This is a genomic window from Mesorhizobium subarcticum (genome assembly GCF_055456085.1).
This window is the reverse complement of record NZ_CM144237.1, coordinates 3732576-3846235: the sequence shown is the minus strand read 5'-3', so window position 1 is coordinate 3846235 and position 113660 is coordinate 3732576. Positions and strand designations below refer to the sequence as shown.

General features: G+C 63.0%; 103 protein-coding genes (2 of these 103 cut by a window edge). 46 read left to right on the top strand and 57 right to left on the bottom strand.

Going from position 1 to position 113660, the window contains the following annotated elements; all coding sequences use genetic code 11:
• The 3 genes in view from ACZYHG_RS18825 to ACZYHG_RS18815 are tightly spaced (at most 32 nt apart) and all read left to right on the top strand, a layout consistent with a single transcriptional unit that may run on beyond the window.
• On the top strand, window positions 1-2267 hold the 3' portion of the coding sequence (locus tag ACZYHG_RS18825) for a hydantoinase B/oxoprolinase family protein (protein WP_464609844.1). It extends 1384 nt beyond the left edge of the window; only the last 2267 of its 3651 coding nucleotides appear in the window; its start codon lies off the left edge, out of view; it ends in the stop codon at window positions 2265-2267.
• Window positions 2268-2299: 32 nt separating this feature from the next.
• Window positions 2300-3598, top strand: a complete 1299-nt coding sequence (locus ACZYHG_RS18820; RefSeq protein ID WP_464609843.1) for a BtaA family protein — start codon at window positions 2300-2302, stop codon at window positions 3596-3598.
• Complete coding sequence (locus tag ACZYHG_RS18815; RefSeq protein WP_464609842.1) at window positions 3595-4269, top strand: SAM-dependent methyltransferase; 675 nt, start codon at window positions 3595-3597, stop codon at window positions 4267-4269. The genes ACZYHG_RS18820 and ACZYHG_RS18815 overlap by 4 nt, the downstream gene beginning before the upstream one ends.
• On the opposite strand, the gene ACZYHG_RS18810 is transcribed toward ACZYHG_RS18815, so the two are convergent.
• Window positions 4256-4576, bottom strand: a complete 321-nt coding sequence (locus ACZYHG_RS18810; protein WP_464609841.1) for a hypothetical protein — start codon at window positions 4574-4576, stop codon at window positions 4256-4258. The two genes, ACZYHG_RS18815 and ACZYHG_RS18810, sit on opposite strands and share 14 nt — an antisense overlap.
• Before the next feature lie 21 nt (window positions 4577-4597).
• Window positions 4598-5977 (bottom strand): serine hydrolase domain-containing protein, encoded by a 1380-nt coding sequence (locus ACZYHG_RS18805; protein ID WP_464609840.1) that lies wholly within the window; start codon window positions 5975-5977, stop codon window positions 4598-4600.
• Between the two features lie 243 nt (window positions 5978-6220).
• Between ACZYHG_RS18805 and ACZYHG_RS18800 the strand changes: the two genes are divergently transcribed.
• Together ACZYHG_RS18800 and ACZYHG_RS18795 are read left to right on the top strand one after the other, a co-directional pair.
• Complete coding sequence (locus tag ACZYHG_RS18800) at window positions 6221-7018, top strand: glycoside hydrolase family 25 protein (protein WP_464609839.1); 798 nt, start codon at window positions 6221-6223, stop codon at window positions 7016-7018.
• 126 nt (window positions 7019-7144) lie between these two features.
• Complete coding sequence (locus ACZYHG_RS18795) at window positions 7145-8323, top strand: lytic murein transglycosylase (protein WP_464609838.1); 1179 nt, start codon at window positions 7145-7147, stop codon at window positions 8321-8323.
• Window positions 8324-8454: 131 nt separating this feature from the next.
• Here the strand turns inward: ACZYHG_RS18795 and ACZYHG_RS18790 are convergent, their stop codons facing one another.
• Window positions 8455-9675: an alanine racemase gene (locus ACZYHG_RS18790; protein ID WP_027029738.1), complete on the bottom strand. Its 1221-nt coding sequence runs from the start codon at window positions 9673-9675 to the stop codon at window positions 8455-8457.
• 211 nt (window positions 9676-9886) lie between these two features.
• On the opposite strand from ACZYHG_RS18790, the gene ACZYHG_RS18785 reads away from it, so the two are divergent.
• Window positions 9887-10804, top strand: a complete 918-nt coding sequence (locus ACZYHG_RS18785) for a DMT family transporter (protein WP_464609837.1) — start codon at window positions 9887-9889, stop codon at window positions 10802-10804.
• A gap of 439 nt (window positions 10805-11243) precedes the next feature.
• Here ACZYHG_RS18785 and metF read toward each other — a convergent pair whose 3' ends face one another.
• Both metF and ACZYHG_RS18775 read right to left on the bottom strand, forming a co-directional pair.
• Window positions 11244-12161, bottom strand: coding sequence for a methylenetetrahydrofolate reductase [NAD(P)H] (metF, locus tag ACZYHG_RS18780; RefSeq protein ID WP_464609836.1), 918 nt, complete (start codon window positions 12159-12161; stop codon window positions 11244-11246).
• The gene (locus ACZYHG_RS18775) at window positions 12161-13177 is read right to left on the bottom strand and encodes an ArsR/SmtB family transcription factor (RefSeq protein ID WP_464609835.1); all 1017 of its coding nucleotides are present in this window, start codon (window positions 13175-13177) and stop codon (window positions 12161-12163) included. The genes metF and ACZYHG_RS18775 overlap by 1 nt, the downstream gene beginning before the upstream one ends.
• Window positions 13178-13389: 212 nt before the next feature.
• On the opposite strand from ACZYHG_RS18775, the gene tsaA reads away from it, so the two are divergent.
• Both tsaA and ACZYHG_RS18765 read left to right on the top strand, forming a co-directional pair.
• Complete coding sequence (tsaA, locus tag ACZYHG_RS18770) at window positions 13390-13911, top strand: tRNA (N6-threonylcarbamoyladenosine(37)-N6)-methyltransferase TrmO (RefSeq protein ID WP_464614732.1); 522 nt, start codon at window positions 13390-13392, stop codon at window positions 13909-13911.
• Window positions 13908-14222 (top strand): DUF2293 domain-containing protein, encoded by a 315-nt coding sequence (locus tag ACZYHG_RS18765; RefSeq protein ID WP_464609834.1) that lies wholly within the window; start codon window positions 13908-13910, stop codon window positions 14220-14222. Before tsaA ends, ACZYHG_RS18765 begins: the two co-directional genes overlap by 4 nt.
• 5 nt (window positions 14223-14227) lie before the next feature.
• Here ACZYHG_RS18765 and ACZYHG_RS18760 read toward each other — a convergent pair whose 3' ends face one another.
• A complete protein-coding gene (locus ACZYHG_RS18760) occupies window positions 14228-14737 on the bottom strand; it encodes a hypothetical protein (RefSeq protein ID WP_464609833.1) in 510 nt (169 codons plus the stop codon).
• Window positions 14738-14887: 150 nt separating this feature from the next.
• On the opposite strand from ACZYHG_RS18760, the gene ACZYHG_RS18755 reads away from it, so the two are divergent.
• The gene (locus ACZYHG_RS18755; RefSeq protein WP_464609832.1) at window positions 14888-15850 is read left to right on the top strand and encodes a D-amino acid aminotransferase; all 963 of its coding nucleotides are present in this window, start codon (window positions 14888-14890) and stop codon (window positions 15848-15850) included.
• Window positions 15851-15983: 133 nt separating this feature from the next.
• Entirely contained in the window at window positions 15984-16823 is an 840-nt protein-coding gene (locus tag ACZYHG_RS18750; protein ID WP_464609831.1) for an SDR family oxidoreductase, read from the top strand.
• Window positions 16824-16864: 41 nt separating this feature from the next.
• On the opposite strand, the gene ACZYHG_RS18745 is transcribed toward ACZYHG_RS18750, so the two are convergent.
• Window positions 16865-17488: an MOSC domain-containing protein gene (locus ACZYHG_RS18745; protein WP_464609830.1), complete on the bottom strand. Its 624-nt coding sequence runs from the start codon at window positions 17486-17488 to the stop codon at window positions 16865-16867.
• Between the two features lie 13 nt (window positions 17489-17501).
• Complete coding sequence (locus ACZYHG_RS18740) at window positions 17502-18062, bottom strand: TetR/AcrR family transcriptional regulator (RefSeq protein ID WP_464609829.1); 561 nt, start codon at window positions 18060-18062, stop codon at window positions 17502-17504.
• A 197-nt stretch (window positions 18063-18259) separates the two neighbouring features.
• Between ACZYHG_RS18740 and ACZYHG_RS18735 the strand changes: the two genes are divergently transcribed.
• From ACZYHG_RS18735 to ACZYHG_RS18725, 3 genes are all read left to right on the top strand, one after another.
• Entirely contained in the window at window positions 18260-18682 is a 423-nt protein-coding gene (locus tag ACZYHG_RS18735; RefSeq protein WP_464609828.1) for a hypothetical protein, read from the top strand.
• Between the two features lie 19 nt (window positions 18683-18701).
• Window positions 18702-19100, top strand: a complete 399-nt coding sequence (locus ACZYHG_RS18730) for a VOC family protein (RefSeq protein ID WP_464609827.1) — start codon at window positions 18702-18704, stop codon at window positions 19098-19100.
• A 106-nt stretch (window positions 19101-19206) separates the two neighbouring features.
• Window positions 19207-19773 (top strand): methyltransferase family protein, encoded by a 567-nt coding sequence (locus ACZYHG_RS18725; RefSeq protein ID WP_464609826.1) that lies wholly within the window; start codon window positions 19207-19209, stop codon window positions 19771-19773.
• Between the two features lie 25 nt (window positions 19774-19798).
• On the opposite strand, the gene ACZYHG_RS18720 is transcribed toward ACZYHG_RS18725, so the two are convergent.
• The 5 genes from ACZYHG_RS18720 to ettA form a co-directional block, all read right to left on the bottom strand.
• Window positions 19799-20215 carry a GFA family protein gene (locus ACZYHG_RS18720; RefSeq protein ID WP_464614731.1) on the bottom strand — a complete coding sequence of 139 codons (417 nt, stop codon included), beginning with the start codon at window positions 20213-20215 and terminating at the stop codon, window positions 19799-19801.
• A 184-nt stretch (window positions 20216-20399) separates the two neighbouring features.
• The gene (locus ACZYHG_RS18715) at window positions 20400-21521 is read right to left on the bottom strand and encodes a beta-ketoacyl-ACP synthase III (RefSeq protein ID WP_464609825.1); all 1122 of its coding nucleotides are present in this window, start codon (window positions 21519-21521) and stop codon (window positions 20400-20402) included.
• Window positions 21522-21626: 105 nt separating this feature from the next.
• Window positions 21627-21962: a hypothetical protein gene (locus tag ACZYHG_RS18710; protein ID WP_027029754.1), complete on the bottom strand. Its 336-nt coding sequence runs from the start codon at window positions 21960-21962 to the stop codon at window positions 21627-21629.
• A gap of 112 nt (window positions 21963-22074) precedes the next feature.
• Window positions 22075-22845, bottom strand: coding sequence for a trans-aconitate 2-methyltransferase (gene tam, locus ACZYHG_RS18705; protein WP_464609824.1), 771 nt, complete (start codon window positions 22843-22845; stop codon window positions 22075-22077).
• Between the two features lie 47 nt (window positions 22846-22892).
• A complete protein-coding gene (ettA, locus tag ACZYHG_RS18700) occupies window positions 22893-24542 on the bottom strand; it encodes an energy-dependent translational throttle protein EttA (protein WP_464609823.1) in 1650 nt (549 codons plus the stop codon).
• Between the two features lie 257 nt (window positions 24543-24799).
• Between ettA and ACZYHG_RS18695 the strand changes: the two genes are divergently transcribed.
• Complete coding sequence (locus tag ACZYHG_RS18695) at window positions 24800-26086, top strand: GGDEF domain-containing protein (RefSeq protein ID WP_464614730.1); 1287 nt, start codon at window positions 24800-24802, stop codon at window positions 26084-26086.
• A gap of 113 nt (window positions 26087-26199) precedes the next feature.
• On the opposite strand, the gene ACZYHG_RS18690 is transcribed toward ACZYHG_RS18695, so the two are convergent.
• Window positions 26200-26811 (bottom strand): hypothetical protein, encoded by a 612-nt coding sequence (locus ACZYHG_RS18690; protein WP_464609822.1) that lies wholly within the window; start codon window positions 26809-26811, stop codon window positions 26200-26202.
• An 83-nt stretch (window positions 26812-26894) separates the two neighbouring features.
• Window positions 26895-27902, bottom strand: a complete 1008-nt coding sequence (locus ACZYHG_RS18685; RefSeq protein WP_464609821.1) for a ribonuclease T2 family protein — start codon at window positions 27900-27902, stop codon at window positions 26895-26897.
• Between the two features lie 178 nt (window positions 27903-28080).
• Here ACZYHG_RS18685 and ACZYHG_RS18680 point away from each other — a divergent pair, with 178 nt between their 5' ends.
• From ACZYHG_RS18680 to ACZYHG_RS18670, 3 genes are all read left to right on the top strand, one after another.
• Window positions 28081-29010 (top strand): alpha/beta fold hydrolase, encoded by a 930-nt coding sequence (locus tag ACZYHG_RS18680; RefSeq protein WP_464609820.1) that lies wholly within the window; start codon window positions 28081-28083, stop codon window positions 29008-29010.
• Between the two features lie 104 nt (window positions 29011-29114).
• The gene (locus tag ACZYHG_RS18675; RefSeq protein ID WP_464609819.1) at window positions 29115-30287 is read left to right on the top strand and encodes a CaiB/BaiF CoA transferase family protein; all 1173 of its coding nucleotides are present in this window, start codon (window positions 29115-29117) and stop codon (window positions 30285-30287) included.
• Window positions 30284-31933, top strand: a complete 1650-nt coding sequence (locus ACZYHG_RS18670; protein WP_464609818.1) for a thiamine pyrophosphate-binding protein — start codon at window positions 30284-30286, stop codon at window positions 31931-31933. Before ACZYHG_RS18675 ends, ACZYHG_RS18670 begins: the two co-directional genes overlap by 4 nt.
• 48 nt (window positions 31934-31981) lie before the next feature.
• Here the strand turns inward: ACZYHG_RS18670 and ACZYHG_RS18665 are convergent, their stop codons facing one another.
• Both ACZYHG_RS18665 and ACZYHG_RS18660 read right to left on the bottom strand, forming a co-directional pair.
• Entirely contained in the window at window positions 31982-32425 is a 444-nt protein-coding gene (locus ACZYHG_RS18665; protein WP_464609817.1) for a CHRD domain-containing protein, read from the bottom strand.
• Between the two features lie 156 nt (window positions 32426-32581).
• The gene (locus ACZYHG_RS18660) at window positions 32582-33865 is read right to left on the bottom strand and encodes a cystathionine gamma-synthase family protein (protein ID WP_464609816.1); all 1284 of its coding nucleotides are present in this window, start codon (window positions 33863-33865) and stop codon (window positions 32582-32584) included.
• Window positions 33866-33986: 121 nt separating this feature from the next.
• On the opposite strand from ACZYHG_RS18660, the gene ACZYHG_RS18655 reads away from it, so the two are divergent.
• Window positions 33987-34445: an Lrp/AsnC family transcriptional regulator gene (locus tag ACZYHG_RS18655; RefSeq protein ID WP_027029765.1), complete on the top strand. Its 459-nt coding sequence runs from the start codon at window positions 33987-33989 to the stop codon at window positions 34443-34445.
• A 46-nt stretch (window positions 34446-34491) separates the two neighbouring features.
• On the opposite strand, the gene ACZYHG_RS18650 is transcribed toward ACZYHG_RS18655, so the two are convergent.
• The 4 genes from ACZYHG_RS18650 to ACZYHG_RS18635 form a co-directional block, all read right to left on the bottom strand.
• Window positions 34492-35463 (bottom strand): ABC transporter substrate-binding protein, encoded by a 972-nt coding sequence (locus ACZYHG_RS18650; protein ID WP_464609815.1) that lies wholly within the window; start codon window positions 35461-35463, stop codon window positions 34492-34494.
• Window positions 35464-35504: 41 nt separating this feature from the next.
• On the bottom strand, window positions 35505-36659 hold the full coding sequence (locus ACZYHG_RS18645) for an ABC transporter permease (protein WP_464609814.1): 1155 nt from the start codon (window positions 36657-36659) through the stop codon (window positions 35505-35507).
• Window positions 36656-37534: an ABC transporter permease gene (locus tag ACZYHG_RS18640; protein ID WP_464609813.1), complete on the bottom strand. Its 879-nt coding sequence runs from the start codon at window positions 37532-37534 to the stop codon at window positions 36656-36658. The genes ACZYHG_RS18645 and ACZYHG_RS18640 overlap by 4 nt, the downstream gene beginning before the upstream one ends.
• A gap of 358 nt (window positions 37535-37892) precedes the next feature.
• Window positions 37893-38684 carry an ABC transporter ATP-binding protein gene (locus tag ACZYHG_RS18635; RefSeq protein ID WP_464609812.1) on the bottom strand — a complete coding sequence of 264 codons (792 nt, stop codon included), beginning with the start codon at window positions 38682-38684 and terminating at the stop codon, window positions 37893-37895.
• A gap of 128 nt (window positions 38685-38812) precedes the next feature.
• Between ACZYHG_RS18635 and ACZYHG_RS18630 the strand changes: the two genes are divergently transcribed.
• The gene (locus tag ACZYHG_RS18630; RefSeq protein WP_464609811.1) at window positions 38813-39217 is read left to right on the top strand and encodes a cupin domain-containing protein; all 405 of its coding nucleotides are present in this window, start codon (window positions 38813-38815) and stop codon (window positions 39215-39217) included.
• Window positions 39218-39234: 17 nt separating this feature from the next.
• Here ACZYHG_RS18630 and ACZYHG_RS18625 read toward each other — a convergent pair whose 3' ends face one another.
• The 6 genes from ACZYHG_RS18625 to aptA form a co-directional block, all read right to left on the bottom strand.
• Window positions 39235-39612, bottom strand: coding sequence for a hypothetical protein (locus ACZYHG_RS18625; RefSeq protein ID WP_464614729.1), 378 nt, complete (start codon window positions 39610-39612; stop codon window positions 39235-39237).
• Window positions 39613-39635: 23 nt separating this feature from the next.
• Complete coding sequence (locus ACZYHG_RS18620) at window positions 39636-40007, bottom strand: hypothetical protein (RefSeq protein ID WP_464609810.1); 372 nt, start codon at window positions 40005-40007, stop codon at window positions 39636-39638.
• A gap of 2 nt (window positions 40008-40009) precedes the next feature.
• Entirely contained in the window at window positions 40010-41461 is a 1452-nt protein-coding gene (gene hydA, locus ACZYHG_RS18615) for a dihydropyrimidinase (RefSeq protein ID WP_464609809.1), read from the bottom strand.
• A 92-nt stretch (window positions 41462-41553) separates the two neighbouring features.
• Window positions 41554-41910: a hypothetical protein gene (locus ACZYHG_RS18610; protein ID WP_464609808.1), complete on the bottom strand. Its 357-nt coding sequence runs from the start codon at window positions 41908-41910 to the stop codon at window positions 41554-41556.
• Window positions 41907-43157 carry a Zn-dependent hydrolase gene (locus ACZYHG_RS18605; RefSeq protein ID WP_464609807.1) on the bottom strand — a complete coding sequence of 417 codons (1251 nt, stop codon included), beginning with the start codon at window positions 43155-43157 and terminating at the stop codon, window positions 41907-41909. Before ACZYHG_RS18605 ends, ACZYHG_RS18610 begins: the two co-directional genes overlap by 4 nt.
• A 74-nt stretch (window positions 43158-43231) precedes the next feature.
• Window positions 43232-44560 carry an omega-aminotransferase AptA gene (gene aptA / locus ACZYHG_RS18600; RefSeq protein WP_464609806.1) on the bottom strand — a complete coding sequence of 443 codons (1329 nt, stop codon included), beginning with the start codon at window positions 44558-44560 and terminating at the stop codon, window positions 43232-43234.
• A gap of 209 nt (window positions 44561-44769) precedes the next feature.
• Between aptA and ACZYHG_RS18595 the strand changes: the two genes are divergently transcribed.
• Window positions 44770-45423 carry a TetR family transcriptional regulator C-terminal domain-containing protein gene (locus tag ACZYHG_RS18595; RefSeq protein ID WP_464609805.1) on the top strand — a complete coding sequence of 218 codons (654 nt, stop codon included), beginning with the start codon at window positions 44770-44772 and terminating at the stop codon, window positions 45421-45423.
• A gap of 16 nt (window positions 45424-45439) precedes the next feature.
• On the opposite strand, the gene ACZYHG_RS18590 is transcribed toward ACZYHG_RS18595, so the two are convergent.
• Window positions 45440-46312 (bottom strand): helix-turn-helix transcriptional regulator, encoded by an 873-nt coding sequence (locus tag ACZYHG_RS18590; protein WP_464609804.1) that lies wholly within the window; start codon window positions 46310-46312, stop codon window positions 45440-45442.
• 103 nt (window positions 46313-46415) lie between these two features.
• Between ACZYHG_RS18590 and ACZYHG_RS18585 the strand changes: the two genes are divergently transcribed.
• Together ACZYHG_RS18585 and ACZYHG_RS18580 are read left to right on the top strand one after the other, a co-directional pair.
• Window positions 46416-47255 (top strand): SDR family NAD(P)-dependent oxidoreductase, encoded by an 840-nt coding sequence (locus tag ACZYHG_RS18585; protein ID WP_464609803.1) that lies wholly within the window; start codon window positions 46416-46418, stop codon window positions 47253-47255.
• Window positions 47252-47974, top strand: coding sequence for an SDR family oxidoreductase (locus ACZYHG_RS18580; RefSeq protein WP_464609802.1), 723 nt, complete (start codon window positions 47252-47254; stop codon window positions 47972-47974). Before ACZYHG_RS18585 ends, ACZYHG_RS18580 begins: the two co-directional genes overlap by 4 nt.
• 8 nt (window positions 47975-47982) lie before the next feature.
• Here ACZYHG_RS18580 and ACZYHG_RS18575 read toward each other — a convergent pair whose 3' ends face one another.
• The 7 genes from ACZYHG_RS18575 to ACZYHG_RS18545 all read right to left on the bottom strand — a co-directional run bounded on the left by ACZYHG_RS18575 (window position 47983) and on the right by ACZYHG_RS18545 (window position 53921).
• Entirely contained in the window at window positions 47983-48360 is a 378-nt protein-coding gene (locus ACZYHG_RS18575) for a DoxX family protein (RefSeq protein WP_464609801.1), read from the bottom strand.
• A gap of 67 nt (window positions 48361-48427) precedes the next feature.
• Window positions 48428-48886 carry a carboxymuconolactone decarboxylase family protein gene (locus ACZYHG_RS18570; RefSeq protein ID WP_464614728.1) on the bottom strand — a complete coding sequence of 153 codons (459 nt, stop codon included), beginning with the start codon at window positions 48884-48886 and terminating at the stop codon, window positions 48428-48430.
• 11 nt (window positions 48887-48897) lie between these two features.
• Entirely contained in the window at window positions 48898-49428 is a 531-nt protein-coding gene (locus ACZYHG_RS18565) for an RrF2 family transcriptional regulator (RefSeq protein ID WP_464609800.1), read from the bottom strand.
• A gap of 110 nt (window positions 49429-49538) precedes the next feature.
• Window positions 49539-50852, bottom strand: coding sequence for an NAD-dependent dihydropyrimidine dehydrogenase subunit PreA (gene preA, locus ACZYHG_RS18560; protein ID WP_464609799.1), 1314 nt, complete (start codon window positions 50850-50852; stop codon window positions 49539-49541).
• A 12-nt stretch (window positions 50853-50864) separates the two neighbouring features.
• On the bottom strand, window positions 50865-51704 hold the full coding sequence (locus ACZYHG_RS18555; RefSeq protein ID WP_464609798.1) for a class I SAM-dependent methyltransferase: 840 nt from the start codon (window positions 51702-51704) through the stop codon (window positions 50865-50867).
• Window positions 51705-51709: 5 nt separating this feature from the next.
• The gene (locus ACZYHG_RS18550; RefSeq protein WP_464614727.1) at window positions 51710-53065 is read right to left on the bottom strand and encodes an NAD(P)-dependent oxidoreductase; all 1356 of its coding nucleotides are present in this window, start codon (window positions 53063-53065) and stop codon (window positions 51710-51712) included.
• A 121-nt stretch (window positions 53066-53186) separates the two neighbouring features.
• Window positions 53187-53921 (bottom strand): gamma-glutamylcyclotransferase, encoded by a 735-nt coding sequence (locus ACZYHG_RS18545; RefSeq protein WP_464609797.1) that lies wholly within the window; start codon window positions 53919-53921, stop codon window positions 53187-53189.
• A gap of 168 nt (window positions 53922-54089) precedes the next feature.
• Between ACZYHG_RS18545 and ACZYHG_RS18540 the strand changes: the two genes are divergently transcribed.
• On the top strand, window positions 54090-54866 hold the full coding sequence (locus ACZYHG_RS18540) for a VOC family protein (protein ID WP_464609796.1): 777 nt from the start codon (window positions 54090-54092) through the stop codon (window positions 54864-54866).
• Between the two features lie 42 nt (window positions 54867-54908).
• Here ACZYHG_RS18540 and ACZYHG_RS18535 read toward each other — a convergent pair whose 3' ends face one another.
• The gene (locus tag ACZYHG_RS18535) at window positions 54909-55397 is read right to left on the bottom strand and encodes a hypothetical protein (protein ID WP_464609795.1); all 489 of its coding nucleotides are present in this window, start codon (window positions 55395-55397) and stop codon (window positions 54909-54911) included.
• A 219-nt stretch (window positions 55398-55616) separates the two neighbouring features.
• Between ACZYHG_RS18535 and ACZYHG_RS18530 the strand changes: the two genes are divergently transcribed.
• Entirely contained in the window at window positions 55617-56009 is a 393-nt protein-coding gene (locus ACZYHG_RS18530; RefSeq protein ID WP_464609794.1) for a DoxX family protein, read from the top strand.
• Between the two features lie 22 nt (window positions 56010-56031).
• On the opposite strand, the gene ACZYHG_RS18525 is transcribed toward ACZYHG_RS18530, so the two are convergent.
• Together ACZYHG_RS18525 and ACZYHG_RS18520 are read right to left on the bottom strand one after the other, a co-directional pair.
• Window positions 56032-58458 carry a GcvT family protein gene (locus ACZYHG_RS18525; RefSeq protein ID WP_464609793.1) on the bottom strand — a complete coding sequence of 809 codons (2427 nt, stop codon included), beginning with the start codon at window positions 58456-58458 and terminating at the stop codon, window positions 56032-56034.
• Between the two features lie 57 nt (window positions 58459-58515).
• Window positions 58516-60054, bottom strand: coding sequence for a trimethylamine methyltransferase family protein (locus ACZYHG_RS18520; protein ID WP_464609792.1), 1539 nt, complete (start codon window positions 60052-60054; stop codon window positions 58516-58518).
• Window positions 60055-60271: 217 nt separating this feature from the next.
• Between ACZYHG_RS18520 and ACZYHG_RS18515 the strand changes: the two genes are divergently transcribed.
• Window positions 60272-60862: a transglycosylase SLT domain-containing protein gene (locus ACZYHG_RS18515; protein ID WP_464609791.1), complete on the top strand. Its 591-nt coding sequence runs from the start codon at window positions 60272-60274 to the stop codon at window positions 60860-60862.
• 103 nt (window positions 60863-60965) lie between these two features.
• On the opposite strand, the gene ACZYHG_RS18510 is transcribed toward ACZYHG_RS18515, so the two are convergent.
• The 6 genes from ACZYHG_RS18510 to ACZYHG_RS18485 form a co-directional block, all read right to left on the bottom strand.
• A complete protein-coding gene (locus ACZYHG_RS18510; protein ID WP_464609790.1) occupies window positions 60966-63287 on the bottom strand; it encodes a dipeptide ABC transporter ATP-binding protein in 2322 nt (773 codons plus the stop codon).
• 47 nt (window positions 63288-63334) lie between these two features.
• Window positions 63335-64492, bottom strand: coding sequence for an ABC transporter permease (locus ACZYHG_RS18505; RefSeq protein WP_464609789.1), 1158 nt, complete (start codon window positions 64490-64492; stop codon window positions 63335-63337).
• Window positions 64493-64504: 12 nt separating this feature from the next.
• Window positions 64505-65539, bottom strand: coding sequence for an ABC transporter permease (locus ACZYHG_RS18500; protein ID WP_464609788.1), 1035 nt, complete (start codon window positions 65537-65539; stop codon window positions 64505-64507).
• A gap of 148 nt (window positions 65540-65687) precedes the next feature.
• The gene (locus ACZYHG_RS18495; protein ID WP_464609787.1) at window positions 65688-67346 is read right to left on the bottom strand and encodes an ABC transporter substrate-binding protein; all 1659 of its coding nucleotides are present in this window, start codon (window positions 67344-67346) and stop codon (window positions 65688-65690) included.
• Between the two features lie 262 nt (window positions 67347-67608).
• A complete protein-coding gene (locus ACZYHG_RS18490; RefSeq protein ID WP_464609786.1) occupies window positions 67609-73662 on the bottom strand; it encodes a translocation/assembly module TamB domain-containing protein in 6054 nt (2017 codons plus the stop codon).
• A gap of 2 nt (window positions 73663-73664) precedes the next feature.
• The gene (locus ACZYHG_RS18485) at window positions 73665-75593 is read right to left on the bottom strand and encodes an autotransporter assembly complex protein TamA (RefSeq protein ID WP_464609785.1); all 1929 of its coding nucleotides are present in this window, start codon (window positions 75591-75593) and stop codon (window positions 73665-73667) included.
• Between the two features lie 280 nt (window positions 75594-75873).
• On the opposite strand from ACZYHG_RS18485, the gene ACZYHG_RS18480 reads away from it, so the two are divergent.
• The 7 genes from ACZYHG_RS18480 to ACZYHG_RS18450 all read left to right on the top strand — a co-directional run bounded on the left by ACZYHG_RS18480 (window position 75874) and on the right by ACZYHG_RS18450 (window position 88366).
• On the top strand, window positions 75874-81372 hold the full coding sequence (locus ACZYHG_RS18480) for an alpha-2-macroglobulin family protein (RefSeq protein ID WP_464609784.1): 5499 nt from the start codon (window positions 75874-75876) through the stop codon (window positions 81370-81372).
• A 108-nt stretch (window positions 81373-81480) separates the two neighbouring features.
• The gene (gene pbpC / locus ACZYHG_RS18475) at window positions 81481-83571 is read left to right on the top strand and encodes a penicillin-binding protein 1C (RefSeq protein ID WP_464609783.1); all 2091 of its coding nucleotides are present in this window, start codon (window positions 81481-81483) and stop codon (window positions 83569-83571) included.
• Window positions 83572-83589: 18 nt separating this feature from the next.
• Entirely contained in the window at window positions 83590-84312 is a 723-nt protein-coding gene (locus ACZYHG_RS18470; protein ID WP_464614726.1) for a M15 family metallopeptidase, read from the top strand.
• A 220-nt stretch (window positions 84313-84532) separates the two neighbouring features.
• Window positions 84533-85561: a sulfate ABC transporter substrate-binding protein gene (locus ACZYHG_RS18465; protein WP_464609782.1), complete on the top strand. Its 1029-nt coding sequence runs from the start codon at window positions 84533-84535 to the stop codon at window positions 85559-85561.
• A gap of 22 nt (window positions 85562-85583) precedes the next feature.
• On the top strand, window positions 85584-86435 hold the full coding sequence (gene cysT, locus ACZYHG_RS18460) for a sulfate ABC transporter permease subunit CysT (protein ID WP_464609781.1): 852 nt from the start codon (window positions 85584-85586) through the stop codon (window positions 86433-86435).
• Window positions 86428-87312: a sulfate ABC transporter permease subunit CysW gene (cysW, locus tag ACZYHG_RS18455; protein WP_033838357.1), complete on the top strand. Its 885-nt coding sequence runs from the start codon at window positions 86428-86430 to the stop codon at window positions 87310-87312. Before cysT ends, cysW begins: the two co-directional genes overlap by 8 nt.
• Window positions 87313-87325: 13 nt before the next feature.
• Window positions 87326-88366 (top strand): sulfate/molybdate ABC transporter ATP-binding protein, encoded by a 1041-nt coding sequence (locus ACZYHG_RS18450; RefSeq protein WP_027057850.1) that lies wholly within the window; start codon window positions 87326-87328, stop codon window positions 88364-88366.
• A gap of 14 nt (window positions 88367-88380) precedes the next feature.
• On the opposite strand, the gene ACZYHG_RS18445 is transcribed toward ACZYHG_RS18450, so the two are convergent.
• Window positions 88381-88779 carry a PIN domain-containing protein gene (locus ACZYHG_RS18445; RefSeq protein WP_464609780.1) on the bottom strand — a complete coding sequence of 133 codons (399 nt, stop codon included), beginning with the start codon at window positions 88777-88779 and terminating at the stop codon, window positions 88381-88383.
• A complete protein-coding gene (locus tag ACZYHG_RS18440) occupies window positions 88779-89051 on the bottom strand; it encodes an antitoxin (protein WP_464609779.1) in 273 nt (90 codons plus the stop codon). Before ACZYHG_RS18440 ends, ACZYHG_RS18445 begins: the two co-directional genes overlap by 1 nt.
• A 235-nt stretch (window positions 89052-89286) precedes the next feature.
• Between ACZYHG_RS18440 and ACZYHG_RS18435 the strand changes: the two genes are divergently transcribed.
• The 3 genes from ACZYHG_RS18435 (at window position 89287) to ACZYHG_RS18425 (ending at window position 92184) form a co-directional block, all read left to right on the top strand.
• Complete coding sequence (locus ACZYHG_RS18435) at window positions 89287-90273, top strand: sulfate ABC transporter substrate-binding protein (protein ID WP_464609778.1); 987 nt, start codon at window positions 89287-89289, stop codon at window positions 90271-90273.
• 246 nt (window positions 90274-90519) lie between these two features.
• Window positions 90520-90969 (top strand): RrF2 family transcriptional regulator, encoded by a 450-nt coding sequence (locus ACZYHG_RS18430; RefSeq protein ID WP_027029809.1) that lies wholly within the window; start codon window positions 90520-90522, stop codon window positions 90967-90969.
• Window positions 90970-91059: 90 nt separating this feature from the next.
• The gene (locus ACZYHG_RS18425; protein ID WP_464609777.1) at window positions 91060-92184 is read left to right on the top strand and encodes a hypothetical protein; all 1125 of its coding nucleotides are present in this window, start codon (window positions 91060-91062) and stop codon (window positions 92182-92184) included.
• 105 nt (window positions 92185-92289) lie between these two features.
• Here the strand turns inward: ACZYHG_RS18425 and ACZYHG_RS18420 are convergent, their stop codons facing one another.
• The 7 genes from ACZYHG_RS18420 to ACZYHG_RS18390 form a co-directional block, all read right to left on the bottom strand.
• Complete coding sequence (locus tag ACZYHG_RS18420) at window positions 92290-92853, bottom strand: gluconokinase (RefSeq protein WP_464609776.1); 564 nt, start codon at window positions 92851-92853, stop codon at window positions 92290-92292.
• A 114-nt stretch (window positions 92854-92967) separates the two neighbouring features.
• The gene (locus tag ACZYHG_RS18415) at window positions 92968-93954 is read right to left on the bottom strand and encodes an ABC transporter permease (protein WP_464614725.1); all 987 of its coding nucleotides are present in this window, start codon (window positions 93952-93954) and stop codon (window positions 92968-92970) included.
• A 14-nt stretch (window positions 93955-93968) separates the two neighbouring features.
• On the bottom strand, window positions 93969-94949 hold the full coding sequence (locus tag ACZYHG_RS18410) for an ABC transporter permease (protein WP_464609775.1): 981 nt from the start codon (window positions 94947-94949) through the stop codon (window positions 93969-93971).
• Window positions 94946-96493 (bottom strand): sugar ABC transporter ATP-binding protein, encoded by a 1548-nt coding sequence (locus ACZYHG_RS18405; protein ID WP_464609774.1) that lies wholly within the window; start codon window positions 96491-96493, stop codon window positions 94946-94948. The genes ACZYHG_RS18410 and ACZYHG_RS18405 overlap by 4 nt, the downstream gene beginning before the upstream one ends.
• 81 nt (window positions 96494-96574) lie before the next feature.
• A complete protein-coding gene (locus ACZYHG_RS18400; protein ID WP_464609773.1) occupies window positions 96575-97702 on the bottom strand; it encodes a sugar ABC transporter substrate-binding protein in 1128 nt (375 codons plus the stop codon).
• Window positions 97703-98009: 307 nt separating this feature from the next.
• Complete coding sequence (gntR, locus tag ACZYHG_RS18395) at window positions 98010-99038, bottom strand: HTH-type transcriptional regulator GntR (RefSeq protein ID WP_464614724.1); 1029 nt, start codon at window positions 99036-99038, stop codon at window positions 98010-98012.
• Between the two features lie 158 nt (window positions 99039-99196).
• On the bottom strand, window positions 99197-100426 hold the full coding sequence (locus ACZYHG_RS18390; protein WP_464609772.1) for an MFS transporter: 1230 nt from the start codon (window positions 100424-100426) through the stop codon (window positions 99197-99199).
• A 177-nt stretch (window positions 100427-100603) separates the two neighbouring features.
• Here ACZYHG_RS18390 and ACZYHG_RS18385 point away from each other — a divergent pair, with 177 nt between their 5' ends.
• The gene (locus ACZYHG_RS18385) at window positions 100604-100894 is read left to right on the top strand and encodes a DUF3175 domain-containing protein (RefSeq protein WP_464614723.1); all 291 of its coding nucleotides are present in this window, start codon (window positions 100604-100606) and stop codon (window positions 100892-100894) included.
• A gap of 7 nt (window positions 100895-100901) precedes the next feature.
• Here the strand turns inward: ACZYHG_RS18385 and ACZYHG_RS18380 are convergent, their stop codons facing one another.
• Together ACZYHG_RS18380 and ACZYHG_RS18375 are read right to left on the bottom strand one after the other, a co-directional pair.
• Entirely contained in the window at window positions 100902-101678 is a 777-nt protein-coding gene (locus ACZYHG_RS18380; protein ID WP_464609771.1) for a FadR/GntR family transcriptional regulator, read from the bottom strand.
• A gap of 106 nt (window positions 101679-101784) precedes the next feature.
• Window positions 101785-102675 (bottom strand): NAD-dependent epimerase/dehydratase family protein, encoded by an 891-nt coding sequence (locus ACZYHG_RS18375; RefSeq protein WP_464609770.1) that lies wholly within the window; start codon window positions 102673-102675, stop codon window positions 101785-101787.
• A gap of 68 nt (window positions 102676-102743) precedes the next feature.
• On the opposite strand from ACZYHG_RS18375, the gene ACZYHG_RS18370 reads away from it, so the two are divergent.
• A complete protein-coding gene (locus ACZYHG_RS18370) occupies window positions 102744-103733 on the top strand; it encodes an NAD(P)-dependent oxidoreductase (RefSeq protein WP_464609769.1) in 990 nt (329 codons plus the stop codon).
• 96 nt (window positions 103734-103829) lie between these two features.
• Here the strand turns inward: ACZYHG_RS18370 and ACZYHG_RS18365 are convergent, their stop codons facing one another.
• Both ACZYHG_RS18365 and ACZYHG_RS18360 read right to left on the bottom strand, forming a co-directional pair.
• On the bottom strand, window positions 103830-104612 hold the full coding sequence (locus tag ACZYHG_RS18365; protein WP_464609768.1) for a FadR/GntR family transcriptional regulator: 783 nt from the start codon (window positions 104610-104612) through the stop codon (window positions 103830-103832).
• A gap of 180 nt (window positions 104613-104792) precedes the next feature.
• Entirely contained in the window at window positions 104793-105782 is a 990-nt protein-coding gene (locus ACZYHG_RS18360; protein ID WP_027057834.1) for a sugar-binding protein, read from the bottom strand.
• Between the two features lie 490 nt (window positions 105783-106272).
• On the opposite strand from ACZYHG_RS18360, the gene ACZYHG_RS18355 reads away from it, so the two are divergent.
• The 9 genes from ACZYHG_RS18355 to ACZYHG_RS18315 all read left to right on the top strand — a co-directional run.
• The gene (locus ACZYHG_RS18355) at window positions 106273-107013 is read left to right on the top strand and encodes an ATP-binding cassette domain-containing protein (protein ID WP_464609767.1); all 741 of its coding nucleotides are present in this window, start codon (window positions 106273-106275) and stop codon (window positions 107011-107013) included.
• Window positions 107014-107049: 36 nt separating this feature from the next.
• Window positions 107050-108048, top strand: a complete 999-nt coding sequence (locus tag ACZYHG_RS18350; protein WP_027029824.1) for an ABC transporter permease — start codon at window positions 107050-107052, stop codon at window positions 108046-108048.
• Window positions 108049-108231: 183 nt separating this feature from the next.
• Window positions 108232-109059, top strand: coding sequence for a helix-turn-helix domain-containing protein (locus tag ACZYHG_RS18345; RefSeq protein ID WP_464609766.1), 828 nt, complete (start codon window positions 108232-108234; stop codon window positions 109057-109059).
• Between the two features lie 113 nt (window positions 109060-109172).
• On the top strand, window positions 109173-109616 hold the full coding sequence (locus tag ACZYHG_RS18340) for an SRPBCC family protein (RefSeq protein ID WP_464609765.1): 444 nt from the start codon (window positions 109173-109175) through the stop codon (window positions 109614-109616).
• A gap of 25 nt (window positions 109617-109641) precedes the next feature.
• Window positions 109642-110436, top strand: coding sequence for an FAD binding domain-containing protein (locus ACZYHG_RS18335; RefSeq protein ID WP_464609764.1), 795 nt, complete (start codon window positions 109642-109644; stop codon window positions 110434-110436).
• Between the two features lie 62 nt (window positions 110437-110498).
• Window positions 110499-110981 (top strand): (2Fe-2S)-binding protein, encoded by a 483-nt coding sequence (locus ACZYHG_RS18330; RefSeq protein ID WP_464609763.1) that lies wholly within the window; start codon window positions 110499-110501, stop codon window positions 110979-110981.
• A 125-nt stretch (window positions 110982-111106) separates the two neighbouring features.
• A complete protein-coding gene (locus tag ACZYHG_RS18325; protein WP_464609762.1) occupies window positions 111107-112474 on the top strand; it encodes a xanthine dehydrogenase family protein molybdopterin-binding subunit in 1368 nt (455 codons plus the stop codon).
• 1 nt (window position 112475) lies between these two features.
• Window positions 112476-113480, top strand: a complete 1005-nt coding sequence (locus ACZYHG_RS18320) for a xanthine dehydrogenase family protein molybdopterin-binding subunit (protein WP_464609761.1) — start codon at window positions 112476-112478, stop codon at window positions 113478-113480.
• 8 nt (window positions 113481-113488) lie between these two features.
• Window positions 113489-113660, top strand: partial view of an AAA family ATPase gene (locus tag ACZYHG_RS18315; RefSeq protein ID WP_464609760.1) — the 5' end (the start) only. Its footprint extends 710 nt past the window's final position; the window shows 172 of its 882 coding nt (coding positions 1-172); its start codon is at window positions 113489-113491; its stop codon lies beyond the right edge, outside the window.

Here is a 113660-nt window from a genome sequence, read left to right as displayed (position 1 = left end):
GCGCCGGCGGCCAGCACGCGTGCCTGGTCGCCGATGCGCTTGGCATGGAGGCGGTGCTGATCCACCCCTTCTCCGGACTGCTTTCCGCCTATGGCATCGGCCTGGCGTCGGTGTTCGCCTCGCGCCAGCAGGCGCTGCTCAAGCCGCTTGCCGAGGAATCCAGAACGGAGATCGGCAACCTCATCGCCACCTTGAAAAAAGCAGTCATCGCGGAGCTGGCGGCGCAAGGCATTGCCGAGGATAGGGTTGCCACCAAGCCGGTGCTGCACATCCGCTATGACGGCACCGACACGACACTGCCGGTGAATTTCGAAAGTGACTCGATTTTCCAGGCCAGGCGCGATTTCGAAATTGCCCACAAGGCGCAATTCGGCTTCGTCTATGACGCCAAGCCGATGATCGTCGAGACGGTCGGCGTCGAGGGCATCGAAATCGGCGAGAGCAGCGCCGAGGCCTATGCGCCCGCCGGACCTGCAAGGGTTGAAGCTGGCGCTTCTGGAACGCGGCGCATCTACACCGAAGGTGGGTGGCATGAAGCTGGCATCCATCGTCGCGAAAACCTGCGCCCGTCCAATCTGGTCGCAGGCCCTGCGCTGATCATCGAACCGAACCAGACCATCGTCGTAGAGCCGGGCTGGCAGGCCGAAATCACCAATCTCGATCACGTCGTGATCCGTCGCACGCAAAGGAAAGCGCGCGCTGCTGCCCTCGGCACATCAGCCGACCCGGTTATGCTGGAGGTCTTCAACAACCTCTTCATGTCGATCGCCGAGCAGATGGGCGTGACGCTGCAGAACACCGCCTACTCCGTCAACATCAAGGAAAGGCTGGATTTTTCCTGCGCCGTCTTCGACCACACTGGAGCGCTGGTCGCCAACGCGCCGCACATGCCGGTGCACCTCGGCTCGATGGACCGCTCGGTTGAAACCATCATCCGGCTGAACTCCGGCGACATCCATCCCGGCGACGTCTTTGCCCTCAACGCGCCCTATAATGGCGGCACGCATCTGCCTGATATCACCGTGGTCACGCCCGTCTTCGACGATGCCCAGGAAAACATCCTGTTCTGGGCGGCGTCGCGCGGCCATCACGCCGATATCGGCGGCACCGCCCCTGGCTCGATGACCCCGCTCGCCACCACGGTCGACGAGGAAGGTGTCCTGTTCGACAATTTCCGCATCGTCGATCGCGGAAAATTCCGCGAGACCGAGCTGCACACGCTGCTCACCGACCACCGCTACCCTGCCCGCAACCCGCACCAGAACATCGCCGACCTCAAGGCGCAGATTGCCGCCAACGAGAAAGGCGTCGCCGAGCTGCGCAAGATGGTCGCGCATTTCGGCCTCGATGTCGTCGAGGCCTATATGGGTCACGTCCAGGACAACGCCGCCGAAAGCGTGCGCCGCGTGCTGGAACGGCTGCCGGATAGCTCGCATTACGAATACCCGACCGATACCGGCCAGGTCATCAAGGTCAAGATCACGGTCGACCGGCAAAAGCGCGAGGCAACGGTCGACTTCACCGGCACCTCACCAGTGATGAAGAACAATTTCAACGCGCCGGAGCCAGTCGCTCGCGCCGCCGTGCTCTATGCCTTCCGCGTCATGGTCGAGGACATGATCCCGATGAATGCCGGATGCCTGCGGCCGATCAACATCATCATCCCCGACGGCTGCATGCTGAAGCCCGTCTACCCCGCCGCCGTCGTCGCCGGCAATGTCGAGACCTCGCAGCATGTCACCAATGCGCTGTTCGGCGCCATGGGCGCCATGGCCAATGCGCAGGGAACGATGAACAACCTGACCTTCGGCAACAAGCAGTACCAGTATTACGAGACGATCTGCTCGGGATCACCGGCCGGCCAGATGAATTCCGGCCGTGGCTTTGCCGGCACATCAGGCGTCCACACCCACATGACCAATTCGCGCCTCACCGATCCGGAGGTGCTGGAACTGCGCTTCCCCGTCGTGCTCGAGGATTTTCACATCCGCAAGGGCTCCGGCGGCAAGGGCAAATGGAGCGCCGGCGATGGCACCAAACGCACCATCCGCTTCCTCGAAAAGATGGAATGCGCCATCCTGTCCTCGCACCGCAACCGCCCGCCGCAGGGTCTGGACGGTGGCGGCGACGGCGAGGTCGGCTCGACCAAGGTCCGCCGCAAGGATGGCTCGATCGATGTGCTGAAGGCCTGCGACCAGACAGTGCTCGATGCAGGCGAGGCCGTCATCCTGACGACGCCGACGCCCGGAGGGTTTGGCAAGCTGTAAAGAACGCGTCAACAGGCTGTCACCGGCCTGTCATGACTTTGGGGTACCCGCTTGCGGCAAAGCAAATGGGGAATCACTTTGTCATGACAGACGTCTCCTCGGATCTGGTTTTTCGCCGCGGCAAGGAAGTTGGAAAAGCGGTCTACCAGAACCGCGCACTTTCGAAAGCAGGCATCTCCGAGCGGCTGTTCGCTCTCCTGTTTTCTGGGCTCGTCTACCCACAGATCTGGGAAGACCCGGATGTCGACATGGAGGCGATGCAGCTTGGCCAGGGTCACCGCGTCGTCACCATTGCTTCGGGCGGCTGCAACATCCTGGCTTACCTCACCCGTTCGCCGGCACAGATCGACGCGGTCGATCTCAACGCCGCGCACATCGCGCTGAACCGCATGAAGCTGGAGGCGGTGCGCCGTCTGCCCTCTCAGGGCGACCTGTTCCGCTTCTTCGGCGCCGCCGACACCAGTCACAATTCGGAAGCCTACGACCGTTTCATCGCGCCGCATCTCGATCCGGTCAGCCGCCACTATTGGGAGCACCGCAGCTGGCGTGGCCGCCGGCGCATCGGTGTCTTCGACCGCAATTTCTACCAGACCGGCCTGCTTGGCCTGTTCATCGCCATGGGCCACCGCACGGCGAAGTTCTTCGGCGTCAACCCGGCCCGCATGATGGAGGCCAGGAACATTGGCGAGCAGCGCCGCTTCTTCAACGAGGAGCTGGCGCCTGTTTTTGACAAACCGCTGCTGAAATGGGCAACTTCGCGCAAGGCTTCGCTGTTTGGCCTCGGCATTCCGCCGGCGCAGTATGATTCGCTGATCACATCAGGCGATGGCACCATGGCCAGCGTGCTCAAGGCCCGGCTGGAAAAGCTCGCCTGCGATTTTCCCCTAGAGAATAATTACTTCGCCTGGCAGGCGTTTGCCCGGCGCTACCCCGAGCCGGGTAAGGCCGCCTTGCCCGCTTATCTGGAAAAGCAGAACTACGACACCATCCGCGGCAATATCGACCGCGTCGCCATCCACCATGCCAATCTGATCGAATTCCTGGCCCGCAAGGATGCGGGCGCTGTCGATCGCATCATCCTGCTCGACGCGCAGGACTGGATGACCGATGAGCAGCTCAATGCGCTGTGGTCGGAAATCACCCGCACCGCCTCCGCGGGCGCCCGCGTGATCTTCCGCACCGCCGCGGAGCCCAGCCTGCTGCCCGGCCGTGTCTCCACCTCGCTGCTCGACCAGTGGGACTATCAGGACGAAGCGTCGCGCGAATTCTCGGCCCGCGACCGCTCGGCCATCTATGGCGGCTTCCACCTCTATGTGAAGCGCGCGGCATGAGCACGACGGAGCTGCCGGCCAGCCATGCCGAACTGATGGACGGCGTCTACCGCTGGCAGCGCCACATCTACGACCTGACCCGCAAATACTATCTTCTCGGCCGCGACCGGCTGATCGAGGGGCTCGACGCGCCGGCGGGCGGCACGGTGCTCGAACTCGGCTGCGGCACCGGCCGCAACATCATCCTTGCCGCCCGCCGCTATCCCGACGCCCGCTTCTTCGGCCTCGATATTTCGGCCGAAATGCTGGAGACGGCCGACAAGGCGATCGACCGCGAAGGCCTGTCCAGCTGCGTCACGCTGGCAAGGGGCGACGCCACCGATTTCGATGCCAAGGCTCTCTATGGCATCGAACGGTTCGACCGCGTCTTCGTGTCCTACTCGCTGTCGATGATCCCCGGCTGGGAGAAGACGGTGTCGGCGGCACTGGCCGCGCTGGCCTCTAGCGGCTCGCTGCATGTCGTCGATTTCGGCCAGCAGGAAGGCCTGCCGGGCTGGTTCCGCACCTTACTGCGCGGCTGGCTCAGAAAATTCCACGTCTCGCCGCGTGAATCGCTGCGCAAAGTTCTGGAATCGGAATCTGGGCGAACCGGCGCAACCTTCCGTTTCCGCACGCTTTATCGCGGCTATGCCTGGCTGGCGGTGATCGCGCGGCCCATCAATGCGTCTTGAGTTGTACCAACCGCGCATCAACGAGGCTTAGAAGCTCCTGCATCAACTCCTCGCAGTCTTTAAGCCCTTCGCGCTTACAGTGAACGTTTCGCGCATAGCTTGCTGCAGCCTGCCGAAATTCGCTTAACTCATCTCGGGTCAATACGGCCAAGTCAGCGTGATTGTATCCGTGGTCGAAGCTCTCCTTGAGTGCGGCCAAGTAAGGTTTTTCTCCGATCGAGCCGATCGCGTACTCAATGATCGAATAAATTATTCGTCTGCCGCCTCCCCATACCGGCAGATCATCGCCGACACTTATAACGCCCAACCGAGCCCTCCCTTCGCCAAGCTAATGTAGCGCCTTCACCAGCGCGCCTACCAGCGCCTGCGGACGGTAGCCGAGCTTGCCCGGCGTCAGCCCCAACCGTACGATCACCAATTGCTCCGACGGAATGATTGTGACCGTCTGTCCGTCATGCCCTTCCATCCAATAGGTATCCTTGGGCAGGCCGGCGGCGGCGCCTGCACCGGGGTTCTCTTCGTCGCCAGGCGCTTCGATCCACAACTGGCCTTTGCCGTAGACTTTCGAGGCCGGCGCCGGCTCCCGCATCCACTCGACGAAGCCGACGGGCAGCACCTGGTTGCTGTTCCACACCCCGCCTTGCAGCAGGAACTGGCCGAAGCGGGCCCAGTCATGCGCCGTGGCGTAGAGATAGGACGAGCCGACGAACGTGCCCTGTTCGTCGGTTTCAAGCACCGCGCTGTGCATGCCGAGCGGCTCGAACAGCGCGCTGCGCGGCCATGTCAGCGCCTTGGCCTTGTCGCCGATTGCATCCTGCCACAGCCGCGACAGCATCACGGCCGTGCCGCTCGAATAGGAGAACACCTTGCCGACCTCGGCCGCCAGCGGCTTGGATTCGGCAAAGCCCGCCATGTCGGGTTCGAGATAGAGCATGCGCGTGACGTCGGCGACGTCGCCATAATCCTCGTTGAACTCCAGCCCGCTCGACATCGCCATCATGTCGGCAAGGCTGATGGCGGCGCGGCCGTCGGCCTTCCACGGCGCGAACAGGCCCTTGTTGTCGACCGCCATCTTGCCGTCCTTGACCAGCGTGCCGATGATGGCGGCATTCACCGTCTTGGTCATCGACCAGCCGAGCAGCGGCGTCTTGTCGGAAAAACCGTCGCCATAGCGCTCGGCGACGACGCGGCCGTTCTTGACCACCACGATCGCGCGCATGCCCGTGCCGGCCATCGCGGCATCGCCGAGGACCTTTGTGATTTCGGGATTTTGCGAAGCATCGACCCGATCTCCCTCCGGCCACAGATCGCCCTTGGTGGCCACCGACGCTTCGGCAGGCATGGTCGTGCGCCGTGCCTTGCCGACATCGCCGTCGGGCACCGAGGCGCAGCCCAGCCCTTCGCGAGCAACGGCAACGCTCTTGCCGAGGAAGCCAAGCAGGCCGGCCGAAACGGTGCCCCGGTTCTTGTCCACCGAGACCCGCATCAGCCGCAGCAGCGGGTGCCCAGGCGCCTGAACATCGACGGCAAGCACCTCGTTGGGGTCGCGCCCGGCGATGAAGACATTGGAGCAGACGATCTTGGCCGAATAGCCGGAACCGACGCGGATCAATTCGGGCGGCGCGATATAAAGCCAGGCAAACAAAGCGGCGACCGCCAGCACGATCAGGCCAAGCAGCCATTTGACGATCTTGACGATGATCCGCATCTTTTCCGTCCCTGCTTTTCGGCTGCCGGTCGTTTTCGGCTCGATTTATGTCATCGATTTGCCGCCATTGCTTCCGCAAAATCGTGGCTGTTGTCGAGCGCCATCAACGGATTATCAACCATGATCGGCGATCACTAAAAATGGTATATTGAGTGATGCGTGGGGCGATCGCTCGAAGAGGCCAGATCGGCCATCAGTTCACAGACCCATCAGTGACCGGCTGATTCCGGCTTGGAAGTTGTGATGCGCCGTCTTGCGGCTCTTTTCATGCTGACGCTGCTCGGCGCCTGCTCGACCGTGGATGATCTGTCACTGTCGCCATCCGCGTCCAGCAGTCCGACAGTCGCCGTGCGCGCGCCGCGCTTTGCCGATTCCAAGCCGCATGAATGGGACAGCGGCGCGCCTTGGAACTACGCCGTCCACGGCACCGACGTGTCAAAGTACCAGACCTCGGTCGACTGGCCGACGGCCAAGGCGAGCGGCATTTCCTTTGCCTTCATCAAGGCGACGGAAGGCGGCGATCGTTTCGACGAGTATTTCAATGAGCATTGGGCACGCACGAAAGCCTCTGGCGTTCCGCGCGCGGCCTATCATTTCTTCTATTTCTGCACCCCGGCCGCCCAGCAGGCGCGCTGGTTCATCCAGAATGTCCCCGTCGACCGCTCGGCGATGCCGCCAGTGCTCGACATGGAATGGAACCCGCAATCGCCGACCTGCAGGCTGCGCCCCGACGCAGCCACGGTACGCGCGGAAATGACCACCTTCCTCGAAATCGTCGAGCGGCACTACGGCAAGAAACCGATCATCTACACATCGGTCGATTTCTTCGACGACAACGAGCTGTCGACCTTCCGCGGCTATCCCTACTGGCTGCGTTCCGTCGCCGGCCACCCGCGAGAGAAGTATGGCAGCCACCCCTTCACCTTCTGGCAATACACCGGAACCGGCATTGTTCCCGGCATGACCGGCAAGTCCGACATCAACGTCTTCAACGGCAGCGAAGCTGCCTGGAATAAGTGGCTGCGGCAGAACACCCGTTGACACCGGGCCTGCCGCCTGCTTTTCGACACAGCCAGCGGTAAAAGAGTGCAACCGCCGGTAATCCAGGGCGTTGGGCTTCCAGGCGAAGCACGGTAGATTGCCCCTGTTCGTTTCGAAAGGAAGCTGATGCGACTGCGTTCCCAAGCCCTCGCGGCGCTGTTCTTGTGCGCCACGGCCTTGCCGGCGATGGCGCAGGAATGCGGCGGCGATTTCGAAACCTGGAAACAGGGTGTGGCGGCGGAGGCCAAGGCGGCCGGCGTCGGTGCTGTCGGCCTCGATGCGCTGGAAGACGCCAAGATCGATGAAAGAGCCTTGGCGCGCGACCGCGCCCAGGGCGTCTTCACCCAGACCTTTGTCGAATTCTCCAACCGCATGATCTCGGCCTACCGGCTGAAGCAAGGCGCGGCGAACATGAAGAAATACGCCGAAATCTTCGCCCGTGCCGACCAGCAGTTCGGCGTTCAGGCGCCGGTCATTACCGCCTTCTGGGCGCTGGAAACCGATTTCGGCGCCGTGCAGGGCGATTTCCACACGCTGAGCGCGCTGGTGACGCTGTCGCATGATTGCCGCCGCCCGCAGCTGTTCCGCCAGCAGCTGGTGCCGCTTCTGGAGCTGATCGACCATGGCGTGCTGCCGGCCGACGTCCAGGGCGCCTGGGCCGGTGAGATCGGCCAGACGCAGATCCTCCCTTCCGACTATTTGGCCCGCGGCGTCGACGGTGACGGCGACGGCAAGATCGACCTGCGCAAAAGCGTGCCGGACGTGATCATGACCACGGCCAACAAGGTGCTGTCGCGCGGCTGGAAGCGCGACGAACCCTGGATCCAGGAAGTGCGCGTGCCAGACCAGATGCCCTGGGACCAGACCGGGCGCACCAACAAACTGCCGCTGACACAGTGGGCGCAATGGGGTGTCACCAATCCCGACGGCTCGCCGCTGGTCGACAAGGGCCTCACGGCTGGCCTGGCGCTGCCCATGGGCCGCAAGGGGCCGGCCTTCCTTACCTATGAGAATTTCGACGTCTATCTCGAATGGAACCAGTCCTTCACCTACGCGCTGACCGCGGCCAACCTCGCCGCACGGCTCGCCGGCGCACCGCCGCTTGATCCGCGCAACCCCGAGCCCGGCCTCAACAACGACCAGATGAAGGCGCTGCAAACCAAGCTGGAAGCCCGCGGCTACGATGTCGGCACGGTCGACGGCATTCTGGGCACCAACACCCGCGAAGCCATCCGCAAGGAGCAGATGCGGCTGGGATTGCCCGTGGATGGCTGGCCAACGACGGAGCTGTTGGGGAAATTGTAGGCGGTAGGGCAGTAAGGCAGTAGGGCAGTAGGGCAGTAGGGCAACGAGCCCGAAATCAGTGACTGACGCCACCCCTATTCCCTTACTGCCTTACTGCCTTACTGCCTTACTGCCTTACTGCCCTATTCCCCTCAGTCCGCCATTGTCTCCAGACTGGCAAACCCCTGCGGCGCATCGCCCTCGTCGAAGGGTGTCGTCACCTCGACGAAGGTGTCGGGGTAAAAGCCGTTGAAGCGGGTCCGCAGCGACAGCGAATAGGCGCCGATATGGCCGATCTCGATCCAGTCGCCGGTGTCGACGGTTTCCGGCAGCCAGAATGGCCGGGACAGGATGTCGACGGAATCGCAGGTCGCGCCACAGACCTTGAACGGCACAATCTTGTTCTCATCGCCATTGCGGGTCCTGATCGCGGGATCCGGAATGAAACGCGCCGGCAGCGTGATCTTGCCGGTCCATGAATCCGACAGCGATGCCCAGATGCCGTCATTGATGTAGAGCCGCTTGCCCTTGCGCAGCAGCACCCGCACGATCAGCGACAGGCAGCGCGCCACGATCACCCTGCCCGGCTCGGCCACCAACGGCATCTGGTCGAACTGGTATTCCTTGAGGTCACCGGAAAGCCGCGACATGATCTGGCCGAGCGACGGCATCTCGACCTGCTTGCGGTTCGGATCATTGCCGTACTCGGCCGGAAAGCCGCCACCCACGTCGAGCCCGGCAATGTCGAAGGTCAGCCGGTTGCGCACCCAGTCGGCCGAGGCCAGTGCCCGCTCATAGGTGTCGGGATCCTCGATCTGGCTGCCGACGTGGAAACACAGGCCAACCTTGTAGCCGGTGCGGTTCAGCCGCTCCGCCAATTCCACGGCATAGGCAGGCCCGGCGCCGAATTTCTTCGACAGCTCGTATGCCGCATGGCCCTTGGTCTGCACCCGCACGAACACGCTGATCGTGCCCGGGTCGATGTCCAGCGCCCGCACTACCCGCGTCACCTTGGTGATCTCATCCTCATGGTCGAGCGAAATGACGCGGATGCCGTATTTTTCCAGCGCCAGCTTGATATCAGACTGCGCCTTGACGGGATGCATGTAGAGCATCTCGGCATCGGGCGAGACCGCGCGCACGGCGGCGAACTCGCCAGGCGAAGCCACGTCGAAGGCGGTGACGCCGGCCTCGACCAAGGCCTTCAGCACGATCGGCTCGCCATTGGTCTTGACCGCATAGGCGGTCTTGCCGGGAAACATGCCCATGAACTGCCTGGCATCGGCCTTCAGCACCTGCGGGCGGAAGCAATAGACCGGATCGTCCGGACGAAGCGCCAGTGCCGCCTCGCGGGCATTCTCGAATCGCTGCATTGACGAATCCTCGACCTCGGCTGCGCACAATTAATCCAAGCTAGCGGCTAATGAAAACAATTCTGTGTCTCGCAGTGCTGACGCAGCGGCGATAGGTCTCTGGCAGCATTGTTTGCCAGCGATCATGTTTCGGGTGGCCCTTGTCGCCAGACCCGGTATGCCGTGTGTCTGACCGGCTGACATTCAGCGCGTCTTGGGGAGGACGATTCGCATGGCAGTGGCTGCGACATCAACACCACGCGGACCGATGACGCTCACCGACTGGGGGCAATTGCTGCTGCTTGGCGCGATCTGGGGCGGCTCGTTCTTCTTCGCCCGCATCGCGGTGGCGGAACTTCATCCGCTGGTGCTGGTGCTGTTTCGCGTCGGCATCGCTGCAATCGCGCTGCAGATCTATCTCGGCCTGCGCGGCCCGTCCTTCCGCCTCGCCCTGCCGCATGCCGGCCTGTTCTTCCTGCTGGCGCTCGCCAACAACGTCGTGCCGTTCTCGCTGATCTTTGCCGGCCAGACGGAGCTTGGCGCCGGCGTCGCCTCGGTGCTCAATGCGACAACGCCATTCTGGACGCTGATCCTCGCCAATGCGCTGACATCGGACGAAAAGCTGTCCTGGAACAAGCTCGCCGGCATCGGGCTCGGCGTCGCCGGCACAGCTGTCATGATCGGTCCCGGCCTGCTTGCCGGGCTTGGCGGACCGGTCTGGGCCAAATTCGCGCTGATCGGCGCCTCCCTGTCCTATGGCATTGCGCTGATGATCGCCCGCCGCTTCAAGGGCGTGCCCTCGCCGGTCCTCGCCACCGGACAAATGACCGCCTCGACCATCATCATGATCCCGATCGTGCTCTTCGTGCATGGTCCGGCCGGCCTGTTCTCCGCCTCGCCGCCGGTCTGGGCGGCGGTGCTGGCGCTGGCGCTGCTGTCGACCGCCTTTGCCTACATCCTCTATTTCAACCTCGTCGCCTCGGCCGGTGTCACCAACGCTTCGCTGGTCACGCTGATCGTGCCGGCCAGCGCCCTTCTGCTCGGCTTCCTGTTCCTGGGCGAGCGGCTGGAACTGTTCGAGATCGGCGGCGTGGTGCTGATCGCGCTCGGTCTTCTCACGATCGACGGACGTATCCTTGGAAGTCGGTAGCCTGAACCAGGTGGCGCGAAAGTCGAAGTCGACTTTCGCTGTGGTAGCGCTGCCATGACACGATACCGACACCGTCCCGCCATATTTTATTCACAGGTCTGAAGCCGGTTTTTGCCGAGAAGTTTCAACGGCTAACGTCAAAACCTGGGTCGCAAATTTCACAATCACGTCGCAATGCAGCACATTTTCCGCTTGCCTGTGGCACAAATGAACCTAGACTCCTAGGCATAGCTCTTTAAGAGGAGGCTATGTCATGGGACTTACGAGGCCTATCAACGCATTGATGATTTGTGCTGCGTTCGCCTTCATCGGGGCCCTTATTATGGGCTTTCTTCCCTGAACCCGCCAAGACGGGGAAGACCAGCAGCAAAATAGTCTAACCAATTCAAAAGGCCGGGTTTTTACCCGGCCTTTTTGCATTTCAGAGGCCTTTCCGGACCTATGCAGCGGCAGAGCCCGCCACTTCCGTCTCGTGCGAGCGGATACCGATCATGTGGCAGACGGCGAAGACGAGGTCGGCGCGGTTCATCGTGTAGAAGTGGAAATCCCCCACCCCGCGCTCGACCAGGTCGAGAACCTGTTCGGCGGCCACCGCGGACGCCACAAGCGCATGCGTCTGTGGATCGTTCTGCAGGCCGTCGAACCGCTCGGCCAGCCATGCCGGCACCAGCGCGCCGCAGCGTGCCGAGAAATTCGCGACCTGGGTGATATTGTGTACCGGCAAAATGCCGGGAACGATCGGGATGTAGATGCCGGCGCGGCGCGCGCGCTCGACATAGCGCTCGTAGAGATCATTGTCGAAGAAGAACTGGGTGATCGCCCGCGTCGCGCCATTGTCGACCTTGCGCTTCAGCATGTCGATATCGGTGGCAAAGTCCGGGCTTTCCGGATGCTTCTCGGGATAGGCCGAGACTGAAATGTCGAAATCGCCGGCCTCCTTCAGTGCGCCGACCAACTCGGCACCATTGGCGTAGCCGTCCGCATGTGGGCGATAGGCGGTTCCCACACCGGCGGCCGGGTCGCCGCGCAAGGCGACAAAGCGCTTCACGCCCATGTCGGCGAATTCCTTGATCACCGCGTCGACTTGATGACGCGCGGCGTCGACGCAGGTCATGTGCGCCGCAGGCGTCAGGCTGGTCTCCTTGAGGATGCGGTTGATTGTGCGCGCGGTGCGCTCACGCGTCGAGCCGCCGGCGCCATAGGTCACCGAGACGAATTTCGGCTTCAGCGGCTCCAGCCGCGTGACCGTGTCCCACAGCCTTGCCTCCATCTCGTCATTCTTGGGCGGGAAGAATTCGAAGGAAACCTTGACCTTGTCGCCAATGTCGGGCCGGCGGGAAAAGCGGAACTGGTTCATCAGGCGATTTCCCCTATCGAGTTCACTTTGGTCTGCTCATTGGCGGGATCGGCGATCAGCAGGCGCCGGTCACGGCCAAGCCACAGTTTTACCGTGAGCCTGGCCTCATTGCCGCCGCGCGGTTCGAACTCCTGGGCATCCTCGAGATCGAGGCCGGCTTCAGTGAACCACTCGCCGATCTGCCGGTCGGAAAAGCCGAGCCGCATATGCGCATGCTCATCACGCAGGAATTCCAGCGTATGCGGCGCGAAATCGACGATGACCAGCCGGCCCGCCGGGCGCAACAGTCGCGCCGCCTCGTGGATGGCGCGGGACGGATCGTCGAGATAGTGCAGCACCTGGTGGATGGTGACGAGATCGAAGGCATCGCGCTCGACAGGCGGCGAGAAGATATCGCCCTGCCGCACCTGCGCGTTCGAAATGCCGGCCTTGTCGAGATTGGCGCGCGCCACGGTCAGCATCTCGCGCGACATGTCGATGCCGACGCCGCGCCGGTAGAGCGGCGAGAAGATTTCGAGCAGGCGGCCCGTCCCGGTGCCGAGATCGAGCATCGACTGGAATGGCCGCTTGCCGACCAGCTTCAGCATCGCGGCTTCGACGGCGCGATCCGGCACGTGCAGGGAGCGGATATGATCCCAACTTGCCGCGTTCACGGAAAAATACTCCGTCGCCCGGTCCTGCCGCTTTCGCTTGACCGAAGCCAGCCGCTCGAGGTCGCGCTCGACCTGCGGATCGGCGCCGCGAATGCTGGAAACCAGCCCTATGACGAAATCGCGCGCCGAATCGGTATCCGACAGGCGGAAGAACGCCCATGACCCTTCCTGGTAGCGGCCGATCAGCCCGGCCTCGAGCAAAAGCTTCAGGTGCCGCGAGACACGCGGCTGCGACTGGCCGAGAATTTCGGTAAGATCGGAAACGGTGAGGTCGCCGCGCGACAACAGTGCCAATATGCGCAAGCGGCTGGATTCGGCCGCAGCCTTCAGCGTTTCCACCATGGTGTCGAGCGAGACATGCATCAGCGTATTCTCATTTCAGCGCATTCACTTTGAAAAAGATATAAACATATGTTTATGTCGATTTTCAAAACCTTGCAAGCGCTATGTCGCTCCCGGACAAGAAAATGCCGCATGCGTGATTTCCCGCTGCATATCGCCCAAAAATGTGTAGTGGGGTTGGGACAATGACAGGCACCAAGCTAGAGATGGCTGGAATCACCGAGCCCCGCGAAATGTTCGAGGCGCGCGAAGGCGAGCAGAGGCTGGACCAGGATCCGGCAGCAATGCCGGCGGACGGAAGCATCGTCTTCATCGGCCGCATTGCCTCGCCTTGGGTGACGCGCGAAAGCTGCCCGAAAAACATGCGCGCGGCCCGCGAGACCGGGCAACCGGCGGTGCTGACCATCGACCCGCCTTATCGCAGCGGTCTGCAAGGCCTGGAGCGCGCCAGCCACGTCATCATCCTGTCCTGGCTGCACCACGCGCCGCGGAATCTCATTGTGCAGAAACCCCGCCATGCGGCTGAGGCAAAAGGCGTATTCGGCCTGCGCTCCCCTGCCCGGCCGAACCCGGTCGGCCTGCATGTGGCCAGGCTCGTCGGATTGGACATCGCCACCGGACGCATCGATCTCGATGCCATCGACGTGCTTGACGGCACGCCGGTCATCGACATCAAGCCTTATTTCGCCTCGACCGATGCTTTTGCCGAGGCGACCATCGAAGGGCGCGATGAGCCCAACCGGGTCCTGCCATGACGGCGCCGACCGGCCGCCGCCGCGCCATCGCCAAGGCACTGACAGCCCTGCTGCCGCTGGCGCCTTACGCCGACATGGAGAAGATCCGTGCGGACGCCGGCGCCGTGCATATGAAGACCTTGCCGCCGGGCATTGCCGTCTGGCTGGCCGCCATTGCCCATATCCGCCACATGCACACTGATTACGAAAAACTGCTGGCCGAGGGCTATGACCGCGACTCCGCCCGCTTCTTCGTTATCGAGCAGACCAACATCGTGCTAACCCGCTGGCGTGCGACACGCCTGCTCGACGCCGACGATGAAGAGGAATGAACAGTCTACTGCCGCGTCAGCACGGCGATCGCATTATAGGGCTGCCCATCGGCCTGGCCGACCCATGTCCAGGACAGATTCCCCTTGAAGAACCTGACAGTGATGTCGCCGCCATCGATGCATTTGTCCTGGCCGTAGGTGATGCTCTCATGGAATTGCGCCGACGTCTCATCCCTCGACGTCTGCGACAGCGAGCCGCCGCAGCCAAGTGAGGGATAGTCGATCGACGAGCTGCCATCCCCAATCGTCATGGCGATCGACCAGTCGGCGCCGGCATCACCCGCCGGGCTCTGGTGGCCGCTGCCGACCCAGGTGCCGGTCAGCGTCTGCGCCGGCGCATTCACCGCGCAAGGCACATTCTGGAAGATCGGCGTCAGTTCGCTGCCGGTCTTTTCGCAGCGATAGGTCTGGCCCTTCTGGCAAAGTTCGTCGCCCTCTTTCGTGCATTGCGCGCCGGCTTCGCCGGCAGCCGCAAAGATCATGACGGTTGCCACGACAGCCCCAAGCCTGCCCATATCCCCCTCCTCTTCCGAGTGGCCGGATTATAAGGCAACTCCAATCCAATGTATCAGCAGTTCGTTCTGGAGGACGAACGGCGTCGAGAAGGTGGCTCTATGCCCTCCGTCCTGGGCCGATAGGCTGCTGATCCGCGACAGGAGGCTTCGATGGACCAGACGACGGTAACACAGACTTCAAAGCCGCTGCCCGCGGTGAGCGACCACCATCTCGACCTGCATTCCTATCCCGACGGCATAGCCTTCCTCGACGGCCAGTACCTGCCGATGTCGCAAGCCAAGGTGTCGGTGCTGGATTGGGGTTTTCTGCATTCCGATGCCACCTACGACACCGTGCATGTTTGGAACGGCCGCTTCTTCCGGCTCGATCTGCATCTCGACCGCTTCTTCGGCGGTCTTGAAAAGCTGCGCATGACAATTCCCTTCGACAGGGATGGCGTGGCTGAAATCCTGCACAATTGTGTCGCGCTGTCGGGACATCGCGGCGCCTATGTCGAAATGCTGTGCACGCGCGGCGCTTCGCCGACCTTCAGCCGCGACCCGCGCCAGGCGATCAACCGCTTCATGGCGTTTGCCGTGCCGTTCGGCTCGGTCGCCAATGCAGAACAATTGCAGCGCGGCCTGCACGTGGCCATCAGCGACAAGATGCGTATCCCGCCGGCCTCGATCGATCCGGCGATCAAGAACTACCACTGGCTCGACCTGGTGCGCGGCCTCTACGATGCCTATGACCGCGGCGCCGAGACGGCGCTCATTCTCGACTTCAACGGCAATGTCGCCGAAGGTCCTGGCTTCAACGTCTTCTGCGTAAAGGACGGCAAACTGTCGACGCCGGCCATCGGCGTGCTGCCCGGCATCACAAGACGCACCGTCTTCGATCTCTGTGGCGAGGAAGGGCTCATCGCAAAGGCGGCCGATGTCAGCGTCGCCGCGCTCAAGGCGGCCGACGAGGTCTTCATCACCTCGACCGCCGGCGGCATCATGCCGGTGACTGAGATCGATGGCGCGGCGATCGCCGAAGGCAAGGTCGGGCCGATCACCGGCCGGCTGATGGCGCTCTATTGGCAAAAGCATGATCACCCGGCGTGGTCGAGCCAGGTGAATTACCCCTGATCAGAGGACGGCTTGTTCAAAAAGATTTCCCCTCGCCTCTGGAAAATCACGTGACAGGCCGTATATGCCCGGAAGCGGAGAAGCCTCCGCTTTCACCCGAAAATCACGCCCGCAGGGGCAAGGATTCCACATCATGACATCAAAGGTTTGGTTCATCACCGGATCGTCGAAGGGTTTTGGCCGCGTCTGGGCCGAAGCCGCATTGGCGCGTGGCGACCGCGTTGCCGCGACCGCCCGTGACGCCGGCACGCTCGCCGATCTCGTCGAAAAATATGGCGACAACATCGCCGCGATAAAGCTCGACGTGAACGACAAGAAGGCCGTCGACGCCGCTGTCGCTGAAGCCCACAAACGCTTTGGCCGCCTCGACGTCGTCATCAACAATGCCGGCTACGGCCATTTCGGCGCCATCGAGGAAGTCAGCGAACAGGAAGCCCGCGACCAGATCGAAACCAATGTGTTCGGCGCGCTGTGGGTCACGCAGGCCGCTCTGCCGATCATGCGGGCGCAGCGCTCAGGCCACATCATCCAGATCTCCTCGATCGGCGGTGTCAACGCCTTTGCCTCGCTCGGCCTCTACCACGCCTCGAAATGGGCGCTGGAAGCCTTCAGCCAGTCGCTCAGCATCGAGGTCGCGGAATTCGGCATCCATGTCACGCTGGTCGAGCCGGGCGGCTTCTCCACCGACTGGTCCGGCGCCTCCGCCAAGGTCTCGAAGCCGATCGAGGCCTATGCGCCTGCCCGCGCCAAGATGGCCGAGCGCCGCGCCAATTCGGTCGCCGGCGATCCAGAAGCCACCGGTCCGGCGATGCTGGCCATCGTCGACGCGGCCGAGCCGCCGCTGCGGGTGTTCTTCGGCGATGGCGGCCTGCCGATGATTCGCCAGGAATACGCCAACCGCCTCGCCACCTGGGACAAATGGGACCACGTGTCCGTCATGGCGCAAGGCGCGAAGAAGAACCGCAAGGACTGAGCCCCGGCGCTGATGCTACGCCGCCCAGTGTGCGGCGTAGCTCACCCCTGGGTTTGATAAATCCACTGCTCCGGCACCCGCGCCGAAATCTCTTCGCCGGCCCTGATCGTTCCGGGTTTCTCTACCCAGGCGACGAGACCGCGCAGCCGTTTTGCGACTTTGGGAAAGAGCAGCGCGCCGGCTTCAATGTCGGCCATTCCGGCATTCTCAGCGATCGATCGCCCGGCGAGACGGCATGGTCCGTTCTGTGCGTCGACCTTGAGGGTTACCCCGTCCTTGAAGAACAGCAGCGTGCCGGCGGGCAGCATCGACAGATGCGGCACGCCTTCGATCACCAGATTGGCGCCGATCCATTCTGGCTTGATCTCAGCCAGTCCCATCCGCTCGGCGACGATGGCCAGTTCATCGATTGCCACGATCGAAAGCTGCCGCTCATTGCGCATTTCGGTGCCGCGTGGATACCAGGGCTCGCGCCCGCCCGAGCGGCGCGTCGGCCCGGCATGGAAGTCTCCCGAAATGCCGTCGAAGTCGAGCCGCAATTCTTCCACCGGTCTTGTCTGGAAATGATCCGCTGCCGCGAGATAGAGCGCTGCGGCGCGAGCGGAAAGCTTCTTGGCCGGGATGATTTCAACCGGCTTCTCGGCCTCGGGGAAGAGATCCAGCATGAGGTTCTTTCCTTCAATCACGCGCCCCGGTTTGCCCTTCGGCCGGCAAGGCCGCAAGGGCGGTTTGGGCCAAAATACGCAACTCTTCGACCGAGGCGCCGTCCCGCGCCTGGATCGACATGCCGTTCATGACGCCGGCCAGGTATTTGGCGAAGCCTTCGACCGAGAGGTTTTCGGGGAGATCGCCCGCCGCCCTGCCCTTGGCCAACCGCTCCGCGATCGCCGCTTCACTCGCCTTGCGATAGGCCTTGAGCTCATCGGCAATGGCTTGCGCCTGCGGTGATGCTGCCAGCGCACCGCTGACGAACAGGCAGCCGCCGGGCTTACCGGGTCTGGAATAGGCCTCCGCGGCGCCCATCAGCAACCGCCGGATTGCCTCCCGCGTCGATACCGGCGCGCCCAGCGCGTCCAGGGCAAAGCCGATCTCCGTCTCGTGGTAGCGCGTCAGCGCCTTGCGAAACAAAGTCTCCTTGTCGGTGAAGGCGTTGTAGATCTGCGGCGGCGTCAGTCCCATCGCCTCGCGCAGCATGGCCAGCGACGTCGCCTCATAGCCATGCTCCCAGAACAGGTGCATCGCCGCATCCAGCGCCTGGTCGGGGTCGAACGCACGGGGACGACCCCCCCTTGGCTTTTCCAAATTATCCATAGTGATCGATACGAAACCTGTTGACTCGCTCGTTTCGCATAACGTAACAATTGATACGAAATATGACAAGCCGGAAGACAATCGGGCCGGCAAGGCCATGCAACCCAAGGACAAGGAGCCCCCACATGCCAATCACTGTGACCGCGCCGGAAGGCGTACTGACCCCGACCGGAGAGCGTGAGATCCTGCCGCGCCTGAGTGCCGCCCTCATCGAAGCCTCCGGCGCGTCAGGCAATTCCTTTTTCACCGCGATCGTCGGCGGCACGGTCCATGTCCTGCCGTCCCGACACATCTATGCCGGCGGCGCCAATCGGCCTGTCGTCATGGTCGAGTTGAAATTGCCCAATATCGGCCTTGGCTCGGTCGAAGCCCGCAACGCCTTCATCACCAATGCCGCCGGAATTGTCGCCGAACTCTGCGTGCCCGGGCACAAGCCTGAAAACACCTGGATCAACATCGTCAACGCGCCCGATGGCGGCTGGGGCATCGGCGACAGGCAATATACCGGCGACGCGCTGATCGCTGCCGCCACCGCCGCCGCGCACTGATCTGATAGGGAAAGATAGAATGCGGCTCTCCCCTTCGCTATTCTTCACCACCAACTGCGAGCCGGCACTGGCCTTCTACGAACAGTGCGGCCTTGGCCGGGGAACGATCCTGCTGCGCTGGGGCGACAACAACATGCCGGTGAGAACCGAAGCCATGCGCGGAAAAATCCTGCATGCGCGTTTCGAGGGTCCGGGCGTGCTGTTCCACGCCTCCGACAATGACGATGCGGAGCCCATGAAAGGCTCAGCCATGATGCTGGAATTCGACGAGCTGGCTGCGATGCGGGAGCTTTTCGCCCGTATGGGCGTGGGAGGCAGGATCACCGTGCCTCTTGCGCAGAAATATTGGGGAAGCAGCTTCGGCATGCTGGTCGACGCCTTCGGCGTGCAGTGGATGTTCAACTGCTCGAGCGAATGAGATCACGATCTTCTTACCGAAACAGCAGACGGTTCCGGATACCGCCGCATTGCTGCCGTGCTGCACCAGCTTCATGGTGTTGTCCAGACAGTCGGCGGAGGTTCTCATGCGACCGGTGACGGCAATCACGCTGCTTTGGTTGATCTGGGCGGTGAGCTGGGCCGCCGCCGCTTTGTGGGCCGACCCGGCCCAGAAGCGCGCCGGTTTCAAAGCGGAGGCTCGCTATCGAATTCTGTGGCTGGTCGGCGCGGCGCTGTTGTTCATTCCCGCGCACGGCTATGAGGGCCGGCTAAGACTGTGGATGCCTGATCTCGCGGAAGCCTGGATCTGCGTCGCCCTGATTGCCGTCGGTATTGCCTTCGCCTGGTGGGCGCGCCTGCATCTCGGCAGGCTCTGGTCGGGCACGGTCACCGCCAAGGCCGACCACCATGTCATCGACACCGGTCCTTACGGCCTTGTCCGCCACCCGATCTACACCGGACTGCTACTCGCCATCCTCGCCACCATGGCGGCCAAGGGCACGGTATGGGGCATTGCGGGCACCGTGCTGCTCATCATCGGCATCGTCGTCAAGGCAAGGCTCGAGGAGAGCTTCCTGCGTGGCGAACTCGGCAGCACCTACGACGATTATGCCGGGCGAGTGCCGATGCTGGTCCCCTTCACGCCGGCCTGACCGGCAAGAGATGGCGAACGCCAGCTCAGCTCGATTTCCCCGCCACGCTGCTTTGCCAAAAATGGTCGGCAGCACCGTCGATCTGAACCCAATCATGTTTCGACTGCTCGAAAATCGACCTGACGGGAGGTAGGTATTTCGGGTCTGCCAGGGCGCCGACCGCGACGCCGATCATCGACGGCAGCCTGTCAGCCTTCCAATAGACCGTCGAGCCACAGTTTGGGCAAAAGTAGCTGTGGACCTTGCCACCGCTTGCCGCATCGCGGGTGAATTCTTTCGGCGTTCCGGAAATGGCAACGGCGTCGGCCGCATAGAAGGAGCCGACGCCGAAGGGAGCGCCGGTTCTGCGCTGGCACTCAAGGCAATGACAGGCCACGACCAGTCTTGAAGGTCCAGGCAGCGTCAGCGTGAGAGCGCCGCAACTGCATCGGGCATCGATCATCGGAAAACCTCCTTTGTGAAACGGATCGCGCTGGTTCAAGCTGAAATACCCCCGACACAGGCTGTGCGAGGGTCAGGTCAGGCTGAACGGGAGTGGAAAGACGGGCGCGAAGCGGTTGGGCTGGACGGATTTCGAAAGTCCGGGTGGCCTTTTCAGGCCGGCATCGCCTGAATATCAGCACACGTCAAAGCATGCGGATGAGCGCGCCACCTATCGAATACCCCGCGCCGAAGGCGCAGATCAAGCCGAAATCACCGGGCTTCATGTCGGCGTGGTTCTCCGACAGCGCAACGATAGCGCCGGCGCCCGCCGTGTTGCCGAGCCGTTCCAGCACCATTGGCGCACGATCGTGATCGACATCGTGGCCGAAGGACAGTTTAAGGATCATAGCATTCATGCGCGCATTTGCCTGGTGCAGCCAGAAGCGCCGGACCGCCTGCGGCGTCAGACCGTGCTCGGCCAGGAATTCGACGATGAATTTTTGCCCGGCAACGGTGACTTCCTTGAACACCTTGTTGCCGACCTGCTTGATGAGATTGCCTTCCAGGTTGATCATGTAGGGATCATCCTGGGCGGTGCGGGTGTGATAGCCCAGATTGGTGCGGATGTTGTTCGACATCTGCGTCCAGATGCGCGTGTCCAGCACCTCGAAACGCCCAGGCCGTTTGTCGCCCTGGGCAAGGCCTTCCACCACCATCGACACCGAGGCGTCGCCGAAGATGAAATGTGTCTGGCGGTCGCGGAAATTGAGATGGCCGGTGATGATTTCCGGCGTGGTCACCAAGATGCGCTTGTGCGCGCCCGACCGCACCAGATTGACCGCCATATGCAGGGCAGCCGCCGCGGACGAACAGCCAAGCCCCATGTCAAAGCCGGCGCCCGTCGTGCCCAGCGCCTCCTGCATTTCGATGGCGATCGCCGGATAGGGCCGCTGGTGGTGCGAGGCCGAGCAGATGATCAGGTCGATCTGCGACGGTTTTAGGCCCGCATGGTCGAGCGCCTTCCTGGCCGAAGCGACGCCGAACTCGGCCTCCAGCGACAGCGCATCGTCGGGCCGCGCCGGAATGCGCGGCGTCATGCGGGTCGGGTCGAGAATGCCTTCGCGCTCGATGACATGACGGGATTTTACACCCGAGGCATGGACGATGAAGTCAGCGTCGGACTTCTGCAGGAGCGGCTCGCCGGTGCCCTGGCGCCGCGCATTCTCCGTGTCGACCCAGCTGTTAAAACTCTCGACCAGCTCTTCATTGGTGATGACAGGTTCAGGAATTTCAGCGCCGATGCCGCTGATGATGACGCGATGCATGTTTCAGTCTGTCCATCCGCGGGCGTTGCGGCTTCATGTGGGCGCCGAAACGCTTCGGCGCAACACTTTTCTCATCGCGCCGGTTTACACCAGCTTAAGCCGAGTTCACCAGGCGCACAGCTTGGTGTTGGTCTGCGGGTTGTTCCAGCAGGCGCCGTCGTCGCGGCTGCGCACATACTGTCCCGGCAACGGGACGTTGCGGCGGCCAAGATTGACATAGCCATAGGCAAAGCCCGGCCCGTCGATCTCCAGCACATAGGTCGGATAACCCGGCGCCGAGATTCGGAAACTGCCGGCATCGTCGATCGCGCGATAGCTGCACGCGAAATAGCCGTCATCCGTGGTGAAGCAGCGCGCCCGCTTGGCCTCGGCTGAAACCGAGAACGCCAGAAGTGCAGCCGCGCAGACGCCGCCGCCGTAAAGCAATCTTTTCAAAGTCATCATTACCCCCCTGCCCACGCGGACCGCCATGACCCGCGTGAGGAGTTGGCCATGGCCGCGAAACCGGGTCAAGCGGCCGCAGCCCGGCCGAGGTGAGTTGGATAATTCTTTCCTAGCCGGCCCGCTTGGCGACAATGAAAATTCGCGGGAAACGCAGCAGCACCTTGCCATTGGCGGTCTTCGGATAGGCCTTGGCGATCTTGGCTGTGTAGCTGTCGAGGAACATCTTGCGCTCCTCCGCATCGAGCGGATCAAGGAACGGCTTCAGCCCCGTCGACTTCACCCATTCGACGATCGCCTCGGCATTGGCCAGCGGATGATTGTAGGCCGTATGCCAGATATCGAGCCGGTCGGAGAGTGGCGATAGCAGGTCATAGTAGAACGACACCGGCGGCAACGGACCGCGCGCGGCACCTTCCATCTTTGCGGCGAACGGCATTTCGGCCGCGGTCTCGCGCATCACCTTATGCGAAGGCTCAAGCAGATTGTCAGGCATCTGGACGGCCAGCGCGCCTCCGGGCGCCAGAAAACCCATTAGCCGCTGGAAGACAGCCGGATGTGTGGGCAGCCACTGGAACACCGCATTGGCGAAGATCACATTGACCGGCTCGGCCGGCTGCCATGTCGACGCATCCGCGAGGTCGAAGCTGACATTGGGCAGCCGCGCCCTCGCCTTTTCGATCATGTCGGGAGAGCTGTCGAAGCCGCTTACCTGCGCATCCGGCCAGCGCTCGACCAGCAGCTCGGTCGAATTGCCCGGCCCGCAGCCGATGTCGACGACCCGGCGCGGAAAGTCGACTGGCACTTGCGCGACGAGGTCACGCGCGGGCCGCGTGCGCTCATCCTCGAATTTCAGATATTGGGCGGCGGACCAATCAGCCATGTGAGCTCCTCATATCACCTTGAGAATTCGCCGCCCCGGCTTGTCCCTTACCGCGTCAGCCTCTTGTAGGTCATGCGATGCGGGTTGACGGCTTCGGGGCCGAGCCGGCGGATCTTGTCCTGCTCGTAGTCCTCGAAATTGCCCTCGAACCATTCGACATGGCTGTCGCCTTCGAAGGCGAGGATGTGCGTCGCCAGGCGATCGAGGAACATGCGATCGTGCGAGATGATGACGGCGCAGCCACCGAAATTTTCCAGCGCGTCTTCGAGTGCTGCCAGCGTTTCCGTATCCAGATCGTTGGTCGGTTCGTCGAGCAGCAGCACATTGCCGCCGGTCTTCAGCATCTTGGCGAGATGCACGCGATTGCGCTGGCCACCGGAGAGATTGCCGACCTTCTGCTGCTGGTCGCCACCACGGAAGTTGAACGATGCGCAGTAGGCCCGCGTGTTGGCCTCGAACTTGCCGAGCTTGACCACTTCGGCGCCGCCCGAGATTTCTTCCCACACGGTCTTTGACGGATCGAGTGCGTCGCGGCTCTGGTCGACATAGCCGAGCTTGACCGTTTCGCCGATGCGCACAGAACCGGCATCCGGCTTTTCCTGGCCGGTGATCATGCGAAACAGCGTCGTCTTGCCGGCGCCGTTCGGGCCGATGACACCGACAATGCCGCCCGGCGGCAGCTTGAATTCCAGTCCGTCGATCAGCAGCGTGTCGCCAAAGCCCTTCGACAGGCCTTCCGCCTCGATCACCACATTGCCGAGCCGCTCACCATGCGGGATGACGATCTGCGTATCGCTCGGACGCCGCTTGTCGGCTGCATCCAAAAGATCCTGGAAGGCCTGGATACGCGCCTTGGACTTGGTCTGCCGGGCCTTCGGGCTCGACTGGATCCACTCGCGCTCGCGGCCGATGGCGCGCTGGCGGGCATCGTCCTCGCGGCCTTCCTGCTTGAGCCGCTTGGCCTTGGCTTCGAGATATTTGGTGTAGTTGCCCTCATAAGGAATGCCGCGGCCGCGATCGAGTTCGAGGATCCAGCCCGTGACATTGTCGAGGAAGTAGCGATCGTGGGTGATGATCATCACCGCGCCCGGATAGGCGCGCAGATGCTTTTCCAGCCACGCCGTGGTTTCGGCGTCGAGATGGTTGGTCGGTTCGTCGAGCAGCAGAAGGTCAGGCTGGCGCAGCAGCAACTGGCAAAGTGCGACGCGGCGGCGCTCACCGCCCGACAGCTTGGTGACTTCCGAATCCTTGGGCGGGCAGCCCAGCGCTTCCATCGCCATCTCGACCTGCTGTTCGAGGTCCCACAGGTTCAGCCGGTCCATCTCGTCCTGGAGCTTGGCCGACTCGTCGGCCGTCTCGTCGGAATAGTTCATCATCAATTCGTTGTAGCGTTCGATGATGGCGGTCTTGGCGGCGACGCCTTCCATGATGTTTTCGAACACGGTTTTTTCGGGGTCGAGCGCCGGCTCCTGCGCCAGGTAGCCGACGGTGGCGCCTTCGGCCAGCCACGCCTCGCCGCTCCACTCCTTGTCGAGCCCGGCCATGATCTTGAGGATCGTCGACTTGCCCGAGCCGTTGGGGCCGAGGATGCCGATCTTGGCGTCGGGGTAGAAGGACAGATGAACGTTTTCGAGCACCTTCTTGGTGCCATAGGCCTTGTTGAGGCCGGCCATGTGATAGATGAACTGGCGTGCCACGCGCGCTTTTCCCTGAAAAATGACTGGATTTGTCGGATTGAATGGAGGTTGGCCGCTATGTAGGCGATGCGGGGCCGAACGGCAATCGCTTTTGCCGCTTCAGTTCGGGCACACGGGGAAGTGTTTGCTGAACAGCGAAGTTTTCCACCGGTCCCAAGGCGCGCTGAAATCTCTGGTTAACCCTTGCGCGTCAAAACAGGATCGGGGTGAAATCGCTGGATTATCGCGATTTCGAGCGAGAGATCGGATCGACGGCAGTGCTGAACAGTTTCCTGCTCCTTGCCGAAGCGGTCGTCTACTTCAGTGTCATGGTGACGCTTTTCCGGTTCCGCAAGCGCATTGGTCTCGGCGTCTTCATCTGCGCGCTCGGCGCGATGCACTTCCTGGAAACCTATCTCGCCAGCGTCTTCTATGTCGCCCTGCCGTTCGGCCTGGTCTCGCCCGGCTCGGCCGTGCTGTTTTCCGGCAAGCTGGTGATGTTGCTCCTGCTCTACATCAAGGAAGACGCCGCCACCGTGCGCCAGCCGATCTATGGCCTGCTGCTCGGCAATGCGCTGATGATCGGTCTGGGGCTGCTCTTGCGCATGCATGCCATCGCGCCCCTGCCCGACGGCAAGATGCCCGACATCGGCTTCATCGACGAGATGGGCTGGCTGATGGTGTGGGGCACGACGCTGCTGTTCATCGACGCCATCCTGGTCATCCTGCTCTATGAAAAGCTTGGCCGGCATCTGCGCCAGGCGCAGTTCACGCGCATCCTGATTTGCGTCGCCTGCGTGCTCACCTTCGACCAGGCGGGCTTCTTCACCGCGCTGCATTTCGTCGCCGGCGCGCCTATCGCCGTCTTCTTCGGCGGCTGGTTCGCCAAGATGGTGGCGGCGCTGACCTTCAGCGCCATGCTTGTCGCCTATCTCAGATGGTTCGAGGCCCGCGACGTCCCGCTGCCGCGCGGCCTGACCGACATTTTCGAGACCCTGACCTATCGCGAGCGCTACGAAGCGCTGATCGAGCATGTCGGCCGCGACGGCCTGACCGGCCTTTTGCATCGCGGCCGCTTCGACGCCGACGGTGAGGCAGCCGTCGAGGTCAGCCTGCGCACCGCCAGGCCGCTCAGCCTGCTGATCATCGATGTCGACCATTTCAAGTCGATCAACGACCGCTTCGGCCATGCCGAGGGCGACAAGGTGCTGAAAGCTGTTGCGGCCTTGCTTAGGGAAGTGGCGAGCGCCGAGGATCAGGTGTTCCGGATCGGCGGCGAGGAATTCGCCATCCTCAGTTCGCGCCCGCATTCGGTGGCCAGGCTGTTTGGCGAAAGCATCCGCTACGCGGTCAAGGCATCGACCGTCACCAGCCGCTTCGAGCTGACCGTCAGCGCCGGCGTCTCAACCGTCAGCGAAACGACAACCTGCCTTGGCGACCTGTTCGCGCTGGCCGACCAGCGCCTCTACAAGGCGAAATCGACAGGACGCGACCGGATCGTCGGCGAGCCGGGCAGCCATGAGCCCGACACGGCGATCGCGTGGACCAAGTCTGCGCAGTTCTAGAGCAATTCCAGGAAAAGTGTGAGCGGTTTTCCGTCCAGAATTGCGTCAAAACAAAGAGTTAAAGAGTTGGAGTGGTTCACCGTTTCCATGAAACGGTGAACCACTCCAACTCTCTAGGATTTTCTCTGCCGCGCAACGCCGGTCAGCGTCGAGACCGCCATCAGCACGATTGCCACCCATTTCAGCGCGGTGATGATCGGTCCGGCCTGGATGTCGTAGGCGATGAACAGCAGGATGCCCGGCACCAGCAGGCCGCACATGATCAGCATGATGCGGTTGATCTGCCAGGACACTTTTGAGGCCAGCGCCTGGTCGCCCGCTGCAGGCACCAGTGCCTCGCGTACCTTCTTGCCACCCACCAGCATGGCGGAGAGACGCATCGAGATCGGCAGGCCGAGGCCGATGATGAGAAAGGCGCAGGCTGCCAGCAGCATGGAGAATTTCAGGGCGCTGGTTTGCGCCGGTATGGGAAACAACAGCGTCGCCAGCGGCAGGAAGACGCCAAAAATGCCGATCGCCGCGATGGCGATGAAGATCACCGCATTGACGACGGTGAAGAACTGATAGGTGACGGCATCGATCGGCTCCGACAGCGTTCGCATCCGCGCCCACTCGGCGTCATTGTAGGAAAAACCCGGCCATTCCATGCGGGCATTGTTGATCGCCACCATGCCCTTGGCCCAGAAAGCCAACCGCGCCAGCGCGCTGCCCGTCAAACCATCCATTGCCCGCCCCCGCTGAATGATGTTCGATCCAGCATAACACCGCTCGACGACCGAGCGACAGCCCGCCGGCCAACCTTCAAGATTTATTGAAAACCGATCGCATCGACGGTCCCGGTCGGGCAGCCGGCCTTGTTGGTCGGCACCGAAGCCAGCAGCAGATCCTTGAGCGAGCTGCCCGGACCGATCGGGCCGGCAAGGCCGAGCGTCAATTCGCCGATCAGCCGCCTGCCGCTCGACGGGTCGATGACGCAGGAGACGCGCACGCGGTCCCCTGCTCCAGCGCCGAAGGCCTGGTCGAAGGCGCCTCGAATCTGGTCGGCCGTCAGCTTGCCGCCAATGTTCTTGGCGAAGAGATCGCGCACCGGCGAGCCGTTGACCTGCCGCATCAGGCCGAGCGCGTCGGAAAAATACTCCTGCTGGCTCTTGCCGTAGCAGGTGCCGTGCTTGATCCATTCATGCCTCTCGAGCTGGGAAGCCGTGCCCGGCATCACCTGATCGAGCTCCTTGCGGGTCCCTGCGTCCAGATTGACCGGCGGCAGGTCATTCCAGTGGGCCGGATTGTCATTGGCTTTGTCGCTTGCCGGCACCTGGCAATAGAAATTGCCGTTCGGCTGCGGCCACAGGCCGTGCAAGGTGAAATTGGTGGCATCGAACTCGTTCGGGCTCTGCGCCCTGCATTCGGTCTTGTTGGACTTGGTCTCGCAGAAAGCCGGCTGCCAGCTCAGCGCGAAGACATATTCAGGTTTGCCCGACGCAGCCGGCTTGCCTTGCCCGGCCGGCGCTGCTGGGGGCGTCGCTGCACTGCTGCCCGAGAGATGGCCGCAGCTGACCTTCACCCAGCGGCGCTCGGGATCAGCACCTGGCACCAGGATGAGGTAATGCGTCGGCGTGTCCTTGTTGCCGGCCAGCAGCTGATAACTCTGCCCGGCGTCGGTCGAGACATTGCCAGGGTTCTTGCCGTTCTTGATGGCTTGCGTTGCCGGACAGGCAGCATCGGAAACGAAGGTTCCGCTCAGCTTGACCTCGGCATGCGCGGCATCGGCAAGCGATGCCGCCAACATGGCCAATCCGAAAACAACAGCAATACGCATGAGCAAATCCCCGGCTGAAGAAAGTGGGTGACAGAGTGAAGCTGTCTCCATGTCAGAATTGCGATACTTTTCCGACCAAACGCAAGAAACATCGTTGCGCAAAAAGCAGGCAAAGCGGATTGACGCAAAATCGGCAGCAGCGCAAACCACATCAGAACAAGGGGGAGATCAAGCGGCCATGCCTTTCAGCCAGCAGCGCACGGTCCGCTCACCGACCGGCGCCGACCTCAATCTCTTCGTCAAACAGGCCGATGGCCAGCCACGCGCCGTCGTCCAGATCAACCATGGACTGGCCGAGCACGCCGCGCGCTATGCCCGCTTTGCCGATTTCCTGGCCACGCGTGGTTTTCACGTCTATGTCCACGACCATCGCGGCCACGGCGCGACCAAGGCGCCCGACGCGCCACTCGGCAAGTTCGCCGACAAGGATGGCCCGGCCAAGGTGATCGCCGACGTCGACGCCATCCACGATCTCATCGCCACCGAACAACCGGGCCTGCCGGTTATCCTCTTTGGCCATTCGATGGGCGCGTCCGTGGCGCTGAACTACCTTTTGAGCCATTCGCCACGTGTCCATGCCGCCGCGATATGGAACGGCAATTTTTCTCAAGGCCTGCTTGGACAGGTGGCGCTCGGCATCCTCGCCTGGGAACGGATGCGATTGGGCTCCGATGTCCCGTCGCGCCTGTTGCCGAAACTCACCTTCCAGGCCTGGGGCAAGGCCGTGCCCAACCACCGCACGCTGTTCGACTGGCTGTCGCGCGACGAGGCCGAGGTGGCGAAATACATCGCCGATCCGCTGTGCGGCTGGGATGCCTCTGTCTCGATGTGGCGCGACGTGGTCTCGATGGCGCTCAACGGCGGCAAGGATGCCGGCTTCGCCGGCGTCCGGCGCGATCTTCCTGTCGCCATCGTCGGCGGTGAGAAAGACCCGGCGTCCGACTACGGCAAGGGCATCACCCACCTCGCCAATCGCATGCGCAAGATGGGTTTTTCGAATCTCGTTTCAAAGGTTTATGCCGAGACCCGCCACGAAAGCCTGAACGAGGTGAACCGTGACATCATCATGAATGATTTCGCCGCCTGGGCCGACGGCGTGCTGAAGTAACGACCCGTATCTATTGCAAACCGGCCCTTTGGCCCATCGCAAGGGCCGTGACAGCGGCACGAGGTGTTGATAGAGGCTGCGGTTCCGACCAATTCTGGTGATTTATGGCCGAACCTCCCCTGAAAGGCGTCCGCGTCGTCGAACTCGCCCGCATCCTTGCCGGGCCTTGGGCCGGGCAATTGCTTGCTGATCTCGGCGCCGATGTCATCAAGGTCGAGAGCCCCGATGGCGGCGACGACACGCGCAAATGGGGCCCGCCCTTCGTCATGAGCCATGACGGCGAAAACCTGTCGGCTGCCTATTACCATTCCTGCAACCGCGGCAAACGCTCCATCGCCATCGATTTTTCGATGCCGGAGGGTGCGGAAACCATCCGCCGGCTGGTCGCCACATCCGATGTGCTGATCGAGAACTTCAAGCTCGGCGGGCTGAAGAAATATGGGCTCGACTACGAGAGCCTGCGCCAGATCAACCCGCGTCTCGTCTACTGCTCGATCACCGGTTTCGGCCAGGACGGTCCTTACGCGCCACGTGCCGGTTACGACTTCATCATCCAGGCCATGGCCGGCATGATGTCGATCACGGGCGAGGTCGGCCGCGAACCGCAAAAGGCTGGCGTCGCCATCTCCGACATCTTCACCGGCCTCTATTCCGTCATCGCCATCCAGGCAGCCCTTCGCCATGCCGACCAGACCGGCGAAGGCCAGCATATCGACATGGCGCTCTTCGACACGCAAATCTCGGCGCTCGGCAACCAGAACCTCAACTATCTGGTCTCCGGCAAGTCACCGGTACAGATGGGCAATGCGCATATGAACATCGCCCCTTACGAAGTGGTGCCGGTCCGGGACGGCCACCTCATTCTGGCGGTCGGCAATGACGGCCAGTTTGCCAAATTCTGCGCTGCCGTCGGGCTGGATGAGCTGTCGACCAATCCCGACTTTGCCACCAACCCTGCCCGGGTCGCCAACCGGGCCAAGCTGCGCGAGCGCATGATCGAGGCGCTGAAGACGTGGGATCGCGACCCGCTGCTGGCAAAGCTCGAAGCGGCAAGCGTGCCGGCGAGCCCGATCAACACGATCGGCCAGATGTTCGCCGACCCGCAGACGATCGCGCGCGGCATGCGGCTCGACCTCGACGACGGCCATGGCAATCTTCTGCCTTCGGTGCGCGCGCCGATGGTCATGTCGGGCACACCGCTCGTCTATGAACGCCCCTCGCCACGCCTTGGCGAACACACCGAAGAAATCCTTGCCGAACTGGAGAGAGCAAAATGAAGACCGGCGGACAACTGATCGTCGACGCGCTCGAAGCCAACGGCACCGACCGCATCTTTTGCGTGCCCGGCGAATCCTACCTCGCGGTGCTTGACGCGCTGCATGACTCGCCGATCCGCACCATCGTCTGCCGCCAGGAAGGCGGTGCGGCGATGATGGCCGACTGCCAGGGTCGGCTGACCGGCAAGCCCGGCATCTGCTTCGTCACCCGCGGCCCCGGCGCCACCAATGCGTCGGCCGGCATCCACATCGCCATGCAGGATGCGATCCCGCTCATCCTGTTCATCGGCCAGGTCGCCAGCCACGCCAAGGAGCGCGAAGCGTTCCAGGAAGTTGATTACGTCAGGTTCTTTGGCGACATCGCCAAATGGGTGGTCGAAATCGACGACGCCTCGCGCATCCCCGAATTCGTCACCCGCGCCTTCGCCGTGGCGACATCCGGCCGCCCCGGCCCGGTTGTCATCTCGCTGCCCGAAGACATGCTGACAAGCATTGTCGAAGCGCCGGCTGCCTTGCCACACACGCCGGTCGAGACATATCCCGGCGAGGCCGAACTTGACGCGCTGGAAAAGCTGCTCAACGGCGCGAAACGCCCCTTTGTCATCCTCGGCGGCACGCGCTGGGACGAGCAAGCGGTGGCTCGGATGCGCGCCATATCCGAAACGTGGTCGCTTCCCGTCGGCTGCTCCTTCCGCCGCCAGATGCTGTTCGATCATCTTCATGCGAACTATGCCGGCGACGTCGGCATCGGCATCAACCCGAAGCTGGCGGCACGGATCAAGGCGGCTGACGTCGTGCTGCTGATCGGCGGCCGCATGGGCGAGATGCCCTCATCCGACTACACGCTGCTGAAGAGCCCCTACCCCGACCAGACGCTGGTCCATGTCCACGCCGACGCCGGCGAGCTCGGCCGCGTCTACCGGCCGACACTGGCGATCAACGCCTCGCCCTCGGCCTTCGTCGAGGCTTTTGCCAAGCGCAAGCCGGCTGGCCCACCGTCCTGGGCAGATGAGACAGCGAAAGCACACGCCTCCTATCTCGAATGGTCGACGCCGCCCGAGACCGGGCCTGGCGCCGTCCAGATGGGGCCGATCATGAACTATCTGGAAAAGGTGCTGCCAGACGACGCTATCCTCACCAATGGTGCGGGCAACTACGCCACCTGGGTGCATCGCTTCCACCGCTCCCGCCGCTTCGCCACGCAGGCAGCGCCGACCTCCGGCTCGATGGGCTACGGCACGCCGGCAGCGGTCGCAGCCAAGGCGCTTTATCCGGATCGCACCGTGGTCGCCTTTGCCGGCGACGGCTGCTTCCTGATGAACGGCCAGGAGTTCGCCACCGCCGTCCAGTACGACCTGCCGATCATCGTCATCGTCGTCAACAACGGCATTTACGGCACCATCCGCATGCATCAGGAGCGTGAATATCCCGGCCGCGTCGTCGCTACGGACCTCAGGAATCCCGATTTCGCGTCGCTGGCCCGCGCCTATGGCGGCCATGGCGAAACGGTGGAAAAGACAGCCGACTTCGCCCCGGCCTTCGAGCGGGCCCGCGCCAGCGGCAAGCCGGCGATCGTCGAAATCAGGCTCGATCCGGAAGCGATCACGCCGACCCGGACGATGACCCAAATCCGCGACAAGGCCTGACGAAAAAAGGGGCGGTCACCCGCCCCTTTTGTGTAGGCGCGGCTTGCGCTACTTCGCTGCCTCGATCTGGCCGCGGATTTCGCCATCCTTGTTGGCGGCGGTGTGGACGTTGACGTAGTAGTTGCCGGCCGCCAGGTCAGCGGCCTGCGCGTCCGTCAGTGTTTCCGAACCCTTGAGAGGGCTCTTGAGCTTGCCTTTGAACGGGATGACGGGCGCTGCGTTCGCACCCATCGCCGCCGGCCCGTGAATGTGCGCGGCGATCGCCGGCCCGCTGAGGCCGGAATATTTGACGTTCCAGCTGAGCTTCTTCTTGGTCGTGTCGAAGGTGAACGTGGCGGTGCCTTTGCCCTTGGTGGTGACGGGTGGGTTCTGCTGGCTTCCATCGAGCGTCGCCTTGTATTTCACCACCTCGGCCATGGCCGGTGAGCCAAACATAAAAGCGGTCGAAATGGCCAGCGCCGAAAGCACTGGCAGGAAAGAGTGTGTGCGCATGAAGTCCTCCGATTAGATTTTCACATACGTCACGCCCCAACCGAGGCGCGCGCATGCTTTAAGCGCAACGGTTGGGCGGGGTAATGTATCCCGGCACACGTTTTTGTGATTGCCCGCACGATAAGGGCGATTCACCCGGCTTCCTGGGCCGAGAGCTCAGACCGCCGCCAGTGCCTGCGTCAGGTCGGCGATCAGATCATCGGGATGCTCGACGCCGATCGACAGCCTGACCGTGGTCTCAAGCACACCAATGCGCTGGCGCACGTCGAAGGGAATGCCCGAATGGGTCATCGCCGCCGGATGGCTGGCAAGCGACTCCGTACCGCCGAGGCTCACCGCCAGCTTGAAGATCTGCAAATTGTTCAGAAAGGCGAAAGCCGCCTTCTGTCCACCCCTGATGTCGAAGGAGAAGGTCGAGCCGGCGCCGCTGCATTGCGCGCGATAGGCGTGCGCCGAAGGTGTATCCTCGCCGAGGAACGGCAGATAATGCACCTTCTCGACCTTGGCATGGTCGCGTAGGAATTCCGCGATCACACGCGCATTGTCGTTGGCCCGTTCCATGCGGATCGACAGCGTCTCCAGCGAGCGGCCGAGCATCCAGCAGGAATGCGGGTCGAGCTGGGTGCCGATGGCGCCGCGCAACGCCTTGATTGGCTTGGTGACCGCCTTGCTGCCCATGGCCGCACCCGCGATCAGGTCGGAATGGCCGCCGACATATTTGGTCAGCGAATAGACTGAGACATCAGCGCCATGTTCGATCGGCCGCTGGAACACCGGACCAAGCAGCGTGTTGTCGCAGACGATGATCGGCGTCGAGCCTTGGATGGCGCCAATCTCGTCGGCGATCCTGCGCATCAGCGCGATGTCGACCAGGCTGTTGGTCGGGTTCGACGGCGTCTCGATCAGGATGACCGAAACACGCCCCTTCGCGACCGCGGCATCGGCTGCCACCCGCACCGCCGTCTCGTCGACACCATCGGCAAAGCCGACAGCGCCGATGCCGAAGCCGGAAAGCGTGCGCGTCAGCAGCGTCTCGGTGCCGCCATAGAGCGGCTGCGAATGCAGGATGACGTCGCCCGGGCGGGCATAGGCGAGCAGTGTCGTTGCGATCGCCGACATGCCCGAGGAAAACAGGATGCAGGCATCCGTCCCCTCATAGATCGCCAGCCGGTCCTCGACGATCTCGCTGTTGGGATGGTTGAAGCGTGAATAGACCAGACCCGACGCGGTGCCGCTCGGCGGCTCCTTGCGGCCGGACGTGTAGTCGAAGAAGTCGCGCCCCTCCTCCGCCGATTTGAACACGAAGGTCGAGGTCAGGAACACCGGCGGCTTGACAGCGCCCTCGGAAAGCTGCGGATCGAAACCATAGCTCAGCATCAGCGTCTCCGGATGGAGCTTGTGGTTGCCGATATGGGTTTTCGACGGACGTGGCGCGGTCATGGCTTTTCCTGCTTCTGAAAGGTTTCGTGCCGCAATTTATGCGATCCCGATCGGCCAGTCCTTGCTATTTTCGGCCTTGCATGGCTGCATCCAAGCAACAAATGGCCGGGAGCGATAAAAAGTGCAGCAGAAGATAGCCGACGATTTCGACCTCAGGATTCTCAGGGAATTGCGAGCCGACGCGCGCATCACCAACAATGAGCTTGCCGAGCGCATTGGCCTTTCGCCATCCCCTTGCCTGAGGCGCGTGCGGCGGCTGGAGGAGACCGGTGTCATCAGAGGCTACACGACGCTGGTCGATCCCGCCGCCTTCGGCTGGAGCATGGTCGCCATCGCCACCATCCGCCTCAGCCGCCAGAACGAGGACGAGATCGTCATGTTCGAAGACGCGATCCGCGGCTGGGAAGAAGTGCTGGAATGCCACCTCGTCACCGGTTCGCGCGACTATGTGCTGAAGGTGGTGACCGGCAGCCTCGAACAATATGAACGCTTCATCAAGGAGAAGATCGCACGGCTGAAATGCGTCGCCTCTATCGAGACCAGCTTCGTCATGAACACCATAAAGGAACGGCGCCTCTGACATTTTGTCAAAGGCGCCGCTTTCGAAATCAGGATGACTGGTAGGCTTACTTCACGGCCTTGTCGGTGATGGCGGTGGTGTAGGCGCCTTTCGGCTCCTTGGTGATGATCTTCTGGTCGAGCAGCGCCTTGGCGGTGCGCTCGTAGGTCGCCGGATCGAGCTTGCCGTCGGCATTGTCGATCAGCTTGGCGACTTCGCTCATCATGCGCTTCTGGTGGTTCTCGTCCTGGCCGCCGCCGTCCATGACAATGCTTGCCGCTTCGTCATTGTTGTCGACGGCGTATTTCCAGCCCTTCATCGAAGCGCGCACGAAACGCACCATCTTGTCCTCGAAGGCCGGATCCTTGAGCTTGTCTTCCGAGGCATAGAGGCCGTCCTCGAGCAGGTCGTTGCCCATCGCCGAGTAGTTGAACACGGTCAGCTGTTCCGGCTTGTAGCCGGCGTCGATCAGCTGCCAGTACTCGTTGTAGGTCATGACCGAGATGCAATCCGCTTGCTTCTGGATCAGCGGCTGCACGTCGAAGCTCTGCTTGAGCACGGTGACGCCGTCCGGGCCGCCTTCGGTCTTCAGGCCGAGCTTGTTCATCCAGGCGTAGAACGGATATTCGTTGCCGAAGAACCAGACGCCGAGCGTATGGCCCTTGAAGTCGGCTTCGGTCTTGATCGGGCCATCCTTCGGGCAGACCAGTTCCATGCCGGCCTTCTTGAACGGCTGGGCGATGTTGACAAGCGGCACGCCTTTTTCGCGTGCGGCCAGCGCACCGCCCATCCAGTCGACGATGACATCGGCGCCACCGCCGGCAATCACCTGCTCGGGCGCGATATCAGGGCCGCCCGGCTTGATGTCGACATCGAGGCCCTCGGCCTCATAGAAACCCTTGGCCTTGGCGACATAGTAGCCGGCAAACTGGGCCTGCGTGACCCATTTCAGCTGCAACGTCACCTTGTCGGCGGCAATTGCCTGGAACGCGGCCAGCGACATCACACCGGCCAGAACCGGAATAATCAGTTTTTTCATTCTTTTACCCTCTGAAGTTAGTGCCCTTAAACCCACCGCCCCTATCCACCACGGACAGAGGGATGCCAAAACGTGACGGCTCTTTCGACAAGAGCGACCACGCCATAAAAGACCGAACCCGCAAGAGCTGCAACTGCGATTTCGGCCCAGACCATGTCGATGTTCATCCGCCCGACCTCGGTGGAGATGCGGAAGCCCATGCCGACCACGGGCGTACCGAAGAACTCGGCGACGATGGCGCCGATCAGCGCCAGCGTCGAATTGATCTTCAGCGCGTTGAAAATGAAGGGCGCCGCAGCCGGCAGCCTGAGCTTGATCAGCGTTGGCCAATAGCCCGACGCATAGGTGCGCATCAGGTCGCGCTCCATATGGCCGGAAGCGGCAAGCCCGGCGACCGTGTTCACCAGCATCGGAAAGAAGGTCATGATGATGACGACAGCCGCCTTGGACTGCCAGTCGAAGCCGAACCACATGACCATGATAGGTGCGACGCCGATGATCGGCAGCGCCGAAACCATGTTGCCGATCGGCAGCAATCCGCGCCGCAGGAAAGGCACGCGGTCGGCGAGGATCGCGGTGATGAAACCAGCGCCGCTGCCCACGACATAGCCGAACAGCACCGCCTTGAAGATGGTCTGCCGCACATCGGCGCCGAGCACCGGCAGGGAGTTGGCGATCCGCACCCCAATCGCACTCGGCGGCGGCAACAGGATGAAGGGAATGCCGGCACCGCGGGTGACGGCTTCCCAGATGATCAGGATCCAGGCGCCGAAGATAGCCGGGATGATCAGGCGCAACGCCGTCCGCTCAGAGCTGCCAAGAGGCCGCAGTGATGAAAGCACCGCTACGCAACGCCAACCGAGCAACCACGCTGTCGCCAGCAGCAGGAAATATGGCGCCAGTGCCGTGCCTTCGAAACCGGCAATGCCCGAGATCAGCAGCCAGGCGACGAGATGGGCGCCGATGAACAGCACCACGGCCTCCGCAAGCGGCGCAATCCTGACCATCGAGATCAGTGCCGCCAGCACGGCCAAGCCGAGCATTAAGCCCTCCGTTCCGAGATAGGGGTAGTTGATAGCAGCCGTCGGGTCGGCAAGGGCTGCCGCTTCCGGTTTCGACATTGCGCCGAGCGCGATTGCAATCACGCACAGCACAATGGTCAGCACCGCTTGCCAGGAGGGCTTCAGCCAGTTCATGCCGGCCTCCCGCCCATGGCGCGGTCGACGAGGCGGCCAGCAATGCCGACCACCATGACCAGCAGAGCCGCCACGATCGAGCCGGCGACCAGCGCCGACCAGATGTCGATGGATTGGCTGTAATAGGCGCCGGCGAGCAGCTTGGCGCCGATGCCGGCGACCGCACCGGTCGGCAGTTCGCCGACAATGGCGCCGACCAGGCTTGCCGCCACCGCCACCTTCATCGAGGTGAACAGGAATGGCACAGAGGCCGGTACACGCAGCTTCCAAAAGGTCTGCATACGACTGGTATTATAGGTGTGCATCAGGTCGAGATGCATGATCTCGGGCGAGCGAAGCCCCTTCACCATGCCCACCGTCACCGGGAAGAACGACAGATAGGTCGAGATCATCGCTTTCGGAATCAGGCCACTGATGCCGATCGCCCCCAGCACGACGATGATCATCGGTGCCACCGCCAGGATGGGAATCGTCTGCGAGGCGATGATCCACGGCATCAGGCTGCGGTCGAGCGTTGCCACATGCACGATGCCGACCGCGATGATGATGCCGAGCGCCGTGCCGAAGGCGAAGCCGAGCAGCGTCGAGGACAGCGTCACCCAGGCATTGTAGGCGAGGCTGCGGTTCGAGTTGATCGGCCGCAGAAACGTGTTCTCGAAGAAATTCACCGCCACCTGATGCGGCGCCGGCAGCGTCGGCTTCGGCTGCGACAGCGTCTTGCCGATGAGCTCGCTGAAGGTGGAAGTCTCATTGGCGCGGCGGTCAAGATCGCGCTGGAACGGGGCGTTGAGGATGACGGCGAAAACGTACCAGAGGATGACGACGCCCAACAGGATGGAGGTGACGGGCACGAGCTTGTCGCGGAAGGTGTCCATTTAGCGGGCCCTTCCCAACCGCAACTGCAGAAAGCGGCGCTGCCGGTCTTTCGTCATCCTGGGGCGGAGCGACGCGAAGCGTCGCGCAGACCCTAGGATCCATTCCGTGACGTTGGCCGAGGGGTATAAGCGGTCGAGAATGTTCGCCTTCCAACGCACTGCGTAGGGAGCACCGTTTTGCACCGCTGTGGAGCGTCGAGGTAACGGCATGAATCCTAGGGTCTGCGCCGCGTCGCTTCGCTCCTTGCTCCGCCCTAGGATGACGAAGGCGCGGGTGGCCGCCCCCTCACCCGACCTCCGCTTCGCTCCGGCCACCCTCTCCCCGGTGGGGAGAGGAGGAACCCCATCCTGCCCGCCCTCAATCATCATAGCTATGCCCTGCCCTCAAGCCATCGCGCACCCGCGCGGCGATCGCCAGAAACTCCGGTGTCTCTCGGATGTCGAGCGGCCGCTCCTTCGGTAGCGTCGATTCGATGATGTCGCTGACCCGGCCAGGTCGCGGCGACATGACGACGATCCGCGTCGACAGATACACAGCTTCCGGAATGGAGTGGGTGACGAAGCAGATGGTCTTGTTGGTCCGCCCCCACAATTCCAGCAATTGCTCGTTGAGGTGGTCGCGCACGATCTCGTCCAGCGCGCCGAACGGCTCGTCCATCAACAGAAGGTCGGCATCGAAGGCCAGCGCGCGCGCGATCGAGGCCCGCTGCTGCATGCCGCCCGACAATTGCCAGGGATATTTCTTCTCGAAGCCCGAGAGGTTGACGAGGTCGAGCGTGCGCTTGATGCGCTCTCCCTGCTCGGCCCTGGACAGGCCCATGATCTCCAGCGGCAGGCCGACATTGCGTTCGATGGTGCGCCAGGGAAACAGGGCTGCGGCCTGGAAGACATAGCCATAGGCGCGTTTCTGGCGTGCCTGTTCGGGTGTCATGCCGTTGACCGAGATCGTCCCCGAGGTCGGTTTCTCCAGGTCGGCGATGACGCGCAGCAAGGTGGTCTTGCCGCAGCCAGAGGGCCCGATGAAGGAGACGAACTCCCCCTTGCCAATCGTCAGGTCGACATTGGACAGCGCCTGCACCGGCCCGTCATTGGTCTGGAAGGTGAGGCCCAGTTTGCTTGCCGCGACGACGGCTGGCGAAGTCCCGGTCATCGGCTACAGCCTGCCTGTTCCCGCCCCTGCGCCGGCTGGAATCCGATTGCTTTTATCGCGATGTTGTTTTCCACTCGCCCGGTCCCATTGGTCTTTGTTCCACTCAATCGACGCCCGGAGTTTCCCCGATGTCGCCCAAACCCACTTGTCATCTTATCCGTCCTGAAAGCACTTATGAAGGCAAGCAGGGGTTGACCTATTTCGCCGGCATTGCCAAGGAGTTGGTCGGCTCGTCGGGCATCTGCATGCATGTGCTCACCTTGCCGCCCGGCGCGCGCGCCAAGGCGCATCTGCATGAGAACCACGAAACGGCGATCTACGTGCTCACCGGCGAGGTCCATACCTGGTATGGCGACCGGCTCGAACACCACATCGTCGTCAAGGCCGGCGACCTCTTCTACATCCCGGCCGGCGTGCCGCATCTGCCGGCCAATCTGAGCAATGCTGCCTCTTCGGCCGTCATTGCCCGCACCGACCCCAACGAACAGGAAAGCGTCGTCCTGCTGCCGGAACTGGATGCGCTGGTCGCCTGACGCTGACGGGACCGCCGTCATTTGCACCGCGCGACTTCCCCCATGACGTTGCCGTCCGCATCGGTGATCGTCAGCTTCTTGGCGTTCTTGGCGCTGTGTTTGATGGTGAACGTGGTTGGCTCCTGTCCGTCTTCGCCTTCCGCCTCACATGTCGCCGTCACCACCAACGATCCATCAGCCTGCGCTTGCGTCTTCGTGAAGGTGCAGGCGCTGGCGGCGGTGATCAGTTCCTTGTCGGTCAACAGCAGCATCTGATCGGCGGCGACTTCCTGGCCGTTGCGGTTGATGCAGCCATATTTGTCGCCGTAGGGCTTGGACAGATCAATATTTGCCGCGAAAGCCTGGCCAGCAGCCAAAACCACAACCATCGCAACACACAGGCTAACACCACGCATGCTCATTCCCCCATTGCCCAAATTTAGGAACATGATTGCAGCGGCCCCAGTTCCTCAAGGCCGGGAATGGTGACGAAGAAGCCATCCTCTCCCTTGTTGGTGACCACGATGGTTTCGGTCGTCGTCCCCGCCTCACCCTCGGCGGAACAGGTAGAATTCATGGATTGCGCACCCAGCACCACCGTCAATTGCTGCGCGAAGCGGCAGCCGCTGCCATAGGTCTCGATGCCTTCCGCCGTCAGCAGGATGTACGCGTCGCTATCCTGGTGGCCGGCCTTCACGCCGGCACAGCCTTCATCATTGCCCCAGAAGCCGGCCAGCACGCCAGCCGCGGTCGCCGGACCACCGGCAACCGTCGCCAGGACCAAGGCGATGAGCGCGGCGGATCGCGCCAAGCTCAGACGCCTGTCGCCGGAATGCCTGACCGTTCCACCTTGCGCGGCGCGGTGATGTCCTTCCACGTCGACAGCGCCCGGTTGACCGCCGCATTCGGCTCGCGGCCGACGAACTGGCCGTGGCCCGGCTTTGCCTTGACTTCGGCCTCCTCGATCGACAGTTCACCGCGCGAAAACACAAAGCGCGGCAAGCCGGTCACCTCGACACCTTCGAAGACGTTATAGTCGATGACCGACTGCTGCTTCTTTGACGAGATCGTCTTCTTGCGCAGGGGATCCCAGACGACGATGTCGGCATCCGCGCCTTCGACGATAGCGCCCTTTTTCGGATACATGTTGAGGATCTTGGCGATGTTGGTCGAGGTCACCGCGACGAACTCGTTCATCGTCAGCCGCCCGGTGTTGACGCCCGTCGTCCACAGCACCGGCATACGGTCTTCGAGACCGCCGGTGCCATTGGGGATCTTGGTGAAATCACCGATCCCGTTGCGCTTCTGCTTGGTGGTAAAGGCGCAATGGTCGGTCGCCACCACTTGCAGCGATCCGGCCTGCAGGCCGGCCCACAGCGAATCCTGGTGCAATTTGTTGCGGAAGGGCGGGCTCATCACGCGCCGCGCCGCATGGTCCCAGTCCTTGTTGAAATACTCCGTCTCGTCGAGTGTGAGGTGCTGGACCAGCGGTTCGCCGAACACCCGCATGCCCTTCTGGCGCGCCCGCCGAATGGCCTCATGTGCCTGCTCGCAGGAGACGTGCACGACATAGAGTGGCACGCCCGCCATGTCGGCGATCATGATGGCGCGATTGGTCGCCTCGCCCTCCACTTCCGGCGGGCGTGAATAGGCGTGGCCTTCCGGACCGTTGTTGCCTGAGGCAAGCAGCTTCTGCGAGAGTGCCGCAACCACGTCGCCATTCTCCGCATGCACCAGGGGCAGCGCGCCAAGGTCGGCGCAGCGCTGGAACGACGCGTACATCTCGTCGTCATCCACCATCAGCGCGCCCTTGTAGGCCATGAAATGCTTGAACGAGGTGATGCCCTTGTCGACGACAGTTGCCATCTCGTCGAACACCTGCTTGCCCCACCAAGTGATGGCCATGTGGAAGGAATAGTCGCAGGCAGCCTTGGACGTCTTGTTGTCCCACATCTGCAGGGCTTCAAGCAGTGATTGCTGCGGCGCAGGCAGGCAGAAATCGACCACCATCGTGGTGCCGCCGGCAAGGGCTGCCCGCGTGCCGGATTCGAAATCATCCGCCGAATAAGTACCCATGAACGGCATTTCGAGATGGGTGTGCGGATCGATGCCGCCCGGCATGACATAGCAGCTGGTGGCGTCGAATTCATGGTCGCCATGCAGGTCCGAGCCGATGGCGACAATCTTGCCGTGCTGCATCAGCACATCGGCTTTCCACGTGCGGTCGGCGGTGACGACCGTGCCGTTCTTGATGACTTTGGTCATTGTCTTGTTCCCTTGTTCTCTTCGCGCTTCTTTATGAGCGCTTCAGTTGATCCACATGTCAGGACAGCCACATGCCTGCGCAAGATTTCCGATCATTTTCGCGATTGTGATTTACCACCGCGAATTTTGTCGACAACCAATCTAAGGTGATCGGGACCGGCCATGACCCGAGGGCCTCGCCAGACCGGCCCAATGTGCCATTTCTCATTATTATCCATTGTCATTTCAAAGCCAGATTCCAGCTCTGCTGCGTGGTTCGGAAGAAACTGCTGCCGAAGCTCACCAACTTGAACCTGCACCTGATCTTTACCCCAGTCATCATGATCCGGCTCATGACAGCTTAGCGACACGTCATTCGAAAAAGCTACGTACTTTACTTGTCGAATACCCTCGAACACATGTTTGCAGACGAAGGCGCGCGCGTTATCAGGGAGGTCAGAGAGCTTCACTCCACGATTCCCGCCGTCTCCACCACCGCGTGGAACAGCACGTCGGCCCCGGCACTCGCCCATTCCTTTGTGATCTCTTCAGCCTCGTTGTGTGACAACCCGTCAACGCAAGGGCACATCACCATGGCGGTCGGCGCGACGCGATTGATCCAGCAGGCGTCGTGGCCCGCACCCGAGACGAGGTTGCGGTGCGAATAACCGAGCCGTTCGGCGGCGTCACGGATCGCCTTGACGCAGCCAGGATCGAAGGTCACCGGGTCGAACGCGCCGACCTGTTCGACCTTGTACTGGATGTCGAGCGCCTCGCAGATCGTGTCGATGCCTTCCCGGATGCGGCCGTCCATCGCGTCCAGCACTTCCTTCTCGGGCGAGCGGATGTCGATGGTGAAGACGGTGCGACCGGCGATGATGTTGCGCGAATTGGGGAAGACCTCCATGTGGCCAACCGCGCCGACGGCGTCCGGTTGGTAGTCCATGGCGATCTCGTGCACCAGTTCGATGACACGCGCCATGCCGAGCCCGGCATTGCGGCGCCTCGGCATCGGCGTCGAGCCGGTATGCGCCTCCTTGCCGGTCAGCGTCACCTGCAGCCATTTCAGACCCTGGCCGTGGGTGACGACACCGATGTCGATGTTTTCGTCCTCGAGGATCGGCCCCTGCTCGATATGCAATTCGAAGAAGGCGTGGATTTTTCTGTCCCCGACTTTCTCGGTGCCCTTCCAGCCGATGCGTTCCAGCTCCTCGCCGAATTTCTTGCCGGCCTTGTCGGTGTGCGCATAGACATCTGCCTGATCGAGCACGCCGGCGAAAACGCCGGACGCCATCATCGCCGGGGCAAAGCGCGAGCCTTCCTCGTTGGTCCAGTTGGTGACGACGATCGGATGTTTGGTGTTGATGCCGAGATCGTTGAGCGAACGCACCACTTCCAGCCCGCCGAGCACGCCGAGCACGCCATCATACTTGCCGCCGGTCGGCTGCGTATCGAGATGGCTGCCGACATAGACCGGCGGCAGGCTGGGGTCGGTGCCTTCGCGGCGGGCAAACATGGTGCCCATCTCGTCGAGGCCCATTTCCAGCCCGGCGGCCTCGCACCAGCGCTTGAACAGATGCCGGCCCTCGCCGTCCTCGTCAGTCACGGTCTGGCGGTTGTTGCCGCCGGCAATGCCGGGGCCGATCTTCGCCATGTCCATCAGCGAATCCCACAAACGGTCTGAATTGATTCGCAGATTCTCGCCGGGTGCGGCCATTCAACATCCTCTCGCTCATGCACTCATGACATCGGCCGGGCGGCGGTACCCGCCGCCCGGCCGATGGAAACAGGTTAGTCTATCGACCTCAGCACTTCACGGACATGGTCGATCAATTCGTTGATCTGGCCCTTGGTGATGATCAGCGGCGGCGACAGCGCGATGATGTCGCCGGTGGTGCGGATCAGCGCGCCGCGCTCGAACGCCTTGACGAAGGCAGAAAAGGCCCGCTTGGTCGGGCTGCCGGCGATTGGCGCCAGTTCGATCGCCCCGATCAGGCCGATGTTCCTGATGTCGATGACATGCGGCTCATCCTTCAGCGAATGCAGCGCGTCTTCCCAATAGGGCGCCAGTTCCTCACCACGGGTGAGCAGGCCCTCTTCCTTGTAGGTGTCGAGCGTGCCGAGTGCCGCCGCACACGCGATCGGATTGCCCGAATAGGTGTAGCCGTGGAAGAACTCGATCATGTGCTCGGGGCCGGTCATGAAGGCGTCGTGGATTTCCTTCTTCACGAACACCGCGCCCATCGGGATGACGCCGTTGGAAACGCCCTTGGCGGTAGTCATGATGTCGGGTGTGACGCCGAAATAATCGGCGGCGAACGGCGCGCCGAGACGGCCGAAACCGGTGATGACCTCGTCGAAAATCAGCAGGATGCCATGCTTGGTGCAGATTTCACGCAGCTTCTGCAGATAACCCTTGGGCGGCAGGATGACGCCGGTCGAACCGGCGACCGGCTCGACGATGACGGCGGCGATGGTCGAGGCATCATGCAGGGCAACGATGCGCTCCAGCTCGTTGGCGAGCTCGGCGCCATATTCCGGCACGCCCTTCGAGAAGGCGTTCTTCTCCGGCAGATGCGTGTGCGGCATGTGGTCGACGCCGCCGAGCAGCGTGCCGAACATCTTGCGGTTGGTGACGATGCCGCCGACCGAGATGCCGCCAAAATTGACGCCGTGATAGCCGCGCTCGCGGCCGATCAGGCGGGTGCGCGAGCCCTCGCCCTTCACACGGTGGTAGGCGATCGCCATTTTCAGCGCGGTTTCGACCGATTCCGAACCCGAATTGGTGAAGAACACATGGTCCATGCCCTTGGGCGCGAGGTCGACCAGGCGGTTGGCCAGCTCGAATACGATCGGATGGCCCATCTGGAAGGCCGGCGCATAATCGAGCTCGGCGGCCTGGTGCTGGATCGCCTCGGTGATCTTCGGCCGGCAGTGGCCGGCATTGACGCACCAGAGACCGGCGGTGCCGTCCAACACCTTGCGGCCGTCGCTGGTGGTGTAATGCATGTCCTTGGCGGACACGAACATGCGTGGCGCCTGCTTGAACTGCCGGTTTGCCGTGAACGGCATCCAGAATGCACTGAGATCGTTCGGCGTGACTTTCAGCCGGTTGGACATGAGCAGGACTTCCCCTTGTGAACTGTTTCGGTGCGTCCAACGCTTGGTCTTTGCCGCGCTTTCATGCTACGCAAATTTTTGACCGATTGGACAAACGTTAGCACCGCCCTGTCGGCGGTCAAGGGATTACTAGCGGAAATGCGGCTCCTGAAGTGCGTTCCACAGGCTAGGGAAAAACTGGTCCAGAGAATTGGTCCAGATGACCCTCAATGCGAGGGCTTGCAACGGTGAACACCGGCACTGACGCCCCTCGCCGCACCCGCATTCAGCAGGAAAAGCGCGAGCTCATCCTGGAGGCGGCGCTCGAAGTGTTCTCCACCAACGGTTTTCGCGGCTCGACCATCGACCAGATCGCCGAAGCAGCCGGCATGTCGAAGCCCAACCTGCTCTATTACTTCCGCCGCAAGGAAGACATTCACGAGACATTGATGCAACGCCTGCTCGACACCTGGCTGGCGCCGCTCAGGGAACTCGACGATGTCGGCGACCCCATGACCGAACTCAGGAGCTACATCAGGCGCAAGCTCGAAATGGCGCGCGATTTTCCGCGCGAGAGCCGGCTGTTCGCCAACGAGATCCTGCAAGGCGCGCCGCGCATCATGCCTCTGCTGGCCGGTGAGTTGAAGACGCTGGTCGACGAGAAAGCCGCCGTCATCAGGGGCTGGATGCGCGCCGGCAAGATCGCCCGCACCGACCCGTGGCACCTGATCTTCTCGATCTGGGCCACGACGCAGCATTATGCCGATTTCGACGTCCAGGTCCGCGCTGTGCTGGGGCCAAACCGCGGCGGCGACGGCCGCTTCGAGGATGCCGCGAGGTTCCTGGAGCAATTGTTCCTGGATGGGCTGAAACCGAAGACCTGACCTCCGCCAGGATGGCTCAAGCGCTGCGCCGCTCGGCCGGCAGCGCGTCCAGCAAGGACTGCAGCTTGGCGATCGAGTTCTGCTCGGCAAGCGGCGTGTAGACGATCAGCTTCATGTCCGAGCCATCATCGATCGACAGGCTCATATGCTCGAACACCATCGCCCCGGCGATCGGGTGGCGCAGATGCTTCAAGCCGGACAGGCGGTGCACGACATCGCGCTGCGGCCACCATTCGCGGAATTCCGGACTTGAGCGCATCATCAGCGCGATCAGCCGCTCGAAATCCGGGTCGCCGACATATTTGGCGCTCTCGGCGCGGAACGCGGCGAGCGTTGCGCGCGCCAATTGTTCCCAGTCCACCAGCAGGTGCCGCCGGTGCGGATCGGTGAACACGCCGTGGATGATGTTGCGGGCGTCACCCTCCAGTTGCCCATAATCGCCGAAAATGGCGACGGCCCCGTCATTCCACGCCAGAACGTCCCAGCGCGGACCGACGACATAGGCGGGCTGCAGGACAAGGCTTTGCAGCATATGCAACAAGGGACCTTCGAGCTTTACCGGCCCAATGCGCCGCCGCTCGGGCTGCTGGCGGCCGGCGAGCGTGAACAGATGCCGCTTCTCGGCGGCGTCGAGGCGCAGCGCCCCGCACAGTGCCGTCAGCACCTCCACGGAAGGCCTGACATCCCTGCCCTGTTCCAGCCAGGTGTACCAGGTGGTGCCGACGCCGGCGATCATCGCCACCTCTTCGCGGCGCAGGCCCGGCGTGCGCCGCCTCAGGCCGGTCGCCATGCCGGTTGCCGAGGGTGTCAGCCTTTCGCGGCGCGAGCGCAGGAAGGCGCCGAGTTCGCGCCGGCGGCTGTCTTCAGCGGAATGAGAGGGAGCATCCATGCGGCTATTATAGCAGTACTGATACCAGGATAAAGTTTGAACTGTTTGAGCTCCGTCAGACACCCCATCTTGCGTCGGGAGCAACAGACAGGAGGCTCCGGACATGGACCTGAAAGACAAGACAATCCTCATCACCGGCTCGACCGACGGCGTCGGCCGCGTCGTGGCGCAAAGGCTGGGTGCCGCCGGCGCCCGGGTGTTGGTGCACGGCCGCAATGCGGCTCGCGGCAAGGCAGCGGTTACCGAAATCGAAGCCGCCGGCGGCAAGGCCGAGTTCCTCGCAGCCGACCTCGCCTCGCTGGCCGACGTACGTCGCCTCGCCGAGGCCGTGCGCGCCAGGACGAACCGGCTCGATATCCTCATCAACAATGCCGGCATCGGCACGGCTGGCGTCAAGAGACAGATCAGCGCCGACGGCTACGAACTGCGTTTCGCGGTCAACTATCTCGCCGGTTTCCTGCTGACCTCGGAACTTCTGCCCTTGCTGAAGGCGAGCGCTCCGGCCCGCATCGTCAACGTAGCCTCGGCCGGCCAGCAGGCGATCGACTTCGGCGATGTCATGCTGACCCACGGCCATAGCGGCGTGCGCGCCTACTGCCAGAGCAAGCTGGCGCAGATCCTGTTTACCGTCGATCTGGCGGGAGAGCTGAAAGGCACCGGCGTCACCGTCAACGCGCTGCATCCGGCAAGCTACATGAACACCACCATGGTCCGGCAGGCCGGGGTGACGCCATGGAGTTCAGTGGAGACCGGTGCCGAGGCCATCGTCAACCTTGCCACCGCACCCGCGCTCGAAGGACGCAGCGGCCTGTATTTCGACGGCCTGCGCGAATCCCGCGCTGACGCCCAGGCCTATGACGCCAAGGCAAGACAACAATTGCGAAGCCTGAGCCTCGACCTTGTCGGGCTGGCTTCCCCGGAAAAGAAGGAACAGAATTCATGACCGATAGAACCGAACACACAGTCATCATCGGCGGCTCGTCCGGCATCGGCCTGGCAACCGCGCGCAAGCTGATTGGACCGGGCATGAAAGTGACGATCACCGGGCGCAACCAGGACAAGCTCAACAGCGCCTGGAAAAGCCTCGACGGCGCCACCGATAAGGCGGCGTTCGATGCTTCGAAGCCGGATGAGGTCCGCCAGTTCTTCGAGCGCCTCGGCCCGTTCGACCACCTCGTCCTGGCCGCGAGCGGCGGCAAGGGCCTTGGCCCGTTCGCGACGCTCGATCTCGCTGATATCGGCAGCGGCGTCGAGGAGAAAGTGCGGCCGCAACTGTCCTGCCTGCAGGCGGCACTGCCGACACTCAACAAATCGGGCTCGGTCACCTTCATATCGGCGGTGTCGGCTCAGGTCACCATGCCCGGCGTCGCCGGTATCGGCGCCGTCAACGGCATGCTGCTGACCGTGACGCCGATCCTGGCGGTCGAGTTGAAGCCGCTGCGCGTCAACGTCGTGGCGCCCGGCGTCATCGACACGCCGTGGTGGGATTTTTTGCCCGACGACCAACGCCAGGCGGTCTTCGCTGAATATGCCGGCAAAACGCCCGTGGGCAGGATCGGCCACGCCGAGGACGTCGCCTCGGCGATAGCCTTCCTCGTCTCCAACAGCTTCATGACCGGCCAGGTGCTGACCTGCGATGGCGGCTTGCGATTTGCCGCGTGACTTCGGCTTCAGAGTGACTGTGCGATCAGTGTCAGAAAACCTCCGCCCAGCGCGACATTGCCGACGAAGCCGTTGATGCGCGCCGCGCGATCTGGACCCTGATGGTCCCAGAAATTGTGGAACATCGGCGTGGCAGCGATCAGGAACAGCACCAGCACCGCACAGGCGATCGCGGTCCACAGGCCTGCCATCACCAGCGCGCCGGCGATGATCTGCAGGACGATGCCCGCCCACAGCGCCAGCCGCGCCTGCGGCACGCCGCGCGCGGCCATCAGCCCGGTCAGGAAGGCCACGTTCTGGATGTTGCGCAGGCCGGCGAAGACGAAGGCGCCGCCAAGCAACAGGCGGCCGAGAAACAACACGATTGAAGGCAAATCGGCAGGCATAAAACACTCCCTTTGAAAACAGTCGGAGCGCCGCCTCCTCGGCGGCGCTCCGAACACATCAGGACAATCAGGCCGCCTTGGCCGCCGGCATCGGATGGATGGCGTGGAACGGAATGCACAGCCGGTTCCAGGTGTTGATCATGCCGAGCGCGACGGACAGCTTGACCAGCTCCTCTTCCGAGAAATGCTCCAGTGTGCGGCCATAAAGCTCGTCCGACACGTCATTGTTGGCGATCAGGGTTACCGCCTCGGTCCAGGCGAAGGCGGCGCGCTCGCGTTCGGAAAACAGCGGTGATTCTTTCCACGCCGCGACCAGATAGAGCCGCTGCTCGGTTTCGCCATCGCGCCGCGCTTCGCGGCTGTGCATCTCGACACAGAAAGAACAGCCATTGATCTGCGAGGCCCTGAGCTTGATCAGGTGCAGCAGGCTGACCTCCAGCCCGCATTCGTCGACCGCCTTGTTGAGCACCGACACCGCCTTCATGATCTCGGGCGCTTTGGCGAAGAATTGCATCCTTTGTTTCATCATCTTTCCTTTTACATCTGCTTTGGGTTTTGCGGGTTGGAACTGGATTTCTGCGGCCGCTGATGGCGCGCGACGAAGGCGCAGCTCGCGGCAAAGGATCTCGGGTCGCCCTCTGCCGCGTAGTCCGCCACGATGTCGGACAGCTTCACTTCGGCGAGTGCCGCCCGATAGGCGCGCTCTGCCTTCAGCATCGCGGCGTTGATGCCGCAGGGTTTGACATAGGCCGAGGCATCGATCTTGACCGGGCCGTTGCGGCGGATCTCGCCGCAGCGAAATGCCGGTTCCCGCCCTTCGACGGCCAGCACGATGTCGAGCAGCGTGATGCGTTCGGCCGGCCGCGCCAGCCGGTAGCCGCCCGCCGGACCCGGCACCGACTCCAGGATGCGCGCGGCGGTCAGCATGTTGAGATGCTTCAGGAGATAGCTCGGCGACAGGCCGAATGACTCGGCAAGAGCAGCACCCGGCATGGTGCTGTTGCCCTCGACGCTGGCCAGCGTCGCCGCGCAGTGGATAGCCGCTTCAACGCCCTCGCCCAACTTCATGGTGTCGATCTCCTATTCATGGATATCTTTTATCGTGGATAATTATTATCTGCAATAAGAAAATGAAAACGGCGCCCGGAGGCGCCGCTTTTTTTTGAAGGGCTCCGCCCCTACTCCGCAGCCACCTTGGCCATCGGATTGTTCGGATGCGTCGTCCAGTTCGCGTAGATCGGCGACACCGGCTTGCCGGTGCGCTGATCGATCGCGCCGACCGCCAGCGGCTCCATGGTGATGCAATTGTCGACCGGGCAGACGTTGACGCAGAGATTGCAGCCGACACACTCGGCTTCGATCACCTCGAAATGCCGGACGCCGTCGACCATGTTGGTGATCGCCTGGTGCGAGGTGTCCTCGCAGGCAATGTGGCAGCGGCCGCATTTGATGCAGGCGTCCTGGTCGATACGCGCCTTGGCGATGTAGTTGAGGTTGAGATACTGCCAGTCGGTGACGTTGGGCGTGGCGCGGCCGATCACATCGTCAAGCGTGGCATGGCCCTTCTCGTCCATCCAGTTTTCGAGACCGGCGATCATCTCCTGGACGATCTTGAAGCCATAGGTCATCGCCGCCGTGCAGACCTGAACATTGCCGGCGCCGAGCGCCAGGAACTCGGCCGCATCGCGCCATGTGGTGATGCCGCCAATGCCCGAGATCGGCAGACCACGCGTTTCCGGATCGCGTGCGATCTCGGCCACCATGTTCATGGCGATCGGCTTGACCGCCGGGCCGCAATAGCCGCCATGCGATCCCTTGCCGTCGATGGTCGGCATCGGCGCGAAGCTGTCGAGGTCGACGCCGGTGATCGAGTTGATGGTGTTGATCAGCGACACCGCATCCGTTCCACCCGCGTGCGCTGCCCGCGCGGGCTTGCGGATATCGGTGATGTTGGGCGTCAGCTTGGTGATGACCGGCATGCGCGTGTACTGCTTGCACCAGCGCACCACCATCTCGATATATTCCGGCACCTGGCCGACAGCGGCGCCCATGCCGCGCTCCGACATGCCATGCGGACAGCCGAAATTGAGCTCGATGCCGTCGGCGTTGGTTTCCTCGACGAGCGGCAGGATGGCTTTCCAGCTCGCCTCCTCGCAGGGAACCATGATCGAGGCGATCAGCGCCCGGTCCGGCCAATCCATCTTGACCTGCTTCATCTCGCGCAGATTGGTCTGCAGGTCGCGGTCGGTGATCAGCTCGATGTTGTTGAGACCGAGCAGGCGCCGGTCGGCACCCCAGATCGCGCCGTAACGCGGGCCGTTGACGTTGACGACAGGCGGGCCTTCCTCGCCCAGCGTCTTCCACACCACACCACCCCACCCTGCCTTGAAGGCGCGGATGACGTTGTAGGCCTTGTCGGTCGGCGGCGCCGAGGCCAACCAGAACGGATTGGGCGATTTGATGCCGACGAAATTGTTGCGGATGTCTGCCATGACAGGTCCCTTTCAGCCGAAACGAAGGATCAATTCGACGGGTGCAAGAATGCCGCCTTCAAGCGCGGCGGTGAGATTGGCGATCTTGGTGCGGGCGTTCTCGCCCATGATGAGCCCGACATTGGGCGGCGTCCTGCCTTCTGCCTGCGCGGCGGCCATGCCGGCGCGGACAGAGGCGAAGAAATCAATGGCAAAGGCACCACGAGGGCGTTCTTCGATGACGGAAAAGCCCGCAGCCGTGGCAGCCGAACGATACGTGTCCGGCGTCGAGACGAACGACATGCTGTCGTTCGATGCCCATGGCAGCGGATAGGTCAGCGCCCCGTCTTTCAGGCGCATGACGTCATAGACGGCAAAGACGCCGCCCAGCTTGAGCACACGTGCCGCCTCGCTCATCAGCTTTGCCTTGTCGGGAAGGTTCATGCCGACATGCAGGATCATGGCCGCATCGAAGCTGGCATTGTCGAACGGCATGTCCAGCGCGCTGCCCTGCACGAAGTGCGTCGTGCCGGTCATACCGGTTCGGTTCGACAGGCTGGTCGCGATGTCGACATAGCTTTGCGTAAGATCGATGCCGGTGACGTCCACATCGCCGGTCGAGGCGACGAAACGTGCCGGACCGCCGACGCCGGATCCGACATCGAGCAGCCTGGACCCTGGCTTCAGCCCCATCTGATTGACGAGTTCCCTCGTGGCGACTACACCGCCAATGTGGAATTCGTCGACAGCTTCGAGATCGCTGGCACGCAGATTGGCAATGTCCACGCCCCTGTCGGCAAGCACGGAAAGGATCCGCTGCTCCAGGTCCGATACCTCGTAGTGACGGGCGATGCCCGGTTCCACCGTGGCCATGGTCCCTATCCCTGCATCAGACTCCTGTTGATGCTTTCCGCGGCATCGCGGCCTTGCGCGACAGCCGAGACGGTCAGGTCGTCGCCACCGAAGATGCAGTCGCCGCCAGCCCAGACTTTGGCCAGCGAAGTGCGCCCTTCCGCGTCGACCTTGATGCGGCCGGCTTCGAGGTCGATCGATGCACCGCTGCCGTTGAGGGCGGCCGGCACAAAGCTCTGGCCGATCGCCTTGAAAACCTGGTCGGCGACAAGCGTTAGCGTCTCGCCGGTGCCGGCAAGCTTGTCGCCGCTCATCGCAGTGTATTCGAGCTCGATGGCGCTGACCTTGCCGCCTTCGGCGACAACCCGCTTCGGCTGCAGCCAGTGACGGATGGTGACGCCGTTGGCGGCTGCCAGATCCTGCTCGAACCCCGAAGCGTTCATGTGCTCCTGGCCGCGCCGGTAGCAGATCGTCACCTCTTCGGCGCCAAGCAGTTTCGATTGCACGGCAGCATCGATCGCCGTCATGCCGCCGCCGATGACGACGACGCGGCGGCCGACCGGCAGGCCGGAGAGATCGCTGGCCTGGCGCAGTTCGGCAATGAACTCCACCGCATTGGTGACGCCGTCGGCATCCTCGCCATCGGCGCGCAGCGCGTTGACGCCGCCAAGCCCCATGCCGAGGAACACCGCATCATAATTGCGGATCAGGTCGGAGAGCTGGTAGTCGCGGCCGAGCGCCTTGCCGTTCTGGATGTCGATGCCGCCGATCGCGGTGACATAGTCGACTTCGGCCTGGGCGAAATTGTCGACGCTCTTGTAGGCGGCGATGCCGTATTCGTTGAGACCGCCGGCCTTCGGCCGCGCTTCCAGGATGGTGACGTCATGGCCGTGACGGGCGAGCCGGTGCGCGGCGGCGAGACCGGCCGGGCCGGCGCCGACCACGGCAACCGTCTTGCCGGTTGGCTCCGGGCGCGGATAAAACTGCTTGTTCTCGGCCATCGCGACATCGGTGGCGTAGCGCTGCAGGCGGCCGATCTGCACCGGCTTGCCTTCCGCCACCTCGCGCACGCAGACCTCTTCGCATAGCGTCTCGGTCGGGCAGACGCGGGCGCACATGCCGCCCAGGATGTTCTGGTCGAAGATGGTCTTGGCCGAGCCGATCGGATTGCCGGTCGAGATCTGGCGGATGAACAGCGGAATGTCGATCGAGGTCGGGCATGCATTCATGCATGGCGCGTCGTAGCAGAAATAGCAGCGGTCGGATTCAACCAGCGCCTCGTGATGATCGAGCGGCGGATGCAGGTCGGAAAAATTGTCCGCGTATTGGTCGGCCGCGAGCCGCCCGCCGACAATACCCTCTTTGAACTGGCCTTCTGGCATCATCAGTTCCCCATGTTTTCGTTTTGGGGAAGGCTAGCACGTTTTATTTTTTTATCAATTGGTCAATTTTCGGCGCAAGTTACTGAAAAGGTTGATTAAAAACATGATTTTTTTACTCATGTTATGCGATGGACGGCCGCTCTTGCCGGGATGGGAAGCCCTTATCGACCGACGCACCATGGATTGCTTTGACCTCGTCCGCCACCAGTTCCTGCAGCCGCCACAGATTGCGGTCATGGATGCCGAACGCTTCGAGATGACTGACCGTGTTGTAGAGATATTCCGCGCCCGACCCGATATGGCCGCAGGCCCTGGCCAATATGCTTGCCACCTTGTCCAGCGGCTGGTTCGGTGATGTCCCCCTGCCCTTCACGCCGACCCAGAAACCGAGCGCCCGCAGCGCGCCTTGCGCCGTATGCACCGGCAGCCACCTGACCGAGCTGATACTCTCATGGTCGCTGATCTCGCGCCTCAACAACCTTTCGATCTGGGCCGGTTTTTCGCCCGCCGGCAAACGGTAGATCACCCCGTTGCAGCGCCCGCCCCGTTCAAGGGCCATCATCAGCCCCGGCTGCGCCGCACTGCCGCGCCAGCGCACCATGTCGAGGCAGAAGGAGCGGTGCCAGCCGAAGGCCGTGGCGAGCTGTTGCTCGACCGATTCGAATTCCGGCTTCCAGATCAGCGACCCGTAAGCGAACACCCAGAGCGGCCCCGAATCCGCCTCAACGGCAAGCCGCATCGCAAGGCTCCGGAAATCCTCGTCGGTCAGTTCGGTCCAGCTCGGGTCCGGGCCGGGATCCGCCTCTTGCCGATGGCACAGTGCAACAAGCTCAGGCGTGAGCGACATCTGGCGCATGAACAACCCCCTTGTCGTACAGAAATCGAAAACCGCAAGACACGCAACCGGGGAACGCATGTCGTGGGCAGAGATTATTGTTTTGGGGCGATTGTCGGATTTCCATCGCCAGGATCGTCCTTGGACGGATCGGACAACGATCGATGCTGAACGGTGAGGAGACCGACCATGCCGAAATCCCCGATGCCCTTCTTCTGGTACGAACTGATGACATCAGACCTCAATGCCGCCGAAGCCTTCTACACCAAGGTTGTCGGCTGGACGGCCGAACCTTTCGACAAGGCGCCGGGCATGCCGCGCTATATCGTTGTTAATTCCGCCGAACGTGGCGTCGGCGGGCTGATGACGATGCCCGATGACGCCGCCAAGATGGGTATGCCGCCGGCCTGGGTCGGCTATATCCACACGAGGGATGTCGATGCCTCAACTAAGGCGGTGCAGGCCGCCGGCGGGGCTGTGCACCGCCAGCCCGACGATATCCCTGGTGTCGGCCGCTTCTCCGTCGTGGCGGACCCGCAAGGTGCGACCTTCATGTTCCTGCAGCCCAATCTCGCCGATCAGCCGACCCTGCCGGCCACGACGCCAGGCCATGTCGGTTGGCACGAGCTCTATGCCTCGGACCGACAGGCAGCCTTCGACTTCTATTCCAGCCAGTTCGGCTGGACCAGCGCAGGCGATTTCGACATCGGCGAAATGGGTGTCTACCAGACCTTCAAGGCGGGTCCTGAATCAGGCGGCGGCATCATGAACAAACCGCCGCAGCTCGCCGTTCCCGTCTGGCTGTTCTACTTCAACGTCGCCGCCATCGACGCCGCGGCCAAACGCGTCACCGACAATGGCGGCAAGCTCGTCATGGGTCCGATGGCGGTACCGACCGGCCAATGGATCGTGCAATGCCAGGATCCGCAAGGCGCGTATTTCGCGCTTCTGGCGCCAGTGCGATAAAGGTTCGCGCCACTCGCAAATGTCACGCTTGCTGGCGTCGGATCACTCCGGCGTCAGCACCGCAACCTTCAGCTCAGCCTTTTTCGCGCCACTGAACTGGACCGTGGCCAGGCCCGCCGCGAGCTTGAAGCGCACGCTCTTGCGGATCCCCGGGCAAGTTTTCACGCCGCTATAGCCGGCCGACTTGATGGCCTTGCCGTCCTGGATGACATCGATCCAGGCCTCACCGGACAGGCTGATCTGGATGGTGCCCTCGGGCGGCACCTGCACGCTGGCGATGGCGCCAAATGTGCCCTCTGCGGGGGCACGTTCGGGCGGCAGCGTAAAACCGGCTTTCTCCGCCGGGACCAGCGCCAGATCCGCGGCGGCACCCACCGCCAGCGTCGCTCCGGACGGCGTCGCGGGCGGTGCGGCAAACAGCGCCTGCTCTCGCGTGACCGGCCATTTGAAGGCCTCGCAGCCGGCGTCCTCCGCCATGGCGAAACTGGTACCTGCAAGGAGTGCGAACAGGCTGATGACGATTTTTTTCATGGCAAGGGAAACTTTCATGGCAGCGAACCCACATGTTTAGAGCGCTCATGTCAATACAACCACAGCGATACAAATACAACCCTAGCGAGAATGCTATGAGAGGTCAAACCGGGGAACGTTTCCAATCACCGATTGTTGATAGCATGCCATGGGAAGTGAATGGTCCATGGCCCGGCGATAATCTATGGCCGGGCCGGGAGGGTGAAAATGGAGTTTCAGATGAAGCTTTTTGAAGGCCTTTCCAGATACCAGCCGCAGGCGCTCGGGGTGCTGCGCATCATGACCGCGCTGCAGTTCATCGAGCATGGCAGCCAGAAACTGTTCAACTTCCCCGTCAGCGCCGAGCCTCACGCCCTCACCGGGCTGACGACGGCTGCCGGCATCCTCGAATTCGCTGGCGGAATCCTGCTGGCGCTCGGCTTGTTCACACGTCCGGTTGCGTTCCTGCTCGCTGGCGAGATGGCGATCGCCTATTTCATGGCGCACATGCCGCGCGACTTCTTCCCGGCCAACAATGGCGGCGACGCGGCGATCTCCTTCTGCTTCATCTTCCTCTATCTGGTCTTCGCCGGCGCCGGCGCTTTTGCGCTGGACAACCGCAGCAAGGCTTGAGGTCCCATGCGGGGATGAGCCCTCACCCCCGCATCCGCTCGAAATTCGCATCGAACAGCGGCGCCGCCTGGATCCGCGCCGCATAGCGCTTGCCCAGCAACTCGATTTCGAAGCCGTCGCTCTGGTCGGCGATCTCCTTCGGCACATAACCGACGGCGACCGACTTTTTCGAATGATGCGCATAGCCGCCCGACGTCACCCAGCCGCGCACGGCGCCGCCGAACCAGATCGGCTCGTCGCCGATGACATCTGCGTCGTCGGCATCCAGGATGAAGGCGCGCAACCGCAATTTGCCGCCCTGCTTGCGCTCGGCCAGTGCCGCCGCCTTGCCGATGAAGTCCGCCTCCTTGCCATAAGCGACGAAGCGGTCGAGCCCGGCCTCCAGCGGCCCATAGATTGGCCGGTATTCGCGTCCCCATGAGCCGTAGTTCTTCTCCAGCCTGAGCGCATTCAGCGCACGCGAACCGAACAGGCCGATGCCGAACTTCTCGCCCGCCGCCATCAGCGCATTGAACGCGGCGCGCTGGTATTCCGGCGCCACCCAGATCTCGTAGCCGAGATCGCCGGTGTAGCTGACACGGCCGACCAGGCACGGCGCCATGCCGATATCCATCCTGGCAACCGCCATGAACGGAAATGCAGCATTGGAGACATCCGCGCGGCTGACCTTGGCCAGCACCTCCCTTGCCTTCGGCCCGGCAATCGCAAGGCCGGTGAGTTTCGCGCCCATCGCCTCGATATGGACCGAGCCATCGCCAGGCAGATGCGCTTCGAACCAGCGCATGTGGTATTGCTCGGCAATGCCGGAGCCGGCGAGGAACCAGCCATCGGGACCCAGATTGGCAAGCGTGAAATCGCCGATCAGCCTGCCGTCTTCCTTCAGCATCGGCGCCAGCGTCATGCGGTCGGGTTTCGGCAGCTTGCACGCAAGCATGCGGTCGAGCCACGCAGCCGCCCCCTCGCCCGTCACCTTGTATTTGGCGAAGCTCGAAATCTCCGACAGGCCGACGCCGTTGCGAACCGTCGCAACTTCCGTGCCGACATGGGCAAAATCGCTGGAACGCCGCCACGAGAACTCGTCCCTGATGCCTTCCGGCGCGTACCACAACGGAACTTCCAGCCCATAGGCGACACCAAACTGCGCGCCCTTGGCCGACAAAAGGTCATAGACCGGCGTGGTCTTGAGCGGGCGACCGGCGGGCAGTTCCTCATTGGGAAAGCGGATCGAGAAGCGCCTGGAGTAATTCTCCCGCACCTTGGCGTTGGTGTAGGCCATGCCAGCCCAGTCGCCATAGCGCGCCACGTCCATCGCCCAGATGTCGGCGCCGGGATCGCCCTCGATCATCCAGTTGGACAGCGCGAGACCAACCCCGCCGCCCTGTGAGAAACCGGCCATGACGCCGCAGGCGACCCAGAAACCCGGCAGGCCGCGCACCGGCCCGACAAGCGGGTTGCCGTCTGGCGCGAAGGTGAAGGGGCCATTGATGATCTGCTTGATGCCGGTGTTCTGGAAGGCCGGGAAGTGGCGGAAGCCGACCTCCAGCGAAGGCGCGATGCGGTCGATGTCCGGCGCTAGCAGTTCATGACCGAAATTCCACGGAGTCTGAAACTCCGACCACGGCTTGTTGGCTTTCTCATAGGTGCCCATCAGCATGCCGCCGCGCTCCTGGCGCAGATAGAGCTCGCCGTCGAAATCGACCGCGTGCATGATCTCTTCGCCGGTCCTGGCGTTCCAGGCGGCGACCTCCGGCATGTCCTCGGTGATCAGGTACATGTGCTCCATGGCCAGCACCGGCAATTCGAGCCCGACCATGCGGCCGACCTCGCGCGCCCACAGCCCGCCGGCATTGACGACATGCTCGGCCACCACCTCGCCCTTGTTGGTGATGACGCGCCACATCCCGTCGGGCCGCCGCACGATGTCCTCGACCTTGGTAAAGCGTTCTATATCAGCCCCAAGCTTTCGCGCGGCCTTGGCATAGGCATGGGTGACGCCAGAGGGGTCGAGATGGCCGTCCTCCTTGTTTCTGACAGCACCGACGAACTGCTTGGGGTCGAGCAGCGGCATCAGCTCGGCCGCTTCCCTGGGCGAGATTTCTTCCAGCTCGATGCCGAGATAACGCCCCTTGGCGACGACACCGCGCAGCCAGTCCAGCCGCGCCTCGGTTGCGGCGAGCAGCACGCCGCCGGTCAGGTGCACGCCGGTCGCCTGTCCCGATAGCTCTTCGATCTCCTTGTAGAGATTGATGGTGTATTTCTGCAGCTTGGCGACATTGGGGTCGCCATTGATCGTGTGCATGCCGCCGGCCGCATGCCAGGTCGAGCCCGAGGTGAGCTCATCACGCTCCAAAAGCACAACGTCGGTCCAGCCGTGGCGCGCGAGATGGAACAGCACGGAGCACCCGACGACACCGCCGCCAATGACCACGACCTTTGCATGCGATTTCATGGATTTTTCTCTGATATCAGTGAGTTGGATGGGTGAGTGGATTCAAGATGGGAGGCTTCACGGCTCGTCCTGCCCGATCGCTTCCTTGCGCCTTGCCACATAGGCTTCGAGCGCCTCGCGCACGGCGATATCCATCACCGGCTCGACATAGTCTTCCAGCGCCTTCTTCCACAGCCGCGTCGCGCGTGCCGTGGCGTCGAGGCTGCCGGCCTCCTGCCAGGCTTCGAAATTCTGCCAGTTGGACAGCATCGGCTGGTAGAAGGCGGTGGCGTAGCGCTCCAGCGTGTGCGGCTCGCCGAAGAAATGCCCGCCGGTCGGCACCGCTCCCAGCGCCTCGACGGCAAGCTCGGCCTCGTCGACCACGATCGGGCGCAAAAACTCCATCATGTGCTGGATCATCTCGACATCGATGATGAATTTTTCGAACGAGGCCGTCAGCCCGCCCTCCTGCCAGCCGGCGGCGTGGTAGACGAGGTTGCCATGGCCGAGCACCGCGCCCCACAGCGCCATCAGCGTCTCGTAGGCGCCTTGCGCGTCGGCGGCGTTGGAGGCAGAGCCCGGCGTCGTGCGGTATGGCAGCGAATAGCGCCGCGCCAATTGCCCCGAAGCAATGTTGGCCTTGGTGTTCTCCGGCGTGCCGAAGGCCGGCGCGCCCGACTTCATGTCGACATTGGAGGTGAAGGCGCCATACATGACCGGCGCACCCGGCCGCACCAACTGCGTCAGCACCACGCCGAACAGCGCCTCGGCATTTTGCTGCGCCAGTGCGCCGGCCAGCGTCACCGGGCTCATCGCCCCCATCAGCGTGAACGGCGTCACCGCCACCGACTGGCCGAACTCGGCCATCGTCATCAGCCCCTCGGCCATCATCTCGTCGAAGCGGCGCGGCGAGTTGACCGAGATGATGGTGGCGATGCCGGGGTCGTCGCGCATCTCATCCAGCGTCAGCCCGCGCGCGATCGCCATCATCTTGATGCCGTCCAGCGCCCTGCCCCTGCCGATCGCCGAGACATGGAAACTCTTGTCGGTCAGCGTCAGATTGGTGAAGTAGGTGTCGAGATGGCGCGAGTTGGCCGGCAGTTCCACCGGCGCGCAAACCTGGTTGCCGAGCATATGGACGCAGTTGAAATGCTGCGCCAGCCGGGTCAGATCGGCATAGTCGCCCAGATTGCCGGCACGGCGGCCGCGCTCCATGTCGTGCACATTCGGTGGCCCGGCAACGAGCGTGAAATTGATGGTGTTGCCGCCGAGGTGAATGGCGTTGGCCGGGTTGCGCGGCGTCAGCGTATAATTGGACTGCGTCGTCTCCAGCGCCTCGTCGATCATGCCGCGATCGATGCGGACATTCGCGGTTGCGTGATCGACTTTTGCACCCGCCTTCTCGAACAGCGACAGCGCCCGCGGGCTCATCACCTCGATGCCGAAATTTTCCAATATGTGCATCGACGCCTGATGGATCGCCTCGATCTGGTCTGATGACAGCAACGCCATCGGCGGATAGGGATTTATCACGCGCCTCGGCGGCAGCTGCGCGATGGGCACTGGCCCCCTGTTGCTGGTGCGCTCGGCGCCGCGCTTGCGTCTTGGCTCGTTCATGTGAGGCATCAAAGCCTCGGCAAACAAAGCGAGCTGTCAGAAATACGCCGTTTACAGGCGTGATTTTAGCCAAGGCGGCATTTCGGCAGCACCATTTTATAAGGAGCGACAAGAAGCGTCGGAATATCAACATGGCCTTTTCCTGGGCGCTCGGGCCGAGGAAGCGTTAACGGAGACAGCAAGATTCCTTTTATGATTTCGGCCTATTGCTCATCCAATGCGTAGGTCGAGTTTTAGTAAAATTGTAGCGGTTGGTGTGCTGTTGGCTCTTTCGGCCTGCGCGACCGCGCCCAGCCACATCAACAATGTCTGTGCCGTCTTCGACCAGAATGACGGCTGGTTCGACAATTGGCAGTCGGCCGCCGAACGCGCCTCTCGGACATACGGCATCCCCGTGCCCGTGCTGATGGCGACGGTGCGCAAGGAATCCGGCTTCAAGAGCAATGCCCGGCCGCCGCGCACCAAGCTGCTCGGTTTCATTCCCTGGAAGCACGTCTCGACGGCCACCGGCTTCTCGCAGGCGCTGGACGGCACCTGGTCGCAATATCAGCGCGAAACCGGCAACTGGGCGGCGCGGCGCACCAAATTCGCCGACGCTGTCGACTTCGTCGGCTGGTATCACTCCAAGACGGCAGATACGTACGGCGTCGCCCGCACCGACACCTACAATCTCTATCTCGCCTACTATCTCGGCTGGACCGCCTATGGCCGCGGCAACCGTGGCGACGCCGGCGTTCAGGGCTATGCCCGGGCGACGGAGAAAATGGCCCGCGACTATGACGCTCAGCTAAGGCAGTGCGGCAACTGACACACTGCCTTAGCTCCGTTTCGGTGAAACGGAGAACTGCTCTAACTCATTGTTTTGACGCAATTCCGGACGGAAGCCGTTTCACACCTTTCCTGGAATTGCTCTAATGCCGCCTTGTCGTATCTTTCGGCTTTGAAACCCCGGTTTCCGAAACATCGTCGCGGACTTCATGACGACGGGCTCGCATGACGGCCTCGCTCTCCTCGGTGGCCTCGCCGATTTGGTCAGCCCCCGAACTCGCCGTCTTGCCATGCGGCCGATTGGGCGGCGTTCCGACGAGTCCCGGACCTTCGCCATGCGCCGCGTCTTCCGGTAAACCCTCATGCGCGGCGTGGTCCTTGTCGAACTTGATCACCGGCTCCATCGTCGAAAGCACCTCATCCGACAGCCAGCACAGGCTCATATGGCCATCGCCGAGATGCTTGACCGGCGGCACCTTGGTCTCGCACAGATTGTCCGGCACCAGCTTCTTGTAGCCGCAGCGCGTCTGGAACGGACAGCCGGATGGCGGGTTCATCGCCGACGGGATGTCGCCCTCCAGCACGATGTGCTTCTTGACCACGCTGGTGTCGGCGATCGGGATCGCCGACAGCAGTGCTTCGGTATAGGGGTGATAGGGCGGCGCGAAGATCTGGTCGGTCGTGCCTTGCTCGACGATGTAGCCGAGATACATGACGACGACGCGGTCGGCGATGTAGCGCACGACAGACAGATCGTGGCTGATGAACAGCATCGTCGTCTTGTTCTTGCGCTGGATGTCCATCAACAGCTCGGTCACCGCCGCCTGCACCGACACGTCGAGCGCGGAAACCGGCTCGTCGGCCACAACCACCTTGGCATCGCCGGCAAAGGCGCGCGCCACGCCGATGCGCTGCTTCTGGCCGCCCGATAGCTGGCGCGGCTTGCGCGTCTCGAAGGCGCGCGGCAGCTTCACCAGGTCGAGCAGTTCCAGCATACGCTTGCGGCGGTCGGCGACCGTCTTGCCGACATTGAACTTCTCCAGCGTGCGGATGATCTGCGAACCGACCGAATGGCTGGGGTTCAGCGTATCGAACGGGTTCTGGAACACCATCTGGATCGACGACACCGTGTCGACGCTGCGCTTCTCGATGCCGGTCGACTGGATCTCCTTGTTGCCCAGCGTGACCTTGCCCGAGCTCGCCGTCTCCAGCCCGAGCAGCACCTTGGCCAATGTCGACTTTCCGCAGCCGGATTCGCCGACAATGGCGACGGTCTCGGATTCGCGCGCCATGAACGAGATCGTCTCGTTGGCCTTGACGACGCGGCCTTCGCTTGAGCCGAACACCTCGCCGCCACCGACCTTGTAGTATTTCCTGAGGTCCTCGATCTTGAGCACCGGCGCGCCGGGCACAACGCGCTCATTGACCTTCTTGGCGCCGGGCGGCAGCGCCTCCCAGTCGATCTCGTTGAAGCGCACGCAGCGCGAGAAATGGCCGTCATGGCCGGCGACCTCGATCATCGGGATTTCGGCTGCGTTGCAGACGCCCTCGACGAAATGGTGGCAGCGCGGGCCGAAATTGCAGCCCTTGGGCCGCTCATGCGGCAGCGGCAATTGCCCGGGGATGGCAATCAGCGGCCGCGAATTCTTGTCGGCGCCCGGCAGCGGGATCGAACGGAACAGGCCTTGCGTGTAGGGATGGCGCATCCGGTCGAACACGTCCTTGATCTTGCCGGTCTCCACCGCCTCGCCCGAATACATCACCGTGATGCGGTCGCAGGTCTCGAGGATGAGGCCCAGATTGTGCGACACGAAGATCATCGAGGTGCCGAACTTCTCGCCCAGCCCCTTGACCAGTTCGACGATGCCCGCTTCCACCGTCACGTCGAGCGCCGTCGTCGGCTCGTCAAGCAGAAGCAGTGCCGGCTTCGACAGCAGCGCCATGGCAATGACGATGCGCTGCTGCTGGCCGCCGGAGAGCTGGTGCGGATAGGAGCGCATCATGCGCTCGGGGTCAGGCAGCTTGACCGAGCGCACCATTTCGACCGCGCGTTTATAGGCTTCTTCCTTCGACACCTTGTCGTGGATCAGCGGCACTTCCATCAGCTGCTGGCCGATCTTCATCGCCGGATTGAGGCTGGCCATCGGCTCCTGGTAGATCATGGCGATCTTGTTGCCACGGATGGCGCGCAGCTCCTCATCGGAGAGTTCGCCCATGTCCTTGCCCTGGAACTTGATCTTGCCGCCGACGATTTTTCCGATATTGGAGAGGTCGCGCATGATGCCGAGCGACACAGTCGACTTGCCGCAGCCGGATTCACCGACAATGCCCATCGCCTCGCCCGGCATGACCGTGCAGGAAAAGTCCATGACCGCCGGTATCTCGCCCTTGCGGGTGAAGAAGGAGATCGACAGGTTTTCGATCTCGATGATGGGATCCGCGGGATTTCGAACTGCCTCGTTCATGGGTCGCTCCAATCCAAATTTACCAGACGCGGGCCGGAGCCCGGCGATCAGTCCTTCATCGATTGCTCACGCAGCGAGTTGGCCAGCAGGTTCAGTCCCAGCACGAACGACATCAGCGCGAATGTCGGCGGCAGCGCCGGGTGGATGAAGGAGCGCAGCAAGCGGCTGGCATCCTTGATCGCGGTGCCCCAGTCGGGGCTTTCCGGCGCCAGGCCAAGGCCAAAATAACCCAGCGTGCCGAGCAGGATCGTTGTGTAGCCGATGCGCAGGCAGGCATCGACGATCAGCGGGCCGCGCGCATTGGGCAGGATTTCCCACAGCATGATGTACCAGGGCGATTCACCGCGCGTCTGCGCCGCCGCCACATAGTCGCGTGTCTTGATGTCCATCACCAGGCCGCGCACGATGCGGAACACGCCGGGGCTGGAGGCGAACACCACCGCCACGAAGATGTTGAGCTGGTTGGGGTCGATGTGCACGATGTGCAGCGGGTCCCTGTCGAAGACCAGGCCGAGATAGATCCAGCCGCCAATGATCAGCGTCAGGCCAAGCAGGATGTAGATCCGGTCGGGCCGGTTCTTGTAGCGTGTCCAGAACAGCACGCTAAAGAAGATGATCGGAAACAGGAAAAAGACGCCGGCCAGCGCATAGGGGATCGGCGTGTCCATGATCCCCGGCGTCACCAGCAGGTAGAACAGCAGGATCACCGGGAAGGCCAGCACGAGGTTGGCCAGGAACGACAGGATGGAATCGATCTTGCCGCCGTAATAGCCCGCCGGCAGGCCGAGCGTGATGCCCACCATCAGCGCGAAGCCGGTCGCCGCCGGTGCAATGATCAGCACGATCTGGCTGCCATAGACCATGCGCGAAAAGACGTCGCGTGCCAGCTTGTCGCCGCCGAAGAGGTAAACGAGCCCCGATTGCGGTTCGATGGCGCCGGGCAGCGTGTCTTTCATGATCGGGATCTGGCCGAGCGGATCGAAGGGCGAGATGGTCGAGGCAAAGATCGCCGTGAACAGCCAGAACAGGCAGATGAAGACACCCGCTATGCCGACGCCGCTGTCGAACAGCTGGCCGTAGAGCGCCAGCTTCTTCTTGTAGAGGAAGCTCGCGCCCATGACGATGGCGAGCGCGACCCAGACCGGCCAGAAGCGCCAGAGCACTTCGAGGATGATGGTGGAGGCGCCGATATATTGAGCTTGCATGCGCCTTCTCCCCTACTGAACACGAATGCGTGGATTGAGGAACGCGTAGCCGACATCGGAAATGAGCTGCGTGATCAGGACGATGAACACCGAGACCAGCGAACAGCCGAGCAAGAGATCGATGTCGTTGTTGCCGGCGGCTTCGACCAGCGTGTAGCCGAACCCTTGGTAGCGGAACATCACCTCGACGATGACGACGCCGGTGAGCAGCCAGGGAAACTGCAGCATGATGACGGTGAACGGCGCGATCAGCGCGTTGCGCAGCGCATGCTTGACCACCACGCTCTTGAAGGAGAGGCCTTTCAAGCGCGCGGTGCGGATATATTGCTGCGTCATCACCTCGACCATCGAGGCGCGTGTCATACGGGCGATGTAGCCGATGCCGTAGATGGCCAACGTGATCACCGGCAGCGTGAAATTGTAGAAGGTGATGCCTTGGCTGGCCGATGCGGCCGACCCGTTCAGCCAGCCTAGCCACGAAGCAAATATGACGGTGAAGATGACGCCCGACACATATTCAGGCGTGGCCGTCGAGGCGATCGAGGCCACCGACAGGACGCGATCCGTGCGCGAGCCCTCGCGCATGCCGGCGAGAATCCCGATCAAAAGCGAAACCGGTACCATCACCCCCAACACGCACAACATCAGGATGCCGGTAGCGCCGAGCGCCGGAAACAGCTTGGCCGCGACCGTGGTCTTGAACTTGGTCGAACAGCCGAAATCGCCCTCGAGAACGCCGGAGAATGTCGGCACGGTCGGATCGTTGCAGAAGGAGAAACGCTGCGTCGTCTTGCCGGTCGCCGGATCGGTGATCGGCTGCTCGGGCAGGACGCCAAGCCACTGGCCATAGCGCAGGAAGAAGTTCTGCCGATAGCCGTGGTCGACCAGCCAGCTTTCGAGCTGCTCGGCCGATGTGTGCATTTCGGTCTGGCTGATCGCCAGCTTCTTCAGATTGGGTTCTAGATTGACGAGAAAGAAGACGACCAGCGTCAGGCACAGCATCGTGAGCACAATCGTGCCGATGCGTCTGATGATGAATGAGAACATTGTACCCCCTGCCGGTCGGGTTGGGGTCAGATATGGTCAACCCTGTTTCGAAAACCTTGCGACGTCACGCCGCCGCTGCATCTCGTGCAACGGCGACGATCCCGAGAATATGAGGGGCTCACACCCCTCATATTCTTCAAGCTGTGGATCACGCCTGATCGAGCCAGACCTTGCCGAAATCGTGCTCGTAGGTGGGGTGCATCGAGTGGTTCTTCACCTCGGGCTTGATGTTGATGTAGAGCTTGCGCCAGTAAGGCTGGATGATGATGCCGGAATCCTGCAGGATCTGCTCGACATCCTTCATCACCACCTTGCGCTTCTCCGCATCGGCGATCCCGAGGGCTTCGTTGACCTTCTTGTCGAAGTCCGGATTGGCGTAGGCCGTCTCGTTCCAGGCTTCACCCGAGCGGTACGCAATGGCGATGACCTGGATGCCCAATGGACGCATGTTCCAGTTGGTTTCCGAGAACGGATATTTCGTCCAGTCATTCCAGAAGGTCGAGCTCGGCAGCACGGTGCGCTTCACCTTGATGCCGGCTTCGCGCAGCTGGGCCGCGATCGCGTCCGTGGTGTTCTTGTGGTAGTCTTCGTCATTGCTGATCAGCTCGTGTTCGAAATCGATCACGCCGGCTTCCGTCAGCATCTGCTTGGCCTTGGCGATGTCGCGGGGGATCTTCGGCAGAGCGACATATTCCGGATGGATCGGCGCGACATGGTGGTTTTCCGCCGGCGTGCCGGCATTGCCGTAGCCGAGCTGCAGCACCACCGAATTGTCGACCGCCAGGCACATCGCCTGACGCACCTTCTGATCGCCATAAGGCTTGGCGTTGATGTTGAAGCGCGAAACCACTGTGGCCGCGGTCACAACTTCCGAAGCCGGCGCGCCGACGCCTTCGATGATCTTCACATAGTCGGCGGTCGTTTCGTGGTTGGTCTGCACTTCGCCCGATTCGAAGGCCGAGACAGTCGCGGCCGGATCGGTGCCGTAATCGATGAACTGGACGCCATCAAGGAAGACGTCGCCCTGCCACCACTTGCCGGTCTCGCGGCGCTTGTAGACAACCTTCTGGCCAACGTCATAGGACACGAGTTCGAACGGACCGGTGCCGATCGGGCAGTTCTTGAAGTTTGCTCCCTTCTCGTCGAAGGTCTTGTGCACGACCAGCGCCGGATAATCGGTAAGGTTGGCGATAAGCGCGATGTCGGGCTTGGTGAGCTTCAGCTTGACCGTCATGTCGTCGACCTTGGTGATCGAGCCTTCGCTCAACTTCTTGGTCTTCTCGTCGACGAGGCTGCCGAGGCGGCCAGGCATCGAATTGCCTGCCGCGTTCTTGTCGGCCCAGCGGGTGAAATTGTAAATCACGTCGTCGGCGGTGAACTTGTCGCCATTGTTCCATTCGACGCCTGGCCGCACATGCAGCGTGTACTCGGTGGCGTCGTCGTTGATGTCCCAGCTCGCCAGGAGGTACGGCGCGAACGTGTACTGGTGGGTGTACTTCACCAGCGGCTCGAGCGATTGACGTTCGGCGTTGGAAATCTCCGACCAGTCGGCTGTGCGCGGATCCTTGGGATCCTTGACCGACATGGCGACCTTCAGCACGCCGCCCTTCTTGCCCTGCACGTCCTCGGCCTTGGCCGGGGTCGGAGCGGCGAGGCCGAGCAGGCCATAGGCCATCGCCGTCGAAGCGCCAAAGATGCTGGCGAGTGCCAGGAATTCGCGACGATCCACCGTTCCTGCCTTGGCTTCTTCGGCCATGGCCAGGATGTGATCCGGAACGCTGTCGCCACCGCTCTTATATATTGTCATGACTAACTCCCATTGTTGGCTTTCCGCCGATTAACATTCCGCATCCAGGCCATGATGTCAAAGACGGCATGAATTGGGAACATGTTAGCGAATGTGCAACTTTGAAAAGGGAGCGGTACGCGCGATAGCGACAGTCTTGACGCAAAATTGCTAGTGCGCCCAGATTCCGCCAAAATCTCCTTGGGCGATTAAACTGAGACATTTGCTCAGGTCTGGACAGCGCAAACCCACGCTGTCAAGAGGCCAAAGCCGACCTGAAGCGTCAATATTCCTTCTCGTAGAAGATGCCGCCCTTGGCTTCGCCGGCGTCAGTCGCCTCGCCGCGCAGCTTGACGCCGCGCCCAACATTGAGGTCGATGGTCGCCTTGCCCGAACCCGGCTTGTCGCCCTTCTGGATCGTCACATAAGTGCGGTCGTTCAGGTACTTACCGGCCGAGACCGCCGTGCCGCCCTGGCTGTCCGTGGTCACGTCGAGATCGTCGACGCCGATCGCGCTGCGCAGGTTCTCCAGCAGTGACGTCGATCCTCCGACGCCGGCCAGTTGCGCGGCGGCTTCTGCGAGCTGCGCGATCTGCAGCGGCGACAGGTTCGACATCGACCGCCCGAAGATCAGTTGCGCCAGCACCTCGTCCTCCGGCAGCGCCGGCACCGAGGAGAAGGTGAATTTCGGATTGGTCGCCTCGCCCGAAACCACGATGGTGACGGTGGCGCCGGTCGTCGTCGTTGTCGCGGTCAAGTTGAGGTAGGGCACCAGCGAGCCGGAAAAACCAACCGTACCCTCGGTGAAGGTCAGCCGCTTGCCAAGGATCGACAGCCGGCCGCGCTGCAGGGTGAAGGTGCCGACCGCTTGCGGCGACGAGGCCGGGCCGGTCAGCTTGAGCGAGCCGCCGAGTTCGGCATCGACACCCCTGCCTTGGATGAAGATCTGGTTCGGCGCGTTGACGGTGACATCGAGCGCGAGGCCACTGCCGCCGCTCTTGCCTGACGTCGTCGCCGGGCGCAGCGCCTTGTCCTGCGCCTTGACCGCACCCGGCGCGTTCTTGTGCTTGACGTCGAGCGCCGCGAGCGAGCCCGGCAATTTGTCTGGAACGGTGACCACGGTCTTGGCGAGATTGACGGTGCCGGCGATGACCGGCGCGGAGACGAGCGGCCCCTTGATCGTCAGGTCGCCGCCGAGATTGGCGGTCACCACGCGCCCGTCCGTATAGCGGCCATCGGTAAGCTTGATCGACAGGTCGGCCGGGAAACCTTGTGCCGGGCTGATGCCGACCGTGCCGCTGGCCGACAGGCTGCCGCGCGTCGACAATGTTCCCGTCAGCCGGTTGATCCTGGCGACGCCGCTGCCGATCGCGACATCGAGGGCGATGTTGTTGACCGCAAGGCCCGAATTGGCATCCAGCAGCCTTGCGCCGGACGCGCTCACAGTGCCGCCAATGACGGGCGAGGTCGCCGGACCGCGCACCTGAACGTTGACGTTGGCGGTTCCGGTCAGCGACAGGCCCTGCGCGGCCAGCTTCTCGCTGAGGATGCCGAACGGTACGGCGCCGTTGAAGTCGAGCACCAGCGCCGGCGTTCCCGCCGTCGTCACCGTGCCGCCGCCCTTGAGGCCGAGACCGGCGCCGTCGCTGACATTGGCGTTGAAGGTCAGCTTGTTGCCGGCAAAGGTGCCCGACGAAGAAATACCCACCGCGCCGACACCGGCACCTCGGGTCTGCGATGTCTGCACCCCGGCTGCATCGATGTTGAAGGCAACGGCGGGGTTCGCCGGTGCGCCGGACACCTTGACCGTGCCCGAAATCGAGCCGGCGGCGTCGAGACCCGGCGAGAAACTGTTGGCGAGCGACATCGGCACTTTCGCGAGCGTCGCATTGATGTCGAGCGCCTGCCCGACCTTGCCAGTCACCGTCGCGGTGCCGCCGCCAAGGTTGAGCACCAGCCGGTCAAGCGTCGTCGTGCCATTGGCGATGCTGACGGTCGAAGCCTGGGCGATGGCCGCCTTGATGCCCTGGACGGTCGCCTGGCCGGAAGCGAGCTCGATGGTGGTGGTGCCATTGGCCACCTTCACCCGGCCTGCCGCGCTGGCGGGGATGCCCTTGACGGTGGCGCCGCCGGAAAAGCCGGTCCAATCGCCGTCGCGCTTCAAATCGACGTCGATGCCGCTGATGACAGTGCCGCCCGAGATGACAGTATCAGCGCGAATCTTGCCGGAAATGACTGGAGCAGCGAGATAGTTCGCGATCAGCGCATCAATGGAAACGGCCTTCGCCTGGAGATCGCCGCGCGTGATCGAAGCGGTCGTCGCCTTGACGGCGACCTGCGGTGCCGCGCCGTTCTTCGAGAAGGCGATCGTGCCGCGCACATCGCCTTCGGCTTTTTCCAGCGCCAGTGCGGCGAGTGGTCCGATATCGGGGAGGTCGAGCGAGATGGTGCCTTCCGGCACGAATTTGTCGTCCAGCGCCAGATCGCCGGAGATCCGGTTCTTGCCCAGCGACAGGAGCAGGCCGTTGATGGCGCTCTTCCCGTCCGCTGTTGCCAGCACCGCGCTGCCTTGCAAGGCTTGTCCCGCGACATTGCCGGTCAGTTGCACATTCGCCGCCGGGTTGGCCGCATCCGCCTTGCCGGTGGCGACGAGCTTCAGGCCGGTGATCTCGCGCGACGCCACCAGCAGCCGATCGCTGTTGACTGTCAGCGACAGATCAGGCGCGATGGCCGGCCCTTGAGCGGTCAGCGCAAAAGAAATGGCGCCCTTGGCGTCTTTCGACAACAGCGAGATGTCGGCGAGAGCGCCGGTGATGTCGGCAGCCACTTTGTTGTCAGCAAGGCTCGCCTGCCCCTGTGCACTCAGCGGGCCGGAGACAAGCTTCAGCCCCTCGACATTTATGCCGCCATTGGCATCACGCTTCAGCGTGCCGCTGATCTGCGCGCGTTCGCCGAGCATGCCGCGGGCCCCCGCCGGCAAGGCCGATGATGGGGCATCCGCACTCAGCTTGAGGTCGATGGTCCCGTCGCTGAGCGAAACCATGCCGGCGACCTGGCTGTTCAACGCATCGCTTTTGAGCGAGCCGCTGTCGATGGAGACGGCATCTGATGTCAGCCGGGCATTGAGCGCGGCCGTCACCTTTCCGGCGATCAGCGGTGCGATCGCGGCATTGTCGAGACCGACCTTGTCCACCGACACCGTGCCGGACACCGGTCCGGCGCGGTTCTTCAGGTCGAACGCGTCCGAATGCAAGGCCAGGACGAGCCCGTCCACTTTAGCCGGGCTGGTGGTGACCGAAGGCAGGATCGCGGAGACATCCAGGCGTGCCCGCGTGCTCTCGCCCGCCACCTTTGCCGATAGAGACTGGATCTCGATCTTCACCGGGCTCGCAGCGCTTCCGAACGTCAGCGGCAGGCTCGGCCCAGATGAGGTGAGATCAAGCGCAAAATCGCTGGCGCCGTTCGGATTGATGGTGCCGGTAGCCTTGCCGGAAATCTTGTCGCCGGACAGCGTCGCATGGTCGAGGGCGACGCCGTCGGCCAAGGTGTAGGTGCCGGCCGCATCTATAGCGAGCGGTCCGAGCCCGGCCTGGCGGGTCTGGCTGGTTTCGGCGCCGGTCAGTTGCGCGTTGAAGCGAACCTCGGGAACGGCCGGCGTTCCCGTCACTTGAGCGGTGCCACCGAGCGTACCCACGGCATCGAGGCCGGGCGCAAAATCATTGGCAATGGCCGCAGGGAGCGCGGAGAATTGTGCAGCGAGATCAAGCGTCTGGCCTGATGTGCCCGACAGCGTCACCGCGCCGCCACCGACATCCAAAGCCAGCTTCTCGATGCTGGTCGTGCCATTGGCGATGGTCAGGGCAGAGGGTTCGGCGATTGCCGCCTTGATGCCGCGAACCGTGGCTTCGCCCGAGGCGATCTCGACGCTGGTGGTGCCCTGGGCGATCTTCACCCGGCCGGCCGCTGTCGCCGGGATGCCCGCTATGGTGGCGCCGCCGGTGAAACTGGTCCAGTCGCCATCGCGCTTCAGGTCGACGCCGATGCTGCTGATTTCGGTGGCGCCGGAAGTGACGCTGTCGGCCTTGATTGAACCAGCGATGGCGGGCGCCTTGAGATAGTTGGCGATCAGCGCATTGACCGCGATCGTTTTGGCCGTCACCTCGCCGCGCGCGATCGATGTGCTCTTGGCATCGATGGCAACGGAGGGCGCGTCGCCCTCCTTGGCAAAGTTGATGGTGCCGTTGATGTCGCCGGTCACCACCTGGCCGGCGAGTGCCGCCAGCTGGTCGATAGCGGGTGCTGCCAGCGTCAGCGTACCGAGCGGCATGAACTTGTCATCCAGCGCCAGGTCGCCTGAAACCTTGTTGTCACCAAGCGAGACAAGGAAGCCGTTGATCGAGCGCTTGCCCTCGCTCGTCACCAGTGCCGCCTTGATGTTCAGCGGCTGATCGTTGGCGGTGCCGGTCAGCGACACGTTGGCCGAAGGGCTTGCTATGTCGGCCTTGCCGCTCGCCGTCAGCTTGATCGCCTTCACCGTGCGACCCGAGGCCGTCAGGCTGTCGCTGTCGGCGGTAACAGTGAAATCCGGTGCCGACCTGGCGCCGCTCGCCGAGAGCGCGAAATCGACGCCACCGGCAACCGGCACGCCGACCATCGGAGACAGCACCGAAACATCGCCCAGCGTGCCCTTGATGTCGGCCTGGATGTCGTTCCCTTGCGCGCTGGCAGTGCCGCTGGCGCTGAGCGAGCCGGAGGTGAAGGAGATCGAATTGGCGGCAAACGACCCCTGCGGATCGCGCGTCGCGGCGGCCGAGAATTTCACCCGCTCGCCCAGCACCGAGCTGATCTGCGGCGGCAAGGCGGTGGACACGGCATCGGCATTCATCTTGAGCTGCATCGACAGATCCGCAAGCGCCACCGTCATGGTCAGCGAGGCATTGAGCGCATCGGAGCGCAACGTGCCCTGGTCGATGGTGATGGCGTCCTTGCTCAGCGATCCCCCGAGGTCGACATCGACCTTGCCGGTGATCAGCGGCGCCAGTGTCGCCACGTCGGTCTTCAGCCCGCCTGCCGTCAGCTTGACGGCGAACGGCCCGGCGCGGTTCTGGATATCGAAGCCGTCCGAATGGATCTGCGTCGAAAGGTCGTTCAGTTGCGTGCCGCCAGCCACCACCGAAACCAGCGAGGCGCCGATGTCGATGATCGGCGCCCTGCCGTCGCCAAAGGCGCGGGCGGTGACATTCCTGACGACCACCGTAATCGGCTGTGCCGCGCTGCCCACGGTGATCGGAACAGGCGCACCCTTGGCGGCAATTTCAATCGAGAGATCACTGGCGCCGGCAGGGTCGGCGATGCCGGTTGCGGTGCCATGGATCGCATCGCTTTCGATGTTGGCGCGGTCAACGCTGATGCCGCCGGCCGATGTCGCGGTGCCCGCGACATCGAAGCTGGTCTTGCCGGCAAACAAAGGCCTCAGATTGTCCGGCAGGAAGGGCGCGAACTCGCCATCGCCCTTGGCCTCAACGTGATTGCCCTTGTCCGTCGATTGGTGGCGGCCGGTCAGCTGGGTGACGATCTTGCCGTCGACCGTGAACGTGGCGATGCCATTCCAGTTGGCGATCGGCCCCGTGCCTGAGACGGCTATGTCGACCGGCGGCGCATCGGGCAGCTTGAGCAGGTTGGCGATGATGCCGCCTGACGGTTCCGACGCCTTGAGGTCGAGATCGAGCCTGTTGTCATCAGGCGCAAAGTGGATCTTGGCGTCGACATTGCCTTGCTTGCCGTCACGGCGGGTGACGTTGAGCACTGTCTCGACCGCCAGCGGCGCGGCATCGGCCTTGAGCATTCCCTTGGCGGCAAGCTCGGCGATGCCGCTGCCCGCCAGTTGCTGGCCAAGCGCGATTTCCGGCAGGTCGATCTGCTTGATATCGATGGAAACAGGCAGCGTCGTTGTGCCGCTCTGAGTTGGCTGTGGTTGGCCGGCGACCGGCAGGCGTGCCAGCTCTATCCGCTCGGCCGCGATACGGTCGGCACTGAAGCTTTTCGACAGCAACGCTAGCGGCGACCAGTCGACGGCCACCTTTCGCGCGACCAGCCATGCGCCTTGGCGGTCTTCCAGCACGACATGGTCGAAGCTGAGCGCGCCCGACCAGATGCCGTCAATGCCGCTGACGGTGATCTTGCGGTCGTCGGTGGAGGCCATCTGCGAAATGATGCCGGCGAGATTGTCGCGTCCGCGCTCGGTCTTGGTCAGCACGACCAACGCGCCGATGGCGCCCGCGACGACGATCAGCAGCGTGTACAGGACAATGCGAAGGATGCGCCAGACCGTTTTCATCGTCAGAATGCCTGTCCGATGCCGGCATAGATGCCGAAATTCGGATCGCTGGGATCGCGGTTGAGCGGAATGGCGGCGTCGATGCGCAGCGGCCCGAACGGTGTGACGTAGCGCAGCCCAACGCCGGCACCAACCTTGACGTCGGAGAAATTGGGCACCGACTTGGTCGACACCGTGCCGGCATCGACGAACGGCACGATGCCGATCGTATCGGTAATGGCGATGCGCATTTCCACCGAGGTCTCGAAGAAGGACAGGCCGCCGATTGGCTGGCCGTTGAAATCCTTGGGGCCGATGCCCTGATAGGCGTAGCCGCGCACCGAGCCGCCGCCGCCGGAATAGAAGCGCCGGTCGGCCGGAACGTTCTGCAGGGTGGTGCCGACGATCGAGCCGGCGGCAACGCGTTCGGCCAGAACGAATTTCGAGGCCGTATCCAGCGACTGATAGGCCGATCCCTCGCCCTTCACCTTTAGGAAGGCCGCACCGCTCAATATGTCGTAGCTCGGCTCGGCATAGGCCAGCACCCGGAAGCCGCTGGTCGGGTTCAGCCGGTTGTCGCGGTTGTCGTAGACATATTGCAGCGGAATGCTGGCGATCAGGTATTTGTGCTTGCCGAAGGCGTCATGGATGCGTGAGTAGTCGAGCGCGACCTCGGCCGAGACGGTCTGCTTCTTGTCGAGCTCATAGGACAGGCCGGTGCTGCCCTTGACCGAGAAATGGTCATACGCGTCCGGATGCTCCAGCACGGTCTTCACGCTGGCAAAGAACTTCGACGCCGGCCCGATCACGCCGGGCTTCTCGAACATGATGCCGGCATTGTAGTTCAGCTCGGACAGGTTGTTGCTGCCGATACCGCTGATGGCGCCATCGATGCGCAGCTTTTCGGCGTGACCGAACAGGTTGCGGTGCCCCCAATAGCCTTCCAGGCCAAGCCCCTCGGTGTTCGAGAAGGTGCCGCCCAGGCCGAAATAGCGCGGCTTACGCTCGCTGACCTGGACGCCGATCGGAATGTTGCCGTCGGCATCAAGCTTGTCGGCTTCCTTGAAAGTCACGCTGTTGAAGACCTCGAGCGCCAGCAGCCTGTCGCGCGCATCGCTGATCTCCTGTGGCGAGTACTGTTTGCCGCGCTTCAGCCCGGTCATGTATTCGGTGAAGTCGCGGTCGACCTTCTCGGTGCCTTCTACCGTCGTCGCGCCATAGCCGGCTACCGGCCCGGCCGCGACCGTCAGCGTCACGTCGAGCGTCGAGGTGGCATGGTCGGCGACGATCTGGCGGCCGGTCACCTTGGCCAGCGGCCTGCCCTGCTCCTTCAGCGTCCGCACGATCAGCGCCTCGGCCTTGAGCACCGCGCCGGACCCCGCGTCGCCGCCTGATATCAGGCCGTAATCGGCACTCATCAGCCCTGCCGCATCGCCTTCCAGCCGGATGGTGCCCAGGGTGAATTTGGGGCCGGCGGCGATAGTGACCGCCACCGGAATCGGCTGCGGACCCTTGAATTCGGCGTCCGGCGGCAAGTCGTCGATCGGTTTGCCGTCAATGGTGATGGTGACTACGCCTTCATAGCGGGCATCGGCGTAAAGGGCCGCGACGAGTTGTTCACGGTCGCTGCGCGCCTTGGCCATCAGCCCGAGCGAGCCGGACACCGGGCGATCCACATCACTTTTCAGGGCCGAGGCGTTTTCGAGCTTCTTGATCAGACCCTTGTCGGCGTCGGGCGCCGTGATGGTTACGGCATAGCGCAGCGGATCGACGATATCGGCGTCCTCGTCGCTGGAAGAGCCCCACAGCTTGATACCAAAGATCGAGAAGGCAGCCGCCGGCTGTGATTCGGCGGCCAACGCGGCCCAGCAGATCGCAGCCAAAAGCAGGGCGCGCGGAAGGGCGCGCCCTGGCGCGGTCCTTCCTGACATCTGCTTTTCATGCGCCGGCATTAAGACAACCTAGGTTACAAAACTAAAATTGGAATGAAGTTCTGAAGCGCTCGTAAAGGAGCCACAATCCAATTGTCTGAAATAGGACGGGCTTGGAATTCACACCTTCTGCGTTTCCGCAAGAAAGCGTGATCCCCTGTCCCGTGGAGGTTACTGTTCGCATACCGGTCCTTGGCCGGGAAATAAACCGTTGGCAGGCGGAACCTGCCTCGTTCGCGCGTTGACAAGCTTGGCTGAAGCTTGAACATGCCCGCACGATTGCAGTTGTCTGGAGGGTGTTATGGCAATGCGCGCGGCTCGTGGTCTGTCGATCCTTATCCTTCTTTTCTTCGCCTTGGCCAATGTCTTAACCTGGAACAGTGTCGCGCAAGCGGCCGAGGCCCGGCGAATCGCAACATCAGACAATTCCGATTATTTCGGCTTTGATCTCAGATCCGACCAGAATGTCACGCTCGACCAGTGCAAGACGACATGCCTTGGCGATCCGGCCTGCCGCGCCTTCACCTACAACACCAAGGCCAAATGGTGTTTCCTCAAATCCGACTACAACCAGCTGAAGCCGTTCAACGGCGCGGTCGCCGGCAAGATCGTCAACATTGACGGCGATCCCGATATCGGCGCCCCGCCGGAACTGGCCTTCTTCCCCAACTGGATGGCCGATCAGGCCCAGCAATACCGCAACGCGCTGCTCGGTCCGGCCTACAACAAGCCGACCGAAGGCATGGCGGCCCTGATCGGCTCCGCCGAACAGGCGGTGCAGACCGGCGACCATCGCTCCGCCATGCAGAAATACGAGGCCGCGGTCTCGGTGATGCCCGACGATGGCCAGCTCTGGCTCAATCTGGCACGCGAAACGCTGGCCGTGCAGCCCACAGCCAGCACTGCCGAAGTATCGACTTTGCCGATGAACGGCACCTCGGCTGCCTTCAACGCCTACAAGCTGCTGCGCACCACCAAGACCCGCGCCGACGTGCTGGCCCTGCTCGGCGCCGGCCTCGACAAGCGCGACCTCTACCGCCCCGCCCTTCAGGCCTATGAGGCGAGCCTTGCGCTGGTGACGTCGCCGGCCGTCCAGGCCGACTATGCCGATTTGAAGGCCCGCAAGGGTTTCCGTGTCATCGACCACAGCGTCGATGCCGACACCAGCGCGCCGCGCATCTGCGCGCAATTCTCCGAGGAACTGGTCAAGACCGGCGTCGACTATGCGCAGTTCGTCACCGTCGACAATGCGCCGCCCAAGGGCGTCGAGGCCAAGGACAAGCAGATCTGCGTCGAGGGACTGGAACACGGCCAGCATTACGACGTCACCTTCCGCGCCGGCCTGCCGGCGGCAATCGGCGAAGTGACCGCTGCTCCGGTGGTGCTGTCGATCTACGTGCAGGACCGCGCGCCGTCCGCCCGTTTCACCGGCGACAGCTTCGTGCTGCCGGCCGGCGCACGCCGTGGCATCCCGATCGTCACCGTCAACATGAACGCCGCCGAGATGAAGCTCTACCGCATCGGCGACCGTTCGCTGGCGCAGCTTCTGTCGGGCTACCAGTTCCTGCACCAGCTCGACAGCTATGACATCTCCAATATTACCGAACAGATGGGCGCGCCGGTCTGGCAGGGCCAGCTCGACATCGTCAACGACCTCAACAAGGAGGTCACCACCTCCTTTCCGGTCGACCAGGCGCTGCCGCAGCGCAAGCCCGGCGTCTATGTGCTGACCGCCAAGGCCGTCAACGACAAGAGTGACGATTCCGGTCAGATGGCCACGCAGTGGTTCGTCGTCTCCGACATCGGCCTGTCGACCTATACCGGCCAGGACGGGCTCAATGTCTTTGCCCGTTCGCTGGGCAGCGCCAAGCCGATCGCCGGCGCCGAACTGACGCTGGTTGCCAGGAACAACGAGGTTCTGGGCACCGCGACCTCGGATGCCGACGGCCACGCCGTCTTCAACCCCGGCCTGACGCGCGGTGACGGCGGCATGGTACCGGCCGTGCTGATGGCCAAGCAGGGCGACAATGATTTCGTCTTCCTCGACATGTCCAAGGCCGGCTTCGACCTGTCCGACCGTGGCGTCACCGGACGCGCGGCACCTGGCGCGCTCGACGTCTATGCCTGGACCGAGCGCGGCATCTACCGTGCCGGCGAGGATGTTCATGTCGCGGCCCTTGCCCGCGACGGTGCGGCCAAGGCGGTCGAAAACCTCCCGCTGACCTTCATCTTCTCGCGCCCGGACGGTGTCGAGAACCGTCGCATAATCAGCGACGGCGTCTCGGCCGGCGGCTATGCCGTCGACCTGCCGCTCGAAGCCAACGCCATGCGCGGCACCTGGTCGGTGTCGATCTACACCGATCCCAAGCAGCCCGCCGTGGCCACCCAGATGTTCCTGGTCGAGGACTTCGTACCGGATCGCATCGAATTCGACATGAAGGCCGACAAGCAGGAAATCGAGCGGGGCGAAACCGCCAACATCAATATTGACGGGCGCTTCCTCTATGGCGCGCCGGCAGCGGGCCTGGCACTGGAAGGCGAGCTGACGCTGTCGACGGCGCGCGACTGGGACCGCTTCCCCAACTTTTCCTTCGGCCTCGCCGACGAGCAGTCGGCGCAGCCAACGGTCACGCCGCTGACCAACCTGCCGGTGGTTGGCGATGACGGCAAGGCGACCTTCCCGATTTCCGTCGACCAGTTGCCCTCGACCACCAAGCTGGTCAACGGCAAGGTGACGGTGCGCATGCGCGAAACCGGTGGCCGCGCCATCGAGCGCTCGCTCAACATCGGCATCCGCCCGCAAGGCCATATGATCGGCATCCGTCCGGACTTCGCCGACGGCGAAGTGCCGCAGGGCGGCACGGCCAAGTTCAGCCTGATCGCGGTCGATCCGGCCGGCAAGCGTGAAGCGCTGAAGGGCGCGCAGTGGTCGCTGGTCAAGGTCGAACGCAATTACCAGTGGTACCGCTCCAACAACTCCTGGAACTACGAGGCGGTTGACCTCACAAAGTCGATCGCCAACGGCCAGATCGACCTCAGCGCCGATGGCGACGCCACCGTCTCCGTGCCGGTCGATTGGGGCCAGTATAGGCTCGAGGTCGAGACATCTGATCCCGAGGGGCCTGCCACCAGCTACGAATTCGACGCCGGTTGGTATGTCGCCTCGACCACCACCGAAACGCCTGACGGCCTGGAGATCGCCCTCGACAAGGACAATTATGCCGCGGGCGAAGTGGCCAAGCTGAAAATCTCGCCGCATTTTGCCGGCGAACTTCTGATCAATATCGGTTCCGACAAGCTGCTGAAGACCATCACGGCAACCGTGCCGGTCGGCGGCAGCACCGTCGACATTCCGGTCGGTGACGACTGGGGTGCCGGCGCCTATGTCACGGCAACCCTGTTCCGGCCGGGCGATGCGCAGGAAACGCGCATGCCGGCCCGCGCCATCGGCGTGAAATGGCTGACGGTCGATCCGGGCTCGAAGAAGCTCGCCGTCACCTTGACTCCGCCGGACAAGACGATGCCGCGCCAGCAGCTGTCGATCCCGGTTTCCGTGGCCGGCGTGCAGCCGGGCACCAACGCCTACGTCATGGTCGCCGCGGTCGATGTCGGCATCCTCAACCTGACCAACTACAAGGCACCGGATCCGGAGAACTGGTTCTTCGGCCAGCGCATGCTGGGCATGGAGATCCGCGACATCTATGGCCGCCTGATCGACGACTCGCTGGGCACCACCGGCAAGCTCAGGACCGGCGGTGACGGCGCCAACATGCAGACGCAAGGAAGCCCGCCCACCGAAAAGCTGGTCGCCTTCTTCTCCGGCCCGGTCCAGCTCGACGCTGACGGCAAGGCGCGGGTCGACTTCGACATCCCGCAGTTCAACGGCACCGTGCGCGTCATGGCCGTCGCCTGGACCAAGGAAGCGGTCGGCCATGCCCAGTCGGATGTGATCGTGCGCGATCCGGTCGTCATCACCGCCGGCCTGCCACGCTTCCTGGCACCTGGCGACAACGCCGTGATGCGGCTCGACGTGGCCGACACCGACGGCCCTGCCGGCGACTATACCTTCTCGATCGACACGACGGGTGACCTGTCGACCGGCGACAAGCCCCTGCCCCAGAAGCTGACACTCGCCCAGGGCAAGCGCCAGACACTGACCGTGCCGTTGATCGCAAAGACGGCGGGCAATGCCTCGCTCACCATAAAGCTGGCGCACGCCGACGGCACCAAGGTCGAACAGACACTCTACGTGCCGGTGCGCCCGGCGCAATTGCCGGTCACCACGCGCCTTGTGGTCGACCTCAAGGGCAATGGCGGCGCATTGCGCGTCGACAAGGAACTCCTGGCGGCAAGTCTGCTTGAAGGCGCTTCCGTCAGTGTCGGCGTTTCGCAGGCCGCGGCCTTCGACGTGCCGTCATTGCTGATGACGCTCGACCGCTACCCCTATGGTTGCGCCGAGCAGACCACCAGCCGCGCCATGCCGCTCCTCTATGTCAATGACATGGCTTCCGGCATCGGCATGGAAAGCGACCCCGACCTGCACGGCCGCATCCAGGATGCCATCTACAAGGTGCTGAGCTACCAGTCTTCGTCCGGTAGCTTTGGCCTGTGGGGCCCGGGTTCGGGCGATCTGTGGCTCGACGCCTATGTCAGCGAATTCCTGACCAGGGCGCGCGAGCAGAAATACGATGTGCCGGCTCTCGCCATGAACCAGGCGCTGAGCAATCTGCAGAACTCGCTAGGCTACGACCAGAGCGTCCAGGACCGCGGCAGCGAGATCGCCTACGCCCTCTATGTTCTGGCTCGCAACAAGAAGGCCTCGATCGGCGATCTGCGCTACTATGCAGACACCCAGCTCGAAGCCTTCTCGAGCCCGATGGCCGTTGCCCAGCTGGCGGCGAGCCTTGCGCTCTATGGCGACACCCAGCGCTCGGAAGCCACGTTCAAGACCGCGCTGCAGCTCGCCAAGTCGCAGACCGACTATGACTACTACCGCTCCGACTATGGCTCGCCGCTGCGTGACGGCGCGGCAATGCTGTCACTGGCGGCGGAATCGAAGCCGGTATCGACGATCGTGCCCGAATTGATCAAGCTGGTTACCAGGGAACGCGCCGAAGTCCGCTGGACCAGCACCCAGGACGATTCCTGGATGCTGCTGGCGGCCCGCGCGCTGAGGGAAGGCAACGACTCGATCACGCTGACGGTCAATGGCGCGCCGCATTCGGGCGGCTATTCCAACCAGGTCAACGGCTCCGAGCTGGTCGACAGCCCGCTCGAAATCGCCAACACCGGCAAGACCCCGCTGCAGGCCGTCGTCACCACTGTGGCGTCGCCGATCCAGCCCTTGCCGGCTGGCGGTGACGGCTTCACCATCGACCGCACCTACTACAAGCTCGATGGCACCGAAGCCAATGTGACGGAGGCAACCCAGAACGAACGCTATGTCGTCGTGCTCAAGGTCACGGAACAGAACAGCTGGCCCTCGCGCCTGCTGGTCACCGACCTGTTGCCAGCCGGCTTCGAGATCGACAATCCGGGCCTGGTCTCCAGCGCCCAATTGACGAATTTCTCCTGGCTGGCACAGACCGATGCCGCGCACCTCGAATTCCGCGACGACCGTTTCGTCGCGGCATTCAATCCGGCCGATGGCGATCACGATCACAATCTGACGCTTGCCTATGTCGTGCGCGCCGTGACGCCTGGCACCTATGCGCACCCGGCGGCAACGGTGGAAGACATGTACCGGCCGCAATATTCGGCCCGCACCGCCACCGGCGTGATGGAGATCAAGGCACCTTAAGGCGCCGATGGTGGCGATCATGCAAATGGCGATTGCGCTCATGACAGCTTCCTTCTCCCCGTCCAAGGACGGGGAGAAGGTGCCGACAGGCGGATGAGGGGCGGCGCCATGCTCTCCAGAAAATTCTTTCGCCGGGCAGCCATAACGCTAGGCTCCTGCGCCGGCATCCTCGCAGTTTTCGCGGCCTCCCTCTGGGAGCTCGACCGCGCCTTCCCGCCGCCGCTGCCGGCGACTTTGACAGTCTCCACCGAAGTCCAGGACCGCGACGGCCAGTTGCTGCGTGCCTTCGCCACGCCGGACGGCTACTGGCGGCTCGAGACCCATCTCGACCAGGTCGACAAGCAGTTCGTCGACATGCTGGTCACCTACGAAGACAAGCGTTTCTGGGACCATGAGGGTATCGACGTGCTGGCGCTTGGCCGCGCCGCCGGCCAGCTCATCGCCAGCGGCCACATCGTCTCCGGCGGCTCGACCCTGTCGATGCAGCTCGCACGCCTGATCGAGCCGCGCGAAAGCCGCAGCCTCGGCTCCAAGATCAAGCAGATGCTGCGCGCCATCCAGATCGAGCGGCGGCTGTCGAAGCGCGAGATCCTCGAACGCTACCTGACGCTGGCGCCCTATGGCGGCAATCTCGAAGGGGTGCGGGCCGCCTCGCTCGCCTATTTCGGCAAGGAGCCAAAGCGGCTCACCGTCTCGGAAGCCGCCTTGCTCGTCGCCCTGCCCCAATTGCCGGAAAAGCGCCGCCCCGACCGCAACCTGGAGATCGCGCATGCCGCCCGCGACCGGGTGCTGACCCGCATGGTCTCATCAGGCATGATCGGCGAACGCGAGGCCGCGCGCGCGGCACTTGACGACGTGTCGGGCCTGCGCCGCACCTTGCCGGCACTCGCCGCGCATGCCGCCTATGCGATGCTGCCCAGGGCCGTTCCCGGCCAGCCGCTCAAGCTGACAATCCGCAAAAGTGTCCAGCAAGGGCTGGAACAGGTGGCGCGCGACGCCGCCACCAAGCTTGGACCGCGTCTGTCCGTCGCCATGGTGCTGGCCGATTCCCGCACCGGCGACATTTTGGGCGAAGTCGGCTCCGCTAATTTCTTCGATGCCAGCCGTTCCGGCTGGATCGACATGACCAAGATCGTGCGCTCGCCCGGATCGACGCTGAAGCCGTTCATCTATGGCCTCGCCTTCGAACAGGGGCTGGTGGCGCAGGAAACGCTGATCGAGGACAGCCCGGTCGATTTCGGCGGCTACAGGCCCAAGAATTTCGACATGGGTTACCAGGGTGATGTCAGCATCCGCCAGGCGCTGCAGCTGTCGCTCAACGTGCCCGCGATCCGCGTGCTCGACGCGGTCGGACCGGCGCGGCTGACGGCGCGCTTCCGCCAAGCCGGCGTCAACCCGATCCTGCCGGTCAACGAAGCACCGGGCCTGGCCATCGGCCTCGGCGGCGTTGGCGTCACGCTGCGCGACCTGGTCCAGCTCTATACGGGGCTCGCCAATGGCGGCAAGACGCACACGTTGCATGACGGCACCGAGCCGGCCAATGCCGAACGCACCACCGCCACCATTCTCAACGACCAGGCGAACTGGCAGATCATCGACATCTTGTCGGGGGTCAAACCGCCGGAAGGCGCCTTGCAGCGCGGCATCGCCTACAAGACCGGCACCTCCTACGGCTACCGCGACGCCTGGTCGGTCGGTTTCGACGGCCGCTATGTGCTGGGCGTCTGGGTCGGCCGCCCCGATGCCGGCGCGGTGCCGGGCCTTTCCGGCTATGTCTCGGCCGCCCCCATCCTGTTCGAAGGCTTTGTCCGCTCCGGCCTTGCCACCGTGCCGCTGCCGGGCAAGCCGCCCGGCGCCTTCACCCCCAAGCGCGAAGACCTGCCGGTGACGCTCGCTCGCTTCGGCGCCGGCGCCGACGGCCTGGTGCAGGCCACACCGACCGAACCCGCCCCAACCATCATCTTCCCGCCGGACGGCGCCCGCGTCGACCTCGCCACGAATTCGGCCGATGCCTCGCCGCTGGTGCTCAAACTGCAAGGCGGCCGCGCGCCGTTCCGCTGGCTGGCCAATGGCAAGCCGCTCGCTGGTATCGACCGCCGCCGCACCGCGACCTGGCTGCCCGACGGCGCAGGCTACTCGACGCTGACCGTGATCGACGCGGCCGGGCGGGCGGCGAGCGTGAAAGTGTTTGTTGAATGAAAGCCTTCCTTGAATAGAATGCGCCAGGCGATTCAACGCATTGGCTTTTGCGCGCTGGCTGTTGCGGCTTTCGTTCTGCCCGCGCATGCCAACCCCCTCCCCGCCGGCTTCGTTCGCCTCACCGATATCGACCCCTCGATCCGTCAGGACATCCGCTACGCCGGATCTGATGATTTCCTGCACCGCAAGGTGAGCGGCTATGACGCGCCGGTCTGCATTCTCACCTTGCAGGCGGCGCAAGCTCTCGCCAGTGTCCAGAAGTCGATCGCCGTGAAGGGCCTGACGCTGGTCGTGTTCGACTGCTACCGCCCTGCCCGTGCGGTGACCGACATGGGCGAATGGACGCGTGAAGGTGGCCCGCCCGATCCGCAATGGTATCCGAAGGTCAAGCGCGGCGACCTCATCGCCAAAGGCTATGTCGGCGAACTGTCAACCCATTCCCGCGGCTCGACAGTCGATGTCGCCATCGCGCCGGTCGGCAGCACGGCTGCGCCGAAACCGGCCTGCGGCGCTATCGATGCCGCCACGCTCGATTTCGGCACCGGCTTCGACTGTTTCGACCCGATCAGCGAAACAGCACACCGCCCGCTCGGCGACGTAGCAGCGGCAAACCGCAAGTCGCTCGTCGATGTCATGCGTGCCGGCGGTTTCAAGAACTATGCGCGCGAATGGTGGCACTTCACGCTGACAAACGAACCGTTCGCCAAGGAGCGTTTCGACTTTCCCATTTCCGCAGAGTGATCCGCCCCATCAGTCCCCTACGACCTTGCCTCGACACCTAGGATTTGTAGATAGGTCAGGTGGCGGCGTGGATTTGCCGTCGTCGCGCACAAGGGAAAATATTTCCCCAAAGAGCGAAATCTCATCGAAGATTTTCTTCAAGAGGGCAAAAAAGGCAACATTCGATGCATCTAATTTCTATCAATTCGGTAGATTTGGCGCGGGTTCAACGGAGGCAGAAATGACCAAACCTCATTTCAGGAAACTGCTCGGCGCACTGGTCGTCACGTCGGTTCTATCAGGCACGCTCGGTTTCGCGTTTGCCGACACCACCATCCTCAACGTGTCCTACGATCCGACACGCGAGCTCTACAAAGCCTATGACGAGGCCTTTGCCGCCCACTGGAAGGCCGAGACCGGCGAGACGGTCACCATCCAGCAGTCACATGGCGGATCGGGCGCCCAGGCCCGCGCCGTGATCGACGGCCTCGACGCCGATGTGGTGACGCTGGCGCTTGAGGGCGACATCAACGCCATCGTCTCCAAGTCGAAGAAGATCAATCCCGACTGGCGCAAGAAATTCGAAAACAATTCAGCGCCTTACACCTCGACCATCATCTTCCTGGTCCGCAAGGGCAACCCCAAGGGCATTCACGACTGGAGCGATCTGGTCAAGGACGGCGTCCAGGTGATCACGCCGAACCCGAAGACCTCGGGCGGCGCGCGCTGGAACTACCTCGCCGCCTGGGCCTACGCCAACGCCCATGATGGCGGCGACGAAGCCAAGAACAAGGAATTCGTCGGCAAGCTCTACGCCAACGCCCCGGTGCTCGACACCGGCGCGCGCGGCTCGACCGTGACCTTCGCGCAAAAGGGCATTGGCGACGTGCTGATCGGCTGGGAAAACGATGCCTATCTGGCGCTCGACGAGTTTGGCGCCGACAATTTCGAGATCGTCTATCCGCCAACCTCGATCCTGGCCGAGCCGCCGGTGGCGATTGTCGATGCCAATGTCGATGCCAAGGGCACGCGCAAAGTAGCCGAAGCCTATCTCGGCTGGCTCTATTCCAAGGAAGCGCAGACGATCATCGCCAAGAACCACTATCGTCCGGCTAAGCCCGAACTGGTGGCGCCGGCGGATATTCCGAAGACGCCTGATATCAAGCTGATCTCCATCGACGATCCGCTTTTCGGCGGCTGGAAGAAGGCACAGCCTTATCATTTCGGCGACGGTGGTATATTCGACCAGATCTACAAGCCGGCCCAGTGAGCTAAATCTAGATCAGGACGACATGACCACAGCACCCGCGCAGGCGGGGTGGCGTTTCAAGCAGCCGAGTGTCATTCCGGGTTTCGGATTGACGCTCGGCTTCTCGCTTGCCTACCTCACCCTCATCATTCTCATCCCGCTGTCCGGGCTGGTCTGGCGCTCGGCCTCACTCGGCTGGACCGAGTTCTGGGCCATCGCCACCGACCGCCGTACGCGGAATGCGCTTGAAATCAGCTTCGGCACCGCCTTCATCGCGGCGGCCGTCAATGTCGTCTTCGGCACGCTGGTCGCCTGGGTGCTGGTACGCTACCGCTTCCCTGGCCGCCGCATCGTCGACGCCATGGTCGACCTGCCCTTCGCGCTGCCGACGGCGGTGGCCGGCATCGCGCTCACCACGCTCTACGCACCAAACGGCTGGATCGGCAAATTGCTGATGCCGCTCGGCATCAAGGTAGCCTATACGCCGCTCGGCATCGTCATCGCGCTGATTTTCATCGGCCTGCCTTTTGTCGTGCGCACCGTGCAGCCGATCATGGAGGAAATCGACAAGGAGGTGGAGGAGGCAGCCGCCACGCTTGGCGCCAGCCGCTTCCAGATCATCACCCGCGTGCTGTTCCCGGGCCTGGCGCCGGCCATTATAACCGGCTTTTCGCTGGCCTTTGCCCGCGGCGTCGGCGAATACGGCTCGGTCATCTTCATCGCCGGCAACCTGCCCTACAAATCCGAGATCGCGCCGCTTCTGATCGTCATCCGGCTGGAGGAATACAACTACCCGGCGGCGACCGCGATCGCAGCAATCATGCTTGCTCTGTCGTTCGTCATGCTTCTGATTGTCAATCTCGTGCAGACATGGAGCCGCAAGCGCTATGGCTGACCCCGAGATCAAATCCTACGAACCCTACCATGAGAGCCGCTCGGCGGCGGTGACCGAAAGCCGTCCGGCGCAAGCCGTGCTGATGGCCATCGCCTTTGCCTTCCTCGGCATCTTTCTGCTCTTGCCGCTGATCATCGTCTTCCATGAGGCGCTGGCGAAAGGCATCGGTGCCTATACGCAAGCGCTGGTCGAACCAGACGCACGCTCGGCCATCCACCTGACACTGCTAGTCGCTGCGATCTCGGTGCCGCTCAACGTCGTCTTCGGCATCTCCGCTGCCTGGGCCATCGCCAAATTCGAATTCAAGGGCAAGGCCTTCCTGACCACCCTGATCGACCTGCCCTTCTCGGTTTCGCCGGTCATTTCCGGCCTGGTCTATGTGCTTTTGTTTGGCGCGCAGGGGCTGCTTGGCGGCTGGCTGAAAATGCACGGCATCCAGATCTTGTTCGCCGTGCCCGGCATCGTGCTCGCCACCGTCTTCGTCACCTTCCCCTTCGTCGCCCGCGAACTGATCCCGCTGATGCAGGAACAGGGCAATGGCGACGAGGAGGCAGCCCTTTCGCTTGGCGCCAATGGCTGGCAGACCTTCTGGTACGTGACGCTGCCCAACATCAAATGGGGGCTGCTCTACGGCGTGCTGTTGTGCAACGCCCGCGCCATGGGCGAGTTCGGCGCGGTGTCGGTGGTATCGGGCCATATCAGGGGCCTGACCAACACCATGCCCCTGCATGTCGAAATCCTCTACAACGAGTACAACGCGGTTGGCGCGTTTGCCGTCGCCTCATTGCTGGCCGGGCTGGCGCTGGTCACACTGGTCTTGAAAACACTGCTCGAGATGCGCTACGGCGCCGAGCTTGCCGCGACGCGCGGACACTAGCAGAGGGATTTGTATGGAAGTTCGCGTTGCCAATGTGCGCAAGGAGTTTGAGCGGTTTCCCGCGCTCCACGACGTGTCGCTCGACATCAAGTCGGGCGAACTGATCGCGCTGCTCGGACCATCCGGCTCCGGCAAGACGACGCTGCTGCGGCTGATCGCCGGGCTCGAGCGGCCGACGCGCGGCAAGATCTTCTTCGGCGACGAGGATGCTTCGCAGAAATCGATCCAGGAGCGCAATGTCGGCTTCGTCTTCCAGCATTACGCGCTGTTCCGGCACATGACCGTGGCCGACAATATCGGGTTCGGCCTGAAAGTCCGGCACGGACCGTCGCGGCCGCCGGCGCAGGAAATCCGCCGCCGCGCCTCCGAGCTTCTCGACCTTGTCCAGCTTTCCGGTCTCGAGAAGCGCTACCCCGCGCAACTCTCCGGCGGCCAGCGCCAGCGTGTGGCACTTGCCCGCGCCATGGCGATCGAACCCAAGGTGCTGCTGCTCGACGAGCCGTTCGGCGCGCTCGATGCGCAGGTGCGCCGCGAATTGCGCCGCTGGCTGCGCGAAATCCATGATCGCACCGGCCACACCACCGTCTTCGTCACCCACGACCAAGAAGAGGCGCTGGAACTTGCCGACCGCGTCGTGGTGATGAGCCAGGGCCGCATCGAGCAGGTCGGCACCGCCGATGACATCTACGACACCCCGAACTCCCCCTTCGTCTACGGCTTCATCGGCGAATCGAACGCGCTTCCCGTCAAGGTCGAGAATGGCGAAATCTGGCTTGCCGACCGTCCGATCGGACTGGCAGCGCCGCATGCGCCCGAGGGCGACGCAACGCTCTATTTCCGCCCGCACGACGTCGAACTGCTCGACGGCTGCAGCGGCTGCATCGCCGGCACGGTCGCCGCCAGCCGCCGCGTCGCCGGCACGCGGCGTGTCGAACTCGAGATCGGCGGCCAGCGCCAGCGGGTCGAGATCGAACTTCCGGTCGGCCATCCCGCGGCGCAGAAGAGCCGGGTGGCGTTCCGTCCGGGGCGCTGGAAGCTGTTTCCGGCCGCTTGATCCTCGGCCAACGGCTATTCCAGCCAGTTCTCGACCTTCAGCTTCCGTATCCGGGTGAACTCCCCCATGTTGGCCGTCACCAAAATGATACCCAGCACGCAGGCGTGAGCGGCAATAAAAAGGTCATTATGGCCAATAGGTTGGCCAATGGCCTCCAGCTCTGCGCGAAGTGTGCCATACTCTGCATCCACCGGCACATCGAGCGGCAGAACAGGGATTTCGGCCAGCAATTCCTCGACCTTCCTGAGCAGCTTGGCCGAGCCTTTCCTGGCGCAGCCATATCGCAACTCAGAGGCGACGACGATGCTTGTGCAGACGGCTGCGTCTCCCTCGCGCACCATAGCGCCGGCAGCCTTGCCGGCCGGGTTTCGGATCATGTCGCTGATGATGTTCGTATCCAGCATGAACCGCATCAGAAAAAATCCTCGGACTGGACCGGCGCATCGTTGATCTCGGGAAAGTCGTCTTCAGGACCAAGTGGCGCCTCTTTCGCCCATTGGGCGAGCAACGCGCTGAGGCCAGGTTTGCGAACCGGCTCGATGACAAGGCGATCACCTTCGCGGCTGATCAGCACCTTGTCACCCGGCAGCTCGAACTCCACAGGAATGCGCACCGCCTGGCTGCGGTTGTTGCGGAAGAGCTTTGCCTCCTTCGGTGGCGTCGTTGGATGACGGTGTTGGGGCATGACGGCGCCTCGCTTTGTATATGCCATATGTATATGCCAAATACCGTAACCGTTCAAGGCGCAGAAAGAATTGGGCTCTGGGAACCGCCCGCTGGAACAGAATTCCAGGCACTCGCTGTTTCGGCGATGTCTTTTCTCGCGACAAAGCGATGATGCTGCGCTGTGTACCTCGCCGCCTATCGTCCCGCACGGCTATGCTCAACCCATAAACGCATTGCATCGGAGCCCTATTTTCATGAAGCGATTTTTCCTTGGCCTTGCCACCGTTGCCGGGCTGCTCCTCGCATCCTCCCAAGCCTGGTCGGCCGACAAGCTGCTCAACGCCTCTTATGACGTCGGCCGCGAACTGTTCGTCCAGGTCAACAAGGCCTTCATCGCAGCGCATCCGGGCGTGACCATCGACCAGTCGCATGCCGGCACATCAGCTCAGGCACGCGCCATCGCCGAGGGCCTCGGCGCCGATGTCGTCACCTTCAACCAGGTCACCGACATCGACTTCCTGGTCAAGAAGTGCTTTGTCTCGGCTGACTGGCAGAAGGATTTCGCCAACAACGCCTCGCCCTTCTATTCGCTGCCTTCGTTCCTCGTGCGCGCCGGCAACCCCAAGCACATCAAGGACTGGAACGATCTGGTGCGCGACGACGTGCAGGTGATCTTCCCCAACCCGAAAACCTCGGGCAATGCGCGCTACACCTATCTGGCGGCCACCGCTTACGCCAAGGAAGCCTTCAAGGGCGACGACGCCAAGGTGAAGGAGTTCATCACCAAGCTGTTCAACAATGTGCCGATCTTCGACACGGGCGGGCGCGCCGCGACCACCACTTTCGTGCAGCGTGAGATCGGCGACGTGCTGATCACCTTCGAGTCCGAGACGCGCGGCATCCGCAAGGAATATGGCGACGACAAGTTCGAGCAGGTCACGCCTTCGGTCAGCCTGCTCGCCGAATTCCCGGTGGCGATCGTCGACAAAGTCGCCGACGAGCATGGCACGCGCGATCTGGCCAAGACCTATCTCGATTTCCTCTACACGCCCGAAGGCCAGGACATCCTCGCCCAGAATGGCAACCGGGTGAGTGATGCGGCCGTCGCCGCCAAATACAAGGCCGATTTCCCGCAGGTGCGCCTGCTGACGGTGGAAGACGTCTTCGGCGGCTGGGACAAGATCCAGAAACAACATTTCGCCGCCGGTGGCCTGCTTGACCAGGCCTATGGCAGCCGCTGACGGTTTCAGCGTTTGAATTCACGAGAAGGCCGGCGCTTTGCCGGCCTTCTTTCGTTTCAGGCCTGTTATCCCTGGATATCAGCGTCATTCCTGCAAAACGTTACAAAGAATCAACGCGTTTGTGCCTAATGTGCCAATCGGCCGGCTTGTTTTGGCGAAACATCATCGTGTGATCAAAACGTCATTATTTGCACACAAACAGTCGCCAGATGCGGGTGGTTGGGGTTTTCATGGGTTGACTCGGGCATGCTGACGAAAAAAGGCAAATACGGCCTCAAGGCCCTCGTGCATCTTTCCAGTCTGCCGATTGGCCAACTGGCCTTCGTCAACGACATCGCGGTCGCCAACAACATCCCGAAGAAATTCCTCGATGCCATCCTGGGCGAATTGCGCAATGCCGGCTTTGTCCAGAGCCGCAAGGGCAAGGAAGGCGGCTATCGCCTCGCCCGCCCGGCCTCCGAGATCAAGATCGGCCATGTCGTGCGCGTGCTGGACGGGCCGCTGGCGCCGATACCTTGCGCCAGCCGCACGCAGTACCAGCGCTGCGAGGATTGCGACGAAGCCACCTGCCAAGTCCGGCACATGATGCTGGAAGTGCGCCAGGCGATCGCCGAGGTGCTTGATAACAGAAGCCTCGCAGCCATGCGCGATGCCGACAACGACGATTTCCCGGTCGAACTGTCTTCGCAAATCTAGATCGACCACTGGCGCGCGGCGTTCACCATCGTAAGATGCGCTCAGGCGCAGAAAGCGGTTTTGCAACAGGAACGGATGGACGCCCGTCGGATGAGGCTGTCAAGGTTCGCGAAATCCCGCAGGCCGACCGCCACGGCAAGGTTCCGGACCGAAATCATCGCCGATGTCCCTGTACCGGAAAGGGCTGAGTACGTCCGCTTCTTCAGCCGCAAGGTGGTCCACCCCGGCAGGGTGCGCCGGTTCTCGAACCGGGACCTGCGCGAAAGCCTGCTCGCCATCTTCTATCTCGTGGTCGCGGCCGCAGTGCCGGTGCGCTGGTGGGCGTCGATCTGCGATCGGATCTCCAGGCTTCGCCTGAAACGCCATATGCGCAAGCAATTTCCAGCCTATGCCGACGCCACGCGCGCGGTGCTTGGCAGCAACATCGACGCGCGCAGGCTGTTCGAGGCCTTGCTCGCGGCGCGCCACCGCCGCCGGCTGCAGCTTGCCGCGCACGTCGCCGGCTTCCGATGGTCCCCGACCATCCGGCTGGAGGGACAGGAAGGACTGCAGGCAGCCTTGCTGCGGGGCCACGGCGCCATCGTCTGGTGCGATCAGTTCACCTCCCAGACCATCTTCGGCAAGCGCGCTTTGCACGAGGCTGATATCGAGGCGCATCAGGTCAGCGTCAATTCCCACGGTGTCTCGGAATCGATGTTCGGCCTGCGTTTCCTGAACCCGCCGCTGGTCAAGGTCGAGAACCGCTACCTGAAGAGCCGCATCGTCTTCGAGCGCGACGATGCCTATCAGGTCACCGTCCGCATCCAGAAGATCCTCAGAGGCAATGGCGTGGTGCTGATGACCAACACCATCCACGCAGGCTCGACCTTCACCGAGGTCGCGATCGGCAAAGGCGGCTGGACGCATCTGGCTTCGGCACCGGCGAATTTCGCCGCAAGGGGCAAGGCGGCGCTGTTTGCCATGTCGACCTTCGAGACCATTCCCTTCCGCGAATACCGGGCCGTCATCAGCCCGGAACTGCTGCCGGCTGAAGCGGAGATGGGACGGGACGGAGCCAAGGATATGGTGCTGCAGGCACGCTATATCCTGCTCAAGCGCGACCGGCTGCTCGAGGCGCTGAAACTGTTTCCCGAACAGATGCTGATCTGGTCCCGCAGCGGGCGGCTGACGGAAGCCTCCGACGATACCATGACAGGCGATGATACCGGCTTATGAGTTAGAGCAGTTCACCGTTTCGCAGAAGCGGCGAACCGCTCTAACTCTTTGTTTTGACGCAATTCCCAAGGGAAAGCGCTATGCGCTTTTCCCGGGAAAACCGCGTCACACTTTTCCTGGAATTGCTCTAGCCAGCAGCCGGATCGCGTCTGCAACGACATCGGCAACGGGACGCGTCGCGTCGATTGTCAATGCCCGTTCATCCGTCCCCGGTGGTTCCAGAATGGCGAACTGACTGTCGACCAGGCTTGCCGGCATAAAATGCCCTTTGCGGCTGGCGACCCGCTTACTCGCCGTCGCCTGGTCGATCTCCAGATAGAGGAAGACGATGTCAGGGCAAAAACCGCGCAGGCGCGCGCGGTAGCTGCGCTTCAGCGCCGAGCAGGCCGCGACCACGCCTTGCCCTTTGCCAGCCGATGCCGCGATGCGCTCGCCAATCGCATCGAGCCAGCCTTCGCGCAACTGGTCGGTGAGCGGCTCGCCGCTTGCCATGCGAGCGACATTTTCGGGTGGATGCAGTCTGTCGCCTTCGATGAAGACGGCGCCGAGCGCGGCTGCCAGCGCGATGCCGACAGCCGACTTGCCGCAGCCCGCGACGCCCATCACCACGATGGCCGGCGGCGCCGAGCCGGGAGCGCCCGTCGGCGCCTGCGCTGCTTCTTCGTCCACGGCTAGAGCATGATGCCGAAAAGTGTGAAGCGGTTTTCGGACGACATCATGCTCTATCTCCTTGATTTAGAGGCGGATTCAGATTTCAGGTCGAGTTCGACCTGAAATCTGAATCTAGCGGCTTGCCGGCGCGCGGCCGTAGAGCAACAGCATGGCGACGATGACGACGCCATAGATGATCTGCCGCCCCGCCTCCGGCATCTGCATGACCGACAGGATGGATTGCAAGAGCGTGATCAGGATGACGCCGGCGACGGTGCCGAGATAGGAACCGCGCCCGCCGAGGATCGAGGTGCCGCCCAGCACCACCGCGGCGATCGACGGCAAGAGATAGGCGTCGCCCATCGACTGCGCCGCCTTGGAGGCATAGCCGGCCAGAAGCACGCCGCCGAAGGCCGAGAGCCCACCGGAGACGGCGAACGCGATCATCACCACGCGCCTTGTGTCGATGCCTGAGAGATAGGCGGCGCGCTCGCGGTTGCCGATGCCGTAGACCGTGCGGCCGAAGCCGGTGCGGGTCAGCACGAGCACCATCGCGGCACCGATGACAGCCCAGATGATGACCGCGTTGGGCACGCCCGGAATTGTAAAACCCGTCGCGAGGTAGCGCATGGCGCGGGTCGCCGAATCCTGTGGCGAGAAGCCGCCGGTGTAGACCACCATCAGCCCTTGCGCGACGGCGTTGGTGGCCAGCGTGATGATCATCGACGGAATGCGCAGATAGGCGACACCGATGCCGTTGACGATGCCGATCAGTACGCCGCAGAAGATGCCGAACGGAATGGCCAGCGCCACGCCGACCGGACCGTAGGCGGCCGCGGCGCAGGCCATCATTGCGCCGGCCGCCACCGACCACGGCACCGACAGGTCGATCTGGCCGAGCAGCACGACCAGCATCATGCCGGTGGCGATGACGCCGAGGAACGAGGCGACCTTGAGCTGCTGCAGCAGATATTCAGGTGACAGGAAGCTTCTGGAATAGAGGCTGCCGAGGAGCAGCAGCAGCACGATGCAGGCGAACGCCGTCAGCACCGCGGGATCGGCACGGCGGATGAATTTCGGCATGCGGCCGGCAATGCCGCCGTCGCTCTTCCCAACCATCGGCGTCGTTTCGCTCACAGGAACCACTCCAGCCGGTTGCGGACCCGAAACAGGGCGAAGGCGCCGAGGCTGACGGCGATCAGCAGGATAATGCCCTGGAACAGCGGCTGCCAGAGCGGATCGAAATCGAACACGAACAACAAATCGCCGATGGTGCGGAAGGCGAGCGCACCGAAGATGGCGCCGATGGCGCTGCCCTTGCCGCCGAACAGCGAGACGCCGCCAAGCACCACGGCGGCGATCGAGAACAGCGTGTAGGCGTTGCCGCTGGCATAGGCCGCGTCGCCCGTATAGGTGAAGAAGGTCAGGAACAGCCCGCCGATCGCGGCCAGCAGCCCGGCCAGCGTGTAGGCGGCGAACTTGCCGCGCCTTATCGGCACGCCGGACATGTAGGCCGCCGTCTCCGACGAACCCGCCGCGTAGGCTGCCCGGCCAAGCACCGAGCGGCTGAACGGCACCCAGATCACCAGCACGATGGCGAGCAGCACGACGAGGCTCGCCGGCACCACATCGAAGACGCGACCGGTCAGCGCATCGGCCAGGTCCTCATTGACCGAACCGCCAGGGAATGGCCGCAGCAAAAGGCCGATGCCGTAATAGACGGCCCCGGTAGCGATGGTGGCGACGATCGGCTGCAGCCGTCCGTAGATAACGATGGCGCCGTTGATGGCGCCACAGAGAAGGCCAACCGCCAGCACAGCGATAACGCCGAGCGTCGTCTGCATCGGCGTGCCCACCACCAGCCAGGACGCCAGGCAGTTGGTGAGCAGGAAAATCATGCCGACGGACAGGTCGATGCCGGCGGTGATCACCACCAGTGTCTGCGCCATGGCGACGAAGGCGAGCAGCACGCCCTTGTTCGCCGCTGTCTGCACGACATTGGCGGTGAAGCCGGCCGGATGGTTCGATGTGTAGATGACGAACATGACGATGAAGATGCCGAGCGCCAGCAGCGTTCCGCGCTGCTCGGCCAGCCAATAGCGCCAATCTTTCACGCGCTTGCTCCCAGGCCCACCGGGCTCTCCTCGCCATGGATGTTGAGCGCGCTCGCTATCAGCGCCCGTTCGGTAATCTCGGCGCCGACCAGCTCGCGCTTGATGGCGCCGTCATAGAGCACCAGCACCCGGTCGCAGCAGCCGATTAGCTCGTCATAGTCAGTCGAATAGAACAGGATCGCCGCCCCGGCATCCGCCAGCTTGCGCATCAGTTGGTAGAGCTCTTGCTTGGTGCCGACATCGATGCCGCGTGTCGGATCGTTGAGCAGGATGATGCGCGGCTGGCGCATTAGCCATTTGGCGATGACCACCTTTTGCTGGTTGCCGCCCGACAGCGCGCCGACCGGAATGTCGAGGCCCGCCGTCTTGATCGCCAGAAGGGAGACCATGTCGTCGATCAGCCGCTGTTCGGCGGCGCGGTCGATGATGCCGCCCCTGGACAGCCGGTCGAGCGCGGCGAAGGACAGGTTTTCGCGCACTGTCATCGGCAGCATCAACCCTTCGGTCTTGCGGTCCTCCGGGATCAGCGCCATGCCGATACCATCCTGCCGCGCCTTGGCCGGACTGCCAATCGTCACCGGCTTGCCGTCGATCAGCACCTCGCCTGAAAGACCGCGCAGCACGCCGAAGAAAGCGAGCAGCAATTCGCGCTGGCCCTGGCCGTCGAGACCGCCGAGACCGACCACCTCGCCTGCCCTGACGGTCAGCGAGATGTTGTCCAGCCGGTCGGTCCACGACAGCTTGCGGGCTTCAAGCCTGGGTGCGGCTGTGGCTGGCACGGTCGCCGGCTTTGGCGGGAAGATATGACTGTATTCGCGGCCGATCATCAGTTCGACCACCTCATTGTCGCTCTTCGAGCCGGCCTTGTAGCTGGCGACGTTGCGGCCGTTGCGGAACACCGTGCACTGATCGGCGAGTTCGGCGATCTCGTTCATGCGGTGCGAGATGTAGAGCAGCGCAAGCCCTTCCGAACGCAACCGCTTCAGCACGCCAAAAATGTTTGAGACATCCGCCGCGGTGAGCGCGGACGTCGCCTCGTCGAGGATCAGGATGCGCGGCTTCCTGGCCAGCGCCTTGGCGATCTCGACCATCTGCCGGCGCGACAAGGGCAAGTCCTTGACCAGCGCCAGCGGATGGATGTCGGCAGCACCCGCGCGGGCAAGGGCTTCCTCCGCGATGCGGCGCTGCGCCTTGCGGTCGATCATGCCGAAGCGTTTGGGCGGATCTGATATGAGGATGTTGTCGGCGACGCTGAGTTCGGGAACCAGTGATAGCTCCTGGAAGATACAGACGATGCCGGCCTTGTTGGCGGCAGCCGGCGAAGCGAAGGTCACCTCTCGGCCATCCAGCATCATGCGGCCTTCGTCGGCCGCGACGACGCCCGCCATCACCTTGATCAGCGTCGATTTGCCTGCGCCGTTTTCGCCAAGGATGGCGTGGATGCTGCCGGACGTGACGACAAGCTCCGCCTTTTCCAGCGCTCGCACGCCGCCATAGCGTTTGGATATGCCTTCCATCTGGAAGAGCGGAACCGCAGCGTCCATCGGCCCTCCCGAGGCACTTTGACGACCAAGGATATCGAGTGGTCGGCGCCGCAGGAGATCCCGCGGCGCCGGGTGTGCAGCCTACTGGTCAGCCTTGGTCTGACCCATGATTTCCTGCGCCGTGAAATTGATGCCGCAGGTCGGGAAGGAATTGCCGACGAAGAAATTGTCGGACTGGTCGGGGAAGAAGTCCTGACCGGCCTTGAAGTTGGGATCCTCGACGATCGCCAGCGGCAGCTTGACCGACTGCGGGACGACATTGCCTTCAAGCGCTGCGATCGCCGTCTTGATGGCAACCGCCACCTGCGCCGGGCCGGTACCGGCCGACGAGCATTTCAACCCGTCGGCTGCGTGGGCCGCGCAGAACTTGCGGAAGCCGTTCTCGGTCTCGCCGCCGAACGGCACGAACGGATGCTTGGCATCGATCATCGCCTGCACGATGCCGGTGTCGCCGCCCTGTCCCGTGACGCCGTCGAAGGGGCCGTTGGTGGCGATTGCATCGGCCGAAGCCTTTTGCGCAACGCCGTCATCCCACTTGCCGACGACTTCGGTGACGTCCCACTTCTTGCCGGAGGCATCGAGAACCTCGTGGATGCCGGTGTGGCGGTCGGTGTCGACCGATGTGCCGGCAACGCCGCGCACCTCGAGCACCTTGCCGCCGTTCGGCACATGCGAGACCAGCCATTTGCCCCACAGCTCGCCAAGACCCTTCTGGTCGACGTTGACGTTGATGGCATCCTTGGTGTCGAGAATGTTGTCGAAGGCAACCAGCACGACGCCGGCTTCCTTGGCTCGCTTGATCACCGGCCCGAAGGCGGTCGGGTTCTGTGCGTTGACGACGATGGCGTCATAGCCGGAATCGATGAAGTTGTTGATCGCCGAAATCTGCGCCGGCACGTCTTCGCCGGTCGAGACGACTTTGAATTCCTTCAGCTTCGCGGCGACGTCCTTCTGCGCCGCATAGGCCTTCGCGGTCTGCACCATCTGGATACGCCAGGTGTTGGCGATATAGCCGTTGGCGAGCGCAATGCGGTATGGGCCGGCCATCTTGGGGAACTTGAAGAACAGCGTGTCCGCGGCCCAGGGTGAGAAGCAATCCGGCTCGGCCGCCGGGCCCTTGACGATTTCAGGGCCTGCGGCAATCGCAGACGAGCTCAACATGACGAATGCAGTGGCGGCAACGATGCCACCAACAAGTGACTTGATCATCGATAATCCTCCCGATTGCAGTTCTGATTTGTCTGTTCAGTTTTATGGAATTTTCGCGCTTCCGGCTGGCCCCTCCGCCTTGCCCAGTCACGCCTACCAGGTGCCGAAGGCCTCCGCGATCCCTCCCCTTGCCGCCCCCCTTCAGCGGGGTGAAATCTATCATATTATACATAATAAACAAGCATGAGCTGTTGCTTATGTATAATAAACAGGCTCAGCATCTAAGTGGTTATACCCGCTCAGTAAAAATGGTAGCGCTACCATGACGTTGTGTAAAGCGCCATTTGCGGGCGGTCTCGAAGCGTGTTCAGCGTGCGGTGCTCTCGCGGCGTTTGAGCTCGTAGCCGAGGTCGACGATCCGCTCCTGCGGCCTGTCGCCAGAGATTGCCGCCAGTGCCATGGCGACGGCGCGCCTGCCGATTTCGTAGCGGTAGGTGCGGATGCTGGTGATCGAGGGAAAGGCCACCTGCATCATGTCGAGATCGTTGAAGCCGACGATGCCGATCGTCTTCGGCACGTCGATCGAGGCCCGATGGCACTCGAACAGCACGCCGAGCGCGATGTCGTCATTGTTGCAGAACACGCCGTCGAGTGTCGGCATCTTGGCCAGCGCATCGCGGAAGAGTTCGCGCCCGAGCGACACGCTGGACAGCACCGGCGTGGTGGTGACCAGGCGCGGGTCGAACAGGCCGGCTTTTTCCATCGCCGCGCGGTAACCGGCCAGGCGCCGCTGCGAACGCGGGTCCATGCGCGCGCCGATGAAGCCGATGCGCCGATATCCCGCCTCGATCAGATGCTCGGTCGCCGCCCTGCCGCCGTCGAGATGCGAGAAGCCGACCATCATGTCGACGGGTTCGGGTCCGGTCTCCATCACCTGCACCACCGGGCAGCCGGCATTTTCCAGCAGTTTTCGCGAGGTCGGCGTCTGGTCGATGCCGGCCACGATCAGTGCTGCCGGCCGCTGCGAGCCGAACACCTGCAAGAGCCGCTCTTCCTCCAGTCCCGAATAGTGGGTGTTGCCGAGCTGGATGCGGAACGGACTGTCCGACAGGCTGTCATAGATGCCGCGCACCACTTCGGCGAAGACGTTGTTGGTGAGTGACGGCACCAGCACGCCGAACACTTCGGCGCGCGCCGAGGCCAGCGCCCGCGCATTGGGGTCCGGCACATAGCCGAGCTCGTCGACGGCGGCCTGGATCTGCCGGCGCAATTCCTCGGACACACGCTCCGGTTCGCGCAGCGCGCGCGACACGGTGATGGCGCCGACGCCGGCTTTGCGCGCAACGTCTGATATGGTCGGGCGGCCGCCGCCCCGGCGCGAGCGTGGCTTGATCAAGGCCACGGCCCGCAGCCGCCGAAGCGCGCCCGCAATACAATCATCCCAGCTGTCGCCATCTCACCGGCCCATTGCCGCACCCCTTGGCCTCTGGCGTCGCGCAGTTGCGTGTCCGTTGTCAAGCGGAGGGTGTCCAGGAGCCGTGCCCGCCCCTTGCCTCAGGTGGCCATGACGGCCCTGTTCTTTGCCTTCCACATGAACAGGCCGATGGCCAGTATGTTCAGCAGATTCCACGCGATGCCGTTGAGGAACGCGGCTGCGTAGGAACCGGTCAGGTCGTAGATCCAGCCCGACATCCAGCCGCCGATCGCCATGCCGAAGATGGTCGCCATCATGACGATGCCGATACGCTGCCCGGCCTCCTTGGCGGGCAGGTATTCGCGCACGATGATCGCGTAGCAAGGCACGATGCCGCCTTGCGACAGGCCGAACACCAGTGACACGACATAGAGCGAGGCGAGCCCGTCGAACGGGATGTAAAACAGCAGCGACAGGCATTGCAGCACGGAACCGATGATCAAGGTTTTCGCCCCGCCGATGCGGTCGGCGATAAAACCCGAAGCAAGCCGACTGACCACGCCCGCCGCCATCATGATCGACAGCATGTCGGCGCCATGTGCGATGCCGTAGCCTAGATCCATGCAATAGGCGACGATGTGGACCTGCGGCATCGACATAGCCACGCAGCAGCCGAGGCCAGCGACGACCAGCAGCCCCTGCAGCGCCGCCGGCGACATCGGAATAGGCTGCACCGGCCGGCTTCCGGGCGAGCCTGCGGCGGCCGCATCCGGAGCGCCGCGCCGCAGCAGCAGCACCAGCGGCACCATGGTGACCAGGCAGAAGACGCCGATGGCGGCATAAGTGAAGCGCCAGCCTTCCGCCTTGATCAGCGTCGGCATGATGGTTGGCCAGAGCGCCCCCGCGAGGTAGTTGCCGGCCGCCGCCGCCGTGACGGCGACGCCGCGCCGGCGGTTGAACCAGTGCGAGATGTCGGCGATCAGCGGCCCGAAGATCACCGACGTGCCGACACCGATCAGCACGCCTTGCGCAAGGGTGAATTGCAGGATCGAGGTCGACAGCGCCGCGAGCAGCAGGCCGGCGGAGAGCGCCACGGAAGAGATCAGCGCCGGGATCCAATAGCCCATGCGATCGATGGCGCGGCCAACCAGCACGTTGCCGGCAGCAAAGCCCACCATGGTCGCGGTGTAGGGCATGGATGCCGCGGCGCGGTCGACGCCGAATTCGGCCTGCACGGCTGGCAGCACGACGACGACGGCCCACATGCCGACCGCGCCGATCGTCGCCAGCACCATCGAGATGGCCAGCCGCGTCCAGGCGTAGGAGCTGTCAATGCCGGGGCTTGGCCGGCTCAGATCGGTTCGGGTCAAAGGCGTTTCCTGCCGGCGGTCTCGAAAACCGGCTGCCGTTTGCACCACTATCGGCGCATTCTCGGCGCGCAGCAGCGCCACGGCGGGCAAATCCGTGGCTCCAGAGCGAATGTGGAGGCGGAACCGACGCCAATCTCTGGAGTTCTCCGACCAGCAACCGGCAAAGGAGTGCCTGCCATGACCGCTGCCAAACAAAAATGGTCAGCCGACGTAACCGAGCACAGCGATGCGATGGATCTCGAGGATCACATCTTCGAATCCGACGATGCCAGGAAGATCGCCGCCTCGCTCAAGCGATCGGCTGAACACAGCCATCGCCGCAAGGCCGAACCCTTTCAATCCGCCATGTCGATGCTGAATTTCTACATCAACCGCGCCGGCAAGAACCTTCCCGCCGCGCGCAAACAAGTGTTGGAACGAGCCAAGGACGAGTTGCGGGTGGCATTCGGTCGCGAGAAGGAAGATTAGTTACGGCCTAGCGCGACTTGATCACGTGGTCGGTGTTGGCGAGGAGTTTGCGCACAGCCGCCCGCGCCGCGTCCGGCCGCTGCAGGCGGATGTTCTTCTCGATCGCCTCATGCAGCTTCTGCGCATGATTGAGGTCGTCCACGGCCCGCGTCGTAAAGGTAAACAGATGGTCGAAGGCGGATTCGATCAGCACACCGAGCGGCACGAGCAGGTCGTTGCCCGAGGCACGCAGGATGGCCAAATGAAAGCGCGTGTCGGCGCGGGTGCGCTCCTGCAGGCTGGTCGCCGCCCCCATCTCGCGGCAGGCCTGGCTGATCTCGGCCATCTGCTCTTCGGTGCGCCGCATGGCGGCAAAGGCAGTCGCCTCGGGCTCGATGATGTGGCGGAATTCCTGCACGGTCTTCAGGAACACCTCGCGGTCGGGCGATGTCGCGTACCAGGCCAGCACATCGCGATCGAGCAGGTTCCAACGCTCCTTGGGCTCGACCCAGCTGCCGATCTTGGGGCGTGAGGCAAGCAGGCTCTTGGCCATCAGCATCTTGATCGCCTCGCGCACCGCCGAGCGGCTGACGCTGAAGGTCTCCGACCATTTCGCTTCATTGGGCAGGATGGTGCCGGGCGGATAGTCGCCGCGCACGATCCTCAGGCCAATTTCACTGGCCAGCGAGCCGTGCACGCTGGCGCCCGGAATGCGCGCCGCGTCGGGCCGGCGAACACCGGCCGGGCGCTCGGCGGCTGCCGGCTTTTTCGGCGATTTTTCCTTGTTCGGCTTCGCGTCCCGCATATGCTTCAGAAAGGCCGGTTTACGGAAGCTGTCAAGCGCCGCAAGCGGGTTCGCCCCCAAAGCGGGCCGCTGTGCACAGATCAGGCCACGCCTGACGCTCTCGGTCCTACTTCACATATTTGCGCCAGCTGTGCTCCGGCCGAAAACCGAGCATGTCGCGCGCCTTGCGGTTCGACAGCAGCGTCTCGTATTCACCAAGTTCAGCCTTGACCGGCACGTTGGGATAAAACCGCTTCAGGAGTTCGGCCGTCGGCAGGTCGGACGAGGTGTCGTCATTGGCGGCGTTGAACACCTGGTAGCCGAGGCCATCCTTTTCGATGGCGCGCAGCGTGATCTGGCCAAGGTCGCGCGCGTCGATATAGCTCCAGGCGATGCGCTTGCGGAAACCCGGATCGGCGAACCATTTCGGGAACAGCGAATATTCATGCGGCTCGATGACATTGCCGATGCGAAGAGCGTAGATGTCGGTGCCATTGCGCAGCGCAAATGCCCGCGCGGTCTTCTCGTTGACGATCTTGGAGAGCGCGTAGCTGTCCATCGGATCGACGTCATACTCCTCGTCGAGCGGGAAATATTGGGGATCGCGCGGCTCGTTGGCGAACACCAGGCCGTAGGTCGTCTCGCTGGAGGCGATGATCACCTTGCGGATGCCGAGCTTCACCGCCGCCTCAATGACATTGTAGGTCCCCATCGCGTTGATGCGGAACACCTCATTGTCGGGCGTGATCATGATGCGCGGGATGGCGGCGAAATGCACCACAGCATCGACCGGCTGCGGACGCAGCGACGGGTCGAATTCGTGCAGGCCCATATAGCTCGACAGCGCATTGAACACCTGCCCGCTGTCAGTGATGTCGGTGATCAGCGTGCGCACCTTGGGATTGTCGAGCGGCTTGGTGTCGATGTTGAGCACCTGATGGCCTTGTTCGACAAGGTATTGCACGACATGACGCCCAGCCTTGCCGCTGCCGCCGGTGAACATGATCCGCTTCGTCATTCTGGTCTCCATGACAGGCTCTGGAATTGACGTGTATTGTCAGACAATATTGCGTTCTGCAACCACATATGGCTAAAACGGCTACATCATTATCGATAATCCGGGATAGGACCGACGACATGAGCACCACCACCGCGCGCGAAAATATCGGCTTCATCGGCCTAGGCCTGATGGGACACGGCATCGCCAAGAACATCGTCGACAAGGGCTATCCCCTGACATTCCTTGGCCGCAAGAACCGCAAGCCGGCGGAGGACCTGTTGGGCCGTGGTGCCAAGGAAGCGGCGACCTCCCGCGATGTGGCGGCGGCATCCGACATCGTCTTCATCTGCGTCACTGGTTCGCGCGAGGTGGAAGCCATCATCCGCGGCCCCGGCGGCCTCAAGGAAGGCTTGAAGAAGGGCTCGGTTGTCGTCGACTGTTCGACCTCCGACCCGGTCTCGACCGTGGCCCTTGCAGCCGAGCTCAAGGCGTTGGGCATCGACTATGTCGATGCGCCGCTGAGCCGCACGCCGAAGGAAGCCTGGGAAGGCACGCTCGACGCCATGGTCGGCGCGCCCGACGCACTTTTTGCCAGGGTCAAGCCGGTGATCGAAACCTGGGCGGGGCGCATCGTCCATATCGGCGACACCGGCGACGGCCACCGCATGAAGCTGCTCAACAATTTCATCTCGCTGGGCTACGCCGCCCTCTATTCCGAGGCGCTGGCCCTGGCGGAAAAGGTCGGTATCTCACCGCCGCGTTTCGACAGCGTCATCCGCAACGGTCGCATGGATTGCGGATTCTACCAGACCTTCATGCGCTGGACGCTGGAAGGCGACCGCGACGCCCACAAATTCACCATCGCCAACGCCTTCAAGGACCTGACCTATCTCGAGTCCATGGCCGGTGCCGCCGGCATCGCCAACCCGCTCGGCAATGCCACCAAGAACTCCTTCGCGGGCGCCCATGCCAGTGGCCCGGCCGAACAGTTCGTGCCGATGCTGGCAACGCACATCGCCAAAGTGAACGGCGTCGACCTGATGCCGACGAAGGATGGCAAGAAGCAGACGATCTGAGGTGAGAAGTGGTCCGCGCAGCGGACGAAAAGCCAATTGCTTGGCTTTTAGAACTTCGAACGCCCTGAGCATGCGAAGGGCCGGCGCAAGCCAGCATCACCGCCGCCTGCTTCCGATCCCCTCATCGGTGTCGGCGAGCAGCTTGTGCACGGCGTTGCGCGCCGCCGCGGGACGCTGGAGGCGAATGGCCTTCTCGATCGCCTCGTGCAGCATTTGCGCCCGCCGCTGATCGCCGACCTGGCGCGTCGTGAAGACGAAGAGATGGTCGAGCGCGGACTCGATCAGCACACCGAGCGGCACCAGAAGGTCGTTGCCCGAGGCCCGCAGGATGGCGAGGTGAAAGCGCGTGTCGGCGCGGATGCGTTCCGGCAGGTTTGCCGCCTCGCCCATCTCGCGGCAGGCCAGGCTGATCTCGGCCATTTGCTCGTCGCTGCGCCGCATGGCGGCGAAGGCGGACGCTTCCGGTTCGATGATGTGGCGGAACTCCTGCACGGTGCGCAGGAACGCTTCGCGGTCGGGTGCGGTCGCGTACCAGGCAAGCACATCGCGGTCGAGCAAGTTCCAGCGCTCCCTGGGCTCGACCCAGCTGCCGATCTTGGGACGTGATGCCAACAGGCTCTTGGCCATCAGCATCTTGATCGCTTCGCGCACCGCCGAGCGGCTGACATTGAAGGTTTCGGCCCATTTGGCCTCGTTGGGCAGGATGCTGCCGGGCGGATAGTCGCCGCGCACGATCCGCAGACCAATCTCGCTGGCGAGCGAGGCGTGAACGCTCGATCCAGGAAAGTGCGCCGCATCCGCCCTGCGCACGACCACCGGATCGCGGTTGGCTTGCGCCCTGGCCCGGTTGGCTTTTTTCTTTGACGTCTCGTCCGGCATCCACGTTCCAATGCGTCGGCCGTCTGTCGTCCGGAAGGATCCGAACCCGCTCGGCGCGCCGATCCTGTTGCCGAAAATCCTAACTATGGACGCGTCAAAGCCGGAGCCTCTGGCCCCGCCACAGCGTCTCATCAGGGAATTGACGGGGCGCCCGGCAGCCGGGCGCCCCGTCATCGCAAACTACTTCTGGATGCAGGTGTCGACCGTGTCCTTGGTGCATTCGTCAAGGCCGGTGAACACCGGATCGGCGACCTTGGTGCCCTTGATGAGATCGATCATCACCGAAGGCGCCTTATAGCCCATTTCGAACGGCCGCTGGCCGACGAGAGCGGTCACAAGCCCATCCCGGGCGATCGCCACTTCGTCGCCGATCGTGTCGGCGGCGCCAATGACGAAGTCGTTCTTGGCCAGACGGTCCTTCAGCGGTCCGACCAGGTCGCGATAGGGCTGCGGCGCGCCGAACAGCGGCCAGCCGCCCATGATGCCGAAGGCATCGAGCTTGGGGTTGGCGGCGAGGATGTCGGTCATCGCCTGCACGCCCTTGGCGCCATCGTCATTGGTGAACACCGGGCAGCCGGCGACTTCGGTCCAGCCGCCTTCGCCGGCAAGTGCCGCGAGGCCTTCCTTGCCCGACAGCGCGTCACGCATGCCTTGCGCGCGGCGCAGGATGTTGTCAGCCGCAGGATTGCCTTCGATGGTGCAGATCGTACCGCCGTTCGGCTTGCCCTTCTTGATGTACTCGCCGATCTTCTTGCCCATCAGATAGTTGTCGGTGCCGAGATAGGTCTTGCGAAGGGCTGCATCCTCCTTGGCGAGGTCGGCGTCGATTGTCATGATCGGGATCGTCGGATTGGCGGTCTTGATCGTCTGCGCGATCAGCGGCGCATTGGACGGCGAAATCGCCATCGCTACCGTGTCGGCCTTGCTCAGCATATCCTGGACGATCTGCGCCTCGCCGGCCTCGTCGGAAGTCGATGCCGGTCCGGTGTAGAAGCATTCATATTCCGAGCTGGCGTTTTCCTTGTTCCACTTCTCACAACCCTGGTGGATGGCTTCGAAGAATGGATTGTCGAGACCTTTCACCACGATGACGAGTTGCTTCTTGGCCAAAGCCGGCCCGGCGCCCAGCGCCATGGCGGCGACGGCGGCAAGCAAAACTGTTTTCCTCATATCAGTCCTCCCTTGGAAACAGACGGACACGGCGTGCCCGCCACACAGACCAACCCGGAAGCGATGACAGAGGATCGTTATGCGAGCGCTCGTATCATCAAGCCAGGTCGATAAGCATTTTTTAGTTCGGTCAGCCAGATCCAGAGTGGGCTGGCAAGGACCGACAATTTCCACCAGACCTCGCGCGGCAAACCGGCAACAGGGTCGGCAGAGTACTCCTCCAGCACTCAGCTAATAACGGCGCGAAGCCAACGTCAATGCCATTTGTCCTACAAAACTGATTTTTCGAAATGGCAGAACCCGCGTCGCGGAAGTCGTCGACCTTATTTCCCCGACAATTGCCGGTTCTTATTCGTCTGACAATTGACGCCCGCGCGGGCATTTGCGTAGATGGACGTCAGCGCTGCTTCCGGGAGGAGCTGGGAGAGCGCCGCGAAAGCCGCGCCCGGTCGACCGGGAAAGCAGGCAGGCATAGGGAGGCAACAGGCTGGTGGCGGTTCTCGAACTCACCAATATTTCGAAGCATTTCGGCGCCATCCAGGCGGTCAACGACGTGTCGCTGTCGATCGAGCCCGGCCAGGTCGTCGGCCTGATGGGCGACAACGGCGCCGGCAAGTCGACGCTGGTCAAGATGATCGCCGGCAATTTCCGGCCGAGCCACGGCTCAATGCGCATGGACGACAAGGAACTGATCCTGCACAAGCCGGTCGAGGCGCGCCAGCACGGCATCGAGATCGTCCACCAGGACCTCGCGCTCTGCAACAATCTGACCGCGGCGGCGAACGTCTATCTCGGCCGCGAGTTGCGGCGCGGCGTCGGTCCGTTCCGCATTCTCGACTATGCCGCGATGTACAAGCGCGCCGGCCAGATCTTCGCCGAGCTGAAGTCCGAGACCCGGCCGCGCGACCTCGTCAAGCAGATGTCCGGCGGCCAGCGCCAGGCGGTGGCGATCGCCCGCACCAGGTTGTCGCAGGCCAAGATCGTGCTGATGGACGAGCCGACCGCGGCAATTTCCGTCAGGCAGGTGGCCGAAGTCCTGAACCTGATCCGCCGGCTACGCGACCAGGGTATATCAGTCGTGCTGATCAGCCACCGCATGCCCGACGTCTTCGACGTCGCCGACCGGGTCATCGTCATGCGGCGCGGTCGCAAGGTGGCCGACAAGACGATCGCGTCGAGCTCGCCCGAGGAAGTCACCGGGCTGATCACCGGCGCCATCGAACAGGTTTGATTTTCAAGCGTTTTCTCTATGGGGTAAAGGTCGACGATGGCACTGACAATTGACCAGCCGATCGTGCAAAAGCAGCAATCCTTGCTGACAAGGATGTTCGCCAGCCAGACCTTCTGGGTGGTGATAGCCGTGATCCTCGCCTGCCTGTTCCTGTCGTTTGCCACCGACGCCTTCGCCACCTCGAAGAACCTCTACAACATCACCCGTAATGTCACCTTCGTCGCTATCATCGCGCTCGGCATGACGTTCGTCATCATCACCGGCGGCATCGACCTGTCGGTTGGTTCGGTGCTGTGCCTGTCGTCAATGGTGCTGGCCGTCACCATGCATGCCGGCTACTCGATCGAAATCGGCATCCTCGCCTCGATCGCCACCGCGCTCGCCATCGGCGCCTTCAACGGCATTCTGATCGCCTATATCGGATTTCCACCCTTTGTGGTCACACTTGGCATGCTGTCCATCGCCCGCAGCCTGGCCATGGTTGCCTCCAACAACACCGTCGTCTTCCAGTTCGGGCCCGACCACGCCAAGCTGCTGGCACTCGGCGGTGGGGCCTGGGTGTTCGGCATTGCCAATCCGGTGCTCTACACCATCGTTCTGGCGCTGATCACCGGCTTCGTGCTGCGCTGGACAAAATTTGGCCGCCACATCTTCGCCATTGGCGGCAACGAGCACGCAGCAACGCTGACCGGCGTCCCGGTGAAGCCGATCAAGGTCGCGGTCTACATGATCTCGGCGCTGGCGGCCGGCATTGCCGGCATCATCCAGACCGGTTGGCTGGGTGCGGTCACCACCAATCTCGGCACCGGCATGGAGCTGCAGGTCATCGCCGCCACCGTCATCGGCGGCGCCAACCTCGCCGGCGGCGTCGGCACCGCCTTCGGCGCCATTGTCGGTGCTGCCCTCATCGAGGTGATCCGCAACAGCCTGGGCCTGCTTGGCATCAACGCCTTCTGGCAAGGCGTCTTCATCGGTGGCGCCATCCTGCTTGCAGTGCTGTTCGACCGCATCCGCAACTTCAGGCGCAGCGACTGATCCATCAATGCGTGGAGCCAAAGCGTTATTCTCTTTGGTACCTATCGTTCAGTCTGAAAATCCGTCGGCAGGCGGCACCAGACAAGCCAGCCAGGGACCCACGCCTTGACGCATGCCCGAACTCAGCCGCACAATCCTCGATGCAGGCGAAGGGAGGCCAGTCGTCTGCGGGAGGATAAGCCCATGACGGACGCGATCAGGCTCTACTGGGGCCGGTTCGGACATGTTTCTGTCCTGAATGTCGCAAGCGACTTCGTCACCCATGCCCATGTCGAGGCACATCTGATCATCTGGCTCGAAGGCACTGCCGGCGAGATGACCATTGGCCGCGAAACGGTCAAGCTTGGACCACACACCGCCGCCGGCATCAATTCCTTCCAGCCGCACAGCCACATCCTGTCGCAGAACGGCAGGCCGGGCCTGTTCCTCGCCTTCTACATCGACCCGGACTGGGCGCGGCGGCGACGCGACCTGCCCTCTTCCGCGCCGCTTTTTTCGCAGGCTGCCATCACGCTGGAGCCCTGGCTGCACCAGGCCGCCGCCAGCCTGCTCGACCATCTGACCGACAATGAAAGCGTCGACGACATCGCCAACTACGAGATCGAGCGCTTCATCGACTCAGTGCTTGACGCCGCCGACGCGTCGGCGCCGCCGGAGGCACGCGCACGCATCAACACCATGCAGGATTTTCGCGTCCGCAAGGCGATCCAGCTGATGCGGGCCAATGTCTGCGAGCGCATCTCCTTCGACGATGTGGCGCGCAGTGTCGGCCTGTCGCGGCCGCATTTCTTCGCTTTGTTCAAGGAACAGACCAATCTGACGCCCAACGTCTACTGGAACACGCTGCGCATGGAAGAAGCGGTGCGGCAGCTGCAGTGGTCGCAGGAGCCGCTGATCTCGGTCGCCTGCAATCTCGGCTTCACCACGCAAGGCAATTTCTCGCGCTTCTTCCGCGACCATGTCGGCGTGCCACCGACGCTTTACCGTGAGGCGGCGCGGGCAACGGCCTGAACCTTCAGTCCCTTTTTCAGACTGGTTGATACGCGACCAAGACGCATTGATAAGCGGCGCCGCGAACATCGCCCTACCCTTGCCCCAGACGAAAATTCGCAAGGGAACGTCTTATGGCAAAAGTCACCATTTCCAGCGTCATCGACGCGCCGGTCGAAAAGGTCTGGGCGCGCATACGCGACTTCAATGGCCTGCCGGGCTGGCATCCGCGCATGGTCGAGAGCCATATCGAGGACGGCAAGGACGCCTCAACGATCGGCTGCGTGCGCAATTTCGAGCTCGCCAGCGGCGCGCGCATCCGTGAAAAGCTGCTCGACTTCTCCGATGAGAACTTCCTCGTCAGCTATTCCATCCTGGAAACGCCGCAGCCGCTCACCAACCACAAGGCAACGCTGCAATTGCGCCGCGTCACCGATGGCGATCGTACCTATGCCGAATGGACCGCCAGCTTCGATGCGGCCCCCGAAGAAGCCGACAAGATCGCCGCGGGCATGGGCGCCAACGTCTTTCAGGGCGGGTTCAATGCACTGAAAACCCATTTTGCCGGCCAGAGCTGAATTGGGCTGAGAACAGGAGCGTTCCATGGCGCTTGCACTCCAGACTTTCGCATCGGTGAAGGATGCCAACGCGGCGCTGAAGGCGGCTGGCACGCGCTATCTCGGCGGCGGGACGCTCGTGGTCCGCGCGACCAATGAAGGCGATGTTTCGGTCTCCGGCCTTGTCAGGTCGACCGACCCGGCTTTGTCGGCCATCGTGGTCTCCGGCGGCATGGCCCGCATCGGTGCCTCGGTGACGATGGCGGCCATCGCCCTCCATCCGGAGCTCGGCGCGCTCGCCAAGGCTGCACGCGCCGTCGGCGGCCCGGCGATCCGCAACATGGCGACGATCGGCGGCAATCTATTCGCGCCGGCGCCCTATGGCGACTTCGCCGTTGCCTTGCTGGCGCTCGACGCCACGGTCAGCACTGATGATGGCGAATTGCCCATCGAGGCTTTTCTGGCCGGGCGGGACGGCACCCGTGCCATCGTCACGTCAGTCAGCTTCATCCTGCCGAAGGCTGACGGCTTCCGCTTCCTGAAAGTGTCGCGGGTCAAGCCCAAGGGCGTTTCGGTGCTCAGCATAGCCGCCGTTCTGGAACAGTCTGCCGACGGCACCATCTCCTCGGCGCGGATCGCGCTTGGCTGCATGGCTGACAGGCCGATGCGCGCCAAGGCCACGGAAAAGGCGCTCGAGGGAAAGACGCTTGACCGGGACGGCATCGCAGCAGCGCTGGCCGCCGCCACCGAAGGCACCGCGCCGATTACCGATCCGATCGCCAGCGCCTGGTATCGCGCTGAAGTCCTGCCGGTCCATCTCGGCCGGCTGCTGCTGACCTGAAAACACCCCGTTGGGGGGCGCGCGTCTGTCCGATCCGTCGGGCAGGCGCGCAAGGAGGAAACATGGCGAAGGTCCCGGTCCAGTTCACGCTCAACGGCTCCGAAAAGGCCGAATTCATCGATGGCGGCACGACGCTGCTCAACGCGTTGCGCGACAAGATCGGCGACACCTCACCGAAAGGCGGCTGTCACCAAGGCACTTGCGGCGCCTGCTCTGTCATCATCGACGGCGAACTGAGGCTCTCCTGCCTGACACTGGCTGAAGCTTGCAACGGGACGACAATCATCACGACATCGGGACTATCGGAAAGTGGCGTCTTGCATCCGCTGCAGCGCGCCTTCCTCGACACCTTCGCCACGCAATGCGGTTTCTGCACGCCGGGCATGATCATGGCCGCCAAGGTGCTGCTCGACCACACACCCAATCCCAGCCGCGAAGAGGTTGTCGAGGCACTGTCCGGCAACATCTGCCGCTGCACCGGCTACGAGCCGATCATCCAGGCGGTGCTCACCGCCGCCCGCGCCAATTCGCAGAACGCGGCCTAGAGCCGGATGATTTCAGGTCGAATCGACCTGAAATCTGAATCCGCCTCTAAATCAAAGAGAAAGAGCATGATGTCGTCCGAAAACCGCTTCACACTTTTCGGCATCATGCTCTGAGGGGAGCAAACATGGAACTGCGCAAGAGCTATTTCGCCGATGTCCGCAAGGACGATCTGCACGAGATCGGCCAGCCCCGGCCACGCTCGGATTCGCCCGGCCATGTCACCGGCAAAACCGCCTATTTCGCCGACCGCAACTTTCCCGGCATGCTGCATTTGAAGATGGTGCGCAGCCCGCATCACCATGCGCGCATCCGCTCGATCGACACGTCCGAAGCCGAAAAGCATCCGGGCGTGGTCAAGGTGCTGACCGCCAAGGATGTGCCGCACAACGTCTACACCATCCTGATCCTGATCCAAGTTGGGCCGGAGGACGAGACGGTGCTGGCCGACGGCAAGGTGCGCTGGAAGGGCGAGGCCGTGGTGGCGGTGCTGGCCGAAACCGACCGCGCCGCCCAGGAAGCCGCGGCCAAGGTCAAGGTCGACTACGAAGTGCTGCCGGCCGTCTTCGACATGGAGGAAGCGCTGAAACTGGGCGCGCCGCTGGTCAATGAATATCACGGCCAGAACTATTACCTCTATGACAGCGGCGCGTGCCGCAAGGTGCGCTTCGGCGATGTCGAGGCGGGCTTTGCCGGCGCCGATCATATTCTCGAACAGAGTTACCAGTCCTCTCCGATCGAGCACGCACCGACCGAGACCACCGGCTGCGTCGTGGCGCCCGAAGGCAATGACCGCTTCACCTGCTACACCAACACCCAAGCAATGTTCTTCACGCTCGACAACGCCTCGATCATCCTGCAGATGCCCGGCAGCAAATTGCATTTCGTCGGCGGCACCGTCGGCGGCGGTTTTGGCGGCAAGGTCGACGTCATCGTCGAGCCGATAGCCATCCTCGGCGCCAAACTGACCGGCAGGCCAGTATCCTTCATCTACAGCCGTGAGGAGGAGATGCAGATCTCGTCGCCGCGCGCGGCCGAAAAGGTCGTCATCAAGGACGGCGTCATGAAGGACGGCCGCATCATCGCCCGAAAGGTCACCGGTTATACCGATGCCGGCGCCTATTCGCGTCATTCGCCCTATGGCGCGCAGAAGGGTGCCGGCCACTACCCCGGCCCCTACACCATCCCCAATGTCTGGATCGACACCTATTGCGTCTACACCAACCGCACGCCGTCATCGGCCATGCGCGGCTTCGGTGTCACCATCGGCGACTTCGCGCTGGAGGTGCAGATGGACAAGCTGGCGCGGCTGATCGGCATGGACCCGCTCGAATTCCGCTTCATCAATGCTTATCGCGACGGCGACATGAAGGCGCATCGCCAGCCGACCGAGGGCGCGGCGCTGATCGAATGCATGCAGGAAGCCTCGCGCGCCGCCAACTGGCCGGTGGCGGAGAAGTACATGGCGATGTCCTCCTACAAGAACGGAGCTTGAGATGGCGATCCGGCGCGGACGCGGCGTTGCCGCGATCAACTATCCCACGGGCATGAACCTCGGCGGCGACCCAACACAGGCGCTGGTCCATTCGACGCCGACTGGCAATTTCATGGTGACGCTGTCGTCGGTCGATCTCGGCCAGGGCATGAAGCAGATCATGGCGCAGATCTGCGCCGAGACGATCGGCGTGCCGACCGACCGCGTCGTCGTCGACACCGCCGACACCGACACCGGCCCGCACTGCATGGGCACGTTTGCTTCGCGCGGCACGCACCGTGCCGGCAACGCCGTCATCCAGGCGGCGAAGGAAGCCCGCCAGGTGATGCTGGAAGTGGCGGCGGAAGAGTTGGAGGTCAACGCCTCTGACCTCGAGACCGACGGCCAGGGAAACATTCTGGTCAAGGGTGCGCCGCAAAAATCGATCTCGATCTTCGATGTCGCGCTGTCGGCGCATTTCAAACGCGGCCGCTCCATCTCCGGCCGCGGCATGTTCCTGATCCCGCGCTCCTATCCGGAGAAGGAAACCGGCGCGATGAAGCCGTCGACCTGCTACGCGCATGCCTGCACCGTGGCCGAGGTCGAGGTCGATGACGAGACCGGCGAAGTGACTGTGCTGACGGTGAAGAACGTCTTCGAGATCGGCCGTGCGCTGAACCCGAAAATGGTCGAGCAGCAACTGGTCGGTGGTTCCTGGATGGGCATCAGCCATGCGCTCTACGAAACGACCGAGCCCTACTATCCCAACCGCGATCATGGCGGCACCGACTTCAACCAGTATTTGATGCCGGGTCCCGGTGACCTTGCCCAAACGGAGATCATCGTGTTGGAGCGGCCATCGGCCGACGGGCCTTACGGCGCCAAGGGCCCGGGCGAAATGTGCGCCAATCCGCAGATACCCGCCGTCGCCAACGCCGTCTTCGATGCCGTTGGCGTGCGCATCGACACGCTGCCGATCACGCCGGAGCGCATCTTGCGTGCGCTCAAGGCGCAAGCGGCGAACTGAGGATCGAAATGAACGGGACAAGCGCCGAGACCGTCGCGACCTCGCCGGAGGCGGTGGCGCAGCATCTCGCCGCCTCGCGCTATCTGGCCGATGACAGCCTGGCCACCGCCATCTTCCTGGCGATCCGGCTGGGCAAGCCGCTGCTGCTCGAAGGCGCGCCCGGCGTCGGCAAGACGGAAG

Excerpts from the sequence above, each read along its gene's own strand:
- ACZYHG_RS18820 (WP_464609843.1), top strand. The coding sequence starts at position 2,300 with ATGACTTTGGGGTACCCGCTTGCGGCAAAGCAAATGGGGAATCACTTT.
- ACZYHG_RS18815 (WP_464609842.1), top strand. The coding sequence starts at position 3,595 with ATGAGCACGACGGAGCTGCCGGCCAGCCATGCCGAACTGATGGACGGC.
- ACZYHG_RS18805 (WP_464609840.1), bottom strand. The coding sequence starts at position 5,977 with ATGCGGATCATCGTCAAGATCGTCAAATGGCTGCTTGGCCTGATCGTG.
- ACZYHG_RS18800 (WP_464609839.1), top strand. The coding sequence starts at position 6,221 with ATGCGCCGTCTTGCGGCTCTTTTCATGCTGACGCTGCTCGGCGCCTGC.
- ACZYHG_RS18795 (WP_464609838.1), top strand. The coding sequence starts at position 7,145 with ATGCGACTGCGTTCCCAAGCCCTCGCGGCGCTGTTCTTGTGCGCCACG.
- ACZYHG_RS18790 (WP_027029738.1), bottom strand. The coding sequence starts at position 9,675 with ATGCAGCGATTCGAGAATGCCCGCGAGGCGGCACTGGCGCTTCGTCCG.
- ACZYHG_RS18785 (WP_464609837.1), top strand. The coding sequence starts at position 9,887 with ATGGCAGTGGCTGCGACATCAACACCACGCGGACCGATGACGCTCACC.
- metF (WP_464609836.1), bottom strand. The coding sequence starts at position 12,161 with ATGAACCAGTTCCGCTTTTCCCGCCGGCCCGACATTGGCGACAAGGTC.
- ACZYHG_RS18775 (WP_464609835.1), bottom strand. The coding sequence starts at position 13,177 with ATGCATGTCTCGCTCGACACCATGGTGGAAACGCTGAAGGCTGCGGCC.
- tsaA (WP_464614732.1), top strand. The coding sequence starts at position 13,390 with ATGTTCGAGGCGCGCGAAGGCGAGCAGAGGCTGGACCAGGATCCGGCA.
- ACZYHG_RS18765 (WP_464609834.1), top strand. The coding sequence starts at position 13,908 with ATGACGGCGCCGACCGGCCGCCGCCGCGCCATCGCCAAGGCACTGACA.
- ACZYHG_RS18760 (WP_464609833.1), bottom strand. The coding sequence starts at position 14,737 with ATGGGCAGGCTTGGGGCTGTCGTGGCAACCGTCATGATCTTTGCGGCT.
- ACZYHG_RS18755 (WP_464609832.1), top strand. The coding sequence starts at position 14,888 with ATGGACCAGACGACGGTAACACAGACTTCAAAGCCGCTGCCCGCGGTG.
- ACZYHG_RS18750 (WP_464609831.1), top strand. The coding sequence starts at position 15,984 with ATGACATCAAAGGTTTGGTTCATCACCGGATCGTCGAAGGGTTTTGGC.
- ACZYHG_RS18745 (WP_464609830.1), bottom strand. The coding sequence starts at position 17,488 with ATGCTGGATCTCTTCCCCGAGGCCGAGAAGCCGGTTGAAATCATCCCG.
- ACZYHG_RS18740 (WP_464609829.1), bottom strand. The coding sequence starts at position 18,062 with ATGCACCTGTTCTGGGAGCATGGCTATGAGGCGACGTCGCTGGCCATG.
- ACZYHG_RS18735 (WP_464609828.1), top strand. The coding sequence starts at position 18,260 with ATGCCAATCACTGTGACCGCGCCGGAAGGCGTACTGACCCCGACCGGA.
- ACZYHG_RS18730 (WP_464609827.1), top strand. The coding sequence starts at position 18,702 with ATGCGGCTCTCCCCTTCGCTATTCTTCACCACCAACTGCGAGCCGGCA.
- ACZYHG_RS18725 (WP_464609826.1), top strand. The coding sequence starts at position 19,207 with ATGCGACCGGTGACGGCAATCACGCTGCTTTGGTTGATCTGGGCGGTG.
- ACZYHG_RS18720 (WP_464614731.1), bottom strand. The coding sequence starts at position 20,215 with ATGATCGATGCCCGATGCAGTTGCGGCGCTCTCACGCTGACGCTGCCT.
- ACZYHG_RS18715 (WP_464609825.1), bottom strand. The coding sequence starts at position 21,521 with ATGCATCGCGTCATCATCAGCGGCATCGGCGCTGAAATTCCTGAACCT.
- ACZYHG_RS18710 (WP_027029754.1), bottom strand. The coding sequence starts at position 21,962 with ATGACTTTGAAAAGATTGCTTTACGGCGGCGGCGTCTGCGCGGCTGCA.
- tam (WP_464609824.1), bottom strand. The coding sequence starts at position 22,845 with ATGGCTGATTGGTCCGCCGCCCAATATCTGAAATTCGAGGATGAGCGC.
- ACZYHG_RS18690 (WP_464609822.1), bottom strand. The coding sequence starts at position 26,811 with ATGGATGGTTTGACGGGCAGCGCGCTGGCGCGGTTGGCTTTCTGGGCC.
- ACZYHG_RS18685 (WP_464609821.1), bottom strand. The coding sequence starts at position 27,902 with ATGCGTATTGCTGTTGTTTTCGGATTGGCCATGTTGGCGGCATCGCTT.
- ACZYHG_RS18680 (WP_464609820.1), top strand. The coding sequence starts at position 28,081 with ATGCCTTTCAGCCAGCAGCGCACGGTCCGCTCACCGACCGGCGCCGAC.
- ACZYHG_RS18675 (WP_464609819.1), top strand. The coding sequence starts at position 29,115 with ATGGCCGAACCTCCCCTGAAAGGCGTCCGCGTCGTCGAACTCGCCCGC.
- ACZYHG_RS18670 (WP_464609818.1), top strand. The coding sequence starts at position 30,284 with ATGAAGACCGGCGGACAACTGATCGTCGACGCGCTCGAAGCCAACGGC.
- ACZYHG_RS18665 (WP_464609817.1), bottom strand. The coding sequence starts at position 32,425 with ATGCGCACACACTCTTTCCTGCCAGTGCTTTCGGCGCTGGCCATTTCG.
- ACZYHG_RS18660 (WP_464609816.1), bottom strand. The coding sequence starts at position 33,865 with ATGACCGCGCCACGTCCGTCGAAAACCCATATCGGCAACCACAAGCTC.
- ACZYHG_RS18650 (WP_464609815.1), bottom strand. The coding sequence starts at position 35,463 with ATGAAAAAACTGATTATTCCGGTTCTGGCCGGTGTGATGTCGCTGGCC.
- ACZYHG_RS18645 (WP_464609814.1), bottom strand. The coding sequence starts at position 36,659 with ATGAACTGGCTGAAGCCCTCCTGGCAAGCGGTGCTGACCATTGTGCTG.
- ACZYHG_RS18640 (WP_464609813.1), bottom strand. The coding sequence starts at position 37,534 with ATGGACACCTTCCGCGACAAGCTCGTGCCCGTCACCTCCATCCTGTTG.
- ACZYHG_RS18635 (WP_464609812.1), bottom strand. The coding sequence starts at position 38,684 with ATGACCGGGACTTCGCCAGCCGTCGTCGCGGCAAGCAAACTGGGCCTC.
- ACZYHG_RS18630 (WP_464609811.1), top strand. The coding sequence starts at position 38,813 with ATGTCGCCCAAACCCACTTGTCATCTTATCCGTCCTGAAAGCACTTAT.
- ACZYHG_RS18625 (WP_464614729.1), bottom strand. The coding sequence starts at position 39,612 with ATGCGTGGTGTTAGCCTGTGTGTTGCGATGGTTGTGGTTTTGGCTGCT.
- hydA (WP_464609809.1), bottom strand. The coding sequence starts at position 41,461 with ATGACCAAAGTCATCAAGAACGGCACGGTCGTCACCGCCGACCGCACG.
- ACZYHG_RS18605 (WP_464609807.1), bottom strand. The coding sequence starts at position 43,157 with ATGGCCGCACCCGGCGAGAATCTGCGAATCAATTCAGACCGTTTGTGG.
- aptA (WP_464609806.1), bottom strand. The coding sequence starts at position 44,560 with ATGTCCAACCGGCTGAAAGTCACGCCGAACGATCTCAGTGCATTCTGG.
- ACZYHG_RS18595 (WP_464609805.1), top strand. The coding sequence starts at position 44,770 with ATGCGAGGGCTTGCAACGGTGAACACCGGCACTGACGCCCCTCGCCGC.
- ACZYHG_RS18590 (WP_464609804.1), bottom strand. The coding sequence starts at position 46,312 with ATGGATGCTCCCTCTCATTCCGCTGAAGACAGCCGCCGGCGCGAACTC.
- ACZYHG_RS18585 (WP_464609803.1), top strand. The coding sequence starts at position 46,416 with ATGGACCTGAAAGACAAGACAATCCTCATCACCGGCTCGACCGACGGC.
- ACZYHG_RS18580 (WP_464609802.1), top strand. The coding sequence starts at position 47,252 with ATGACCGATAGAACCGAACACACAGTCATCATCGGCGGCTCGTCCGGC.
- ACZYHG_RS18575 (WP_464609801.1), bottom strand. The coding sequence starts at position 48,360 with ATGCCTGCCGATTTGCCTTCAATCGTGTTGTTTCTCGGCCGCCTGTTG.
- ACZYHG_RS18570 (WP_464614728.1), bottom strand. The coding sequence starts at position 48,886 with ATGAAACAAAGGATGCAATTCTTCGCCAAAGCGCCCGAGATCATGAAG.
- ACZYHG_RS18565 (WP_464609800.1), bottom strand. The coding sequence starts at position 49,428 with ATGAAGTTGGGCGAGGGCGTTGAAGCGGCTATCCACTGCGCGGCGACG.
- preA (WP_464609799.1), bottom strand. The coding sequence starts at position 50,852 with ATGGCAGACATCCGCAACAATTTCGTCGGCATCAAATCGCCCAATCCG.
- ACZYHG_RS18555 (WP_464609798.1), bottom strand. The coding sequence starts at position 51,704 with ATGGCCACGGTGGAACCGGGCATCGCCCGTCACTACGAGGTATCGGAC.
- ACZYHG_RS18550 (WP_464614727.1), bottom strand. The coding sequence starts at position 53,065 with ATGCCAGAAGGCCAGTTCAAAGAGGGTATTGTCGGCGGGCGGCTCGCG.
- ACZYHG_RS18545 (WP_464609797.1), bottom strand. The coding sequence starts at position 53,921 with ATGCGCCAGATGTCGCTCACGCCTGAGCTTGTTGCACTGTGCCATCGG.
- ACZYHG_RS18540 (WP_464609796.1), top strand. The coding sequence starts at position 54,090 with ATGCCGAAATCCCCGATGCCCTTCTTCTGGTACGAACTGATGACATCA.
- ACZYHG_RS18535 (WP_464609795.1), bottom strand. The coding sequence starts at position 55,397 with ATGAAAAAAATCGTCATCAGCCTGTTCGCACTCCTTGCAGGTACCAGT.
- ACZYHG_RS18530 (WP_464609794.1), top strand. The coding sequence starts at position 55,617 with ATGAAGCTTTTTGAAGGCCTTTCCAGATACCAGCCGCAGGCGCTCGGG.
- ACZYHG_RS18525 (WP_464609793.1), bottom strand. The coding sequence starts at position 58,458 with ATGAAATCGCATGCAAAGGTCGTGGTCATTGGCGGCGGTGTCGTCGGG.
- ACZYHG_RS18520 (WP_464609792.1), bottom strand. The coding sequence starts at position 60,054 with ATGAACGAGCCAAGACGCAAGCGCGGCGCCGAGCGCACCAGCAACAGG.
- ACZYHG_RS18515 (WP_464609791.1), top strand. The coding sequence starts at position 60,272 with ATGCGTAGGTCGAGTTTTAGTAAAATTGTAGCGGTTGGTGTGCTGTTG.
- ACZYHG_RS18510 (WP_464609790.1), bottom strand. The coding sequence starts at position 63,287 with ATGAACGAGGCAGTTCGAAATCCCGCGGATCCCATCATCGAGATCGAA.
- ACZYHG_RS18505 (WP_464609789.1), bottom strand. The coding sequence starts at position 64,492 with ATGCAAGCTCAATATATCGGCGCCTCCACCATCATCCTCGAAGTGCTC.
- ACZYHG_RS18500 (WP_464609788.1), bottom strand. The coding sequence starts at position 65,539 with ATGTTCTCATTCATCATCAGACGCATCGGCACGATTGTGCTCACGATG.
- ACZYHG_RS18495 (WP_464609787.1), bottom strand. The coding sequence starts at position 67,346 with ATGACAATATATAAGAGCGGTGGCGACAGCGTTCCGGATCACATCCTG.
- ACZYHG_RS18490 (WP_464609786.1), bottom strand. The coding sequence starts at position 73,662 with ATGAAAACGGTCTGGCGCATCCTTCGCATTGTCCTGTACACGCTGCTG.
- ACZYHG_RS18485 (WP_464609785.1), bottom strand. The coding sequence starts at position 75,593 with ATGCCGGCGCATGAAAAGCAGATGTCAGGAAGGACCGCGCCAGGGCGC.
- ACZYHG_RS18480 (WP_464609784.1), top strand. The coding sequence starts at position 75,874 with ATGGCAATGCGCGCGGCTCGTGGTCTGTCGATCCTTATCCTTCTTTTC.
- pbpC (WP_464609783.1), top strand. The coding sequence starts at position 81,481 with ATGCTCTCCAGAAAATTCTTTCGCCGGGCAGCCATAACGCTAGGCTCC.
- ACZYHG_RS18470 (WP_464614726.1), top strand. The coding sequence starts at position 83,590 with ATGCGCCAGGCGATTCAACGCATTGGCTTTTGCGCGCTGGCTGTTGCG.
- ACZYHG_RS18465 (WP_464609782.1), top strand. The coding sequence starts at position 84,533 with ATGACCAAACCTCATTTCAGGAAACTGCTCGGCGCACTGGTCGTCACG.
- cysT (WP_464609781.1), top strand. The coding sequence starts at position 85,584 with ATGACCACAGCACCCGCGCAGGCGGGGTGGCGTTTCAAGCAGCCGAGT.
- cysW (WP_033838357.1), top strand. The coding sequence starts at position 86,428 with ATGGCTGACCCCGAGATCAAATCCTACGAACCCTACCATGAGAGCCGC.
- ACZYHG_RS18450 (WP_027057850.1), top strand. The coding sequence starts at position 87,326 with ATGGAAGTTCGCGTTGCCAATGTGCGCAAGGAGTTTGAGCGGTTTCCC.
- ACZYHG_RS18445 (WP_464609780.1), bottom strand. The coding sequence starts at position 88,779 with ATGCGGTTCATGCTGGATACGAACATCATCAGCGACATGATCCGAAAC.
- ACZYHG_RS18440 (WP_464609779.1), bottom strand. The coding sequence starts at position 89,051 with ATGCCCCAACACCGTCATCCAACGACGCCACCGAAGGAGGCAAAGCTC.
- ACZYHG_RS18435 (WP_464609778.1), top strand. The coding sequence starts at position 89,287 with ATGAAGCGATTTTTCCTTGGCCTTGCCACCGTTGCCGGGCTGCTCCTC.
- ACZYHG_RS18430 (WP_027029809.1), top strand. The coding sequence starts at position 90,520 with ATGCTGACGAAAAAAGGCAAATACGGCCTCAAGGCCCTCGTGCATCTT.
- ACZYHG_RS18425 (WP_464609777.1), top strand. The coding sequence starts at position 91,060 with ATGAGGCTGTCAAGGTTCGCGAAATCCCGCAGGCCGACCGCCACGGCA.
- ACZYHG_RS18415 (WP_464614725.1), bottom strand. The coding sequence starts at position 93,954 with ATGGTTGGGAAGAGCGACGGCGGCATTGCCGGCCGCATGCCGAAATTC.
- ACZYHG_RS18405 (WP_464609774.1), bottom strand. The coding sequence starts at position 96,493 with ATGGACGCTGCGGTTCCGCTCTTCCAGATGGAAGGCATATCCAAACGC.
- ACZYHG_RS18400 (WP_464609773.1), bottom strand. The coding sequence starts at position 97,702 with ATGATCAAGTCACTTGTTGGTGGCATCGTTGCCGCCACTGCATTCGTC.
- ACZYHG_RS18385 (WP_464614723.1), top strand. The coding sequence starts at position 100,604 with ATGACCGCTGCCAAACAAAAATGGTCAGCCGACGTAACCGAGCACAGC.
- ACZYHG_RS18380 (WP_464609771.1), bottom strand. The coding sequence starts at position 101,678 with ATGCGGGACGCGAAGCCGAACAAGGAAAAATCGCCGAAAAAGCCGGCA.
- ACZYHG_RS18375 (WP_464609770.1), bottom strand. The coding sequence starts at position 102,675 with ATGACGAAGCGGATCATGTTCACCGGCGGCAGCGGCAAGGCTGGGCGT.
- ACZYHG_RS18370 (WP_464609769.1), top strand. The coding sequence starts at position 102,744 with ATGGCTAAAACGGCTACATCATTATCGATAATCCGGGATAGGACCGAC.
- ACZYHG_RS18365 (WP_464609768.1), bottom strand. The coding sequence starts at position 104,612 with ATGCCGGACGAGACGTCAAAGAAAAAAGCCAACCGGGCCAGGGCGCAA.
- ACZYHG_RS18360 (WP_027057834.1), bottom strand. The coding sequence starts at position 105,782 with ATGAGGAAAACAGTTTTGCTTGCCGCCGTCGCCGCCATGGCGCTGGGC.
- ACZYHG_RS18350 (WP_027029824.1), top strand. The coding sequence starts at position 107,050 with ATGGCACTGACAATTGACCAGCCGATCGTGCAAAAGCAGCAATCCTTG.
- ACZYHG_RS18345 (WP_464609766.1), top strand. The coding sequence starts at position 108,232 with ATGACGGACGCGATCAGGCTCTACTGGGGCCGGTTCGGACATGTTTCT.
- ACZYHG_RS18340 (WP_464609765.1), top strand. The coding sequence starts at position 109,173 with ATGGCAAAAGTCACCATTTCCAGCGTCATCGACGCGCCGGTCGAAAAG.
- ACZYHG_RS18335 (WP_464609764.1), top strand. The coding sequence starts at position 109,642 with ATGGCGCTTGCACTCCAGACTTTCGCATCGGTGAAGGATGCCAACGCG.
- ACZYHG_RS18330 (WP_464609763.1), top strand. The coding sequence starts at position 110,499 with ATGGCGAAGGTCCCGGTCCAGTTCACGCTCAACGGCTCCGAAAAGGCC.
- ACZYHG_RS18325 (WP_464609762.1), top strand. The coding sequence starts at position 111,107 with ATGGAACTGCGCAAGAGCTATTTCGCCGATGTCCGCAAGGACGATCTG.
- ACZYHG_RS18320 (WP_464609761.1), top strand. The coding sequence starts at position 112,476 with ATGGCGATCCGGCGCGGACGCGGCGTTGCCGCGATCAACTATCCCACG.